Below are 115,343 nucleotides of genomic sequence, written 5' to 3'. Positions count from 1 at the left end.
TGCGAGAGGCTCGCGGCCGGTCCGACCTGCTGCACCTGCTCGATCACCCGTCGAGCGTCGGCCAGCTCGACCTGCGGGCGATGCTCGCTGTAGTCGACGAGGTCACGATCGGCGATCCGGTGTACCTCGAGAAGGACTACACGCTCGACGACGGTTGGCTCGTCCAGTTGCGGGCGGCCCTGGTCGAGCAGGGCGAGCGCACCGTCGAACTCGGTGACGGTGTACGACTGAGCAACCGCAACAAGAGCGTCGGCGCACAGTTGGCCGTCGACATCGAACGCATGCTCAATCACGAACTGACCGAACAGGATCTGCCGGCGGTGCTGCGCGACGAGCGCGGTCGCGGCTACCTGCGCGAGGGCAGCGTCCGGATCGCCACCTCCGGGTCTGCCGGCCTCTCCTACGGTGCGTTCAGCAACGACGGAATGTCTCTGGTCCACACCGGCACCGCCAACGACGGTGTCGGCAAGGGGGCGTGTGGCGGCAGCATCGTCGTCCGCTCCCCCGGCGGTGGGTCGACCGCAGCCGGCGGCAACGTCCTGATCGGCAACTTCGCGTTGTTCGGGGCCACCGGCGGACGCCTGTTTGTCGAGGGTCAGGCCGGTGACCGCTTCGCCGTCCGCAACTCGGGCGCCACCGCAGTCGTGGAGGGCGTCGGTGACTTCGCCTGCGAGTACATGACCAACGGCGCGGTGCTCAACCTCGGCGGGTTCGGCAAGGGTGTCGGCAACGGCATGAGCGGTGGGTTCGTCTACCAGTACGACCCCGAGGGCAAGCTCGCCGGCAAGGCCAGTGCCGATTCCATCCTGCTCGGTTCGATCACCGGTGACGACGAGCACGCGGCACTGCACCACCAGGCTGTGCACCTGCTGCTCGGCTGGCACCTCGAGGCCACCGGGTCCGCGAAGGCGGCCTGGCTACTCGAAAACTGGGAGACCGAACAGCACCACTTCGTGTACGGCATGCCGCGTGCGCTGCTGCAGTACCAGGACAGCGACGAGATCCTGAAAGCCAAGTCGCGCAAGGACTTGGCCGACGAACTCGCGGCCGCGCTGGTGGCCCACCAGGTGCGCAAGTTCAAGCTGGACTACCGCGACGGACACGCAGTTCTGGGCGGCGCCGTTCCCGGCTACGGCGAGGCCGACACTGAAGCCATGTTCGCGCTGCTCAACAACTACACGGTGCTCAATGCCGCGCAGGAAATGGCGCTGTCGAAGTTGCCGGGGGCCACCGACCCGTCCGATCCGGCGGTCGACAAGGCCGTGCGCAACCTGCTGCTCACCGAGGACTTCTTCTTGATGCAGCGACTGCAGCGGTACGCCCGCGAAGCCCTGAAGGATTACAGCGACGAGGACCTGGCGGTGATGGTGGCGGCCAAGCGTCTCGCCGACTACAAGGACGCCCTGCGCAAACGCAACGTCCGGTCCATCGACGCGCCCGGCACGTACGGCTGGATCCTGCACCAGGATGCGAAGAACGTCGACAAGATCGGCCGGCTGCCCGGCTTCGAGGAACTGTTCGCTCAGCACGCTCTGCCCGACCTGATCCCCACGAAGGACGCTGTTCCCTCATGAAAATGCCGTACATCCCCCAGGACGCGCCGTTCAGCGACGATCAGCGCGTGTGGCTCACCGGCTTCCTGGCCGGAATGAGCTCGCGTCTCGCGGTCGGCAGCAGCTCCGCCGCACCCGCCGCCTCCGGTGGGCAACTCCCCGCTGTCCACGTGCTGTACGGCAGCCAGACCGGCAATGCCGAGGGCGTCGCGGAAGATGCTGCCGCCGCGGCACGTTCGCACGGCTTCGCACCGGTGGTCAGTGCGCTCGACGACGTCGAGGTCGACGCCCTGGCGTCGATGCAGCGTGTTCTCGTCGTCACCTCCACCTATGGTGAGGGCGAGATGCCCGACAACGCGGAACTGTTCTGGCAGGCACTGTCGGCCGAGACCGCGCCCCGTCTCGAGGCCACGGACTTCGCGGTGCTCGCACTCGGTGACACCGGCTACGACGGGTACTGCCAGGCCGGCAAGATGATCGACACCCGGCTCGAGCAGCTCGGCGCCCGCCGCGTCACTCCGCGCGTCGACTGCGACGTCGACTACGAGGACGCCGCTGCCGCCTGGGTGGCGGAAACGTTGCCATTGTTGGCGGCGGTCGAGGGCATTCGCGGGGAGTCGCCGGTCGCCGATGTCGCGGCGCCGGACGCGAAGCCCGCGCGTAAGCGTTCGCAGTGGAATCGCAAGAACCCCTACGTGTCCACGCTGGCCGTCAATCGGAGACTGTCGGGTGACGCCTCCGCGAAGGAGATCCGGCACTACGAGTTCGCGCTCGCCGACAGCGGTCTCGAGTACGAGGCCGGCGACGCCCTGGGTGTGATGCCGGTCAACGATCCGCAGCTCGTGGACGCTCTGGTGTCGCGGCTCGGCATTCCCGCCGACGCCGCCGTCACCGGCAAGGAACGCCCGTTCAGCGATCTGCTGATGCACAGCTACGAAATCTCCACGCCGTCCCACGAGTTCCTCGACAAAATCGAGAAGCGGGCCGGAAACGACGAACTGACTCACGTTCTCCGGCACGACGACAAGGAGGCGCTCGACGCGTGGCTGTGGGGTAAGGACGTCCTCGATCTGCTCCTCCTCGCTCCCGCGCTGTCGATGACCGCCGACGAGTTCGTGGGCGTGCTCAAGCCGTTGCAGCACCGCGCGTACTCCATCTCGTCGAGTCCCCTCGCCGACCCGGGCAGCGTGCACCTCACCGTGGCCAGCGTCCGGCACACCTCCGCGGGGCGCGACCGCGGCGGTGTGTGCTCGACGTACCTGGCCGACCGCGTCGCCGAGGGCGGTACCGGTGGAATCTTCGTGTCGAAGAACAAGTCGTTCCGCGTGCCCGCCGATGACCACGCGCCGATGATCATGGTGGGGCCCGGAACCGGGATCGCACCGTTCCGCGCGTTTCTGCAGGAACGCCGGGCGCGGGGCGCGGCGGGGCGCAACTGGCTGTTCTTCGGCGACCAGCACCGCGCGTCCGACTACATCTACGAGGACGAGATCGGCGCCATGAGCGACAGCGGTCTCCTCACCCGCCTGGACCTGGCCTTCTCCCGTGACCAGGCCGAGAAGGTGTACGTCCAGAACCGGATGCTCGAGAACGGCAAGGACCTCTTCGCCTGGCTCGAGGACGGCGGCCACTTCTACGTGTGTGGCGACGCCACCCGCATGGCGAAGGACGTCGACCGCGCGCTGCACCAGGTGATCGCCACCCACGGCGGTCTCTCGGCCGAGGACGCGTCGGAGTACGTCAACAAGCTCAAGAAGGACAAGCGCTACCTACGCGACGTGTACTGAGCACGGCCGCACCGACTTACGAGGAGAAGCAAGAACCATGGCAGTGGTGATTCTGTACGGTAGCGAGGGCGGTACCGCCGAATTGGTTGCCGATCATCTCGCCGACGTGCTCGGCACCTACGACGACACGTCCCTGTACGACATGATGGAGTACGACGCCGGTGATCTCGACCCGGAGAACTTCCACGTCATCGTGTGCTCCACCTACGGTGAGGGTGAATTGCCCACCGGCGCTGAACCTTTCTTCGAGGGACTCGACCACGACGAACCGGACCTGAACGGATTGCGCTTCGCGCTCTTCGGCCTCGGCGACAAGGTCTACGAAGACACCTACAACCGGGGCGGCGAGATCCTCGCCGAGAAGCTCGTCTCCCTCGGCGCCGTCCAGGTGGGCGAACACGGCCGACACGACGGCTCGAGCAGCATCCGCCCCAAGGACCAGGCCGAGGAATGGGCCAAGATCATCGGTGAGGAATTTTTGGGATAGGCGCTCACGCCGGGAGTCGGGACTGGATGCTGCGCACCCACTCTCGGCTTCCGGTGAGGTAACGGTCCCGCGCCGACGCGAACAGGCGAACACTGTCGGAGCCGGGCCAGTCGTCGGGCAACATTCCGGCAGGGAGTCCCGGGTCGATGTACGGGATGATCCGCCATTCGTCGAGCAGCGGAGCGAAACGAACGAAGGCCTCGCGCGGTGAAACCTCCTCTGTCGTCGACAGAGCGGCGCGGTGACGGGTCAGGAAGTCCCGGTGGCGAGCAGCAATGCCGTCGAGATCCCACCACCTCGCTGCCGCATCCGCTTGCGAGTCGGGCACGAACATCGACGTCGACACGAAGGTAGTCACATACGCGGACAGACCCAGCGCGTCGACGATGTCCCCCACCTCCTCCGCAAGATATTCGGGGGCAATCCACAGACCCGGTGACACCGTTCCGCACCCGATCCACCCGAGCCGCCTGCGCAACTGGTGTCGCGCGGCCCGTTGCGTTTCGGGAATGGTGAACGAGATCAGACGCCAGGGGTCGCCTTCCGCCATCTGACGGAAGCCGAAGATCCGCGGATCGCCGCGGCTGAACATCGCCTCCGCCTGCTCGGTCACCTTGTACCCGTTCCGCCCGTCGCAGACGCGGGCCCGCAGCACCCCCTTCTTCTTCAAGCGGGTCACCGCGATGCGCGTCGATTCGGACGGGATGCCCACGGCCTGCATCAATCCGACGAAGTCGGCGATCGCCATCCACCCGCCGAGGTCGCGCACGTACGCGCCGAGGACGGTTCGGATCAGCGACGTCGCGCTGCCGGGTCGCGAATCGAAGTCGTCGAGGATCGCGCTTGCCGGTTCAGGCGGTGAGTTCATCACGGATCGCCAGTACTCCGGCGCACACCTCGGAGAATCTCGTGCTCAGAGGGCTGAGGCCGAGACGCAACCCGTGGGGGGCACGAAAGTCGGGGATGACGCCCTTGCACCACAGCTTCTCGATGACGGCCTCGAACCGCGGGTGATCGATGATGACGTGACCACCCCGCTCGGCAGGATCCTCCGGCGATCCGATCTCCACGCCCAGCGGAAACAGCAACGTTCGCACGAGCTCGAGCGCGTACTCCGTCAGTGCCACCGACTTGGCCCGGATGGCCGCCATACCGACCTCGTCGATCAGTGCGAGAGTGTCCTGCATCGCGAGCATGCCGAGGACCGACGGCGTTCCGCTGATCACCCGACGGATGCCGGGGGCCGGTTCGTAGCCCTGGGCCATCGCGAACGGGTTGTCGCGACCCATCCAACCCCAGATCGGCTGAACAAATTTCCCCTGGTGCTCGGCTCGGACGTACGCGAACGCGGGTGACCCGGGCCCGCCGTTGAGGTACTTGTAGGTACACCCGACCGCCAGATCCACACCCCAGCTGTCGAGCTCGAGTGGAACCGACCCCACCGAGTGACACAGGTCGAGCAGCAGTAGTGCGCCCGCCTCATGAGTCACGCGCGCAGCCCCGGCGGCGTCCACCAGGTAGCCCGAGCGGTATGCGACATGGCTGAGAACGACGAGCGCCGTGTGTTCCGACACGACGGATTCCAGGTCGTCGACGCTGACGCCACTGCGCCGACCCGACTCGATCCACCGCAACGTGAGCCCGAGTTCTCCGGCAATGGACTCCAGCACGTACCGGTCCGTCGGGAAGTTGTCGCGGTCCACGACGATCTCGGTGCGCCCCGGCCGCAACGCGAGGGCCCCGCGGGCAAGCTTGTACAGCAGGACCGTCGTCGAATCACCGATGGTCGTCTGCCCGCGAGCCGCTCCGAGCGCAACCCGCGCGAGGGTGTCGCCGATGGTGATCGGGAGTTCGAACCACTCCTCGTCCCAGCCGCGAATGAGCCGGCCACCCCAGGCCCCGGTGACGAAGGAGTTGATCCGCTCGGCACTCGCCCGGGTGGGCCGTCCGAGCGAGTTGCCGTCGAGGTACGCCACCACCGCAGGATCATCGGCGCCGATGAACAGGTCACGGTAGGAACGCAGCGGGTCCGCGGCGTCGAGGTGCTCGGCGCGGGTGGTCAGCGCATCGGTGGACGTGGTCATCATCGTCCGATCTCGGTGCGCACGGCCAGCAGTTCCGGGAAGAATGTCAGCTCCAGTGCCTTCTGCAGAAATCCCACTCCGCTCGAACCTCCGGTCCCGGTTTTCATGCCGATGGTGCGCAGCACCGTGCGCATGTGCCGGAAGCGCCACAGTTGGAAGTTCTCTTCGAGATCGACGAACTCCTCGAACGCCTCATAAACGGCCCAGTGGTCGTCGTGGTTCTCGTAGACGAACTTGATCAGGGGCATCAAGTCTTTGTTGAGTGTGTAGGCGGCGGTCACATCGCGGTTCAGCGCGGATGCCGGCACGTCGTATCCCAGCCGCGACAGGCACTGCCAGAACGCGTCGTAGAGACTGGGCTCGGCGAGGAGCCGCCCCAGCAGATCGTGGGCGGCAGAATCCGCTTCGAACACCTTCAGCATTCCCGCGTTCTTGTTGCCGAGCACGAACTCGACCGCGCGGTACTGGTACGACTGGAACCCGGACGAATTACCGAGGAACTGGCGGAACTCGGAGTACTCCGTGGGCGTCAGCGTGGCGAGAACCGACCACTGTTCGGTCAGCGTCTTCTGGATGTGCTTCACGCGCGCCACACACTTGAGCGCCTTACCGATGTCGTCGTCGTCGAAAGAGGCACGCGCCGCGAGGGTTTCGTGGAGGACGAGCTTCAGCCAGAGTTCGGTGGTCTGGTGCTGGATGATGAACAGCAGTTCGTCGTGGTGCTCCGGGCGGCTCACCGGCTTCTGGGCGCTCAACAGGGTGTCGAGGTCCAGGTACGAGCCATAACTCATGCGCTCGCTGAAGTCGGTGACGATGTCTTTCTCGATGGCTCTGGTGTTGGCCTGCACGCCCATGACTGTCCTCACTGCTGGTGTTCGAGTACCGGGCCCTCGCCTTTCATATTACATAATCGTGGCGACCGCTAGGCAGATGTCATTATCGGAAAGTACGGTGGATCCGTGAATGCACCCACTCGCCGAGTCGATGTCGTCTTCGCCCCCGGGGTCGTGGCACACCGCGGAACCGTGGAAGAGCTCCTGCACCGGGCACTGAGTGCACGCGGGCTGACCGGCGAATTGACGTTCACCACGGATACCGCCGAGCTGGAGCGGGCCACGCTTTCGGCGGCGAGGCGAGGCGAGGCGAGTTCATCGTCGTACCCGGTACCGGAAAATCCTTCACACCCCCGAGGGTCGGCGTGATCCGCGTCGACTTCGGTGACTGCGACGCCGATCGCTCGGCGGGCGTCCGCGCCCACATTCGCGGCAGAGGACTCGACGGCCTGCGGTACGCCGTCGACAGCTGGTACCACCACCGCTTCCATCCCGGGACGATGATCCGGTACGGAAGCCACCCGGATCAGCGCGCCGAACTCCGAATCCCGGACGGGAACGGCCCCTTCCCCGCCGTCGCACTCATCCACGGCGGGTTCTGGCGCACACGGTGGGAGTTCGACCTGATGGATGCCCTCGCGGTCGACCTGACCACCCGCGGGTATGTCACGTGGAATGTCGAGTATCGACGGAACGCCGAACATCGCTGGGCGGACATGTCGTCCGATGTCGCCGCCGCCGTTGCGGCCGTATCGACCCTTCCTGGTGTGGACCCGAGCCGCCTCGTCGTACTCGGCCACTCGGCCGGTGCTCAGCTCGCGCTTCGGGCCGCCGCCGATGCGCCAGCAGTTCCCCTCGCGCTCGCCGTCAGCCTCGCCGGTGTGCTCAACCTGCGACTTGCCGACAATCGCCACCTCGGCGAAGGTGCCGTGGCGATGGCCGTCGGCAATCACTGGTCCGAGGACCGCGAGACGTACGAGGCGTCGTCGCCGATCGACCGACTCCCCCTCGGCATCCCACAGGTGGTCGCCTGCGCCCTCGAGGACGAACCGGACATGCTGGAAATGAGCAGGGAGTACTCCGCGGCCGCCGCGGCAACCACCGATGACGTCGCCCTGATCGAGGGGCCGGGCGATCACTTCGCCGTCATCGATCCGACAAGCCGGATCTGGCACACCATCGTCGAGGCGATCGACGCACGGATGATCCCCGGCGTGTAGAAGCCGGCACTTACACCCACCCACGCACCCCTTCTGCGCCCACGCACCGTCGATCCCACGGCGCCGCACCCACACACGCACCCCTTCTCCGCCCACGCACCCTTTTTCGGGCCCTAGAACGGGTGCGTCTGACGAAAAGAAGTGCGCGAGCCACTCGGCACGAATGTCATTCACTCGACCGACAACGAACCTCACTGACCTACACCGGTTTTCGCGCTCCGCTATGTCGTGGCTAACATCCGACAAGACAGTGCGGTTCGGCTAGTCGGCCCCGCGTCCTGTCGCAGCCCACCCCCTATGAACGAGGAACCACCATGAATGCACGACGTGCAGCTCTCACCATCTTCGGATCTGCGGCCATTGCCCTGGCAGTTACGCCGACCGCGCAGGCGTCCACGGTTTTCGACTTCCTGCCGCCGGAGATTGCCGCACTGATTCCGAGCGGTTCGGCCGACGCCGTGAACCCGCTTCTGCCGCCCGCACCCGCCGCCCCGGCAGCACCGGCACCCGCACCGCAGGTAGCGCCGGCCCCGCAGGCCGCCCCCGCACCCCAGGTGGCTCCTGCACCGCCCGCTCCCGCGCCGCGGGCTGGGTACAAGAACTGCACCGAGGCTCGCGACGCCGGCGTGACGCCGATCTACCGCGGCCAGGACGGCTACGCGCCGCACCTCGACCGGGACAACGACGGCATCGCCTGCGAGTAGTCGCTGCCCCCGGCACCGCTCCACCTACACACGCACCCCTTCTGCGCCCACGCACCCGTTTTCGGGCCCTGGAACGGGTGCGTCTACCGAGAAGGGGTGCGTGGGTGTCTCACGACGCCTCGCAACCTCGCAACGTCTCGCACGACGAACCGGTGTCGCCATTCCTCGTGCGGGGCAGTGCGCTCCGCACTATGTTCGGCGGTGACGGTTGAGGTTCTCGGTGAGGGGGCGGTCCGGCATGAGCAGGACATATTTCGGAACTGTGGCGGTGGCGGTGGCCGCTGGTGTCGCGCTCACCTGCGGTGTGGGCGCTGCCTCCGCAGACACCCAGATCAACGGCTGCACGATCGTGGCCGACCCGACGCCCGAGCATCGCACGACCTGCCCCGGCGCCGATTTGAGCAAGGCGAATCTCGCGGGCATGAATCTGAGTTTCGCCGACCTGTCGGGCGCAAACCTGACGTTCGCCAATCTCGCCGGCACAAACTTCACGGCAGCGAACCTGTCGTACGCGAATCTGAGCGACGCCAACCTCACGGACACGAATTTCACGGACTCGCAGCGCAACGCCATGGTCTTGTACAGCACGGGCATCGACATCTTCGGCCGAATCGTCGGTGACCTCGACATCACGACCGACCCGAATTGGTCCACCGACGCCCACGAGCGCGCGCTCGCCTCCGTCGTCCCGGTTACGCCTCCCGCTCCGTCCCCGTAGTCCCCATCCGCGACCTCACGACCGGGCTGCGCAGTGCGCCTCCCGGCAACTTGCATGCCCCTACCCCTTGACATTGGATAGCTGCACTATCCACTATGGATAGTATTGCTATCCAATCTCGGGAGGCATCCGATGTCGACGATCGAACCCGGCCGTTCCACCCACCACTACGACGGTGAGCTGGTGCTATTCCTGATCGGGATGACCATCAACCGACCGTGGCGCCCGGATTTGTGGCTGCCCGCCTTCCTCGCCATGCCGAAGATGTTGCGTGAACTGTCGCAGGACCCCGACTCGGGTTTGCTGGGTTACCGCCTGGTGATCGAGGGGCGCGGACCCACGTTGATCCAGTACTGGAGTTCGGCCGACAAGCTGTACGCCTACGCCAGCAACCCCGACGCCCGACACCGGCCTGCCTGGGCTGCCTTCAATCGACGGGCCCGCCGGGCGCCGGGAGCAGTGGGGGTGTGGCACGAAACCTATTCGGTCGATCGCGCGGAGTCGATCTATGTCGGCGCTCCGGTGCTCGGGCTGGCGCGGTTCACCGCACGCGTCCCCGTCACACCGGCAGGCAATCGGGCCCGCAATCGACTGGCCCACACCACACCAACAGCAAGCACTCACAGTTGAGGAGACAGCCATGGAGCCGTTGATCACCCTCGTCGCTGTCACCGCGGCACTCCTTCTCGCCGGCGCCGCGGGGATCGATCGTCTGCGACCGTGGCCGCTTGCGCTGCGGGGCGGACTCGCGGCCATGTTCGCACTGACGGGGGGCGCCCACTTCTTCGGATTGCGTGGTGAACTCGTCGCGATGGTCCCGCCCGCCCTGCCGAATCCGGAGCTGCTGGTTACCATTACCGGCCTGCTCGAATTGGCCGGTGCTGCGGGACTGCTGATACGACGAACTGCGAGTTGGGCGGCTGGATACCTCACCCTTCTGCTGATTCTGATGTTCCCGGCGAATGTGTACGCCGCGGCCGAAGGACTTTCGTCCGGTCCGTTCGAAGAACTCCTGCCCCGCACCCTCCTGCAGATCGTCTTCGTGAGCGCGACCCTCGCCGTCATGGTCACCTCCCGGCAAAGCCGGTCTACCGGAAGGTCCGCCGCAGCCCACTCGCCCGCAGCACCCGGCGTTGCACTCCCGCCCGCACCGCCTCCTCCGTCCCGATGATCCGCACGTGCCGACGGGCCCGCGTGATTGCCGTGTACAGCAGTTCCCGGGTCAGCAGCGACGACTCCGCTCCCGGTAGCACCACGGACACTGTGTCGTACTGACTGCCCTGACTGCGGTGAATCGTCATGGCGTAGACAGTCTGCACCGCCGACAGGTGCGTGGGATGCAGAAGAAACGGTTCGTTGCCGCGCGCGAAGGCGGCAACGAGTTCGTCGTCGGCGGTTCGCACGATCACCCCGGTGTCACCGTTGTAGATGCGCGTCTCGTGATCGTTGGCCGTGACCAGAAGCGGCTGACCGGGATACCAACGCTCGGGGTCCAGCCGCTCCCCTGAAGCCTCACCGATCCACTCCATGGCCTGCCGCGCCCACCACGCGACACCGTACGGACCCTCCCGGTGCGCACAGAGCAGGCGATGCGCCTCCGAAAGCTGCAGTGCCGCCGAGGCGTCGCCGCCCGACGCGGCCTCGGTGACACCCGCTGCAGTGTCGACCACGTCCTTCCGCAGCGCCCCGAGATCGTCGACGTCGTGGAACGACACCTCGGGGGCATCACTGCGCAGCAGATCCATCACGCGGTCCTCGTCCGCGTCTCGCACCGCGACAGCGAGTTGGGCGATGCCACCGCCGAAACGGCGGCCCCGGCTGAGCCGCACGACTCCCCCACGCAGCCGATCCCGTTCCGCCGCACTCAGCGCAGCCTCGTCCGGGTCGTCCGCCGCATTCAGGTCCTTCCCGACCAGACGTGCGAGTAGCGGATTCTCCTTCCCCGACATGGGTCGAGCCACCAGGTCGGCCAGCACCGCGCCCGCGTCGACGGACGTCAACTGGTCCGGGTCGCCGACGAGCACGAGTTGTGTGTCGGGACGAAGCGCCTCGAGGAGCCGGCACATCATGGTCAACGACACCATCGAGGTCTCGTCCACCACGATCACGTCGTAGGGCACATGATTGTCGGCGTTGTAGCGGAATCGGCTGCCCCGTCCACGTTGCCAGCCCAGCATGCGGTGCAGCGTCATCGCTGTCAGATCGGGTGGCAAGCCCAGCTCGCCGGCCTGATCACGCACCGATTCCTGCAACCGCGCCGCCGCCTTGCCCGTGGGTGCGGCGAGGGCGATGCGTCGTGGTCGGTCGGTCTGCATCGACAGCAGGGCCAGCACGCGGGCCACGGTGTGCGTTTTTCCGGTACCCGGTCCTCCCACGATCACCGAGGTCCAGTGGGTCGCGGCGACAGCGGCCGCGATCCGTTGCCGATCCGGCGGGGCCGAGGAGCCGGCCGGATCGTTCTGATCCCGGAACAGAGAGTCCAACCCGCGGCGTAGTGATGCCTCGTCGACGACGGGGTACCCGGAAGCGCGCTGGTCGAGGACGCGGCGGATCGTCTCCTCCTGCCGGAAATACCGGTCGAGGTAGAGCAATTCGCCTTCAGCGGTGTCCACCAGCCGCAGCGGTCGCAGCGGTCCGGCCGGTCCACCGACGACGAGCGGGCTGCGGCGCAGCGCCTCGATGACCGTGGAGTCGTCCGGCCACGGCAGATCGTCCAGGTCGACCTCGGACTCCTCGTCGACCGTCACTTCCCGGAGCCGAGTCAGATCGAGGCACACAGAGCCGGCCCGCACTGCCCGGACCGCGAGGGCGGTGGCCAGGTAGACGTCCGGCGACGTCTCCCCGGCGAGAGCGGACAACCGCAGCGCCACATGGACATCCGCAGCCGCGAGCACTCCTGCCTCGTTGAAGATTCGCAGCACACCCTTGCCGCGCTGGGCTACCCGGACGTCGGTCATGGCGTCGCCTCGATCCCGGACAACAGGTCGGACAGTTCGGTCACCAGCGCGGCTGGGGGCGTCCAGTCGAAGACCCCACATCCCGGCGGCGTGTCGGGCCCGACCATTCCGCGGACGAACAGATACTGCACGCCGGCGAGATGCAGGGCTGGGTCGTAGCCGGGCTGACGCCACCGCAAATAGCGATGCAGTGCAACCGAATACAACAGCGCCTGAAGCGGATAATGCGACCGGATCATTTCCGTGGCCATCCGCTCCCGTGTGTAATGGGCGGTGGTCAGCTCACCCTGCGCCAGTCGATTCGTCTTGTAGTCGACGACGACGTAGCGAGGGCCGGGCAGCCGTATCACGGCATCGATACTGCCGGTGAGGTATCCACGCAACGGCGTGGGTTCCAGAGTGGTCACGGCATCCGCGTACGGCCGCAGCGGATCGTCGGCGGCAAGGTGGGTGCGCAACAGTCTGCCGACGCCGTCGAGCATCACCGTGATCGAGGGTGTGTCTCCGCCGGCGAGCGGAAGCTCGAATTCGAGTTCCGCGAGCAGGTCTGCCGGCGCAACCTCAGCGAGCGTCCGTGCCCCCGCGGATCCGAGGGGTGTGTGCAGTACGGGCAGCAGGGCGGCAGCGAGCCGCGCCGGATCGATCTCCGACATGGTCGAGGCGATCACGTCGTTGCAGCAGCGCACGAGTTCGGCTTCGAGGTCGGCGGCGGTGGTGTCGACGATTTCGAACACGGCGTGGACGAGGGTTCCGAACGTCGCGCCGCCGGGGAGGTCGTTCATCGTCGAGGCGATACCGGTGCCCCCGTCTTCCGGCGCGTGCAGCGGCGGCTCGTCTGGTTCGTCCGCTTTGACATCGACCTCCGCTTCACTGCCCACTGCCGGGCTTTCGTGCGCGGACGCAGTCAACGCCGAGTACGAGGTTCGCCGCCACCGAGTGTCGAGAAGGCGCTGGAACCGGGCGACCTCGAGGTCACCACCCGTCTCTTTGGGCGGTGACCACTGCGCGGGTGGCACCGCCTCTGAGCCGACGGGCTCGACGTGCACGGTGTCGGGGCCGCCGGCACCCCAGGCCGACAATCGATCGGCGACGACCGGGTCTTCCGGAACGTTCGCTTTCTGTGGCACGTCGCGCTGGCCCGGCGTGCGGCCGAGGATCATCCGGTGCAGGGGCGCACCCGCCGTCGAGAACGCGGGCGCCCACCACAGCACGAGTCCGCACATCGCCCGGGTGAGCGCAACATACAGCAGGCGAAGCTCCTCGCCCGCTTCTTCCGCGTCGTGCCTGCTTTTACGTTCCGCATAACCCGGACTGTTCGGGCCTCCGACATCGAGGATGCGCCGCCCGTTCTCGTCGTGCAGCAGCAGCTTGCTCGGTTTCGGATTCTTCGCAGCATCCCACGCGTAGGGCAGGTAGACGAGGGGGAACTCGAGACCCTTACTGGCGTGGACGGTGGCGATCTGCACTGCCGCGGCGTCGCTGTCGAGACGCCGACTGCGGTCGACGCCGCCGGACGACGGGTCCTTCATCCGTTCGGTGAGCCACCGGGCGATGGCGGTGAGTCCGAGGGACTGCTCCACGGCGGCGCCGTTGAGTAACTGCGCCACGTGGCGGAGATCGGTGAGGGCGCGCTCTCCGGCGGAGACGGCGAGCAGCCGCGCCTCGAGCCGCTCGATGGCCGCGAGGCGTTCGAAGAGCGCCGCGAAACCGGACAGCGCGAACACCGAGGCGAGTTCACGCAGCAACCCACCGACTTCGGCGACGATGTCGTCACCGCGGGCATCGAGTTCCTCCGCGGTGTGTCCGAGCAACGGTGTGAGGGCGGCGAGCCGGACGCGATCGGAACGGTGCGGTTGCTCGAGTGCCTGCAGAACCCACAGCCAGTGCTGCGCAGCGGGTGTGGTGAACACACTGGCTCCGCCTGCGAGAACCGACGGGACCCCGGCGCGGTCGAGGGCATCGTGCACCAGTGTGATCTGCGCGTTGGTCCGCACCAGAACGGCGATGTCGCCCGGTTGAACCGCCCGGGACACGCCGCCGATGTCGAGTGTGACACCGCCGTCGAGGGTGCGGACGATGTCTGCTGCGAGGTCGGCGGCTACCCGGTTGCGCAGCGGACCGACGGCGGGGTAGCCCGATTTGTTGATCGCACCCGCGCCGGTGCGAGGCAGGTAACGCAGACGCAGCGGTGCCGACCCGGTGAGCCGCGACTTCGGCCGGGCGCCGTCCACCCGGTGCACCACGATGTCGGGATGGCCGAGGGCCGCTCCTCCGTGGAGGTACTCCAGTGCGTCGAGCAGTTCCTGATCGCTGCGCCAGTTGGTGACAAGTTCTTCGTGACTGTCGGCCGACTGGACTGCGTCGAGGTAGCTGAGTACCTCGGCCCCACGGAACGCGTAGATCGCCTGCTTCGGATCACCGACGAGCACCAACGTTCCCGCGCGGTGCCGAAAAGCCTGACCGCCCCCGTGGAACGTTCTGCCGAGGATGTCCCATTGCAGCGGATCGGTGTCCTGGAACTCGTCGACGAGGACGACGTCGTACCGGTCCCGCACTCGCCGGCACGCGGCCTCACCGTGTTCGGGATGGGTGAGCACGCGATGGAGAAGTGCCGGCAGATCGTCGAAGTCACGCAGTCCCACAGCGCGTTTGCGACATTCCACCTCGGCACGCACCGCCTCGGCGAACGCAACCCGTTCGCCTGCGGGGGTGCCGCGCGCGTCTTCCGGTGCGAGCACGGCCTGGGGATCGAAGATGGCGGCCCGTGCGGCGGCGGTGGCCTCCGCCGGGGTGAACGGTGCGGACTCGGCACGGCTGTAGGCGCTGAGGTAGAGGTCGTCGATCACCTCGGTGACGAGGTCGTCGGCGGCCTCGACTAGCACCGCGTGGGGGTCCCGCTCACCGGCGATGCCGAGGCCGTCGAGCATGCGCTGGCAGAAGCTGTGGGTGGTCACGATGGTGGCCGCATCGAAGTCGGACAGAGCCTGGAGAAGTCGTCGACGTCGCAGTGCCACCTCCTCGGGGTCGGCGTCGGCCAGATGCCGGATGACCTGGTCCTCGCCGCGGAGAGCTTGCCGAGGATCGGCCAATTCGGTTGCCGCACTGCGGAAGCGTTCCCGGGTGCGCTCGCGCAGTTCCTGGGTTGCCGCGCGGCTGAAGGTGACCAGCAGGAGTCGCGAGAGGTCGATTCCACCTTCGGCGACGAAGCGGGCGGCGAGTCCCACGATCGCGTAGGTTTTCCCCGTCCCAGCGCTGGCTTCGAGCACGGTGGTGCCCGACGGCAGCGGTCCGAGCAGATCGAACCCTCGGGTGTCGGTCATGGCTGCGCCAACGTCTCGGCCGCCAGCAGCGGCGCCCACAGTCTCCGGGCGTAGTCGTCGAACACCACCGAATCACCGAGAACGTTGATACTCGGCGAGAATCCGTGAACATAGACGATGTGACGGTCTTTGGCATCTCCGAAGTCGCTGCTCCATTCCCGCCGCGCCGCCTCGATCGCTTCCTCGACGCTGCTTCCGCCGTACCGCCGCTCCGCATAGGCCGCCGAGGCGCCGGTCGCGATCGGCAGCGGCGCATGTAACCCGAGGTCGCGGAGTTCGACGAGGCGAGTGAGCTGCTCGAGGGCGTCGGTCGGAGCGGTCATCGTGGAACGCCACGCGGGTCTGCTGTACGCGCCGCGGCCCGTGGTGACGGCCGACCATGCGCCGCCCTTGCACGACGCCGCGACTGCCAGCAGTTGCGCCCACGCGGCGAGGCGATGTTTCGGACCGAGCCGTGAATAGGTGGTGTTCGCGATCACCGAACCGTGGACGCCGCCGACGGTCCCGGTGAGACGCCGGCCGGAGCCGAGGTCGACGTCCACATCCACGGTCTGCGCGCGGCCCACATGGACGGGTGCGCTGACGGCGACGAGCGCCTCGACACCGTGTTCGATGGCCCCGAGCACCGACTCCCCCAGCTTGAACGGCGGCAGTGTGCCGCGGCGCCACTCGGCGGCGCGGAAATCGGCCGGCTCGGTTCCGGCGAGCCGCGCGACGAGCATCCGTTGTCCGAGATCCCACCGCGCGAGGGGGTCGGGCGCGATATCGAGTGCGTCGGCGATGTCCTCAGCCACCTCGGGAATGCGCAGACCCAGCCGTTGCCGGAGGAACGCCTGCGTGGGATGTACGAGGAAGGCGATGAGGTCTGCCAGGTCGACGTCTTCGGGCGGCGGCGCGGACAGCGGGTCCGGAAGGAAAGCCGGATTCGGCACGGAGGGAGACCGAGCCGCCCGAGCCCCGGCAAGGGCCACACGATCGAAGCTGAACGGATGCTCGGGCTCGAAGTTGCGCGCATCGAACGGCTGCAGGGGATGACGGGTGATCACCTGGCTCAACGCGTCGCCACCGAGCGTGACGGCCACCGTGTCGAGTAACTCGGACAACGGGATAGCCGGCGGCCGCACCATACCGGTGACCGGGTCGGCGCCCGTGTAGAAGAGCAACAGTTTCTCACCGGCGGACATCACCGCGTCGAGGAGGAGTTGCCGATCCTCGCTGCGCGGATCACGTTCGCCGAGTAGAGGATTGCGGGCGAGAGCGTTGTCCCCGTCCACGCCTGCCGAACGGGGAAAAACCTCGTCGTCGAGCCCGAGGAGAACGACGACACGGTGCGGGACGGACCGCATCGGCACCATCGTGCACACCGTCAGTTCGCCGGTACGGAAGTTGGCCCGTGTGGGGCGTCCCGCCAGCCTGCCGGCGAGCATGGCGCGCACGTCCGACAGCCGCAGCACCATCTCTCCCCCGTGTTCCATCGCGGCGCCCAACTCGCGCCGCGCCTGCGCCGACTGCCAGGCGTCTGCCGCACCCACTTCCACGAGGAGGTCCAGAGCCCTGGCCAGCGCCCGCGACCACTCCGCCACCGATTGTGGCCCACCGAGTCCTCGCAGGGCGACGTCGAGGCGATCGACGAACTCGGCCAGCCTGCCGGTGAGGTCGATGTCGTTGCTGTCGACGTCATCGAGGGGCAGGGCCAGCGCGAGCCATTCGCTGTCCGACTCGTCGGCAGCGGCGCCCAGCAGAATCCGATCGAGTGCCGTCGTGAAGGTGTTCTGCGGGAAGTCCCCGAGGCCGTAGGCCGCGCGCTGACGTGGCCCGATCCCCCAGCGCGCACCGGTGGTGGTAGCCCATTCCCGGATACGTTCGAGATCGTCGTCGTCGAAACGAAACTTCTTGCGCACCGGGACCGCGGCGGCGAGATCGAGTACCTGACTGGCGGTGACGCGGGAATCGGCCAGCCCCAGCAGCGTCGCGACCACCGCGAGCACCGGATTGGTCTGGTGCAGAGCACGATCCGCGAGACGTACCCGCAGCCGGTGTCCGGGATGCCCCAGCACGTCCTGGCCGAATGCGGCACGAATCAGCGGTGCATAGGACTCGACGTCGGGGCACATCACCACGACATCGCGGGGTTCGAGGGTGGGGTCGTCCTGGAACAGATGAAGGAGGCACTCACGCAGAACCTCGACCTGGCGGGCCGGCCCGTGACAGGCGTGCACCTGCACGGAGTCGTCGGGATCCATCCCGGCATGCACCGGTGTCCGATCGTCCCGGATGTCGGTTTGCAGGCGACCCAGTAGCGTCTGCGGACCCGGTGGCGCGTCGTGGTGGACGTCGTCGAGGTCGAGGCGCACAAGGCGCGCTTCGAGTTCGCGGACGTCACGGGCCAGGCTCGAGAGGAGCGGGTGACGGACGGCGAGCGCACTCTGGTCGTCGGCGCGGGCAGTCACCTCCTGCGTTGTCGTCAGAGTGGCCCACATGGCCGGACTCGGGTGCGGCAGCCACAGGTGTACGTCGCGGTGCGCGGCCAGTGCAGTAAGCACTGCAATCTGGTCGGTGGCGAGGCGGGTGGGCCCGAACAGCGAGAGGCGTTGCGGGAGATCCACGAGCCCGGGCTCGTCCCGCAGCCGGGAACAGGCGGAGTCGAGCCGTTCCGCGGGGCTCGGGGCGCCGATGCGTGTCCGTAGTCGACGCCACAGTTCGGCTTGCCACACGAGATCCTCGTCGAGCGCCCCACCGGTTCCGTCGATGTCGTGGCCACCCGCCCAGCCGACGAGCATTGCCGGCCGCTGGGCGGCATAACTCCGGAACAGTTCCACAAGGTGCGACGCCGTGGCGTACCGGCGACCCGGCCGGTGATCGTCGCGACCTTGCGCCGACAGGCCGGACCCGAGGTGTTTCGAGAGGACAGCGCACCAGGGTTCGTCGAGGCAACCGTCGACGACCTCGAGCAGCACCCACAGCAGTCGGGCGGGATTCCACGGATCATCATCGGCGGACAGGCCGGTGGCCGCAGCGAGTGCGTCGTCGACCAGCCGTGTCGGGGACGGGAAGTCGATGTTCGCGGCCACACCGTCGCCGTTGTCTGCTCGCGCGCCCAGCACCGCCGAGAGCCGTTGCGTCAGCCAGCGCTCCACACCCTTCGCGGGAACCGCGATCACCTCGCGCGCGAACGGATCGGCAAGTGGAGTGGCGAGGACATCGCCCAGCGCTGCGGCGAGGGTGGTCGAACGCTCGGCACGATGCAGTACGAACACGTCACCACCCTCCTTCGCTCCCCACTCCGGTGTCGGGTCAGACTTACCACAGAGCACCGACTTACGTTGCGAAGCTGAGGCCGAATACGTTCCGGCGCACGCAACGCTCGCCTGTGGGAGTCTGGTTCGAGAGGGGCCCGACGGCGCCGCGGCCCCGGAAAGGTTCGCGGATGCAGACGTTCGTGCCCGACTCCGGCTTCGTGCGCAGTGCGAAGCTGCTCGACGACCGGCGCCTCGGAAAGCAGCGCGTCGAGACCTTCCAGATCCTGCGGGCCCTCGTCTGGCCGTCGTACGGCTGGAAGAATCATCCCGCGACGGCGATGTGGCGAGGTTTCACCCCCGCCCTGGTCGCCTATGGCGTCGCCATGTGCGGCGAGTGGGCCGCGCGAGGTCACACCGAGGCGCTCGCGCCGCAACTCCTCGAGTACAGCGGTGGTCGCACCGACACCTTCGCCCATCTACGCGACCACGGACTGCTACCCCCTTGGCTCGGCAGAGCAGACGTGCACGCCAGCCATCGACGGGTCCTCGCCGAGAAGGCGCCGGACGCGTATCCCCCGCAGTGGCGCGGTGACGGCGGGTACGTGTGGCCGACCCCGGTGTACCCGCGGTGGCCGCTCCGCACCGCCGACCCGGCCGAGGTGCTGCCGCCGGCGCAGGCCGAAACCCTTGTCGAGGGCGCGGACAACTGGGATGTGCTGCGGCTGCTGCACCGCGGCGAATCCGTGTCGACCGAGACCGCCACGCCCTCGACGATCGTGGCGGCCAGCTTGGTACGTCCCGGCCTGACCGCGGTGATTCTGGACGCCGACCCGGTTCCGGACGACGAGGAACCGACTCCAGCCGCAATACAGGAGGTGGCGAAAGCGCCGACCCCTTCCATCGCCCGTCAGCCGACCGCCGAAGACCGCGACGCGATGGAAGCCGAGGCAGCCGACCCCCACCGACTACGGTTCTTCCGCCGGGGTCAGCCGATTCCCGAGCCCGATCGGTACGGACTGGTGATCACGGTGTCGGACACAACCCCGGCAGAGCTGCAACGAGTACCCACTCTGGCGGTCAACGGCCGGGGCGGGCCTGGGTGAGGTGCGGCACCCACCCGTGTGTCGGCCACTTTTTCAGATTGACCTGTGCGGGCACGATCCGCTTGTTCACGAACTGCGCCTCGAGGTCGGGGTCGACGTCACCGGTGAACTTCCACAACTGCGCGTCACCCGGCCGAGCGACTCCGGACCACGATTTCGCCCGGTAGGCGGCGCGAACAATGTTGTCGGCGAACACGATCACCGGGATGTTCTCGCTGTTGCGGACGGCGGCACCGGCCGCCCACGGTCCACGGGCGCGCTCGTAGATGTCGTCCGGGGTCACTCCGCGCTCGGCGGCGCGCGGCACCTCGAGAAGCACGCAGGGTGTCGGCAGGTTGGGCACGGGCTCAGCCGCGTACTGCAACACCAGGTCGTCGACGGGTACGGCGCGGTGCTCGCCGGCACCAGCGGCGAGGTTGGTGAGTACGGACCCTTCCAGCAGACCGAGAGCCCCGATCAGCCCATCACTGATGGCTTCCGCGACGTCACCGGTTGCGTTCAGCCGGTGCGCCACGATGTAGTGCTCCACCTCGTGGCCGGAGTCGTAGATTTCCCGGATGCGGGCGATCGTGGCCGCTGTCACCTCGGGGGCGTCCTTCTCGGAGTCTTCGAGCGTCTTCCTGTGCTCGTCCACGGCCAACGCCTCCCACACGTAGCCGTAGACCCGGGTACCCCGACCCTTCCCGACGTAGAAGACCGACCGGTTCCGTGGGTCGAGGAGTGCGTAGACGTAGGACCCGAGCTCGTCGCCCACCCTTTTCGGAAACGGTTCCGGGGCGCGGCGGGTCTGATAGACCTCACGAAGGATCAGACGCAGCGCCGCCAGCTTCAGGGCAACCGGCACCCCACCGTCGATTCCGTCGAAGAGCGCGGTGGCCGCACCCTGCACCGAAGAATAGGTGTGCCCGATGTTCCGTTGCAGCGACTTCGTGACGTCAGCAAACTGAGCGAACCGTACGAGGGGGTCGGGGGATGCGTTGTCCAGGTCGTTGGACGCGAGAAAGGCCTGGACCTCGGCGGAGTCGAGCCAGCGAGAAGTGATGTCGATCGGGATCGTCCAGACGGTAGCCATGTTCCCACCGTAAGGGAAAAGCGCGGTGAACAATGCCGTCGACGCTCTGCTGCCCGCGCGTCGACGAAGCCCTGCGGCGACGACGAGACGCGCGGCGCGCGGCAATAGTGGCAAAACTCTGAGAAATCGGTTGCTTCGACGGCGAAGGGGCCGCCGAACCCCCACACTCGATAGTGAGACCGTCCCACATCGAGAGCCCACAGCGAAGGGGTAAGCGAGTGTCGCTTCGAAGAATGACGGTGGCCGCAATGGCGATCGCCACAGCGCTGACCATGTCCGCATGCGGATCGGACGATCCCGCCCCGCCGAACACCACCACCACGACATCGGCAACGTCGACCGCCGAAACATCGCCCCCACTCGAACTGCCCACAGCGGCGGAGCTCAACGAGTTGATGGAGCGGGGACTCGATCCTGCAACGCCCGTCGAGGAGAAGGTCGCGATGGTGGAAGGGTCCGAGCAGGATCCGAATCTGTTTGCTCAGGTAGCCGCGGCCGCGCAGCAGGCCGGTGCGCAGGTACAGGTTCTGGACCCCGTGATCGACAACGGTGACGGGAGCGCGAGCGCTCAGCTGCAGCTCACCATCAACGGACAGGTTCAGCAGAACAACCTTCCGGCGATTTTCGTACCGGGGCCGGACGGGACGTGGCGCCTGTCGAAGGCGACGGCGTGCTCGATCGTGGCCATCGCACAGCTCACCTCACCGGCATGCCCTGCCTGATCGTGCGAGCTCACACCGCTTCCAGGACCTCCCCGATCTCCTGAACAGCTCTGTTGTGCTGATCGGCGATCAGGATGTGCCCGGCCGCGATGGTCAGCGCAACCGGCCATTCGATGATTTCGACGGCCGCGAGGAGCCCGATCGCGGCGAAGAACGCCAACTGTTCGGGACGTGGGACGGGTACACGCCCGAGTAGCGGTAACTGGACGGTGAAGCCGGACGCCTCCCGCACCCGTGCGACGGCGTCCCGGTGTGCGTCGCGGCTCGGTGTTTCTTCGGCCCTCGGTGTGTTGTCGGCCATAGTTCGCCTCCCTAATCCGTGCTGTTCACCTGCCGGTCACGTTGATCGAGGACTGTGACCGATGTGTTGATTTCTGCAGCCCGGACCGCTGTCGGTGCCGTCTCCGCCCCCGGCGACTTCTGGACCGGCGCGGTGACACGCGCGCTCACTCCCCCGTTGCACGAGGTGTATGCCGTATTGGTGAGGGCGGGCGTACTCGACATCGTCGACTGATCTCCCGCCAGCTTCGCCAGGATTCCCGGTGCGAATGCGGCGGCTGCGGTGGCGGCCGCCGCCGACCCCAGTGCCTGCGTCCACCCCACCGGACCGAGGGGTGTGCATCCGAGTAGCTGGCTGACGCCGGGCGTGCTCACCAGCACCGTCAGGGCGGCGAGCGAACCACCCGCTGTGAGCACCACCAACGGGCTGCGTGAATCGATGAGCGTTTGCCCGAGCTGCGTTCCGACCAATGCCACCAGTCCCACGGTGGAGGCGCGGCGCTGCCTGCCCGTCAGACTCGCCATCGTCCACGCCGTCGTCGCACCCATCGCAGTCGCGGCACCGCGGATCGCGACTGTGCGCCACAAGGCCGCACTGTCGGGTCCGCGGCCTTCTCCTCGCGCCTCCTCGTTGGGCGGACTCACCGCGAGCGCCGCCGCAGGCAAAGCATCCGTGAGGACATTCACCAGGAGCAGCTGACGCGCGGTCAGCGGTGACTTACCCGCAGTCGCGCTCCCGATCAGTGCAAACGCCACCTCACCGGCATTGCCGCCGAGGAGGACGGACACCCCCGCCTGCACGCGCCGCCACAGTTGCCGCCCTTCGTCCAGGGCGTCGAGCAGTGCGTCCACCCGGCCGTCGAGGAGGACCACATCGGCCGCGCTGCGGGCCGGATCGCTGCCGCGGGAACTGACACCGATACCCACGCTGGCCGCGCGGATGGCCGCCGCATCATTGGCACCGTCCCCGACCATGGCGCACACGCGTCCGGCGCGCTCGAGAGTCTGCACCACCTGCACCTTGTTCTCCGGAGTCATCCGCGCGAACACGAGGCACTTCTCGACGGCCTCCTCCTGACCACGATGCGACAGGGTGTCCCAGTCGGAGCCGCTGATCACTTGCTCGGACGACACGGTCAATCCCAGTTCCTGTGCGATGGCGGTGGCAGTGACGGGATGGTCGCCGGTGAGGAGCCGCACCCCGACCTGCTGGCGTTCCAGTTCCGGCAGCAGCCCGGCAGCTTCCGGACGCGGTGTGTCCGCGATCCCCAGAAATCCGACGAGTTCGAGCCCGCTGCTGCAGAGTTTCTCGAACACCGCACCGTCGTCGGCAGCGCGCCGGGCCTGGAACGCGGTGACGGTGCGCCGCGCGACGGCGATCACCCGAAGCCCGTCCGCGGCCATCGCGAGGACCCGGGATTGCACTTCGTCGTCGTCGATGTCGGGGCATGCGGCCAGAACCGTCTCCGGTGCACCCTTGAGACACAGGTGTGTGCCGGACAGCGCCGCCGAATAGGGTCGTCCCGATCGAAACGGGAGGTAGGACCACTGCGCCTCGTCGCCGCAGTCGAGCTGCTGGGCGGCCTCCGCGATGGCGACGTCGGTGGCATGGTCTGCCGGACGTCCGTCGGGCGTCACGGCACTACGCGCAGCGCACATCAGCAACTCGTCGTGGTCGACGGCAGGCTCGGGCACAACTTTGATGACGCGAAGCCGGTTCTCGCTCAGCGTCCCCGTCTTGTCGAAGCACACGACGTCGACGCGGCCGAGTGCCTCCACCGAGCGCGGCGCTCGCACAAGAGCATTCGACTTGGTCAACCGGCGCGCCGCCGCCTGTTGCGCGAGAGTGGCGACCAACGGCAGCCCCTCGGGAACCGCCGCGACCGCGACCGCGACGCCGCTGGTGACCGCCTGACGCAGTCCCGTTCCGCGGAGGAAGCCGACCGCGGTGACGAGGGCCCCGCCCCCGACGCTGACCGGCAGCACCCGGTCGGTGAGGCTGCGCAGCTGAGCCTGCAAGCCGACGTGCGATGCACCGGTGGGACTGATCGCCCCGGCACGTCCCGCCTCCGTCGTCTCCCCCACGGCCGTGACGACCGCGGTGGCCGTTCCGGTGAGGACGGTGCTACCGCCGAACACCATGCAGGAGCGCTCGCTCAGCGGTGCACCGGGTGTCGGCGACGTCTGCTTCGGGACCGGCAGCGACTCCCCGGTGAGGGAGGATTCGTCGACCTCGACACCGGACACCTCGATCAACCGGCCGTCCGCGGGAACGACCTCTCCCGGACCGATCTCGATCACGTCACCGATTCGCAACCGCGAGGCCTCGACGCGCTCGCTGACGCGCTCCTCCGGGGATCCGCTCACCCGATGTGCGGGCGGATCACCCGCAGCGAGGAGCCGGCTCAGCAGTCGTTCCGCATGCAGTCGCTGCACGGCGGACAATGCCGCGTTCCCGGTCAGCACGGATCCCACGAGCACAGCGTCGATCGGCGAACCCAGCAGAGCGCTCGCCGCCGAACCGGTCGCGAGAATGGGTGTCAGCGGATCCGACAGTTCGGTGCGCATCGCGCGGCCGAAGTCCCAGACGAGTGCCACCGGCCAGGCCGCGAGACTGCTACCCCATTCGAGCGGTGCCAGCGCCCAGTCGAGCGCACGGGGGCGCGCACCGATGTCGCCGTCGCCTTCCTGAGCAGGAAGGAGTCGCCGCACTTCCTCGACAGGCATCTCGTGCCACGCATGCACGGGGGCCGACGGCGGAACGGACGCCTTGATCACGCGCCGCGCCAGCGAGTGTCCCGTCCACAGGCCGGCCGCCGCACCGGCCGTGATCGGCCCCGGGCCCCGGCCGCGCACACCGGGAAGCATGAGGAGTGCGCCGAGTACCGATGCTGCCGTGGCGATCTCGACGCCACGGCGGCTCGCGGTCCGCGCGTCGGGCAGTGCACGGAGAATTCGCCACACCCCGGCGAGATCATCGACGAGCACGTCCGCCGGCCACGGCGGGGCCGCACCGTCCACCAGGACTCCGATGCCGACATCAGCGGACGCCAGCGCGCTGGGCGCTCCCGCGGCCACCACCGCAACAGTCGCCCCCTCGGCCTGCAGATGAACGACCGCGTCGCGAAGATCGCGGTCGGGTGAACCGAGGAACTCGCCCGCGCCACTGCTGGGATGGAGATCGTCGAATGCTGACCGGAGACTCCCGAGGGACTCCGTGTCCACGGAGACCACCGCGACTCCGGAGGTGCGTGCCTGCGCGAGCACCGCGGCCGCGAGCGGGTGATGAGCCGGTGTGACGAACACGGCAGCGTCCTCGTGTTCGCCTGCAGCGCCGAGTTCACCCGGCAGGTCGGCCAGCAGGTGCCAGCCGGGCCCGAGCTCTTCGCGGTCGACGGCCGATCGAGCGGCTTCCCATACCTTGGTCCGATCGGCGTCGCGCACTCCGCGGATGCGACTGACACGCAGCTCCGCCGTCTGCAGAATCGACGGATCCATCACGACCGTGTCTACCCGGTCGAGGCACCGGAGCGCGCCGGGGCGCAACGTCAACGCGCCGTGGCGGTCCGCCAGACCACGTCCCAACGTGGCCGCGAATGTCTCGCGGGCGGTGCGGGTCGCCTTGGGGGCTGCGACCAGCACGGCGTCCCCTGCCCCGGCGGCACTGCGTGTCGCGACACCGACGGTGGCCGCGCCGACCAGCTGCGCAATAGCCGCGCGGTCGGCATGCCGTTCGACGGGACCGGATGTGCGGTCGGGTGGTTGCTGATGCGGGGCGGTGTGATCGGCAGCGTTCGCCGCCAGCTGAGGCTCCCGGCGGTGCCAGGCCTGCCGGGCAGACCACGCTTCGGCGGTGAGCGCCGACCGCAAACCCACGTCCACAGCGAGGGACGACGGCGCCTGGCGAATGACATCGCTGAGTGCCTGGGCGGTGGCCAGGACGAGTTCTGCCGCATCCGGCCCCAACCGGTCTTCGACGATTTTTCGCAGTCGCGGCTGATAGTTCACGGCCGTGACCACCGTGGTCACTGCCGAACCGGGCACCTGGGGAAGACGCAGGGCGCGGCCCGCGATGGCCACAGCCAGGCCGGTGGTGACCGCCGCCAGAGCGAGACAGCTCTCAGCAAGCGTCACATCGTCGCCCGGCAGTTCCGACGGGTGGTCGCGATCGTCGCCGGTTCGCGCCCGCTTCTCGGCGGTGGACACGATGGCGCTCAGCTCCTCGACCGACGGGCCACCCTCGGCGTGGGACACGATCAGCCGGGACAACGGGCGGTTGAGCTGCACGCTCTGAACGCCGGTAGTGGCGCGGACCGCGTCGAGTACCTCGGCGGCCACGTCGTCGCCGCGGGGACTGTCGAGTCCTCGAACCTCTATCCAGACCCGGCCACGCCCGGCACTGGTGCGGCGTGCCGGCGTTCCGCCCACCGCCTCGGCGGCGATCGACGTAGCGACCCGAGCGGTGGTCGTCATCAGATCGGCCGCAACGGCGCCGCTGTGCGTCACCACACCCACCCCGAAACCGACGCTGCGTACCGGTACGGACGCGGCGGCGGCGAGATATCGACGTAAACCCACGTCGCCTACTTCGCCCGCGTCGATCGTGAGGTCGACGCCGACCCTGCACGCGACCTCGAGGGCGGTAACGCTTTCGCCGGGGTCTTGCCGGCAATCGCCTTCTTCGCCGGGACCGACTTCTTTGCGGGGGCTTTCTTGGCGGAACCGTCCTTGACGGGAGGTTTCTTTGCGGCGGCCTTTTTCGCGGCGGCCGGTGTGCCGGCCGGCATCTTTGTTGCCGCAGCCGCCGTCTTTGCCGCAGCCGCCGTCTTTGCCGGGGCCTTCTCGGCAGGAGCCGCCTTCTCCGGTGCCGGGGCGGCCCCGGGAGAGGGCGCAACGACCGACGTCGCCGCAGGGTTCGAAGCAGAAGCAGCGCCGGAGGTAGGAGCAGCGCCGGAGGTTGGAGCAGGGTTCGCGGCCGGCACATCCCTCTGCGGCGGTGACGAGGTGACGGATTCCGAATTTGTCCGAACGCGGGAACGGGCGGCGTTGATCTGCCGCAGCGCCAACGCCGTTCCCCCGACAGCGACGACCACCGGCCACTCGACGAGACCGATCGCACCTACCGTGGCCAACGTCGCTACCGCCGTCGACGTCGAATGGCTGCCGCTGTCGAACCCGCTTCGGGCCCCACTCGCGGCGCCGCGCACAGCCCCGGTCGCGATGCCGCGCAGACCGCCGACGACGCTACCGATCGCGGCACCGCCGACCGCACCGACAGCACTCGTCGTGGCGGTCGCGACCCCGGTCACGGCACGTACAGTGCCGTCGACGATGTCCATATCGGCTCCCCTCGGCTGTGTCCACAGACCACCGCGACGCGGCGGCATCACACACTGCGTTACCCACCCCAGGGTATTCTCAATCCCGCAGACCGGCGAGCCAGGTTTCGCAATACCTGGCCGATACTCAGATGCTGTTCTGCCTCAAGTCAATTCGCTCGCCCTGCTCGGTGCGCCAGAAACTCCACCCGTCGTGCGTCTCCACGTCACCGCTGATATGACTGGCAACCGCACTGGCCGCGGTGGTGGGGTCGGGAAAGCGGCGGCCCTGCATCGGACCGCGCACGATTTCGAGGCTGTGTGTATCGGAGTCGAAGCGCCCCACCAACCGGTACCCCTCGAAGTCGGCGACCACCTCGAGTCGGGTATCGATCACCTCGTCCAACAGAGCGGCCGCTTTGGCGGGCTTCTTCCGGGCATTCGTACGGGCCAGCGCGTCGGCGTGCAGCACCTCCGCGGTCTTCGCCCGCTGGGCGTCGCTGTACAGGCTCGGGTCTTTCGCCCCCGACAGTCCCAGCAAATCCCAGCGACCGCGTCCGTGCGCGACGCGACTCAGTGGAATGGCGTGGTGTCCGGTTCGCGTGCGGCCGGGGGTGTCCATCATCCACAGGTCCACCTCGGCGCGGATGTCGTCGGCGACCTCGGCGGACGGAACCACGAAGAACTCGTGAGGTTCGCTCGCCAGGTCGACGAACACCCAGAACTGCGAGCCGGTGTCGTCGTCGTCGAGCGACTCGTCCTGCTTGCGGGCCTGCCAGTCGCCGCTGAGCTTGGATCGCACCCGCACGATGCGGCTCTGGCCGTCGTCACCCCAGACCTGAACAGGATTGCGCCGCGAATGGGTGAGCCGGACTGCTTTGCCGCCCCGTTCCGTGACGTCGGCGATGAAGGCCTGGATTCCCCGGCTGGCGGTGTCTTCCACTTGTGTACGTGTCCATCCGTGATGCTGCGTCCCGTACGCAGGTGGAGAGAGGTGTGGCGACGGGTTTGCACAGCACGACTCGGCGTTCTTCCCTCACCATACGTGCAACTACCCGCCCAGCGGTATCACCCGAGCGCGCGAGCCGCATCCCGCGCCTCGGCGAACCACGCCGACGCCGGCGCGCCGGGCTAAGCGTCCACCACGGAGTGTTTCGACGCACTGTGACGTGCTTTGCTGCTCACAGCCGATGCGGCAGCGAGCGCTTCCTCGAACTCGCGTCGACCCGATTGCGATCCGAGCAGCATCGCGAGCCGGGTGAGGAAACCTTCCCGGTCCGTCTCGTCCGCCTGGTCGAGTGCCTCCGACAGTCCCATCCACACGTTCTCGCGTACCAGTTCCTCCGGTGTCGCACCGGCCTCGGTATGAGCGGGGACGACACCGGAGGTCGGCGCGGTTGCGGACCGCAGGTGCTCGTGGATCTGCCCGAGCAGCGACACATCGCGGATTCGGCACAGGACGAGCCCGTCCGGGCGGATGACGAACAACTCCCCGTCGGACGCGCCGAGTGCCCGCGAGAGCACACCGTCACCGTCGTCGAGCACCGTCAGGTCGGTGGCCGGGTCCACCTCGACACCGGCGGGAGGAGCCACGATCGCCCGCACCGATTCGGGCGACAGCGCCATGGCGAGGGCGGCAGCGTGAGCCGCGGTCACGTCTGCCGCTGCGGCGTCGAGTCCGATGCCGAGCACGGCGAATCCCGTTCCGCGTACCTCGTTCAGTGACGACTCCACCGTGCCGCTCGTCGTGACGACGCGCACCCGCCGATCCTCCATCGGGTCGCCGGGCAGCACTCCGGTCGTGCCCGGGGCCACCGGCCAGGTCAACGGCGACAGGTGTGCGTGCGTGGCGCTGGACTGTCGCGGGTTGATCAGGTGAGCGAACTCCGGACGCGTGGTTGCCAGCGCCAGCACTGCGTCGCGGGTGGTCCGGTAGCCGTGACTCCCCGGCGACATGATGAGCGTCGACTTGCCGGCGTTGTCGACGTTCTGCTGCCACGCCCCCCGGCGTTCCGTCGAATACGCTTGCAGCAGCACCTCGTCGGCGGTTCCGTGCACGACGGCGGCAAGCTGCCAGGCCAGGGTCTCCGCGTCTTCCATTCCGGAGTTCAACCCGCGCACACCGAAGATCGGCACCAAATGGGCGGCGTCACCCGCGAACAGAATCCGGTCGTACGTGAAATTCTCCAATGCGAGCGCGTGCGCTCGGTAGAAACCGTGCCATTCGAGGGTCCACGGCACGTCGTTCTCGAGCCACTCGAGGTGCCGGGTGATGCGGTCGCGGATCCGGTGTTCCTGGGTTTCGAGTTCGGCGTCGTCCGAAGCATCGAGCTGGTAGTCGATGCGCCAGATGTCCCGCGGCTGCTGGTGCATGATGATCGTGGACCCGGGATTGCTCGGCGGATCGAACCACACCATCCGCTCGGCAGGCAGCTTCGACTCCCAGTGGATGTCGGCGATCACGTAGCTTCCCTCATAGCTGTTGCCCTGCAACCGAAGTCCTGCCAACTCGCGCATCCGACTTCGGCCACCGTCCGCGGCGACGACCCAGCAGGCACGGAGCGTCCGCGCGCCGAAGGCGGTATCGATGTCGAGCGTCACTTCCCTGCCCGTCCGCGCGACGCCCACGACGCGCGCCGACCAGTGCAGCGTGATCAGCGGATGCGCGAGCAAAGCCTCGGTCATGATCTGCTCGATCTCGGACTGCGAGACGTTGACCATCGGTCCCCGCACATCGTGCTCGCTGTGCGGCATCTGGAAGTGCAGCACCTCCTGGTCGCGGTAGTAGCTGCGACCGCCGACCCATGGAAGAACGATCTTCTCGAGTTCGGGTCCGACGCCGAGTCGGGCCGCCACCTCGAGGCTGTGCCGGGAGATGCAGATGGCGCGGCTGCCGAACGACACCTGGTCGGCAGACTCGAGGACCGTTACCGCGATTCCGCGCTGCGCGAGTCCGAGCGCGACGCCCATGCCCACCGGCCCGGCGCCTACCACGACGACGGGCAGTGGCTCGTCACCCGTGGTCATCGACGTGAAGTCGGTCGCCGGGTATTTCGGGGGTTGAAAGTAAGTGGACATGTCAGGAAACCTTCTCTTCGTCGCGAAAATCGTTCGTCTCCGGCAACAGCAGAATGGCGACCAGACTGACGACCGCGATCACGACGAAGTACGCGGTGACGGCCATCGAGTTCTCGAACATCCGGAACAGCCACGTCGCCATGAACGGCGCCAGCCCGCCGCCCAGGATCGCGCCGATCTGGTAGCCGAGCGACGCCCCGCTGTACCGGATGTGCGCGGGGAACAGTTCGGCGAACAATGCCGACTGCGGGCCGGCGGTGGTGCCCAGAACCGCGGCCATCACGACCATGGCGAGCAGCATCACCGGAATCGATGCCGTGTCGATCAGCGGGAAGAACACCGCCGCCATGACGACGAGCGCCACCGAACTCCAGGTGTAGACGCGCCTACGACCGAAGGTGTCGGATTTTGCGGCCGAGATCGCCATTCCTGCCATCCACACGGGGCACGCCACGATCAACAAGGTGAGCATCGTTCCGCGGCTGAAGCCGAGTTCTGTGGTGCCGTAGGTGAGGACGTAGACCATGAAGACGTAGGCGATGCCGTTGGTCGCGATGAAGGTGCCGGCCGCCAGCAGGACGGTCCGCCAATTCTTGGTCAGAACCTCGACGATCGGCATCTTGACGACGGCGTCGGTCTTCTTCACCTCGGTGAAGGCGGGACTCTCGAGCACGCCCAGGCGGATCCACATCGCGACTCCGACCAGTACCGCGCTCATCAGGAACGGCAACCGCCACCCCCATGTCTGGAACGAATCGTCCGGCAAGAGCTGAGTGACGGCGAGGAACACGACGTTGGCCATGATCACCCCGGCGGGTACGCCCATCTGCGGCGCGGCGCCATACAGTCCGCGCTTGCCGGCAGGCGCGTTCTCGGTGGCCATGAGGACGGCCCCGCCCCACTCGCCGCCGACGCCGATGCCCTGGACGAACCGCAACACCACCAGCAGGATGGGGGCGGCCACACCGATCGCCTCGAAGTTGGGCAGCAACCCGATGCCGACGGTCGCGGCGCCCATCATCGTCAGCGACAACACCAGCATGGACTTGCGGCCGATCCGGTCACCGAAGTGGCCCATGACGACGCCACCGATCGGCCGGGCGATGAAACCCACGGCAAAGGTGGCGAACGCGGCCAGTGTGCCGGCGAACGTCGAGGCGCCGGGAAAGAACTGGGGTCCGATCACCAGGGCGGCGGCAGTGCCGTAGATGAAGAAGTCGTACCACTCGATCGCGGTGCCGACGAAGCTAGACAGGACCGCCCTGCGAGCTTCCTTGGGAGACACCGTCGGTGCCGCCTCGGTGATTGCCGTCATGAATCTGCCTTCCCGTCTGCCGCGCACACTCATCGCGCTAGGAAAACAATGACGCGCCTCACAAGCCTTGAAAAGCGGGACTATCCCCGGTTCATGTGCGGAAAATCCGCGGAAGGTGGAAGAGGCCCAGCTCAGGCGGGATCGCCGTCGCCGGCATTGGTGGAAACGAACCGGATGAATGCTCGCGCCGCCCGGCTCAGCGTCGCCCCCTGATGCCAGGCGACCACCACGGTCACCGACGGCGGCTTCGGTTCGGCGATCGGTTTCACCACAACGGGCAGGCCTTCATAGGTCACGTCGACCCGGGGTCGCTGGAGCAGCAGCGTCCATCCCAGCCCACGCCCCACGAAGGCACGGGCCGTTTCGAAGTTGGCGGTGCGGTAGGCCACACGCGGGGCGAACCCGGCGCCCCGGCAGACGTCCATCGCGTGATGGGTGCTCGGCGGCGCGTCCAGCAGGACCATCGGGTGCTCGGCCAAGTCCGCCAGTCGCACCGGTCCGTCGACGCCTGCCAGCGGGTGTTCAGCCCCGAGCACCACCATCGGCTCGCGGGTCATCAGGGGAACGGTGCGCCACTCGGGCGACAGCTCGAGGTCGTACACGATGGCGACGTCGAGTTCGCCGCCTTCGAGTTCGGTGCGGAGCCGGTTCTGCGTGTCTTCCCGGAACTCGACGGAAGCCCTCGGATACTCGGCGGTGAACGAGTAGAGCATGGCCGGCAGAATCGTCGGCCCGAGCGCCGGATAACACCCGACCGCAATGGGGCCGGCCACCACACCTCCCGCACCCGACGCGTCGGCCTGCAATTCGCCCGCCTGCTGCAACAGGGTGCGTGCCCGGGACAGCACCGCTTCGCCCGTCGGCGTCAACTGCACCCCGCGGGCGCGGCGGCGGACGCACAATTGGGCCTTCAGTGCTTTTTCGAGGTCGGTGACGGCCGCGGACAGCGCGGACTGCGACAGATGCAACCGCTCGGCAGCACCGCTGATGGTGCCCGTTTCCGCGACAGCCACGAACGCCGCCAGCTGGCGCATCGTGTACGCGGGAACGTTGTCGGTCCGGGGCATGAACGACACGGTAACGTGCGCCGCCGGTCAGCGAACAGGTCTGAAGCCTGCTCCGAAGCTCTGCTGTGCGTCGATGTCCGCCAGGATGGGACCGATCTTCCCGTAGATGAACGGCGCCTCCGGGGCGGCGTCGAGCCCGGCGCTGATTCCGACCAGCTTGTCGCCCACGACGAGCGGCCCACCCGAATCACCCGGACCCATGAGGGCCCAGTTCTGCAGATGAATTCCCGCGAAGGCAGCTAGGGCACCGCACGTCTTGCCGGTGGTAGGGCCGTATTTACAGGCGATGTTCCAGGGTTCCGCGTCGCCGACACTATTCACGACGACGTCACTGCCCTCGCCGTACCTACTCGGCGCGACGACCGCCGGATTCAATTCGAGCACCGCGTAATCCACCGCATGGAACGTTCCGGCGGGATTCGTCGACCAGATGTCGGTCTCCCACCCGATCGGTCCGCGGTCCGCCTCCCCGATCTTGTAGATGGGGGTGCCGGCCTGCTGATGGCAGTGCCCGATCGTCAGGGCGACGAGACGGCCGGCATCGTCATTCCCGACGGCCGCGATGGTGCAGAAGCCGTCGACGTCGGGATTCGTCGTGTATGCGGTGCCCGGTCCGACATGGACACCCGGGTCGGCATGCGCTGCAGGCGTACTCACGAAGGCGACAGCCAGCAGCCCGGTGAGGAGGAGAAGTGCTTTCTTCATGGTCAGTCCTGTCCGCCTGCCGACGCGTGGTCCCGAAGCTCCGCGGCCAGCCTAACCGACGTCGCCCCGGACGGCGCGTCGATCGGCGGCGAGCATCCTTGCACCACAGGCGTTCAGCTCCGAGACAGTGCGCCGGGGGACGCACTGTCTCACTCACATCGGGGAGCTCGTGGCCAGCAACACCCGCAGGCTGTCGGTGACGACGCGGGCGGAGATCGTCGGATCGATCGCGCGCTGAATGCCCAGGCCCACGCCGAGACCGAGGATGCTGCTCGCCGCGTCCTCGGCCGGCATCGGCAGCGTGACCCCGAGCGACTCCGTGAACGACGTCAAGAGGTTCACCGCGATGTCGCGCGCGGCGCCGAGTGTTGCGGCGAGCGCCTCGCGCAGCTCCGGATCGTGCCGGGAGAGCACGATCAGTTCGAACTCGAGCATCGTCCATCCCACGTCACCGAGAGTGTTCTCCGCCCAGGACTCGAATGCGCCGAGCCGGTCTTCCGCGGTGTCGCCGTGGCCGAGCGCAGCCGCGATTTCGGCACCTTTCGTCGCGTGGATCAAACCGAGGACCTCGAGGCACAACTCCTTCTTGTTCTTGAAATTGGAGTAGACCGCGCCCTTCGAGTAGCCGGCCGCGTCGGCGACCTTTTCGAGCGACGTTCCCGCGTAGCCGTCGGCCAGAAAGAGGTCCCGTGCTATGGACACGAGGTGCGCACGTGTCTGTGCCTGACTCTCCGACCTGGTCAAACGCCCCATGTGCACCCTTTCTTCGGCGGCCTTCGAGATTAATCCAACTTTTCATATACCGTCGGTATCTGAAATCTGCTAGGTTCTGTGTATGACGTCCAGTGACACACATCTCAGTAGCGGCTTGGTGGTCGTCGGTGGCACTCGAACTCAACTCGCGAAGGGAGTGCGCGCATGACGCACTACGACATCCTCGTCATCGGCGCCGGCATATCCGGCATCGGAGCGGCGATCCGGCTGAAACAGAACGGCATCGAGAATTTCGTGATTCTCGAGAAGGGCGACGCGCTCGGCGGGACCTGGCGCGACAACACCTACCCGGGCTGCGCGTGTGACGTACCCTCCGCTCTGTACTCCTATTCCTTTGCCCCCAACAGGGAATGGTCTCGCCTGTTCGCCGGGCAGGAGGAGATTCGCCGCTACATCGAGCGGACGGCCGGCCACCACGGAATTCCAGGACACGTGCAGTTCGGAACCGAAGTGCAGCGCGCTCAGTGGAACGAGGACACCCGGCGATGGACGGTCGACACCACCGCCGGAACCTTTACGTCCGACGCAATCATCGCCGCGGCGGGACCGTGGAACGAACCGCTCGTCCCCGACGTCCCCGGACTGGACACCTTTCCCGGTGAGGTCTTCCACTCGTCCCGCTGGAACCACGACTTCGACCTCACCGGTCGACGCGTCGCCGTCGTCGGAACCGGGGCGTCCGCGGTGCAGTTCGTTCCCGCGATCCAACCGCACGTGGCGGAACTGCACCTTTACCAGCGGACGGCGCAGTGGGTTCTACCCAAACCCGATGTCGCACTGCGCGGCGTCGAGCGCGCCGTCCTGCGCCGGGTTCCCGGCGCGATCCGGGCGTTGCGGCGGGTCGAGTACACCATCATGGAGTCGCTCGGACTCGGGTTCCGGCACCCCTGGATTCTGAAGGTGGTACAGCAGATCGGTAAGGCACAGTTGCTGGCCCAGGTGCGTGATCGCGAACTCCGAGCGTCCCTGACGCCCGATTACACGCTCGGGTGCAAGCGCCTGCTGATGTCGAACACGTACTATCCGGCGCTGACGCAGCCGAACGTGGAGGTGCATGCCAATGCCGTTGCGTCGGTGCGTGGGAACGTGGTGGTGGGCACCGACGGCGAGGAACGGGAGGTGGACGCCATCGTCTTCGGCACCGGCTTCCACATTCTCGACATGCCGATCGGGGCGCGGGTTTTCGACGGCGAGGGCCGCAGCCTCGACGATCACTGGAAGGGCAGCCCTCAGGCGTATCTGGGCACCACCGTCGCGGGCTTCCCCAACGCCTTCGTCCTGCTGGGACCCGCGCTGGGCACCGGCCACACCTCGGCATTCATGATCCTCGAGGCGCAACTCGACTACGTGCTGCAGGCGCTCACACACGCCCGCAGCAGGGGGTGGAGCCGGTGGGAACCGCGCCGAGAGGTGCAGGACGCCTTCAACGCGCAGGTGCAGAAGGCTCTGGCCACCACCGTCTACAACGCGGGTGGATGCCAGAGCTACTTCCTGGACGTCAACGGGCGCAACAGCTTCAACTGGCCGTGGTCGACCGATCGAATGCGTCGCCGCCTCGGCCGTTTCGACGAGGCGGCGTACGAGGTGACGTGCGAACCTGCGGTTACAGCGACTTCGCGATGATGCCCTTCATCACCTCGTTGGCGCCCGCGTAGATCTTCTGGACGCGGGCGTCCTCGTACATGCGGGCGATGAGATACTCGCGCATGTAACCGTAGCCACCGTGCAATTGAACGCAGCGGTCGATCACCTCGCACTGTTTCTCGGTGAGCCAGTACTTGACCATTGCCGCCTCGGACGGGTCGAGTTCACCACGCAGATGCGCCTCGATGCAGTGGTCGAGAAACACCTGGCAGGTGCGCGCGATGGTCTGGCATTCGGCAAGCTCGAACGCAGTGTTCTGGAACTCGAACAAGCTGTGACCGAACGCCTGCCGCGACTTCGTGTACGCCACGGTGTCTTCGACCGCACGCTTCATCGCACCCGAGGCCTGCGCCCCGATGATCAACCGTTCCTGCACCAACTGGGCCATCAACTGCCCGAAGCCCTGCCCCTCAGACTCACCGAGCAGACTGTCGACGGGTATCCGCACATCGGTGAAGGACAACTCCGACGTGTCGGCACCGTGCTGGCCCACCTTGTCGAGGACGCGTCCGACGGTGAAGCCGGGACAGTCCCGCAGATCGACGATCACCAGCGACACACCCTTGGCGCCGGCCTTCGGATCGGTCTTGACGGCGAGGACGATCATGTCGGCGGACGCCCCGTTGGTGATGAACGTCTTCGAACCGTTGATCACATAGTCGTCGCCGTCACGGATGGCCGTGGTTTTGATCGCCTTCAAGTCGGAACCGGCGCCCGGCTCCGTCATGCCGATCGCACCGAGGATTTCCCCGGTCGCCATGCCCGGCAGCCACGCCTTCTTCTGCGCTTCCGAGCCGTACGCGACGAGGTAGTGCGCGACGATGCCGGAGTGCACCGAGATGCCGAACGCGAGGTCACCGGCGTAACCCTGGGCCTCGAACACGGCAAGGTCGTGGGCGAACGTGCCCCCACCGCCGCCGTATCCCTCGGGCACGGAACAGCACAACAGCCCGAGCTGACCGGCAGTGTGCCACACAGATCGGTCGATGCGATGTTGCGCGTCCCACTTGTCGTTGTGCGCGACCACCTCACGTTCGAAGAACCCGGTCGCGAGCTCGGACAAGGCCCTTACTTCGTCGTCGTGCCACGACGGGACGTGCTTCTTCATGTCCGTACGCCTCAGACTCGACGGAACAGCGCGGCGAGGGCCTGTCCCCCGCCGATGCACATGGTGACGATGCCCAGCTCGAGGTCACGGCGGACCAGGTCCTTGGCGACCCGCAGGCTCAGGATGGCGCCGGTGGCGCCGACCGGATGCCCGAGCGCGATCGCCCCGCCGTACGGGTTGGTCTTTTCCGGGTCGAGCTTGGCGTCCCGGATCACCGCGACCGCCTGCGAGGCGAACGCCTCGTTCAGCTCGATCACGTCGATGTCGCCCGGGGTGGTGCCGGTCTGCTCGAACAGCTTCTGGAGCGCCAGAACGGGGGCGTACCCCATCAGAGCCGGGTCCATCGCCGCGGTCGCGACGGCCTCGAGCGTGACGAGCCCGGTCAGGCCCTTCTCGCTGGCGGCGGACTGGGTGGCCAGCACCAGGGCCGCGGCGCCGTCGTTGATACCGGACGCGTTGCCCGCGGTCACCGAGCCGCCCTCCTCGAACGCCGGACGCAGCTTCGCGAGGGTTTCGAGGGTGGTGCCGGGCTTGGGGTGCTCGTCGACCTCGACGGTGATCGGACGGCGCCCGCTGATCGCGACCGGGGTGATCTCCTCGGCGAACGCGGCCTTCGCGGCGTCGGTGGCGGCGCGGCGCTGGGACTCGACAGCGAACTCGTCCTGCTGCTGCCGGCTGACGTCGTACTTGCGGGCGACGGCCTCGGCGGTGCGGCCCATGTGGACACCACCGAACGGGTCGGTGAGAATCGCGACGGTGCCGTCGACGAGCGAACGGTCACCGAGCTTGTACCCCGACCGGGCACCGAAATCGTAGAACGGCATCCGCGACATGCTCTCGTCGCCGCCGGCGAGGGCGAAGTCCACCCCACCCCAGCGCATCTGCTGCGCCGCCGACCACACCGCTTGGAGGCCGCTGCCGCAGAGGCGGTTGACCGTGTAGGCGGGGGTGCTCTCGGGAAGTCCGGCGGCCAGCGCGACCCGGCGGGCGTTGTAGGCGTCCGGGCCCACCTGACCGATGCAGCCCATGACCACCTCGTCGATGTCCTCACCGGCGACCCCGGCCCGCCCCAACGCGGCCCGCGCCGCGGTCGCACCCAACTCGTGCGCGGGCACGCCGGCGAGCGTGCCACCGAAGCTGCCGACCGGCGTCCGCGCGCCGTCGATTACCACGATCGGTTCAGAAGAATTCATCAGATGCCCTTCCGTCTTGCTCCCGGTCCGGGGAGATAGTAGGACATCAAAGTAGCGCGCCCCTCGAAACGGGTGTCGAGTGACCTGTGGGATTCCCCTCCGCGGCGAGCACGGCGAACCCACCGCGTCGACGAACTTCGTCGCCTTTATACTGGCTGACCATCGGCAATGCCCAGCGCGTCGTTTGCGCGGCAAGCATGCGGGAGCGCTCGGAGAAGCGCACGCCGGAGTTCACCCATCGCTAGGCGCCACAGGCAACGATCGCCCGGCACGGGGCGCAGGTGCAGGGCGTCCCATTCGTCCAGTGCCGAGTCGGGGCCCGCGACTTGCCCCGCCTCCTGCTGACCTCCTGCGACAGACTCCCGATTTCTATACGGTGGGGTGCTCCGTTCGATCCTGCCCCTGTTCCACCACCCAGGCGGCGATTTGAGCGCGCGAAGTGAAGCCGAGTTTGGCAAGTACGTGCTCGACGTGCCCCTGGGCCGTGCGCTGCGAAATGACCAGCTTTTCGGCTATAGCTTTGTTCGTCATACCTTGCGCAACCAGGCCGGCAACTTGCCGCTCCCGCTTCGTCAGTGCGACTGCCGAAGTGGTTGGCTCATGCTGAGGAGGACGCTTTCCGAGCGCGTATGCTACCGCAGCGGCGAAGTCGAGATTTCTACCTTCCTGGTTGGCGGAATTGAAACTTCGCTCACCCAGGTCACGGCGGGCCATACTTACGCAATTGTCGTGATAGTGGCTCAAGTTGGGAAAAATGACAGTCGAGCTTCCAACCGATTGAACTAGCGATTCTGCGGCCGCCATGAGTGTGACAGCTCGTCCGGGGTCGCGGTTGCTTTCGGCAATCCATGCGAGCGCTTCCAGGCAAGTTGCGGCAGTGAGTGGGTCGTCTACCTCGTGGGCTAGTTGCAACCCCTCTTCGAGTAGGCTCGTGGCTCTTGCGCTTTCGCCATGCCGCCACACCGCCACGCCTAGTGCCCATAGCGCGTAGGACCTGTAGACGGATTCACCATGCGATGTGGTGGTCGCGAGAACTCGTTCGTAGCACTCGATCGCTCGTCGGGTATCACCGCGCAGTTCGTATGCCCATCCGAGTGTGTAAGTAGCGCCGACCTGAAGCGTGAGTTCTACCTGGTCACCGAATGCCGGCACCGCACGTTCGAGCAATGAGCAAGCGCGGTCTTGATCGCCGTTGAATAGTGCGAGGAGTCCCTCGGCGTGTGCAATGAGTGCGTGCGCCATGGGGTCTGTCAGCTGGTTGGCCATGGCCTGGCCCTCTTCGATAAGCGCGTTGCTCGCCGGCAGGTCACCCTGCACTTCGGCGAGTACGCTGTTTGCGTACAGCGCCTTGACGCGGTCCGCCGTCGGTAGTCCAGTTTGGTGTGCAAGTAGGCGGTCCAGCCAGTGTCGGCCTTCGTTGAAGAGGCCGCCCGATGACCAGAACATGAACAGGGCGGTGGCGATCCTGAGTCCTACGTCGGGGTCACCGGCGTCGGACAGACTGAATTCCATTGCTGCGCGCAGATTGGGGCGTTCTCGGTCGAGTCGGGAGATCCAACCGACTTGTCGTGGACTGATCCAGTCCGTTTCTGCGTCGATTGCCAGCTGACGGTACCAATCGCAGTGCCTGACCGACAATTCCGTGTATTCGCCTGCAGCGTGCAGCTTCTCGCGTCCGTAGTCGCGTAGTGTTTCGAGCAATCGAAATCTGACCACCGAGGCGAGGGTCTCAGATATGAGAATCGACTTGTCGACCAGCGAGGCGATTGTATCGATCAGTGCATTGGACTCGGCGATGTGTCCGCAGATTTGTTCTGCCGCATCGAGTTCGAATGAGCCGGCGAACACTGATAGTCGTGCCCACGCCACTTGTTCGCGAGGTGAGCAGAGTTCATAGCTCCAATCAACGCATAGTCGTAGCGTCTGCTGGCGCGTCGGCACGTCTCTGCCCGATCTCGACAGTATCTCGTACTTGTCTGTCAGGCGCTCCAGTACTTGGTCCACTGACATGGCACGGAGACGTGCGGCGGCCAGCTCGAGAGGCAGGGGCAACCCATCGAGGTGCTGACAGATTTTGGCGACCGCGATCCGATTGTCTTCGGTCAATTCGAAGGTCGAGTCGGCGGCTGCCGCGCGCTGGGCAAATAAGGTCACCGCGTCGTAGCGGGGCAGCCCACGCAGCGGCGGGTCGTGCTGTGCGTTGGGAACGGTAAGGGGAGGGACTCGGAGCACAGCTTCACCACTGATGTCGAGGATCTCCCGGCTGGTAGCGAGTACGTGCAGTCCCGGGCATGCGCGCAGCAGCGTCTCGACGAGGGTAGCTGCCGCATCCACGACTTGCTCACAGTTATCGAGGATGAGTAAAAGTCTCCGTGCGGCAACGAAATCGATCAGTAGGTCTTGCACGGGGCGTGTGGACTGGTCCCTCAGTTCCAACGCGTTGGCCACCACATCAGCGAGTAACGACTCATCTCGCAGTTCCCCGAGTTCGACCAGCCATACGCCGTCGGCAAATGCGCGTCGCGCCTCGGCGGCAGCTCGTAATGCAAGCCGGGTTTTGCCTACGCCCCCGATCCCGGCCAAGGTGACTAGACGCGCTGTCGAGAGCAGCTTCTTTACTTCGGCCAGTTCTTTGCGCCGACCGACGAAGCTCGTGAGCTCCAGTGGCAAATTCCCGTTCGCATGCCGTGACGGCGTCCGAGGGTGTGGCTTCTTGTGGTCCCCGGCATCTTGGTTATCGGGTGTCTTGCTGTTCTTCGCGGCCTCGGGTTTCCCTTGCAGAGCCATGTCGTCGATTGGGTAGCCCAGTTGATGCTGCAGGTCTCGGATCCCTTCGCCGAATGCCGCAGCTGATTGCGGGCGGTGCGTGGGATCACTTGCCATTGCACGTTCGATGACCGCGCAAACGGCATCCGGAATACCGTGCTCGCGCAGGTCCGGCACAGGCTGGGTTGTGATTCTCAGGAACTGCGCGACGACCTGTTCTCCACTGTGGCGTTCGAATGCTGCGTGCCCGGTGATCGCGCAGAAGAGGGTCGCTCCGAGACTGTAGATGTCCGAGGCGAGGGTGGGCGGGTCTCCGCGTAAAACTTCCGGTGCAGTGAAGGCGGGCGACGCCGTGACCGTGCCGGTTGCCGTTTCGAAGCCCCCCGAGATGCGAGCGATTCCGAAGTCCGTCAGCGCTGGCTCACCGTAGTCGGTGAGCAGGATGTTGGCCGGTTTCACGTCGCGGTGAAGTATGTGAAGGTGGTGGGCAGTTTCGAGGGCGCCCGCCATCTTCACGCCGAGACGCAGTGCTTCCGCAAGGTTGAGGGCGCCATGACTTCGGATTGCGGCTTCCAGTGACTCCTGCGGATGGTAGGGCATCACGATGTACGGACGACCACTGGCGGTAGTGCCGACTTGGAGGATACTGACGATGTTCGGATGACCTGTCAGTCGGCCCATGGCGCGCTGCTCACGGAGGAAGCGGGCACGGTTTTCTTCGTCGAAGTCGGCCGTCAAGACCTTCACGGCGACGGTCCGGTCGAGGGCCGGCTGCACGCAGCGGTACACGACGCCGAATCCGCCGCGGCCGATCTCCTGCCCGTCTTCGAATCCGACAACCTCGAGCTCCGACGCGACAGTTACGGTCACGTCGCGCTGTGTCTCGCGCGGATCGTTCATCCACTTCACCTCTAACGCTGCAGTCTCACGATATCGCGCAAGAGATGACTGCACCGCACTCGACCGAGGTTTGTCTGTGCTGTTTGGAAGTGGTGACCTCGCGCTTCGCGCCCGTGCGCCTTTGTGGTTGTTCCAGCTACCACAAAGGCGCACGGGCGGCGGAGCCGCCTCAGCTCAGGCGTTCGAGGACCATGGCCATGCCCTGCCCGCCGCCGACGCACATGGTCTCGACGCCGAACGTCTTGTCCTGCTCACGCAGGTTGTTGAGCAGGGTGTTGGTGATGCGGGCACCGGTCATACCGAACGGATGACCCAGGGCGATGGCGCCACCGGAGATGTTCAGCTTGTCCTCGTCGATCTTCAGCTCACGGGCCGAACCGAGGACCTGGACCGCGAAGGCCTCGTTGATCTCGAACAGGTCGATGTCCGAAACACTCTTCCCGGCCAGCGCGAGCGCCTTCTTGACGGCCTCGATCGGGCCGAGACCCATGATCTCGGGCGACAGACCCGACACACCGGTCGACACGATCCGGGCCAGCGGAGTCAGGCCCAACTCCTTGGCCTTGGTGTCGGACATGATCACCAGGGCGGCGGCGCCGTCGTTGAGCGGGCAAGCGTTGCCGGCGGTGACGGTGCCGTCCGGCCTGAATACCGGCTTCAGCTGGCTGACGGCCTCATAGGTGGTGCCGGCGCGCGGGCCGTCGTCGGTGCTGACGACGGTGCCGTCGGGAAGGGTGACTGGAGTGATCTCCCGCTCGAAGAACCCGTTCTTGATGGCCTCCTCCGCCCGGTTCTGCGACCGCACACCCCAGCGGTCCTGCTCCTCACGGCTGATGCCGGTGGCCGATGCCACGTTCTCGGCGGTCTGACCCATCGCGATGTAGACGTCGGGCAGCAGGTCGTCCTCACGCGGATCGGTCCAGGCGACGCCGCCCTCGGCGAGCTTGCCGGTCCGGGCCTGGGCGTCGGCGAACTTGGGGTTCTTCGTGTTGGGCAGACCGTCGGCGTTGCCGGTGACGAAGCTCGACACCGACTCGACACCGCCCGAGATGAAGACATCGCCCTCGCCGGCCTTGATCGCGTGCAGCGCCATGCGGGTGGTCTGCAGCGAGGACGAACAGTACCGGTTGACGGTCACACCGGGCAGGAAGTCGTAGCCCAGCTGCACGGCGACGACGCGGGCGATGTTGAACCCGGACTGCCCGGCCGGCTGACCGCAGCCCAGGAGCAGGTCGTCGATCTCGGTGGGATCGAGTTCGGGGACCTTCGCCAGCGCCGCGGCAACCATCTGCGTCGTCAGATCATCCGGGCGGATCGACTTCAACGAGCCCTTCATGGCCCGACCGATCGGTGAACGTACTGCAGAGACGATTACTGCCTCGGGCATCAATAACTCCTTTGTCAACTACAGGGTCAGAACTCAGTCGGACTACTGCGGACGTTTGACTCGACGAGCGTGTGGCGTGTTTGCGCTGAGGAGCGCGGTCCGCTGCAAGTGCGCAGGATCAGTTCAGCGCCAGGCCCTCATGGTCGAACGCCGGATCAACGTTCACTGGCGGGGGCCACCTCGTAGCGGTCGATGATCGATCCGTCACCGGCAAACGCTTCGGCGACCATCTGGTGGCCAAGGAACTGGGCGTCATCGGATTTGTACACACTCGCGCAGGCACCTTGGTCCCACTCGATCCTTCGCAAACTCTCGGCGATGGCTTCGTGGTTGGAGACCGTTCCCGCCTCCTCCATTGCCGCGGCGAGTAGGCGAACAGCGTCGTACACGTGGGTTGCGGACGCTGTGGGGGTCATGCCGTACCTGGCCTGGTACCCGGACGCGAACGTCCGTCCGATTGCGCTGTCTCCAATCGATGGCGCACATGGTGTGACCGCGTTCAGCGGGCGTCGTGCGGTGTCGTCCACGAGGTTGCCGGCCACGACGAGCGGACCGGAGTTACCAGAAATTACGGGGGTCTGAATTCCGTTCTGGTTCATTTGATTGAGTTGCAGTGCCAGGACATTGGGGAAGGTCCAGGAGAGGATGACATCCGAGTCACGCATATCGAGGATTGTTCCTGTGAGGTCTGTGGCTGTCGGCGGCACGTAGCGGACGGTGCCGAGTTCCAGGCCCGCCGCTTCAATGGCATCGATCGAGTTCGTTGTCGAGACGCGGCCGAATGTTTCGTCTGTGGCGACGATTCCGATTCGCTTTCCGCCGAGTTTGCGGGCAAGAGCAACTGCGTTGGTAGCTCGCGCGGTGTCATCGGGATTGATGGAAAAGAGCCATTCGCTTCCCGACTCCGCCCCGCGAGCGAGTTTGCCGTCGCTGCTGATGTGAACCATAGGGATTGCAGCCGCATCGACATCACGTGTGAGGGCCTCCAGTGATCCGCCGCCGGGGAACCCGATAATGGCACTCGGGTTCTCGTCGACCGCCTTGAGGTAGGCAGTTCTGGCAGCTTGGGGGTCCGTGACGGATGCGGGAATCCGTTCATATTTCAGAGGTTTTCCCAGTACGCCGCCCGCTGCGTTGACGTCGTCGACTGCCATCTGGGCGCCGTTGTTGTAGTCGTTGAGAGCGTTCGGTGAGTCTCCCTTGATCTCGATGAGACCCACGATGGAGGCCTGATCCGAGCTTCCGGCGTCCGAGGTTTCGGCGCTGCACGAGACCATAGCCATGGTCACAGCAACGGCGGGTGCGAGCATCCAACTGCATCGGGTGATTCGGCGGACTCTATCTGCATTCATGGGCAGCTCTTCCTACTTCTCGGTCATCGGCGGCAATCGGTCCTCACCAACATCGCCGACGTCTATGTCTGTTTGTCCTAGGTAGCTGGCGAGAACAGTTTTTCGATCAGTCAGCGCGCTGGACTCACCGTTCATCACGACGCGACCTTCGGCTAGGACGTACCCTCGCCGCGCCAATGCCAAGGCATCGGAGGTGTTCTGCTCGACAACCAGAATCGTGGTCCGACCGGCAATTTCCCGCAATGCCCGGTAGACGGTCGCTACAACCGACGGCGCCAGGCCCAAGGATGGTTCGTCGAGAAGAAGCAGGCGAGGAGCCGCAACGAGGGCGCGTCCCAATGCGACCATCTGTTGTTCGCCCCCCGACAGTGCAAAACCTTGCCGCTTCCGCATGCGGGTCAACGCGGGAAAGAGGTCATAGACGTCGTCGTAGCTGTACAGCGCCGGTCTACTCCCCCGTGCATGGGCACCGATCTGCAGGTTCTCGTGCACCGAAAGGGTGGGGAAGACGTGTCGCCCTTCCGGTACGTGGATCAGTCCGACGCGGCTGAGGAACGCCGGCGGCCGATTATCGATTGTCTCACCATCGAACTCGATGGTTCCCTCGTACGGAACCAGTTGCGAGATGCTGCGCAGCAACGAGGATTTTCCTGCACCGTTCGGTCCGAGCAGGCAAACCACTTCGTTCTCCGCGATGCTCAGGTCGACACCGCGGATCGCGTGGGTGGCCGTGTAGTGAACATTGAGGTTCGAGATTTCAAGCATCTGGCGCCGCTCCAAGATACGCGTCGATGACCCGGCTGTCGGCCCATACTTCAGCTGGACTGCCCTGTGCGATAAGCCGGCCGATCTCGAGTACCAGCACTCGGTCACAGAGGGCATCGATGAAGTCGATCTTGTGGTCGACGACGATGATGGTCGTACCCTCCTGCCTGATCTGCATCAGAAGATCGCGCAGAGTCAGAGTCTCTGCGTCGTTGAGCCCGGCGCTCGGTTCGTCGAGCATGAGCACACGGGGACCGGCAGCAAGTGCGCGTGCCAATTCCAGTAGTCGCTGCTCACCGTAGGTGAGCTCGCGCGCGGATCGATCCTCCGATCCAGCCAGCCCGACACGGTCAAGGTGGTGAAGGGCATCGTTCATGCGGCTTGTTTCGGCGCGCCACATCCGTGACCGGTGGAACCATGCGGCAAAGAGGGACCGACCGTTGGTGTCGTCGGCTCCGAGCATCACGTTATCCAGGCAGCTCAGTTCCGGGCACAGTTGCGGAGATTGGAACACCCGTATCAACTTCGCGCGACGGGCTTGTACCGGGTGCCCAAGGGTGATCTCGTTACCTGCGACACTCAGGCGACCGCCAGCTCGGACCACCCCGCTGAGAGCATTCAACAGGGTGGTCTTGCCACTTCCGTTTGGCCCAACCAGGCCTACGATCTCGTTCTGGGCAACCTCGAACGACACATCGTCGACGGCGACCACGCCACCGAAGCGGACGGACAGATTACGCGCACTCAGCTCCGTGGTTTTCGCAGTCATGATTCGACCGATCTGCTGATGATTCGCACACGGTGAGATTTGAGGGAGTCGACGATTCCGATGAGCCCGCTCGGGAAGACTAGGATGACGACCAGAAGCAGGACTCCGTAGAGGATGGACATGTACTGCTCGAGTCCGGCGAGCAACTCCGGGACGGCCACGTAAAAGGCCGCACCGATGAGGACCCCCCAATGCGACACCAGTCCCCCGAGGATGACCATGAGGAACAACCCGATTCCGAGGTTCAGACCGAACGAATCGACTCCGATGAATCCTTGCCAGTGCGTGATCAATGCTCCTGCGAGTCCACCCACGGCAGAACCAGCAACGAAGGTCGTCATGCGCAGCGCATCAACGGGCACACCAAGGGTTTTCGATACTGTGGGCATATCACGAACTGCTGTGAGATCACGGGTAAGCGGGGATCGTTTGACCCACACAGCGAGGAGAAGCAGCAGCGCCAACACTGACGCAAGCAGCCAGAACACCTGGCCGTCGGTTCTCAGTTCCTGCCCGAAGACGACCGGATAGCCGATTCCCGTGATGTTCCCATTCGTACCGGTGAACGACGATGTCTTGCCGAACAGCACTACCCCGATTTCAGTGACGGCCAGTGTGCCGAGCGCGAAGTAGAAATGCTCGGCACGCCAGAGAACTACTCCCACCGCGAAGGCGGCCACCGCTGTCACGACCATCGCGCCCAGCACGCACCCGAGAAACCCAACGCCGTTACGGTCGAAGAAGGCGGTGGTGTATCCACCCAGTGCCATCATGAATGTCTGGGAGAACGCGAACCTTCCCCCCAACGCGAAGATCCAGTAGAAGCCCAGCGCAGCAATCGAGTACACGAGCCACAAGTTCACAAGATTGGTCGAACTCCCCGTTGTGACAGCTTGTGACACAGCCAGTATCAGCAGCATCACCACGGCAAGAGTTGTGTACTGGCCTCGCTGACGCACGCTGCTTGCCACTCGCATCAATCGATCTGTCGTCACAAGCGCACCACCGTTCGACCGAGAAGACCCTGAGGTCGCAGCCCGAGAATGGCAAGCATCGCAACGTACGGCAGGATCGAAGCGTAGTCCTGAAGGACATAGCCGCCGATGAGGTACTGGATCGTCCCGATGAGCAACGACCCGAGGAGCACGCCCCACAAGTTGCCGAAGCCGCCGAGAACAGCCGCCGCGAACGCCGCCAGCATGATCGTGAACCCGAAATTCAGGTCGAGACTCGACAGGGGCGCTACCAATATCCCGGCCAGCGCCGCAAGCCCCGCAGACAAGCCCCACGCGACAAGGCTGATTCGGCCGGTGCGGACTCCATACATTTCCGCGGTCTCAGGGTCGCTCGCCAGGGCCCTCAGCTGACGACCGAAACTGCTGTAGCCGAATATGTACATCACTGCTGCGATGCACAGTAGCGCCACGACGAGGATGAGGATCCGTTGGCCGGCAATGGGTGCACCCAACACCGTTACGACCTGGCCGTCCGCTGGGGAGGGCAGTCGCTGCGGCGTGCTGCCCTGCCATAGTGAGATGAACGCACGGATCACCAGGGCTGCAGCCAGAGTGGCGATCAGGACGGTGAGATGTGGTCGGCGTCGCAGAGGGGCATACGCCAGTCGCTCGAGGCCCATACCGATAAGGAACATGATGCCAACCGCGAGCACGTATCCGACGACGGGAGTCGAGTCGAGGTCGGTAATGAACCAGAGCGCGATGTAACCGCTCAAGGTAATCAGGTCCCCGTGAGCGAAGTTGACTACGCCGGTCGCCTTGTACAGGACCAGGAATCCCAAGGCGGCCAAGGCAAGGACCGCGCCGTACGCGGCGGCGCTGAATGACAGCGCGACGAGAGTATCCACCTCACTCCTTACTTGAACAAGTGCTTGGTTGGTCAATGTAGGTGCTGCTTTTCCCAATGTCAACGCATCAACCGCTATAGACCCGTCCGTCAACCTCGCCGATTTGCTCTTTTTGGCAGTGACTGCCAGTATTTTACTCGTGCCTTCAACCGGACAGCGTGCTCGAAACGCGATGAGAACGCGGGAAGTCCTCGCCCAGACCGCCGTCGAACTATTCCTGCAGGACGGCTTCGATGCGATCACGGTCGAGCAGGTCGCCGCAGCGGCAAACGTGTCGCCCCGCACCACCTATCGCTACTTCCACACAAAGGAAGGCCTGGCACTGGCGCTTCTCGCAGACCTGGACAACCGCTTCCTGCAGATCGTCCAAGCCCGACCCCACGACGAAGCACCTCTGGAAAGTCTTCGGCATGCGTTGGCCGAAGCCTGGGCATGGCTGGAATCATCCGGCCAATCCGAGACTTACCTCGCACTGCAGGCCTTCGTCGAGTCCCACCCAGGACTGATGGCGGCGAACCTCCAGCGCGGCTACAACCAGGAAGAACTCCTTGTCGCAGCCTTGGAAACACGACCGGTGTTCCGGTCCAGCGGTGACCTCGGGCCGCGATTGGTCGTTGCGGCCTTCGCCGGCGCCTCGCGAGTCGCGGTCACGACGTGGCGCCGGTCGTCCGGCACCGTCCCAATGTTGATCAACACCCTCGACACGTGCATCGCCTCCCTGCTGCCGGCACTGCAGTCTGCGAGCGAACCCCCACACGTGCGCTGAACCAACCACCCTGAGAAGGAAACGCCCCGCGTGACTACCACGGGAAGTAAGCTCCCATTGCCAACCGTCTCCGAGCTGTCTGCGCGATCGAACCCATGGATCGCCATGGTTGCGATCGCACTCGGAGTCCTGATCGTCTCACTCGACGGCACCATTACAGCGGTCGCGAACCCCGTTCTCGCACTCGACCTCGGCGCCAGCCTGTCGGGCCTGCAGTGGATCACCAATATCTACCTACTGGCCATGGCAGCAACTCTGGTCCTCTCCGGAAAACTCGGCGATCGTTTCGGCCGACGCACCGTATTCCTGACCGGCATTGTGGGATTCGGAATCACATCCGCGGGAATTGCGTTGTCACAGAGCGTCGGAATGGTGATCACGTCACGGCTGGGACAAGGACTATTCGGCGCCTTGATCGTCACCAACGCGCTCGCCCTCCTTCGCGCACTTTTCCCCCCGGAATCTCTACCGAAAGCTCTAGCGTTATTTGCGTCGTTGATCGGCGCTTCCTCCGCTGCAGGCCCCCTCATTGGCGGTTTGCTCATCGAGCACACAAGTTGGCGGTGGGCGTTTCTCATCAATGTTCCCATCGCGGTGGTCTCTCTCGCTGTCGGGTTGAAGGTGCTTCCCGCTCGGAACTCGACCGGCGGCGACTCCACTCCCTTCGACCTGGCGGGTACCGCGCTACTCGCGGCAGCGCTGCTGCCGATCACTTACGGCCTGATCCAGGCGCCCGAAATCGGCTGGACCAACTGGCTGGTCATCGGACTATTGCTTGTGGGCATCGTCTCGGGAGTCGCATTCGTCTTCGCCGAACGTCGAGCTGTCGATCCGCTTATACCGATGCGGTTGTTCGCCGATCGCTCCATATCCCTCGGTGTCCTTCTGACCGTCATCTCCTTCTTCTCCCTGGTGGGTTCACTATTCTTCGTGCTCCTGTTTCTGCAGCAGATCAACGGAGACTCACCGATGGCCGCCGGCCTGCATATATTGCCGATGAGCATCGCGAATGTCGTCGCGTCCAGCAGCTGCGGTTGGGTCATCAAGAACTACGGCGCCCGCCCTCCGCTATTCGCGGGAATGGTGTTCAGCGCACTAGGATTTGCGCTCTTCACCGGCGTGGAACCGCGCACTGGGTACCTAGCGCTTGCCATTCCCTTCACGGTCCTCGGACTCGGAGTCGGACTGGTCATGACCTCATCTGTGCAAGCCATCCTCGGCAACGCCGACGTCACTGATGCAGGCCCCGCGGCCGGGGTGCACCAAACATCGCTCCAGATCGGCGGCATCCTGGGAACGGCAGTCCTCGGCGCGGTGATGGCATCCGCAGTCGGGGCCAAATTCGGACCCGCCATGGACGACAATGGCATTCCATCCACAATCTCCGAAGAACTGTCGGGTGAAGCCGTGCGTTCGGTGGCGCAAGGTGCCACTCCTCTGCCCACACACGTCACTCCCGAGATACTCGCAGCCCTGCACAACGCGACGGAGACGACGTTTATGCACGGCATGCACACAACCATGTGGGTCGGCGTGATCATCTCGCTGCTCGGCGCTGCAATATCGGTCGGCGTCAGACGCGGTCGGGTGGTCGAGGGTTCGACAACGGTGCACTGACCACAGCATCAGCACGATCCACTGCGTGGAGAGAATTGTTGCGTTGAGGATCGTGCAAACAGAATGAGACGGAAGGCCGTGTGGTTGCCGCCGGGACCGCACGGCCTCCCAGCCCTGTCACTTCACTCAGCTTCTGCGTCGTAGTCCACGCAGGCGTTCCTGGGTGCCGTGAGCAGGTATTCTCGTCAGCGTGCGCGGTGTGCGTGGTTCGTAACGAATTCACGCAGCTGGGCGCGGACGTGGGGTTCCAGGTGGCGTGCCGCCAATCCGTCGAGAATCTTGCCGAGTCTAGCCACGTAGCATGCGGGCGTCATCCCGAACTCGACCAGGAGATCCCCGCTGTTTCCTCCCCCGTAGGGGAGCCACCGACGGGCGTATTCGAGGATCCGGGCGTCTTCGATGATGGAATCGTTCATCATCGGGAGGCCTCCCTGACTGTCGAAATGAGCCTTGAACGAATTGCTTTCGCCTGTGCGTAGAGTCGGCCGGCCCGGTAGGAGGAGCGGACCAGTGGTCCGGCCATGACGCCGGCGAAGCCGATCTCTTCGGCGGTGGTGGAGTGCGCCACGAATTCCTCGGGCTTAACCCACCGCTCGACGGGGTGATGCCGCGGCGAGGGACGCAGGTACTGGGTGATGGTGATGATGTCGCAGCCGGCGTCGTGCAGGTCGTGCAGGGCCTGGGTGACCTCGTCGGGGGTTTCGCCCATTCCGAGGATCAGGTTGGACTTGGTGATGAGTCCGTCCTCGCGGGCGGCGGTGATCACGTCGAGGCTGCGCTGGTAGCGGAACGCCGGGCGGATGCGCTTGAAGATGCGGGGCACGGTTTCGACGTTGTGGGCGAGGACCTCGGGGCGGGTGGAGAACACCTCGGCGAGCTGCTCGGGTTTGGCTTTGAAATCCGGGATCAGTAGTTCGACGCCGGTGCCGGGGTTGAGCTGGTGGATCAGCCGCACGGTTTCGGCGTAGAGCCAGGCGCCGCCGTCGGGGAGGTCGTCGCGCGCGACACCGGTGATGGTCGAGTAGCGCAGGCCCATGGCCTGCACGGACTCGGCGACGCGGCGGGGTTCGTCGCGGTCGAGGTCGTCGGGTTTGCCGGTGTCGATCTGGCAGAAGTCGCAGCGGCGGGTGCATTGCTGCCCGCCGATGAGGAAGGTGGCCTCGCGGTCTTCCCAGCATTCGTAGATGTTGGGGCAGCCGGCTTCTTCGCAGACGGTGTGCAGGCCCTCTCGTTTGACGAGGCTTTTGAGCTCGGAGTATTCCGGGCCCATCTTCGCTCGCGTCTTGATCCAGTTCGGCTTGCGTTCGATCGGGGTCTCCGCATTCCGTACCTCGATGCGGAGCAGTTTCCGACCATCCGCGCTTGGCCTTTGATTCATTGCGTTCATCGCGTCAACCTGCACTTCCTCATGCCCGGCGTGCTTTACCTACAGCTCGCAGTGGAGAGAATGTTTCCCTCGATTGCTGCGATTCCCCGTGTCACCAATGGTGTGATCACTGCTTCTACCCCCGCGTGACCGACTGTGCCGCTGGGTGGTGATGGCCTGCCGGAGCCGCAGATTCGAGCGGCCACCACGAGGAATCCGAAAGCGTAGTACCACGACATTTCGGTGGAACCAGTCCGTAGACCGCTTCGTTCGCTATATCGCTCGATAAGCTGGTCGAACGAAGGATATCCGCGGTGAGCACTGGGGCACCCGAAGAGCCGATTGCTCACGCCATGTAGGCCTGACCAGAAGACCTGCGCGACACCGAGGTCGACGAACGGGTCGCCCACCGTCGCATGTCTCCAATCTAGAACGGCGGAAACACGAACGGCGTCGGCGAGCTGCCAGAAGACATTACGGAGTTGGTAGTCGCCATGGCGAAGGACGGATCGGCCAGATTTTGGGATAGTCGCTGCGAGGGAGTCGAACAGTTCCCGGAGATCGGGGCGCGCAGTGATCCCAGCTCTCTCGAGGCTTTCGTGCACCTGCGCAAGGTGAACCTCCAGACTCGCTTCGTCAGCGCAGAGTCGATCAAGGCCGGTCGCGTCTAGGTCGACACCATGAACCGAGGTCAATGAGTCGATGAATTGATACCCAAGGGCTTTCCGCAGGAGTACTGGAACCGCATCGAGCTCAATGTCCGTTCGAAGTACTGTCCCGGCGACTCTCCGAGCAAGGTAATAACGAGATGCTCCTGTATCACGCTGAACGATCTCCGGTACAGGTACAACCTCCGCGTCACCGAGCGCTACTTGCACTCTGAGCTCTGTCTCGATGCCGTCGCGATCGTCGTCAGCCCGGTGGAGGACCCAGTGCTGTCCTCCACCATCTACCGAGTAACCCCGACCGAGCCGAGAATCCATCGTGCTTCGCAGGCTGAGCATTGCACATTCGTCAAGATCACCTGACTCGATCAGACGGCGCCGAATCTCTTGCAGGTCGGCATCCGGGTACACAGCGCTTGCGACCGGTCTTCTCACGGATGCTGCCTTTCCATAATGAGTAATGTCTTGACGGAATTAGCGCGGCGACATGCGAAGGGCACCGTCCATGCGGAAGGTCTCACCGTTGAGGTAGTCGTGTTCGACAATCATCTGAGCGAGCTGCGCGTATTCGGCGGGCTGGCCCAGGCGTGAGGGGAACGGGACCCCGGCCTCGAGTCCCTTGCGGTACTCGTCGGTGACGCCGGCGAGCATCGGAGTGTCGATGATGCCGGGGGCGATGGTGTTGACGCGGATGCCGAACTGGGCGAGGTCGCGGGCGGCGGGGACGGTCATGCCGTGCACGCCACCCTTGGACGCGGAGTAGGCGATCTGGCCGATCTGGCCCTCGAACGCGGCGACGGACGCGGTGTTGATGATGACGCCGCGCTGCCCGGACTCGTCGACGGTGTCGGTCTTGGAGATGGCGTCGGCGGCCAGTCGCATGACGTTGAACGTGCCGAGCAGGTTGACGGTGATGACGGTGCGGAACAGTTCGAGGTCGTGGGGGCCCTTCTTCGACAGGATGCGCCCGGCCCAGCCGACACCGGCACAGTTGACGACGATGCGCAGCGGCAGTCCCGATTCGACGATCTTCTCGATCGCGGCCTGGACCTCGTCGCCGCTGGTGACGTCGGTGGCGAGGAGGGTCACGCCGTCCGGGACGGTGTCGCCGGCGCGCTCGATGGACTGCTGCAGGTCGAGGCCGAAGACGGTGGCTCCGGCGTCGACGAGGCGCTTGGCGGTGGCGGCACCGAGGCCCGACGCTGCTCCCGTGACCAGTGCGGCGGAATCTACGATCTTCACAGTGCTTCTCCTGCTCGGAAAATGGGGAGGGTGCGTTCTTTACGTTCAGCCGGTGCTAATTCGGTGCTGCGCTGCGTGGTGACTCGAGGATTATGGCGATTCCCTGCCCACCGCCTCCGCACAGCGCGGCAGCTCCTAGACCGCCTCCTCGGCGCCGAAGTGCATGCATGAGAGTGAGGGTCACTCTGGCGCCGGACATGCCGACTGGATGACCGAGTGCGATCGCACCACCATTGACGTTGACAACCTCATCGGTGATTCCGAGGTCGCGCATGGATGCGATCGCGACGCTTGCGAATGCCTCGTTGACTTCAATGAGGTCGATGTCTGTCAGGGCGATTGTCTTGCTTCGTCGGATCGCTTCGGCGATGGCGTTCGAAGGCTGGTGTAGCAGCGAGGTGTCCGGGCCCGCGACCAGCGCGTGTGACCTGATCTCGGCCAGCCACTCGATGTTTCGCGCCTGAGCTACCTCTTTTCGCATGATGACCAATGCGCAAGCGCCATCAGATAATTGAGATGAGGATCCTGCCGTTGTGGTGCCGTCCGAGGCGAAGGCCGGACTCAGGCGTGCGAGTGACTCCAGCGTGGTGTCCGGCCGAATCCCTTCGTCGGCTGTAATCGTAGTGTTTCCCCGCCGTGATGAAATTTCGACGGGGACGATCTCAGCTGCGAAGGTGGAGTTCGCCGTCGCCGCTGCGGCACGCGGTGTGATTGTGCAGCAAAGGCATCGAGCTCGACTCGGGTGAACGATTCCGCTGCTTGGTACCGCTCTGTCGCCGCGCCCATGGACGTTTGATCGAACGCACAGGTCAACGCGTCGCGATCCAAGGCATCTTCGAGAGAGTGCGGGCCATAGCGGTAGCCTTGGCGCGCGCCCCGCGCGAGGTACGGGGCGTTGGACATCGATTCCATACCGCCGGCAACGACGACATCAGCGTCTCCCGAACGGATCAGGTGGTCGGCAGAAATGATGGCCTGCAACCCGGAAAGGCACAGGTTGTTCACGGTGGTCGCGGGCACGGTCATCGGTAGCCCCGCGGCCACTGCGGATTGCCTCGCGGGGTTCGGGCCCACCCCAGCTTGCACCACGGTGCCCATGATGACGCTGTCGACGTTGTTGGCGGCGACCCCGGCGCGCTGGACAGCAGCGGCGATGGCACGTGAACCGAGTTCCACTGCCGTGAGTGGGCTCAGCGCTCCACCAAGTTTCCCGATCGGGGTGCGAGCACCGGCGACGATGACACTTGCGGACACTACGGATCTCCTCGGTATCAGGCTGGTTGTTCGGACTGGATGGCGTGCTTGCGAAGTTCGCGGGTGGCCAGCACCATGCGGTGAACCTCGTCGGCACCATCGATGAAGCGCATGGTGCGGGCCTGGGCCCAGAGCATCGCCAACGGGTGATCCTGTGTCATCCCACCGGCACCGTGGACTTGGATCGCCTTGTCGAGGACCCAGCCGACCGCGTCGGGGGCCGCGACTTTGATCGCGGAGATCTCGGTTCGCGCCTCCCGTGCACCCACGGTGTCGATCAGCCACGCAGTTCGGAGAACGAACAGCCGAAGCTGATCGATCTTGACGCGTGACTCCGCGATCCAATGCTGAATGATTCCCTGGTCAGCGAGTCGTTTGCCGAACGCGGTCCGCTCGTTCGCTCTGCGGCACATCAACTCGATGGCCCGCTCGGCCATTCCGATCATGCGCATGCAGTGGTGAATCCGGCCGGGACCGAGGCGGGCCTGCGCGAGTGCCTGTCCGCGCCCTCGTTCACCGAGCAGGTTCTTCTTGGGAACACGAACGTCCTCGAACTGGACTTCCGCATGCCCACCGTGGGCCCCGTGCGTGAAGCCGAACATCGACAGTCCCCGAACGAAGGTCACGCCCGGCGTGTCTCGGGGCACGAGTACCAGACTGTGTTGCGAGCGAGGATCCGCGTCCGGGTCGGACACGCCCATCACGACCAGAAGCTGACAGTCACTGCTCATGGCTCCGGTCGACCACCACTTTCGGCCGTCGATCTTCCAGTGATCGCCCTCGTCAGTGATGGTCGTGGTCAGATTCGACGGATCCGATGATGAGACGTCGGGCTCGGTCATGCAATAGGCAGATCGGATGGTGCCGTCGAGTAGGGGCTCGAGCCACCGTTGCTGCTGCTCGTCGGTGCCGAACAGGCTGAGCAGTTCCATGTTTCCGGTGTCGGGGGGATTGCAGTTGAATGCTTCCGGAGCCACCTCCGGACTCCACCCCGTCAGTTCGGCGATCGGGGCGTACTGGAGGTTCGACAGTCCGGCGCCCCGCGGATCATGTGGGAGGAACAAGTTCCACAGGCCCCGCGCTTTGGCTTCCTTCTTCAGGTCCGCCATGATCGCCGGTCGTTCCCACTGCAAGTCCCCGGCGGCGGGATCGTCGTGGAAGTGCTTTTCGGCGGGGAAGACGAACTCTTCCATGAATGCCGAGACCCGATCGCACATCTGCTGAGTGGTCGAGTCGAAGGTGAACTCCATGTCAGTCCTTGGTCCTTGTATTCACGGTCGGGGGGGCGGGTAGGTCAGGGAAGGGCCGCGAAGCCCCGCTCCGCGAGCGGCTGAACCATCGAACCGATGTCGTCGAACCCATCCCCCACCGTCTCGCCGTTGACGAAGCGAAGGTGGATGCCCTCCAAGATGACGGCCATCTTGTAGAAAGCGAAGCTCGAGTACCAGCTCAACTCGCTGACATCGAATCCGGTAGTCCGTGCGTAGCGCTCGACGAGGTCGTCGAAGGAGGGGTATCCGGTGTGTGTCGACGGGGTGCCGGCAATGGGGTTGGTGATGCCCTCCCATCCCGACCAGAACAGGTGCACCAGGCCGAGATCGGTGAGGGGGTCACCGAGAGTGGACATCTCCCAGTCGAGCACGGCGGCGATCGTCGGCTGCTCACCGATCCGCGCAATCATGTTGTCGAAACGGAAGTCACCGTGGACGATCGACGCCTCGGACTGCTGCGGCAGCCGCTCGCCGAGCCGCCTTCCCAGCTCTTCGAGCACCGGCAGCTCTCGGAATTTCGACGCGGCGAGTTGCTTCCGCCAGCGTCGCACCTGCCGCTCGAGAAAGCCCGCCGGCCGACCGAACGTGGTCAGGCCGAGCGAGTCGTAGTCGCGAGTGTGCAGCGCCGCGAGGCAGTCGATGTACTGGTAGGACAGTGCCGCGCGGTGGGCCGGCTCGACCTCACTGAAGTCGCTGTCCGTTCGAAGGACCTCGCCCTCGATCTTGTCCATGATGTAGAAGCTTCCCCCCGCATCCGGTGCGGCATCGTCGGCGTACACGATGCGAGGAACCGGGACAGGGCTGTTGGCCAAAGCCCGCTGCACGGCGACCTCACGCTGCATATCGTGGGCGGTTTCGAGGCGGTGCCCGATCGGTGGCCGGCGCAGGATCCACTTCCGGTTCGGGCTGGCGAGCTCGAAGGTCAAGTTCGATCGCCCACCGGCGAGGAGGCGTACGGCGAGTTCGTCGGAGGAATCCAGTTCGAAAAGTTCCTCGAGCTTGCTCCGCACGTGGGCGAGATTGAAGGGCGCGGATCGCGCGATCTCATCGACCTGGTTCATAGGTTCCTCAATATCGTGACAAGTAGAAGTGTTCAGGGGTTGGGAACGATGCCCGTGCCGGCGGGAAGCTCGTTCCGAACGAGGATCTTCACGTGGTCGATCGTGCCCGCGGCGGGCCTCAGCGCCGCGAACACGTCGTGAACCGCGTCGAGGCTGGCGTACCCGGTCACCATGAGAGACGGGTCGAACCGTCCGGTGACGACGTGGTCGAACGTCCGCTCGAAGGCTTCGTAGGTTTGTTCGCCTCGTCCGGGCCCACCGACGAACTCGAGCGAGACATTCTTCAGAATTCCGGTGACTGGGCGGATTGTCTCCGGGCGCATCGCCGAGCCGACGATCATGATCCGCGTGTACTTCGGTGCGGAGGTCATCAGCTGTCGGAGAATCTCCTTGGCGCCGGAGGCTTCGAAAACGAACGTCTCGGTCGTGGGGGCGATTTCGTTTCTCAGCGCCTCCATCGGGTCCATCTGCAATGGGTCGACTGCCACATCGGCGCCATAGGCGAGCGCAAGCTCTCGGCGCCGAGCAGACGGATCCGATGCAACGATCGGGTGTATTCCACGCACCGCGAGTTCGATGACCGATCCGAGCCCAACCGGACCGCAGCCAGTCACCACTGCAGCCGCCCCTGGCCGAATTCCCGAGCGCAGCACCGCGTTGACGCCTGTGGCGAGCGGCTCGGTCACAGCCGCCGTGACGGGATCGATGCCCTCCGGGATCTTCAGATGCCCGCCCGCTTGAACCACTGTTCTTTCGGCGAGAGCTCCCGGAGAGGTATCGCAGTAGCCCACCGTGTGGGTCGTGCCATCGGCCGTCACAATCCACGGGAGAGCGACGATGAGGTCGCCGACTTCGTAGCCAGTGACGTCGGGGCCGAGCTCGAGTATCCGGGCTGTGAATTCGTGGCCCAGTACGACGTCGCGGCGCGGATCGAACACTTCTCCGAGAACGTCGGCCTCGAGATGTGCTGCGAGAAAGTCGTCGGTGTGCTGCCATGCCGACAAATCGCTGCCACACACACCTGCGGCGAGGGGCTCGACGAGAAGCTGGCCGGGGCCTGCTACCGGTTCTGCAACGTCAGTCGCGATGATGGTCCCCTGCCGAAGAACGACAGCCCTCATCGGCCCACTCCTACCACGTCACTGTTTACCATCAGCCCTCCGAAGGCCAGTTCTCGAGCGTCTTCTGGACACTGATCAGGGCACGCAATGCCTCGGCACCGTCAAAGGCACGGTGGTCGAAGGTCAGCCCGAGGCGAGCGATCGGGCGAATGGTCAATAGCTCGGAGGTACCGTCCGCGCTTCTGCGTACGACGGGTGTGCGGACGATTGCCGGCACACCGAGCGAGGCAACCTGAGGCTTCGTGAGAATGGGGGTCGACACGACCCCGCCGACGCTGCCGGAATTGCTGATGGTAATCGTTCCGCCGGCGAGATCTTCCGGTCGTCCTGCGCCGTTGGCGAGAGCGGCGCTCGTCCTGGCAATGGCATCGGCCAGCTCAGCAAGTGACAGGGACTGTGCGTCACGAATAACCGGCACCAGAAGGCCGTCCGGCGTGTCTACGGCGATGCCCAGGTTGACTGTCTGCCATTGCAGAAGATGGGTATCGGTGAAGGTGGCGTTGACGACAGGGTGCTCAGCAATTGCCCGGCAGAGCGCAATGGCAATGAAGGGAAGGTAGCTGAGCTTGGCTTCGCCGCGCGAGGCTCGATCACGATTCAGCTTGGCGCGGGCAACAGAGACCGCGGAGAAGTCGACATCGACCTGAGCGGTGAGCTGGGGTGCGGTGTTCCACGATTCCGTGAGATTCTTGGCGATCGCGCGCCGCAGTCTGGTGTGCTCCGTTGCCGAGTACGCGACGTCCTCATATCCGGCAGGCACTGTAAGTACTGATTTTTGCGACTGGAGAAACCCACTCTTGCTTGCGAGTTCACCTGCGGACCGGTCATCCTGAGTTGCTGCCAGACCGCCTCGGCGTGCCCCTGCAGGTGGCCGGTTGACCGGTGAGAACCATGATGCTGCGAGAACGAGGGAGTCGGTCGGGGGCTTCGATTCTTCGAATACCACCGCCGGGGTGCCCTGTGAGCCGGTCACGGGGGCCGTCGCTGTCGCCGGCGAAGGTGAAGCGGCCGGCGACGGCGCAACTGCGATATCGCCGCCTTGTTCGCCGCTCGCGGCCGCGATCGCACGGGCAACCTGGTCCGGGTCACTGCCGACCGGGGCGAACCGTGCGATGACGTCGCCCACCGGAACTTCTTGCTCAACCGCTGCGACGTAGCTGATCAAGATACCCGATTGGGGTGACTCCACTTCGGTGTCGACCTTGTCGGTCGATACCTCACACAAGGCATCGCCTTCGTTGACTTCCTCGCCCGGCTTGATCAGCCATTCGGTCAGTAGGGCGAATTCCACGGAACCCATGTGGGGCATGTGGATATCGGTAAGTTCGAGCATAGTGAGAACGTCCTCGTTTTCGAAAGGTCAGTCGCGGACTAAGTGTCGGGCCGTCTCGACGATGTCGGAGACACTCGGGAAGCAGTGATCCTCGAGGAATCGGCTCGCGGGAATCGGTGCGTCGACTGAACCGAGCCGCGCAATCGGTGCTTCAAGCCAGTAGAAGCACCGCTCCTGGATCAGCGCCGCGATCTCGGCACCCGGACCAGCCGTTCGGGGGGCTTCGTGCACGATCATCGCCCGACCTGTCTTGACAACAGAGTTGATGATCGTCTCGCGGTCGAGAGGCACCAACGTCTGGAGGTCGACGACCTCGAGCTCAATTCCTTCCGATGCCAGTACCGTCGCAGCTTCCAGTGCCCGAGGCACCATGCAGCCGTAGCTGATGACGCTGACCGTGGATCCCTCGCGGGCGATGGTGGCCTTGCCCAGGGGCAACACGTACTCCGGATCGGTGAACACCTCACCGCGCTTGAAGTTGAGCTGCTTGCTCGGGTAGTAGAGCACCGGGTTGGGGTCGCGGATCGCCGCCTTGAGGAGCGCCTTCGCGTTTGCGGGGTTGGACGGTACCACTGCCTTCAGGCCCGGAAAGTGCATCGGCAGCATTTCCATGGATCCCGAATGTTCAGGGCCCGCACCGCCGCTCGGCCCGATCGGCATGATGATGACGGCGGGCAGCTCGAACTGACCACCGTGCATGTGCCGCCACTTTCCGAGCTTCTGGAAAATTTCGTCGCCGGCGATCAAGCTGAAATCTGCGAATCCAAGCTGGACGATCGGCCGCATGCCGGTCATCGCTGCTCCGGCGGCCGCGCCGACCATGAACGCTTCGGTGATTCCGGTGTTCCGGATCCGGCCCAGCCCGAACTCTTCGACGAGGCCACGGGTGCCCCCGAAAAAGCCTCCGGAAGCAATGTCCTGCCCCATGAGGAAAACCGAGTCGTCACGCCGCATCTCTTCAGCGATTGCGGCGCCCTGTGCGGCCTCGTAGCTGAGAACGGTCGTAGATCCGGGAGCGTTGGCGGGTGCGGGTGTAGTGGTGGTCATGCGAACACGTCCTTGAGAATGACGGAGGGATCAGGCAGCGGAGCGGCTTCGGCTTCGAGTAGCGCTTGCGCCACCTCGGACTTCGCGTCTGCGATGATTCGATCGGCCGTGGCCGAGTCGATACGTTTACGCATGACTTCGAGCGGATCCGTGTAGGTGGTGAGGAAGTCGGCAGGCCGATACTTCTGGGCGTCTCCTTCCCAATGGCCCCCGACGCGGGTGACTACAGCTTCGATCAGGGAGGGCCCGTTGCCGGCCCGAGCCCTGTCGATCGCGTCCTTGACGGCAAGATAGACCTCGACGGCATCATGGCCGTCTACGCGGACTCCCGGGATGCCGTATGCGGATGCGCGCTCGGCGATCGTCTTGGTCGGGCTCACGGACTCGAAAGTGGTCGACACGGAGATCCCGTTGTTCTCGCAGAAGTAGACCAAGGGCAGGCGCCATCGCGCGGCTTCGAGCAGGCTCTCGTGGAAGGTGCCGCGCGCGGCTGTCCCGTCACCGAAGTCCGCGAGGGCGATCTGATCGGTTCCGCGCATCTGCGCCGAGAGGGCCGCGCCGGCCGCTACCGGATAAACCGATCCCAGTGTTGCGCCTTCGCCCATGATTCCGAGGGCCGGATCGGCCCAGTGGGGCACGCCGGCGCCTTTACCGCCGGTCGAGCCGGTCGTCTTGCCGAGGAGATCGCCGATGATCGGTGCGAGACCCATTCCCTTTGCGAGCGGCCACGTCGCTCCTCGGCCTTGGTAGAAGAGGTAGTCGTCGGGTGCCATCGCCGCGACAGCGCCCGCCACGGCTCCTTCCTGGCCCTTGCCTGGATGCCAGAATCCCGCGAAGCCGTGGTCCCGAATGTGCACGGATACCGCGTCCTCGACGGCGCGGGCTCGGGCGATGACGGTGAACATTTCCAGCAGCAATTCCGTGCTCACCGACGGTGATACCGAAGCTTCCGGCCGGTGCTGGCTGTGCGGCGACGCCATCGTGGCCTCCTTTGCGTAGTTCGTGAGAGATACCGGATTGCTGGCACCTCGTGTTGTCTCGACACATCACGCCCAAGGACGCCTGTGTCTGCAGTCACAGAACAGAGTAAGTGGATCGAGTGATTCAATCAAGTGTGGAATTTCTTGTGATCACCGCGGCCGCCACTCGCGCATACCAAAAAATGCGCGCGAACTGCGGCAATACCGTCATGTGGATCACGCGATATGATCACCTCGCTCACCCAACGAAAGGCGAAACCGTGCCTCGAACCAGCCCTCGCGATGGGGCAGCAACCCGGCGTGCACTCATCGACGCGGCGACCAAACTGTTTGCCTCAGAGGGCGTCGAGAAAGTGTCCATTCGGGCCATCAACGCCGAAGCGGGGCTCGGAGCGGCGTCGGCTCACTATCACTTCGGATCCAAGGATGCGATCCTCGATGCTGTCCTGATCGACGCCGGCGCCGACGTGCTCGCTCACATTCACGCGCTCACGACGGCCATGGTCGACTCGGGGGCAACACCAAATGCCAAGCAGATCGTCAATCTCCTCGCAGTCCCATATCGGAAGTACCTCGGAGAAGATCCCGACAAGGGAGTGCGGTGGCTGACCATCTGCGGCCAACTGAGCTTGGCGAACGACCCGCGCCTGTTTCCGGTCGAGGACGACACCGCGAAGTTGCTTCGCAAGTTGCTCGAACGCGCATACCCGCACGCAGACGACAACAGCCTCGAACTCAACTGGTCCCTGACGGTCAACACCCTTATCGTGATGGCCGCCCGATGGTCCGACGCCAGCGGTGCCCAATCACGCGCCCTGTCGGATGAGAAGTTCGACGTGCTTGTCGACTTCGTGGCCGGCGGGCTGGAGGCCCTGATGAGCGACGGTAGGGCCTGAGCCGTTCGCCTGCCGGCTTTTCGTACCGCACTGGCGGCTGGTCGAGAGCGCGGGAAGCGCCGCCTGCTCCTGCATGCCCCTTAGCTGCGCACCACTGCGAGACGACAGAGGGTCCCGCACGGTCTGTTTAGTGGATCACTTGACAGAATCGGTCGCTCCATTTTACTGTGCCTCACATCACAAGCTCGAGCGACGCTGATCCCTCGACCGCTGCGCACTCCCCCGCGCATCAGCGTCCCACCTTTCCCGTCAGAGAAATGCAGGAAGCAAATGACCGCTACACCCACGGACGGTGCGTCGCAGGAGACGCTCGATAATGACACGATGTTGCCACCTGAAGGCGTCGGACACAGATCGACTGCTGGATGGATCGGCGTGCTCGTCATCCTGGTACTTCTCTCGGAAGAAGTTGCCTACGCATTCAATCTGGTCACGCCAGCCCTGCCGAACATGGCAGCAACGTTCCAGACACCCGATATAGCCTGGGTATCAACACTATTCACACTGACCGGTGCGATCAGCGCCCCGCTCGTAGGTAAGCTTGCCGACCGCGACGGCAAGAAGAAGTGGCTGCTCATCACGACCGGATGTATGGCAGTCGGGTCACTGATCGTCGCTCTTGCCCCGACATTCCCCATCGTGTTGATCGGGCGCGCTGTCGAAGGCTTCGGCCTTGCCATCGTCCCCATCGTCTACTCGCTGATGCGTGACATCTTCCCGAAGCGAATGCTCGCCGTTGCCGTCAGTCTGGCAACAGCCGGCATCGGCGTCACCACAATCACCGGACCGATCTTCGCCGGACTGCTCATCGACAACTTCGGCTACCAGGGCGTCTTCTTCGCGCTCGCAATCTTCCCCCTGATCATCGGCGCCCTGGTCCTCCTCGTCGTCCCCGAGTCCCCGATCCGTGTCCCCACCCGAATCGACTGGACCGGCGGCTTACTGCTCGGCGCAACCATCGCTGTCGTTCTGTTCGGAATCGGCGAGGGCGGCACATGGGGTTGGACGTCGTGGAAAACCCTGTCGTGTGGCGCACTTGCAATAGCGGTGTTCATCGTGTGGATTCAGCAAGCCAAGCGGTCCGACCACCCGCTGATCGACCTGTCGGTCCTGCGCGGCCGCCCCATCGTCACCACCTTGATCACCCAGTTCACCGGCCAAGCCGTCATTGCCTTGCAGTTCGTCCTGCTGTCGTTCATCGTGCAAACCCCCATCGCACTCGGGCTGACATACGGACTCGGCGAGACCGCCGGTTTCATGGCTCGGATCACCACCCCTGCAGGTGTCGCCTCTGTGTTGATGGGTCTCCTCGTCGGGTATCTCGCCGAACGTCGTGGCGCGCGCCTGCCGAACTGGATCGGATTCGCCCTGATGGCTGCTGGTTCCCTGGTCCTCGCGTTTTCGCACAAGGAGTTCGTCCCCATCCTTGTCGGCTACCTCATCTACGCATTCGGCGGAGGTCTGATCAGCGCGGCAATCCCCAACCTCGTCATCGCCGCGACACCGGTGCGACTTCAGGCAGTTACCGCCAGCACCGTCAACGTAGTCGGATCGTTGGGAAGCGCTGTTGCAGTGCAGATCGGATTCGCGATATTGGCCCTCAATGTCGCTACAGTGATCGACGGATCGCCAATCTACGGTGGTAGCGGCTTCACAACGGTGTACATCCTTGCGGCCGCACTCGCGGTAATCGGCCTCGTCGCAACGCTACTCATGCCTCACGGTCGCAAACCGCAATCCACGGAAGCGCTGACCTGAGGCGGTCGACCCACGGTCGTGCGGAACTCCTGCGAGCTTCCGCACGACCGGCGTCGCCGTATCCTCATTGCTTCATCCACGAAATCCGAACAAGAGTTGCAGGATCAGATCACCCGTGACCTCACACTATGACGTCGTTGTCCTCGGAGCCGGTCCCGGTGGGTACGTCGCTGCTATCCGCGCGGCACAGCTGGGATTGAGTACCGCCATCATCGAGCAGAAGTATTGGGGTGGTGTGTGCCTGAACGTGGGCTGCATCCCCTCGAAGGCTCTTCTCCGTAACGCCGAGCTTGCGCATCTCTTCACGAAAGAGGCCAAGCTGTTCGGCATCACCGGTGAAGCGTCCTTCGACTTCGGCGCCGCCTACGACCGCAGCCGCAAGGTCGCGGAGGGGCGCGTCAAGGGCATCCACTTCTTGATGAAGAAGAACAAGATTCCCGAGTACGACGGCAAGGGCACCTTCACCGACGCCAACACCATCGAGGTCGCACTGACCAAGGGTGGCACCGAGACGGTGACGTTCGACAACGCCATCATCGCGACCGGTTCGACCACCAAGTTGCTGCCGGGTACCTCGCTGAGCGAGAACGTCGTCACCTACGAAGAGCAGATCATGACCCGGGATCTGCCCGGGTCGATCCTCATCGTCGGGGCCGGGGCGATCGGCATGGAATTCGGGTACGTCCTGAAGAACTACGGCGTGGACGTGACCATCGTCGAGTTCCTCGACCGGGCGCTGCCCAACGAAGACGCGGACATCTCCAAGGAAATCGAGAAGCAGTACAAAAAGCTCGGCGTCAAGGTCAGAACCGGCGCCGCGGTGCAGAGCATCGACGACGACGGCAGCAAGGTCACCGTCTCGATCAAGGACAACAAGAGCGGCGAGATCGAGACCGTCGTGGTCGACAAGGTGATGCAGTCGGTCGGCTTCGCTCCCCGCGTGGAGGGCTTCGGCCTCGAGAAGACCGGTGTCCAGCTCACCGATCGCGGTGCCATCGGGATCACCGACACGATGGCGACGTCGGTGCCGCACATCTACGCGATCGGTGACGTGACGATGAAGCTGCAGCTCGCCCACGTGGCCGAGGCGCAGGGTGTGGTGGCGGCCGAAACGATCGCCGGCGCCGAGACGCTGCCGATCGAGGACTACCGGATGATGCCGCGCGCCACGTTCTGCCAGCCGCAGGTGGCCAGCTTCGGTCTCACCGAGCAGCAGGCGAAGGACGAGGGCTACGACATCAAGGTGGCGAACTTCCCGTTCGCCGCCAACGGTAAGGCGCACGGCCTCGGTGACTCCACCGGCTTCGTCAAGCTGATCTCCGACACCAAGTACGGCGAGCTGCTCGGCGGCCACCTCATCGGCCCCGACGTCTCCGAGTTGCTGCCCGAGCTGACCCTCGCGCAGAAGTGGGACCTCACCGTCAACGAGCTGGCCCGCAACGTGCACACCCACCCCACCCTCAGCGAAGCCCTGCAGGAGGCCATCCACGGCCTCGCCGGGCACATGATCAACTTCTGATCCACGACACAAACGAGGCCCGCACAGATCCTGTGCGGGCTTTTCGTCGTTGCGGACAAAGTCATCGTTGTCGTTGTAGGATACCAAGCAATCGCTTGCTTTACTGTCGCTTCGCAAGTCGTGCCCCGTGAGCTGAGCACGAGAGATGAACAGGACGATCATGCCCGCACCAATTCCGATGAAGCTTCCCGCCCCGACTGCCGAAGCTTGGGAGTGGCAACTACAAGCCCAGTGCCGCGGAGCGAATGCCGCGCTCTTCTTCCACCCGGATAACGAACGGGGCCACGAGCGTTCAGCCCGGGCGAAGGCAGCGAAACAGGTCTGCGCACGATGCCCAGTCCAAGTTCGATGCAGGACACACGCCATCGAGGCCGGAGAGCATTACGGCACGTGGGGTGGTATGTCGGAGGATGATCGTAAGGGGTACCGCCGCCGGTCTGCGATTATGCGCGAAAGCCACGACAGTCCGCTCATCGCGGGCTGACGGCCGTCATATCGGACGAATCCAGCATCGGGCTGCAGTCGGCATTTTCACGAGAGACCGCACGACAGTCCGGATCCCTCGTCTCTGCGGAGGTGAGAGACGTCCGCCATTTCTGCTAAGTCAACTCGAACACGGGAACGGCCCCGAACCCGTCGACCTCTTCGAACCGAACCTCTACCGGAGCGTCGATCGCTACGCGAGAGGTGACGCTGTCACCCAAAATTTCACTGAAAACCCTGAGGCTGCTTTGCTCCGGAAGGGCAATCCAGCCAACAACGTAGGGCGTCACGTCCTGGTAGCCTGGGACGAAGCTCCGATGGACCACCGTGAAGGTTTCGATGCGTCCACTTCCGCTCACTTCGTCGAAGGTGAGATCCGTTCCACCGCACCGCGTGCATTCAGGCTCGGGGTGATGGATGAAGGTTCCGCACGTACGGCACCGCTGAATTCGAAGACGCCTTTCATTGCAACCTTCCCAGAACGGACGCGCGAGCTCGCTAGGTTCCGGTGCCATACGGGTCCACATACGACTATCCTTTCAAGCAAGCGCTTGGTTCACAAGGGGAGAAGATGACGAGGCAAACATTCGCCGGGACAACGGCCGTAAGCGGAATCGGCATGACGGACATATCCCGTCGCAGCGGGGTCAGTCCGCTCCAGCTGGCACTGGCAGCGAGTCGCTCCGCCATTCAGGATGCAGGCCTCGACGTCTCCGATATCGATGGAGTCCTGTGCTACCACATGGCCGACTCCGCACCGGTAAATGCGGTGGCAGAACATCTCGGCCTGCCACCCGAGATCTGGACGAATGAAGTCTACGGTGGTGGGACACAGTCGGCGTCGATCCTCGGCGATGCCGCAATGTTGATTCACTCCGGCACAGCAACAAACGTGCTCGTATTCCGCGCTTTGAACGGCCGATCCGGAAAGCGAATGGGCCAGGCATCGATTCGGGTTGCCGGCGGCGAAACACAGTTCACCATCCCATTCGGGATGGCGGGTCCTGTCAATTTGTTTGCGTTGGCTGCCACCCGCTGGATGCACGACTCGGGCGCCACCGAGGAGGACCTCGCCTCGGTAGTCTGCCAATCGAGGCAGTTGGCCGCGTCGAACCCGCGCGCACTGGTGCGCGCCCCCCTCACCTGGGACGAATACCTCGCCAGTCCGCTCGTGTCGACCCCTTTACGCCGCGCAGACTGCTGCCAGGAAACCGACGCTGGTGCTGCACTGATTGTCAGTAGGGTGGATATCGCCGACTCCGTGAGACCGAACAGTCCCCGCATCGCCACCGTGGTGCGTGGCGGTGGCGTTGGTTCGTCGAGCATGGACAAGGCGGATGATCTCTCCGCCATCTTTTCACGATTTGTGGCTCGCAAGTTGTGGAAGCTATCCGGCCTTCGCCCCGTCGATGTCGATGTGGCGATGCTCTACGACGCTTACTCCCCCATCGTCCTTCAGCAGCTCGAGGACCTCGGCTTCTGTGGCGTCGGAGAGAGCGGGGAACTTGTGCGCTCGGGCAGCACCCTTCCGAGCGGTTCGCTGCCGGTCAACCCTCATGGTGGATTGCTCTCGGAAGGGTACGTGCACGGCCTCAACAATGTGCTGGAAGCCGTACGACAACTGCGGGGAACTGCGTCGTCTCAGGTCGAATCACCGCATGTCGCCTTGTGCACAGGCTTCGGAGGAAGCTATGGAAGTGCCACTATTCTCGAGAGCCCCTAGTCGACACATCACCGGAGATGGCTGACTTTCCCCACAAATTCAGGAGTAGGAAACTCGCCCGTCGGCAAGGACACAACGGCCGTCGACAGAAGCGGAGTACTCGAGGCCGGCACCAGAGTCTCCGACCGGTGGCTGCTCCGCTGCCACGACAAGGGTGCTGCCAGGGAACACGGGTGCGGCAAATCGCGCCTCGATCCTCCTGAGCTCCCACGGCTTCGCCCCCAGCGGCTCAGCGAGGGACCTTGCCACCACGCCGAGCGTGCACAGACCGTGAAGAATGGGACGATCGAACCCGGCAGCTTGCGCCGCTGCCGGGTCGACGTGTATCAAATGGCGATCGCCGGTAAGCCTATAGAGGACGGCCTGCTCCGACGACAGCTCGATGATTCGCGATTCGTGCACCACCGCCCGGTTGCCGTCCTCCGGCTTTGCCTTCACTCGCGGAGTGAACGGCGAGAAACCGCCCTGTCCAGGCAGGATAATCGAGTAGGTGGCGGAGAAATAGGCACTTTCGCACACTATGTCCAGGATCGCGGATCGTCCCGTGTCGCGGACCGCTTCGACATGGCCGGTGACCTCGAATTCGCTGGCGGGCGGGAGGGGTCCGCGCATCGTCAGGGACTGAGACCCGTGTAGAGCTTGTGCCGGCACGAAGGCACCGGCCGCCGACGCCGCATCCGCAACCCACAGTCCCAGCGTGAGGGCAAACGTCGGCAGGACCTTGAGGTCACGCTCGAAAACCAGGGGCAGCTCGTCTGCGCGCGCACCGACTGCGAGGGCGTACAGGATCGCATCCTCTTCGCAGTACCGCACCACTCTGGTTCCCAGCTCGTATCCGACCCAATCCGTGATCTGCATGATGTAAGCGTATAGCATTTGAGCAAGCGCTTGGGTTACGCTAGCGAAGTCAAGGTCGAACAGAGGCAAACCCAAGCGATCGCTTGGTACTACTGACAGGAGTTGGCATGGCAAAGCTGCGGGCAGGCCTCGGATATGAACTCGAGGTACGTGGGCGGACCAAAGAGGTCGAGCAGCAGGCGTTCGAGAATCTCATCGAGCAGGTCACTCTCGCCGATGGGCTCGGTTACAGCACGGCCTGGATGGTCGAGCACCACTTCACTCGTGGGTTCTCGCACTCCTCGGCTCCTGATATCGTTTTGAGCGCACTTGCACGGGTCACCAAACAGATTCGGCTCGGGCTCGGCGTCGTTCTCCTCCCGTTCTCACACCCGATTCGCACCGCCGAGCGCGTAGCGACCATGGACATCATCTCGGGAGGACGCATCGAGTTCGGCACCGGCCGTGGAGCGTCCCCGCTCGAGTACCAGGCCTTTCAGCGCCCCTTCGAGCAGTCCCGCACACTGTGGGAGGAAAACCTCGACACCGTGCTCGGGATCTGGGAGGCCGACGGCGAACCTTACAGCGCGGAACACGAGTACTGGAGCGTCCCCGACGTTGGGGTATACCCGCGCCCCTTGCAGGAACCGCACCCGCCTGTGTGGGTGGCATCGACGAGCCTCGACGGCTACCTGCAGGCTGCACGGCGAGGCTACAACCTCCTCGGCATGACCATGCTCAAGGGCATCGACGACGTCGCCGAGGACATCGCGAAGTACAAGGCCGAGTTGGCCCGGCACGGTTTCGACCCGGAGACGCGCAAGATCGCACTGATGATTCCGTGGCACGTCGCGCCCACGACCGATGAGGCGCATGCCAATGCCGCCGACGCGGTGATGTGGTACATCCGTCGCCAGGTCAACCTGGTTGCGCCACCCGACTATTACGACGCCCGGCACGCGAGCCACCGTGTCCTCGGGGCTCTCGCCGCCGGTCAATCTCAGGACGAGGCCATCGAGACGCTTCGCGACAACCTGATGATTGTGATCGACGATGTCGAGGGGTCCCGAAAGGCTGTGCAGCGGCTCGAGGAAGCCGGCGTCACCGACTTGATCGGGCAGTTCCAGGTCGGCGGCCTCGACAACGAGCATGTCCTGAGCTCGATCAAGCTGTTCGCTTCCGATGTTGTGGAGATCCGATGACAGACACCCAAACCGTCGAGACGCTTCCCGAGCCGATCAGCAGAGGAAACCTCTCCACAGCAGGAATCACGGCGGCTAAGGCCAAGGGACTCTTGCACGTCGATTCAACTGCTACTGCGGCGTTCCCACTCTCAGCCGAGGATCGTGCGGCCGCGGTCGCGTTGACCGCAAAAACACTCACCGACGCGGGCGTCAAAGCCACCGATCGCGTTGTCGTCTCACTCAACAATGACGGTGAGCTCGGGGGAACCCTGGTCGCAGAGGCGGCCGCGGAAGTGGCGGCGGCAGCGGCGAGCACCGGACCTCGCGGCCGAATGCGGCTGCTGCGCACAGTCGAGAACATGCGCGCGAACGTTCTGGTGGGAACGGCCACCGGAGTCTCGGATTTCCTCGCACGGCTTCACCTCGAATTCCTGGTCGAGCCGTTGGACCTGGAACTCCGACTGATCGTACTGACCGGTGAGATCGCTGACCCGAAGAAGATCGAACACTTGGGGCGTGAATTCGGTGCCCACACCGTCGAGTTGTTCACCGACCCTCTCAGCGGGATTCCGATCGCGCACAAAACCCAGAACGCCACTGCGCTCACCCCGACACACGAAGGCTTACTCGAACTCGCCACACCCGCGGAAACGTCGGCAAACGGTGAACTCGCAGAAATTGTAGTGAGGTACCCGTGGCACTCGAGCCTCGCGCACATCGGCGTGCGCACCGGGTATCTGAGCAGCAGGGACGGTGAATCCCTCACCATGCCCACACATACCTACGGTGACCTTCTCCTCATCCGCGGCCGATGGATCTCCTTCACCGCCCTCACGAAGGCACTTCGCGGCATCGACGGCATCGCACACTGGGAACTGCGCGTAGCACGGCAGGGAACGCTGGACTCGGCGACGGTCTTCGTCTCCTTCAACCGCGAGAGCCTTGTGAAGAACGGGATGTGGCACGCACGGATCGAGCAAGCCATCAGCGCAATGACCCCGATATCCGTGCAGGTCGAAATCGACCCTCACGTACGCGAGGATTCCGCTCCGCCCTCGATCAGGGACGAGCGCGGGCACCATCTGTAAGTCGAACAACTCTCGGAGGTTGAAATGAGCGCGACATCACCACTGCAACACGTCACCGGTCTTCCCGAGGTCGATGCCGCAGCGATGCGATCGGTACTCGGTCACTTCGCTACCGGTGTCATCGCGATCACGGCTCTGGATCCGGAATCCGGAGAAGGCGCCGGATTGGCAGCAAACTCCTTCACCTCGGTTTCCCTGGATCCGCCTCTCGTGGCTTTCTGCGTCGCCCACACGAGCAGTTCATGGCCGGCCATCAAGCGCGCCGAAACCTTCGTGATCAATATCCTCGCGGAGGATCAGGAACACGTCGGCCGCCAACTTGCGGTCAAGGGCGGTGACAAGTTCGCCGGACTGGCGTGGCGGCCCTCACCGTCGGGTGCACCGGTCGTCGAGAACGCTGTGGCCTGGATCGAGGCTCGTGTCGAAGCCGAACATGTCGCGGGTGACCACGTGATCGTGGTGTCGCGGGTCCAGCACCTCTATGCCGACGGACGGTCACCCCTTCTGTTTCACCGGGGTAAGTACGGACGACTGCACTTCGCCGACTGAATCCGCACCACGCCGCCGGAGCCGAACGCGAATCACCCTCTCCCGTCCACGCACTCCTCGTCGAGTCCACGAACCCCTGCATTGTCGGAGGCACCATGACAACACACATTTCACCGGTTGACGGACAGCACGACACTGCGGTGACACATGAACGGTTCGATACCGTGCCAGCGGCTCTAGACGCCATTGCACGCGGTGAAATCGTCGTCGTCCTCGACGACGAGAACCGGGAGAACGAGGGCGATCTGGTGATGGCGGCTGAGCACGTCACAACCGAGAAGATGGCTTTCATCGTCCGCCACACATCCGGGTTTGTCTGTGTCGCGATGACCGAAGCACGTGCAGCGACGCTCGGCCTGCCACTGATGGTTCCGCCCGACGGCAACAGCGAAGTCCTCAGAACCGCGTTCGGCGTGTCGGTCGATGCACGTGACGGCGTCACGACAGGTATCTCTGCAGCAGACCGCGCGGTGACTACTCGTGCGCTTGCCAGCCCTCAGACTCTCCCTGATGCTCTCACTCGGCCGGGTCACGTGATGCCGCTCCTGGCCCGGCCGGGAGGCGTACTGGAGCGTCCAGGGCACACGGAGGCAACCGTTGACCTATGTCGAATGGCTGGACTCGAGTCTCTGGGTGTCCTTTGTGAACTCGTGGACGACGATGGTGAGATGTCCCGTCGTGCATCACTCTTCGAGTTTGCACATCAACACGATCTCAGAATCATCTGCGTGCGCGACATCATCGAGCATCGACGGAAACGAGAGTCAATTGTCACACGCGTTTCGGAAGCCCGAATCCCGACGGCCTTCGGCGCCTTCACCGGGCATGCTTTCGCAGCGCACGACGGCGTGGAGCACCTCGCGTTGGTCGCCGGAACACCGCACCTAGCCGACTCCTCGGCGACAGCGTCACCGCTCGTTCGCATACACAGCGAATGCCTGACTGGCGATATTCTCGGATCACTCAGGTGCGACTGCGGTCCCCAACTCCAGGACTCCCTCGAATTGATCGCAGCTGAAGGTACTGGGGTCCTCGTGTATCTTCGCGGCCACGAAGGACGCGGCGTGGGGCTGGGGGCGAAACTGGCTGCCTACGCGCTCCAAGAGAACGGTTACGACACAGTCGATGCGAACCTCGAACTAGGTCTGCCCGTCGACTCACGGGACTATGCTGCTGCGGCCGCCATTCTCAGGGACCTCGGCGTGACACGCGCGCGGTTGATCACCAACAATCCCGACAAGATCAGCGCCTTGTCGAGGTACGGCGTCGAAGTAACAGCACGTGTGACCCGACCTCCACATGTCAACCGCCACAACATCGACTATCTACGCACCAAAGAAACTAGATTGGGGCACTCCATCATGCCGATCGCCGAGGTTGCGGAGTTCGCAGGGTGACAGGCCACCACCGCCGTACTCGTGCGCGGACAGTAGGGACTGCCGCGCACGCCGGCACGCTCGTAGGTGATGTGCGGACTATATTGCCACTGCAGGACGCCCTGCTGTCGCCCCACCATCGACAACCAGATCGTGACCGGTCACGTAACCGGCCTCGTCCGAAGCGAGAAACAGGATCCCGGCCGCGATCTCAGAGGGTCGGGCCGCGTATCCGATGGGCTGGAGCTTGTCGAGGATCTGCGTGATTCCGTCAATGTCGGGAACCATCGCGGTCAGCATCGCCCCGGGTGAGATCGTATTCACCCGGACACCAGCGGGCGCAAGCTCCAGAGCACACGCTTTCGACATCGAGACGACGGCCGCCTTCGTTCCGCTATATACCGCCATCCCCGCTGTGGGCGACATCCCACCGTTCGACGCAACGTTCACGATGACCCCGTGTCCTTGCTTCGCCATCAACCGGCCTGCCGCGCGCGTTCCGTAGAAGACACCGCCGAAGTTGACCGAAACCGTCCGATCGAACTCGTCGTCGCTCGTCTCGACCAGAGAGTGGTTGGCGGAAACTCCTGCGTTGTTGCACATCACGTCGACCCGCCCGTATTTGTCGCGGGTGAAGTTCACGAGTGCATCCACCGACTCCGGACGACTCACGTCGACCTGTAGGAAATTGGCGCCGATCTCGGCGGCGACCGCCTCACCGCGGTCGCCATCGATGTCGGCGATCACCACCCTCGCTCCCTCCGCGATCATTAATTCGGCCGTTGCTCGGCCCAATCCCGACGATCCACCAGTAATGATCACAACCTTGTTCAGTACCCGACCGGTCACGGCGAGCCCCTTCCTTCCAGCTGCAGCTATGGATGGAGTCCTCCACCCTCGCGCTTACTTGTTCAGTCACATCACAGGAGATGCCCCGAGCGTGCGCAATCAGCCACCTGTTGCCAGATGGCACCGATCGATGCGCGGATTCGAGAGGTCGCCGCCGCGGTCCATAACGCTGCCGACTATCCGAATCCTCCACCGTTGCTAGTCGGGGCACACGATGCTGTTCCACTGTCCCGCAAGCGCCTCGCGCGCAGGTTCGGATTCCAGGAACACCGGGATGTTCTCGGTGTGCTCGTAGTGCGGCCCACACTGCGACAATCCTCCGTCGACCGCCAGGTTTTGTCCCGTGACATACAGGGACAGGTCCGACAACATGAACATCGCGGCAGAGGCGACATCGGCAACCAGTCCCCGCCGGCCCAGTGGAATGATGTCCCGTTCCCGATTCCCCTCGGACGTGCTTGCCGGGTGCATCCTCGGTGATTTGATCAGCCCCCACGACACGGTGTTAGCTCGGACTCCGAAGGGCCCGAGCTCAACGGCCATCGTGCGCGTGAGCGAATCCAGGGCCGATCGTGTTGCCCCGTAGAACGCAAACCACGGCATCGATCGATCGGCGTCGGCGACGGAGAGGTTGACGATCGAACCGCGCTTCCCGTTTACCATGCGCCGGGCAACGGTCTGGCTGGTTCGCAGTGCGTAGGTCACGTTGATCGCGAGAGCGCGAGTCCACTGGTCCGATCCGAGATGAAGGAAGTGTCCGATATCGTCGCCGGACACGCCGCCGACGACATTGACGAGGTGCCTGACCGGTCGATCAGCTCGATCGAGAGCTGATGCGAGGTCGCGAATCCCGTCCTCTGTGGTGATGTCCGTCAGCACCGAATACAGACGCACCTCGTGGCCAAGGGCCGCTGCGAGGTGTCCCGAACGCTCTTCGTCGTGGTCGACCATGATGACAGACGAGCCGGCCTGCAGGAGGAGCTGGACCATCGCCGAACCGACCCCGCCGCTCGCTCCACCGATGACGACCGCGCAACTGTCCGCGAACCCTGGAAAGACGAAGTCAGGAACCGGCGGAAGTTCGAACTTCACCGTCACAGCGGCATCACCAGTCCGCCGTTGACCCGGATGATCTGGCCGGTGATATATGAAGCAGCATCCGAGGCCAGGAAGGTGACGGCGGTGGCGACCTCCCTCGCCCGACCCGGTCGGCCCAGCGGGATCGAGGCACTGTGCTCACTGTCGACTGCGTTCTGCTGCTCATCGTTCAGCGTGCCGTCTGCATTCCGATAATGCGCGGCGGTCATCGACGTCGAAATGTACCCCGGCGAGACGGTGTTCACCCGCACACCAGCACCGCCGAGCTCCATCGCGAGTGTCCGGGTGAGCTGCAGGACACCCGCTTTCGGGATGCTGTACGCCCCGAGGTCGGGCGCGTGGCCATCCACAGTTCCGGACGAGACATTGATGATGCTTCCACCGCCACCGCTGATCATCGCGGTGCCGACTGCGCGACAACCGTACACGAAGCTCTTCAGGTTGAGAGTGAGACCTTCGTCGAACTCGTCGTCGCGCATGGACAGGACGGGTCCGCGGGCCGTGATCGCTCCGGCTACGTTCGCCAGGACATCGATCCGCCCCGTCCGGAGGAGCAGATTCGACACTACGGACTCGAAGTCGGCTGCAGAGCGCACGTCCAAGGAGTAAGAGAATGCCGTGCCTCCCTGTTCCGTGATCTCCTCGGCGCAGTTTCGGCATGATTGCTGGTCGACATCCGCACAACCCACCGCGGCGCCTGCGTTGGCAAGTTCGATCGCCGTCGCGCGGCCGATACCACTTCCAGCGCCGGTGACAAGCGCAGTGCGGCCCTCCAATCCGAGTGCGGCACTCGACATCGCTCGCCGTCCTTTCCATGCAAAGCGCGTTTACTGCGCGGTATAGCGGCCGTCGACGACCAACTTCCGTGACCTACCCGCCGAATGGACCGGAAATGTCGTCCCTCACACCTTCAGGGGTGCGTAGAGCACGACTGCGTTGCCCCAGGGGTCCAGCACGACCGCACGAGTCTCATGCGGCCCGTCCTCAGGATCGCGAACTACCGTGGCTCCGGCGGCAACTGCCGCGTCTACGGCGGACGCGACGTCGGATACCTTGAAGGACGCGGCGACGCGACCGTCAGTGACGTCCTCCTCGCGTCCGGCGATCGCGACGGTGACCTTGCCACCGTCCAGTGCAGCGAATCGTGAGCCGTCTTGGAATTTTGTTGGAAGTGACAGAACGGATCCGTAGAACTTCACCGCGGAGTCGACGTCGTCGACGGGATACAACACATTCCCGAGGGAAACCTGCTGGGTCATGGTGTGGTTCTCCAATTTCTTCGAGAGGGCGCTTGGATGTCGGTGCTCACAGACGATTCGATTTGGTGTCCTCGTAGCGTTTGCGGGCGCGCGCGTTCGCGGCACCGAGCGCGACCTGGAAGTCGCCCTCAGAGTTGTGAAAGGTGTTCCAGTTCTCGATTCGACGCCGATTCGAATCCTGGAAGTGGGGCACGACTTCGCGAGCGAACAACTCGTACGAGTTCAGGGTGTCCTGGGGCGAGGCCCAGTCGAGTACCCGGATGAGGTGAGTGCCGTAACCGCCGGACATTTCCTGCATACGCTCGATATGCTCGATTGCATCTTGTGGAGTCCCGACCACACCGAGATTGGAGGCGCGGAACACGTCGAGGATCGGTGCTCCCTCGTCCAGACCCGACGAGTCATAGATTGCCTTCAGGAAACTCGCGTCGCGGAACAGGTAGCGGCCGGCGTCTTCCATGGCGTATGAAACCTGCCGCTCGGCTTCCTCTCGTGTGGGGGCCACGTGAATGACGCTCACGAGCCGCCAGTCCCGACGGTCTCCCGGTCCGTGCCCGTGCAGCGCCCGCTGTTCCGAGTAGATGTCCCAGTGTTCGGCGAGTACGCGACTGCCGGCGTCGGTTGCGGCGGCGAGGGCCAGCATCGGCAGCCCGAATCGTCCGGCCAACATCGCCCCCGCCGGCGAGATGACCGCTGTGACAGCCAACTCCGGGTGGGGGCGGGTGTAGGGCAGCATCTGCAGCTGCGCCTGACGGAGTTCGAACCACTCGGTCTTACGATCGATGCAGCCGTCGGAAGTGAACAGAGCGAGGATCGCTTCGAGTGACTCTTCCATTCGCTCCCGGAGCGACGAGTATTCCAGCCCCATCATGGCCGCATCGGATGGAAGTGCGCCCGGCCCAACTCCCATGATGAGCCGGCCCCGGGTGAGATGATCCAGCAGTGTCATGCGCTCGGCGACCATCAGCGGATGGTGGTAGGGAAGCGAGATCACTCCGGTACCCAGCTTGATGTGCCGGGTTCGTTGCGCGGCGGCCGCGATGAAGAGCTCGGGGCTGGAGATAATTTCCCAGCCACTCGAATGATGTTCGCCGACGAAGGCTTCGTCGAATCCGAGCTTGTCGAGGTGTTCGACGAATTGCAAGTCACGCTCGAGGTCCCAGGTGGGATTGTTCGACGGCTTGTGCTCGGGTCCGAGGAAGACGCCGAACTTCATCCTCGTGCGCTCATGGCTGGTCACGATCGATCACTTCCTTTGGTTACGCGGGTTGTCCAATCGGGGGCCTGTGATCCAGTCATGACCGGCTTGCCCTTCGTGCCTCGGTCGCCGCGTGGTCGACATCGCCCTTCGCGGTGACGACCACACCGTAGTCACGCCATGCGCCCTCGACTGTAATTCGTGCGGCTTCGACGTCCTCGGACACGGACTCCACGGGGCGTTCGAATGGATCTCCGATTCCACCGCCGCCGCTCGTCTCGACGATGAATGCCTCGCCCGCGAGGAAGAGTTCGTTATTGACCTTCGAATTGAGGACGACGGTCTCTCCGTGGGGTCCGCGCTTCTTGAATGCACCGGTCACTCCGGGCTTTCCGCCGTCCCGGCCTCGGGGACCGGTTTCGAGCCGGTCCCCGCGTGTGGTGACGTAGGCGTCGGCGAGCAGCCGGAACACGGTGCGTGTTCCGAGACCGCCGCGCCAACGGCCCGGCCCGCCGGAGTCCGCGATGTACTCGACCTCCTCCACGATGAGGGGGCAGCGCACTTCCACGGGCTCGACCTGCGGGACCGAGTTACGCCCGAGACCGAAGTGGATGCCGGTGGCATCCGGGCCGTCTTTGCCGAACCGGGCTCCCACTCCACCGAACTCGTAGGCGAGATGGACCCAATACGGTGCCGTTTTCGCGGCGATCGAGAAGGGTTGCAGGATTCCCGATGCTGCGATGGCACGTTCAGGGACTGCGTCGGATAGTGCCTGAAGTACCGCTTCCATTGCCGCGTATGCCGGAAGGAAACGCCCACCGCATGGGTAGGGTGACTGGGCATTGAGCAGCGACCCCTCGGGCAGATTCACATTCAGGACCCGCAGGCATCCGTCGTTCATCGGGATCGTCGGGTCGACGAAGCACCTGAACGCGAAGACAGCTGCGGCAAGCGATTGGGAGATGCTCGAGTTCACTGCGGCGGCGACCTGGCGGTCGGTTCCCTCGAAGTCCAGCGAAATGTCGCGGTCACCGATCGTCACCGCAACCTGTACACGATGACCGCGCAGGCTGGTGACGCCGTCGTCATCGATGGTGTAGTCGGAGCGGTAAGTTCCGGCGGGCAAGTCCTCGATCGCGGCTCGGGTAAGAATCTCGGTGTACTCGAGGTAGTCGTTCACCCCATTCGCGAACCCCTGAATTCCGTATTCTTCGATAAGTTCCTCGACGCGTTTCGCGGCAGTCGACGCGCCCGCTATGAGTGCACGGACATCGCCCTGCACCTTGTCAGGCGTGCGGCTGTTCAAGGCGAGGATCCGCATGATCGGCTCTTCCAACCCCTCCGCGGTGGCGATGCGGACCGGAGGTAGTTGGAGTCCCTCCGCGAAGATCTCGGTCGCCAAGGATGCCATTCCGCCGGCGGACGCACCTCCGATATCCGAGACGTGGATCAACGTCGCGGTGAAGTACTCCACCGTTCCTTCGACGAAGATCGGCTTGAAGATGAGGATATCGTTCGTGTGAACCCCGCCTTTGTAGGCGTCATTGGTGGCGAACACATCTCCGGGCCGCATCGTGTCGAGCGGGATGTCCGCGAGTAGGAACGGCACCGCCACCGACAGCGCCATGCTGTTCATCAGGGTCGTGGCCATCGAATGCGCGATAAGCCGACCGTCCTTGTCCAGGATCGCAGCTGATGCGTCGGAACCCTCTACGACGAATGTCGAGAAGGCCGACCGCACGACGACGATGCTCGCCTCCTCCGCTGCGACCACAAGTGCATTGCGGAGCACCTCGGAAGTCAGTTGCGCTGTGCTCGAACCGCTGTCGTCGAGAGTCTGGGCCGAACCGTCGGCCAGAACGTGCGTCATTACTTCTCCTCCGAAGCGCGCGACAGAATTACATTGAACTCGCTGTCGACCTGGGCGTTCCATGCCGGCGGGACCACGATGGTCGATTCACCGTCTGCGATGACGAGAGGTCCCGGTACCGGGTAGTCGCCGACGATTCCTTCGCGTTCATACACGGGGGTTTCCCGGTACTCACCGAACTCACGGAACCAGACGCGCCGTTTCCGTGCCGGCCCCTGACCGCGAGCATCGGATGTCGCGCGACGACCTAGGGGTACTTTCGGGACTACGTGAGTCACCCGGACTCGGTAGCTCACCAATTCGATGGGGCCCGAACCGTCGATTCCATAGGCCTCCTTGTACTTTTCGGCGAAGCTCTCACGCAGGGCCGGGAGCGATGTGTCGTCCCAGTGCCTACCTTCACCTCCGTCACTGATTCGGACGGTCAGTTCGTGTGCTTGACCGGCCAACCGCACGTCGACGGACCGCTCGACTCGGGTAGTCGGTGCTGCGAGCTCCACGCCGAGATCACCGGCCGCGGTCTCCGCGAGCTGGGTGAAGGTGCCGTCGACCGACGCCCCGTCGATGTCGTTCTCATGGCACAGTCGGGTAAGTACCCGGTCGGTGCTCAGGTCCGTGCCCAGGAGTCCGACTGCAGAACCGACGCCGCACGACGGGGGGATGATCACTGTGCTGATGTCGAATTCCTCGGCCACCCGCGCTGCATGCATCGGACCTGCGCCGCCGAACGCGACAACCGCAAAGTTTCGGGGATCTAAACCACGCTGGACGGTGACCACCCGGACGGCTGCTGCCATCGTTGCATTGGCGATCTCATGAATGGCATTTGCGGCGGCTTCGATACCCACGCCGAGAGGTTCCGCGACACGCTCGCGGATGACATCAGCCGAGTTCTCGGGTTCGAGTCCCATGGTTCCACCCGCAAACCCGATCGGATCCAGGTAACCCAGCACGAGATTCGCGTCGGTCACCGTCGGGTCCTGACCACCGCGGCCATAACATGCCGGGCCCGGTTCGGAGCCGGCCGAATGGGGTCCGACCCGCAACGCCTGCCCGTGGTCGACCCACGCGATGCTGCCACCACCGGCGCCCACCTCGGCAAGGTCGATCGCCGGCGTCTTGATTGGCACCCCGGTACCCGCCCGACGTCCGCCGAAGCTCCCCTTGCCACCGACGTGGAACTCAGTGGTGATGGCCGGAGCGCCGTTGCGGACTACCGACGCCTTCGCCGTCGTGCCACCCATATCGAACGAGATCACATCGGGGTGACCTGCCGACAAACCGGCCGCGCGGGCAGCGAGCACTCCGGCAGCCGGACCTGATTCGATGGTCGCTACAGCGCGCCGACCGGCGAGCTCCGCGGACATGACTCCTCCGCCGGATTCCATAACTTGCACGCGTGCCCCGATTCCGGCATCACGCAGCCGTTGCTCGAGCTTTCGTAGATACGAAACCATCACCGGGCCCACGTACGCAGACATCAGTGTCGTCGTGGTGCGTTCGTACTCCCGAAGCTCGGGCCACACCTCAGCTGATGTCACAACCGTTGCGTCCGCCGGGAGATACTCACGCACGATCTCCGCGGTGCGCAGCTCGTGGGCGGGATTGACGTACGAGTGCAGTAATGCGATCGAGACGGACCGGATGCCGCGATCCCGGATCTCCTCTGCCACTGCGCGCACGGACGACTCGTCCAAGGGAATGATGGCCTCGCCGGCGCTGTCGAGGCGCTCGAGCACGTCGAAACAGTCGGAAGCCGGGATGGGCGACAACGGCGGGTCGAAGAACGTATCGAAGCGATCCTCCTCAACCCGCGCGTAGCGGCCCAGCGGCAGGAGGTTACGAAAGCCGCGCGTACCGATGTGCGCGACCCGGACACCCTTCTGCTCCAGAATCGCGTTGGTGGCAAGGGTGGTCGCATGTACCACCCGATCTACCGCGGCCGGGGCCACCCCCGCCGTAGCGAGGGCGGCCTGCACACCTCTGACGATTCCTTCAGTGGGGTCGCCGTGCGTACTGAGCGTCTTGGCAACCGACTCTTGGCCCGTCGGTCCGGCGAGGACGACGTCGGTGAAGGTGCCGCCGACGTCGATGCCGAGGGCATAACCATTCGACGAGTGGTGCGGATCTGCTGACATGGAGTCACCCTAACTACTTGAGCAAGCGCTTGTCTATAAGTTTGTCACGTGCAGTTGAGCAGAGATTCGGCGACCAGAGCAGGAAGCCATGACACGAGTTCCCTGCCGCCTTCCCCCGCTCGACTCCACGGGGTCCAGCACACGTCCTCGTGTTCCCAGTTGAGCCGGATCCGCCGATGAAGCGTGGTCGCCACGAAGACGTGCACCGTCCACACCCCGTCGCCGCCGGAGAGGCGTAACACCGGCCCCTGTACCAGGTCGGCAAGGTCGATGCGAGACAGGCCGGTCTCCTCGCCCAACTCGATCAACACGTGTGCGGCCGGGTCGTCTCGCGAGTCGAGGTAGCCCGTGACACAGTGCCACCTACCCCGGTCGCTCGCAACGAGGGAACTTCTCCGCAACAGACACAGCTCGCCATCGTTCTGCAGAAGCATGGCGACGGCACTGCGCCCGGAACGCTCGAGGCATCGGCTCAACGGTCTACCCCTTTCGGTGTTCCGGATCACTATACACTTACCCAAGCGCTTGCTCAGTAGTGTATCTTCGGGATTCATGCAGACCGACCTCACAGGCAAGGTAGCGCTGGTAACCGGCGGTGGCGCCGGCATCGGTGCCGAAATCTCCCGGCGCCTCTCCCGTCGCGGTGCGACAGTTCTCGTTCTCGATCGCGACCTCGACGCAGCCGAATCCGTTGCGGGCTCGATCGATCGGGGAACCGCCGTCGAAATGGACCTCGCGGACACTACCTCGATCGCGCTCGCCCTCCGCCGCGACGCGGCACTACGCGAGGTCGACATCCTCGTAAACAATGCCGGCCTCACCAGAGTCGAGCGGTTCGTCGACAGCGATCCCTCGGCATGGGACATTCTGTGGCAGGTGAATCTGCGCGCTCCCATGCAACTCTGCCACGCGATCGTCCCCGAGATGACCAAACGTGGGTGGGGCCGCGTCGTGTTCGTCGCCACCGACAGCGCGCGAGCGGGAGGCGGCGGCGAGGGCATCTACTCGGCGACCAAGGCCGGTCTGCTCGGTTTCTCGAAAACCCTGGCACGGGAAACGGCCCGGGACGGTATCACCAGCAATGTTGTATGCCCAGGGCTGATCGATACGGCCATGCTGCAATCGGTTAGGGAGAACAACCCAGCGCTGATGGACAAACTGATCGGCGCCATACCGATGCGCCGCATGGGATCCTCCGACGAGGTCGCGGCGGCGATCGAGTTTCTCTGCACCGTCGACTCCGGGTACGTCACCGGCCAGACCTTCAGCGTCAACGGTGGGATCACGATGATGTGACACCGTCGGCACCTCACTTCCCACATCGATCCGATCAGAAGGGATTCCAGGATGAAGATCGACCTCTCCGGCAAGACCGCACTCGTCACGGGCTCGACGAGAGGAATCGGGTTGGCAATAGCACGGGGTCTTGCCGACTGCGGCGCGCATGTGGTCGTCAACGGCCGCACTGCGACCGCAGTAGAGCAGGCCCTCGACCAGTTGGCTCCCGCCGGCAGCTTCTCCGCGGTTGCTGCGGACGTGACGACCGCACAGGGATGCGACGCGATCGCCAGCGCATACCAATCCTTCGACATCATCGTCGGCAATGCTGCCGTGTTCGACTGGAAGCACTTTCTCGAGACGACGGACGACGACTGGATCCGTCATTACGAGATGAACGTGCTGGCGGCGGTGCGTCTAGCCCGTTCCTATCTGCCCGGCATGCTCGAGCAGAATTGGGGGCGAATCGTCCTTGTGGCATCCGAGGCCGGCATGAACATTCCGTCGGAGATGATTCACTACGGCGTGACCAAGGCCGCGGAGATCGCGCTCGCCCGCGGTCTCGCGGAACTGACGGTGGGCACGGGTGTCACGGTGAACAGCGTGCTGCCGGGGCCGACTGCGTCGAGCGGAGCCGACACCTTTCTCGATGACTACGCCGTCGAACACGGGATACCGAGAGAGGACGCGGATCGCCACTGCGCGACGTCAATAAGGCCGAGCACTTTGTTGGCCCGCCTCGCAACGGTCGACGAAGTGGCGAGCATGGTCGTCTACGCCTGTTCCCGCGAGGCCTCGGCAACCAACGGCGCGGCCTTACGTGCCGAAGGCGGCCTTCTGCGGCATTTCGGCTGACCCGCAGCTCAGAGAACCACAATCGGATTGATCGGACTCGCAGTGCCTCCCACGATCGGCAGCGGCGCGGCAACGAAGAGGAACTCCGCCCTCTCCGTATGCGAAAGCTCTTCCAGCCACAGCATTTCGATGAGTGATACGCCGTGCTCCCACAGCGTCAGCATGTGAATATCCTCGTCGACGGATCCATGGAAGACACCACCGGGATCGAGTGCACCGACCGCGATGTTGTCGGAGCCTATTGCCACGACGTCACGTTCCACCAGCCACTTGCCTCCGCTGTGACACAACCCTGGCTGCTCGTCGTTGTACTTATCGGGGTCCTGCGCGAAAACCGTGGCCCATCCGGTCCGGACGAGGACCACATCCCCGGCCCGGACTTCTACACCGGCAGACTCTGCCGTGTCCGCGAGCAACTGATCGTCGATGCGCGTCGAAGCCGACAAATGAGGTACCCCGAGGTGCCTGGCAACGTCCAGCATCACGCCACGGGTGATGAGCGGTCCGAGTTTTTCGATACCGCACCGAGTCGCACCGTAGCTCCGCACCCGGTTTGCCGAGTGGCCGTTGAACAACATGTCGTTGCGCCACATATGCGCCAGTGCGTCGATGTGGGTTGTCGTGCCGTGCGGCGATACGATCAACGCGTCGTCCGCGACCGACATCTCCCCCTTGATCCGTCCGATGCCCGCCGCGTAGTCTCCGCCATCCATCGACATGAAATGCTGTGGCAGCGGTCGCCCGGTCAGATGCGGGACGCGGGATGCGCCAGGCCCCGACGTGGCACCCTGGATGGGAAGGGCGAGCGACAAGGTCGTGCCCTCGCGTACTGTCGTGAACGCCGCGAGCACTGTGGACGGAGTCAGAAGGTTCGCAGCGCCCCGCTCGTCGTCAGTTCCCCACCGCCCCCAGTTTCCGAATTCCGACACGGCGTCGACATGGACTTGCTCTGGCATCCTTTTCGCCCTCTCAGTTGCCCTACCGAAGCATCGGCACCAGCGTATAGTACCAAGCAATCGCTTGCTTAAACGCAATTTGAAAGAGGGATCTCCCATGCCTCCGAACACCAGTTCAGCCCTGTCCTCCGAGCCAAAAGCGGAGGAAACACCGCGAGCGGATACTGACGACACCGCCGCCCGGCGGCGCGTCGTACCCGAGCACGAGGTCAAAACCCTACTCGGCGAATACGGTGTCGATGTTCCGGTGAGCAGAACATTCACCAACGTCGCACAAGCCGCGGATGCCGTGTCCGGACTGTCCGGTCCGCTCGTGCTCAAAGCCTGGGGTCCCGGACTCGTGCACAAGAGCGACGTCGGCGCCGTCGTCCTCGGGCTGACCGCACGCGAAATTCCAGCAGCGGTCGCCGACATGGCGGCATCTCTAGACCGTCAGGGTCTCACACCTGGCGGATACCTTGTCGAACAGCAACATCCCGGTGGAATCGAATTGATCGCCGGGGTCGTGCGCGACGCAACCTTCGGCCACGTGGTGTTGCTCGGACTCGGCGGTGTCGCAACCGAAATGCTCGACCTCTCGGCGCTGCGCGTCGCTCCCTTGTCGCGGGCGGACGCTGCAGAATTGGTAGACAGCTTCCCCGGGGCACCGCTACTACACGGCGCCCGAGGACGCGAAGCCGGCAACCGAGACGCTCTCATCGAGTTCTTGCTGTCGATCGCCGGCGAGGGAAGCCTGGTCGAACATCTCGGCGACACGCTTGCGGAGTTCGAATGCAATCCGATCGTCGTGACCGCCAGCGGCGTCCAGGCGTTGGATGCTCGCCTGATCGTGGAATCGACCACCGACATACCGGCTGCCACGCCCGAGCACCCCACTGACTTCACCCGCCTGTTCGCCCCACGCGGAATTGCGATAGCCGGCGCCTCGAGCAGTCGATCCACCTTCGGGAACCGTTTCCTCGCCGCCTATCGACAGGCCGGCTGGACCGACAACCTGTGCGCTCTTCACCCGGACGCCTCCAGTATCGACGGGGTCCCCGCATACTCCTCCATAAGCGATGTTCCGTACCCAGTCGACTACCTGGTCGTGGCGGTACCGGCAGCGGCGGCTCCGAAAGTGGTTGCCGGCGCGGCCGCTTCCGGCGTCAGCTTCGTACACGTCGTGACCGGGGGATTCGCGGAAATGGGTTCAGCCGGCGCCATACTGCAAGCCGAACTCGGGCAAGCCGCTTCCGGTACAGCGACTCGCATTCTCGGACCCAACTGCCTGGGTGTGTTCGCCCCCCGCGGGCGTCAGACCTTCACCCTCGGTGCACCTTCCGAACCAGGGGTGGTCTCCGTGGTGTCGCAGAGCGGCGGTCTGTCCGGTGACATGATCACCGTGGGTTCACGACGGGGTATCCGGTTCTCGAAACTCGTCAGCATCGGGAACGCTATCGACGTGACCCAGGGCGAGCTCGTCGACTGGCTCGTCGACGACCCCGAGACCCGGATAATCGGAATCTACTTGGAAGGCACGCGTGACGGCGCAGCACTGCTCGGTGCGCTCCGGCGGGCCGCAGGGAAGAAGCCGGTCGTGATTTTGCGCGGCGGTTCGAGTGCGCAGGGCTCTGTAGCCGTGAGTTCACACACCGGATCGATGGCCAGCAACGAAAAGGTGTGGGCAGCCGTTTCCCGATCGACGGGAGCTGTTCAGGTGCGTTCGCTCGAGGACTTCCTGTCCTGCGTGACCTATCTTCAGCACTATATCGATCACAGTCCGAGCACCGACGCTGACGGTGTCCTGGTGATCGGGTTGGGAGGCGGCGCATCCGTCCTCGCAACCGACACCTGCGACCGCGCCGGCCTCGAACTGACTCCACTGCGCGACGAGCTCCGCACGCGCCTCCGCGACCTGGGTTACGGCGCCGGAACGAGTGTTGCCAACCCGCTGGAGGTTCCGGTGGGACCCGCCTCCCCCACGTCAATTCTGGTCGACGCCCTGACTCCGGTCTTCGCCCGGGACGGTCAGCAATATCAAGACGTGTTAGTACATGTCAACGCTGCGGCCTATTACAACTACGGCACCGCGGGCATTCGCCCACTGATCGACACACTGCAGTCACTCGTCGACGCCGAACTGCCCGTCCGCGTCGCTGTCGTGGTTCGGAACACCGAGGTATGCCCGGCTGTGGATGTCGAACTTCTCGACGTCTTCGCATCGGACAGCGGTCTCCCGATGTACCGGAGCTTCAGTGAAGCCGCGAGCGCGATCGCCTCGGCGCAGGACTTCGATGCCCGGCGAGGCAACGGCGCCTGATCGCCCGAACATACACGGAAGCGCCGGGCCTCAGGGCCCGGCGCTTCTGTGTATCTAGTGTCGTGTCAGTGCGCGATCACGTCGGACGCGGTCTTGACCTCCCGAACGTCGCTCGCACGACCGTGCGGCATGATCTTGAGGATCGCAAGTCCGACGAGGGCGAACCCGGCCGAGACGAGGAATGCCAGGCGATATCCGTCGGAGTCGAAGAAGGTTCCCAGTTCGGTCGTAAAGGTATGCATCGCCAGCATCGCGAAGGCGAGCTGAACCGCAATGGCACTCGACAAGTTCTGCGCCGACAGCATGATCGACGACGTAATGCCCTGCTTCTCGGGCGGCGCAGACTGCACCACCAGGTTGGGCAACCCACCGAAAGTCGCGCCCATGCCGACTCCACAGAAGAGCAACCACAACAGCACCTGCCAGGTTTCGGAGTGCAGGAACGCCAGTCCGATGCTGCCGACCGCGAGCGCACCACATCCCGCCATCATCGGGTAGCGAATTCCCCAACGTGCAGCCTTCGCTCCACAGATGAAGCCACAGATGACCATCGCCGCCCCGTGTGGCGCCATGTAGGCGGCCACTCCGAATGCATCCGAGGCGAAGCCGATCTCGCCTCCCGGATCACGTGGCATCTGGACGATTATGGGTACGAGTGACACGACGATCGCCGCCGGCCCGTACACAGCAGCATTGAGTATGAGCGTCGTCCACATGGGTCGGGTGCGGAGCAACGAGATCTCGATGATCGGGTCGGGAAACGAACTGTCCCACCAGATCCACGCGGCAAAGCACGCCAGTCCCGAGACCATGAATCCGAAGAAGCTCGTCGATGTCCACCCCCAGGTGCCGGCATTGCCAAGCCCGTATACGAGCAGCGCACCACCGGCTCCGAGCAGAATTGCACCAACCCAGTCGAGTCGAGACTTCACCCGCAACGGCGACTCCGGAAGTAGCAGCAATACCCCGATGATGCAGATCACCTGGAATGCGGCAATGCACCAGAAGATCGACAGTGGGCCGTACCCGTCGATGAGCCACCCCGCGATGAAGGGCGAAATGATGAGTAGCGCACCGGCACCGGTGAAGGTCACTGTGATCGCGAAGGCGATCAGTTTCTTCGGGAACACGTCGCGGATGAGGGAGTACGCCAGCGCGGGTGTCACGTAGAGAAGTCCCTGCAGCCCCCGCCCGACGAGGAAGACCTCATAGGTCGGGGCCACCGCTGAGATGACGCCGCCAGCGGCCGACAGGGCGGTGACAATGACAAGCAGGTTTCGCTTGCCGCGTAGGTCGGCGAGCTTTCCGATCATTGCGACGGCAACTGCGGTCACAAGGTTCGCGATGGTGATCGTCCAGCCCAGATCAGTTGTCTGGAAGTGCAAGCCGATACCCGGGAGCGCGGTCCCGACCAAGCTGTACGAAAACGTTGCCAACTCCCCGAGCATGACGACGACGACGAGCGCGCCGATCCACCGAGGCGTCCAGATCTTGCCCTTTTCGCCGACGGGCGGTGTGTACTCGGATTCCTCGAGTGGGTTGGCAGAGGGTGGGTTTGTTGTCATGCACGGGCTCCCTGTCCGATCCGGAAGGTTGATGTGGTGATGATGTGATACACGCCACTACTGGCGTGGCGTCACAGTAATTGACCAAGCGCATGCTTGGCAAGAGTCCAACTTCCGAATCGGACTGCTCAAACGGAGAGTTTCCTCAGTAGCCGCCCTGATTGGCGAAAATTCGGGCGGGGTTCTCGATGAGCATCACATCGATCTGGTCCTGGCTGACGCCTCTGTCGAGCAGGGCCGGAACGACATCCTGGGGGATGTGGGTCCATCGCCATTGCGGATTCATCTCTCGGCGCCGCACCGGATCGGACATGTCGGAAAAGCAGGATGTGTCGTGCGACAGAACCATCCGGTCGGCGTACCCACGCCGGCACATTTCCGCGACGATCTCCACTCGCTTGTCGAATGGCACCGTGTTGAGACCGAATCGGTCCATACCCAGATAAGACCCCGCGTCCGCGAGTTCTTCGAGGTAGTCGAAGTCGTCGGTGTCACCGGAGTGTCCGATCACCACCCGGGACAGATCCACGCCTTCCTCCTTGAAGACCTTCTGTTGATCCAGGCCTCGGCGCATCCCGGAATGGGTGTGCGTTGTAATCGGCACACCAGTTTCGCGATGTGCATGTGCAACCGAGCGCAGGACTCGGTCCACGTCCTTCGTCAGGCCGGCCTCGTCGGTGACGCATTTCAGCAATGCCGCACGAATACCTGTTCCGGTAATCCCTTCGGTGATGTCACGTATGAAGAAATCGGCAAGGCGGTCGGGGCCGCCGGCGGCGGTGCCCGGACCTCGGTAGTGGAAGTACACGGGGAGTTCACTCAAGACGTACGCACCCGTCGCGACCACGATGTTGATGTTCGACTGCTCGGCTACCCGCGCGACCCTGGGAACGTATCGCCCGAGACCAATCACGGTGAGGTCGACCAGCGTGTCGAATCCTTCGGCCTCGAGCGCCGCGAGCCGCTGCACGGCTTCGGCTATCTGTGTCTCTTCGTCCCACTGTTCGGGGTAGTCGGGCCAGTTCTGCTGGACTTCCGGGCTGGTGACGAAGATGTGCTCGTGCATCAGCGTTCTGCCGAGCGCGGACACCGGAACGTCACCGGTGGCGGTCGGCACGGTAGGTTGCGACTTCATACAGACCTCCATTGCGGTTTCGGCTGGGGGGTGACGGATATGACGGCGAGCGCACCTGCGGGCATCAGATCGGTGCCTGCGGGTGAACGATGTGGTTCTGCGCATGCCACGGTTGATGCGCCTGAAATCCGCCGTCGACAATGATCGTCTGCCCGGTGATGTACTTCGATTCCGGCCCCGCCAGAAATGTGATTACCGATGCCAGATCGTCGGTTTCGCCGAAGTCGTCAACCAGCAGGTTGGCGTTGTAGGCCTCGAGCTTCTCCGGGGACAGGTTCTGCCGTGCGGTCGGGCTCAGGATCAGCCCGCTCGCGACGGCGTTGACGCGGATCCCCCTTTTTCCGTGCGATGTCGCCACCGACCGGGTCAGCGAGTACTTGGCCGCCATCGACGCCGCGTAGGCGACGTGGACTGTATCCCCGCTGAATCCGGAGGTGGACCCGACGTTGACGATCACGCCTCCACCCCCACGTTGCATGATCGGGATGGCAAAGCGAGTTGCCCACACAGCACCGTAGAAGTTGACCGCGAACGTTCGCTCCCAGGCGTTGTCGGGAGTGACCTCGACGTTCAGGTCACTCTTCTCGACGCCTCCATAGGCGACGGCGTTGTTCACGAGAGTGTCGATCCGTCCGAACGCCGCTTCTGTCTCCGCTACGAGTTTTTCGACATCCGATTGGATTCCGACATCCGCATGAACCGCACGCGCGACTCCCCCACTTGCCGTAATCTCCTCCGCGACCGCATCCAGCTTGTCGTCCTGGATGTCATTGATCACTACGGAAGCACCCATCTCGGCGAGCCGCAGTGACACCGTCCGGCCGACGCCCTGCGCAGCGCCCGTGACGATCGCTACCTTGCCATCCCAATTGACCATCTGTGATCCCTTCTGTACGAAACTGACGCATTCACGGTACTAGAGCAAGCGATTGCTTGGTATAGTTGCGGGACAATCCAGCAGGAAAGGGGCGAGCGCATGCTCGACTTCGAGAAACGACCCGGCGCAGCACTTATTGCGGGCGGGACCGGCGGCATCGGGCGCGCGGTCAGCCGGGTACTCGCCGAGCGAGGTAGCCAGATCTTCTTCACCTACCGCGGCAACCAAGAGGGCGCAGCGAGTTTGGCGTCCGAACTCAGCGCACTGGGCGCCAAGGTCGAGTTCGCACGGGTCGACCTCGCCAGCGTCGAGGAGGCAGCCGAACTCACAACTAGTGTGCGTGACGCATTCGGAGGGATCCACACGGTCGTGTATGCCGCCGGACCCCACGTACCGATGACCCACCTGAGTAAGGTCACACCTCATCAGTTCCGCGCACAACTCGAGAGCGACGCGGCCGCGTTCTTCAATCTCGTGCACCCAGCGCTGCCTCTCCTTCGTGAATCGCGTGGCAGCATCGTGGCGGTCACGACAGCCGCCACCCGACGATTCCCGGTCCGCGACGGACTGTCCTCGGGCCCGAAGGGAGCCGTGGAAGCCGTAGTCCGAGCGCTGGCCGCGGAGGAGGGCCGATTCGGCCTGCGCGCGAACTGTGTCGGGCCGGGAATGCTCACCGACGGGATGGCCGCACGGTTGATCGAGTCAGGCGATCTCGACGAGAGTGCGCTCGACATCACCCGGCGCAACATTCCGCTGCGCCGCTTCGGTGACGCGGAAGACATCGCCGAGGCAGTCGCCTTCCTCGCGTCCGATCGCGCCGACTTCATCTCCGGTCAGACCCTCGATGTCGATGGCGGGTATGGAGTCTGAGGTACCTCGGAAATCGAGGGGCGGGTCCGTTCGACGGGCCCGCCCCTCATTCGTCATCTACTCACCGGCGAGCTTTTCGACTACCGGAATGAACGTTTCCAGGTCCTTGTCGTTGTGGAGCACAAAGAAGTTGAGGCCGTGCGTATCACGCCAGTACCGAAGCTTGTCGACCATCTCACTGACATCTCCACGTAGGATTTGCGGAGTCTCCTCCTGCTGTGAGAGATCGACGGCACTCCAGCTCTCCTTGCTCTGAGGAATACCGACTTCCTGGATGCTGGTGCCGATCGCGATGTCGTCGAACCGCGCTCCAGCGGACTCCCGGATCGTCTCGATCTTCCCGAGGAAGGATTCCAGACCGCCGTCTTTTGCGTCCGGTGCGGTTCCGTCAGCCCGAACGCGCAACGTCAAATTGACGTAGTCCGCGTACCGGCCTGCCAGCTTCAGCATCTTGGGTCCGCCGCCCGGGAAAAGGAACTTGGGGTACGGCTTCTGCACCGGTTTGGGTTCCTGTACCAGCTCGTCGATCTGGTAGTACTGCCCTTGATACGAGAATGCCCCCTCGCCCCACACGCCACGCAGGACTTCGAGGGATTCGACGAATCTGTCGAACCGCACCTTCGGTGGATCGAAGCTCAAGCCAGCCCGGTCATAATCCTCACGCATCCATCCGGTGCCGAGGCCGACGTCGAGCCGGCCGTCCGACAGCACGTCGAGGGTTGCCAGTTCCTTCCCTAGCACGACGGGGTGCCGATAGTCGTTCGAGAACACCAGCGTGCCGATTCGCAGTGTCGAAGTGGCAGCGGCTGCCGCCGACAACGCCGCGATCGGCGCGAACCGAGGACCCACGAAGTGATCCGGCATCAGCAGCGTCGTGAATCCGGACTGTTCGACCAGGCGTGCGCGCTCAGCCCACGCCTTTCCGGAGTCCGCCTTCCGCACAACGACACCGAACGTGAATTTTTTCGTCGCTTTGTCTTGTGGCATTGTCCTTCATTTCTCGCTTGCTGCCGCCAGGGCAGGTTTTGGTGGTGAAATCTCTTGTCCTCCGCTGAACCGCCGGATCGCATCGATGACACCTGCAATGGCTCGCCGACTCGCGGACGTCCACGGCGCCACACCGGTAAAACCGTGCGGCACATCGGCGATCGAGTGCAACTCGACGCTTACCCCGGCCGCTCGCGTCCTCAACGCGTAATCCACCGCCTCGTCGTGCAGACAATCGGCACCCGCCGCCACGACATAGGCCGGAGGGAGACCGTTCAGGTCGGTGGCCGCAGTGGGAGAACCATACGCAGGCGGCTTGAATCGTTGCTCGCCCAGATAATGCTGCCAGCACACCTCTGCATCGTGGGCGTTGAAGATCGCGCTCTCTGCGAGGGACGACATCGAGGGCGACTTCAGAGTCGAGTCAATGAACGGGTACAGCAATATCTGCCCCGCGAGCGCTCGTCGGCCCTCGTCGCGCAGCCGTAGCGCGACCGCCGCCGCCAGTCCGGCGCCGGCACTTCCGCCACCGATCACTACCCGGCCGGTGCCGAGGACCGCGAAAGACGCATCACGGTTGGCGTCGGTGAGTGCGGCAGCAACAGCATGGCAGTCGTCGAGTCCGTGTGGGAACGGATACTCGGGAGCCAAGCGGTACTCGACCGATACCACGCCGATGCCGACGTCGGATGCTATTCGGGCGCATAAGGCGTCATCTTCGTCGGCGGTGCCGACCACATACCCGCCGCCGTGTATCCACACCAATGTCGGTGCGTCGTGCGCGAGGTCACGGGGCACGTGGATCCGGACCGGAACGCGGTGTCCATCAGCGAGTGGAATGCTGCAGGTGTCGTGTATCTTCACGTCTTCGGGCAGCCTCGGCGGTGGCGCGGTTGTCCGCATTGCTTCGAATGCCGCGCGCTGCGCGGCGGGATCTTCGAATTGCAGCTGCGGGAAGTGTGCCACCACGTCTTCGAACTCTGTGTCCACGTGACCTCCTGTATTCATGATGGGCTCGACAGTTCGACTCGTTATCCCGTTCCCGTCGCGCCGCCATCGAGCACCAGGTCCGTGCCGGTCACATACGAGGATTCATCGGAAGCCAGAAATACTGCGCCTTCCGCGATCTCCTCGGGCTCACCCGGTCGGCGTAACGGTAATGCGGTCCACCGGTCTGGATTACGTTGTTCGGAGCGTGGAATGTTCACTCCCAGCATGGGACCGGTGATGGCGCCCGGTACCAAGCAGTTTACGCGGATCCGAGACGGTGACAACTCCGCGGCCGCGACCCGTGTCAGGCCGCGGATTCCCCACTTGGTCATGCCGTATGCCGCATGTCCGGCGTGTCCCGCCACTCCAGCCGTTGACGAGACATTGATGATCGATCCTCCACCGGACGCGATCATGAGTGGAGCGACAGCGCGAATACCGAGGAATGCGCCCTTGAGGTTCACCGCGATGATCGTGTCGAGTGCGTCGTCGCTCTCCTCGAGTATCGGGCGGGCCCAGTATCGTGCGGCATTGTTGACGAGTACATTCAAGCCGCCGTAGCTTTCGTCGATCGCGGCGACGGCCTGCTTCCAGGAGTCGGTATCGGCGACATCCAGGTGCATATACCGGACATCTCCATCGATCTCCGCGGCTGTAGCGAGTCCGAGTTCACTGTTCACATCGGCGATGACGACCCGGGCTCCCTCACGGGCGAACGCCCTCGCTTCGGCAGCGCCTTGCCCCTGTGCCCCGCCTGTGACGAGAGCGGTCTTTCCGGCGAGCCGGCTCATACCGCGGCTGCGGTCCGCTGCCGATCTGCCATCGGCAGTCGAAAATGCGGAATGACGTGCTCTCCCCAAGCCTTGATGGTGGCCATACACACGTCCTGCGGGACGGTACCCATCTGGATCAGGCAGAGGACTTCGTCGACCCCGACCTTCTCGAGTTCCTCGACATACTTGATCGCGGTGTCCACCGTCCCGTAGGCATGATCGATGTTGAAATTGGCTGCGGCGAGCGATCGTTCGGAGTATTGGGGGCGGTCACCGCGGTCGAAGGCAGCCTCCTCGGCAGCGGCCTTGGCACGCATGTACGCGATGTTGTCCTCGTCGACGGTCGCACCGGTGGGCGGCTTCGCGCCGCCGAGATGCCAGTAGCCGATGGACTCACCGAAGAAGCGCTGGCCGCGGGCCCCGATCTCCTTCGCTTGCTGCTCGTCGTCGAGGACGATGGTCGGACACAGTGCGACGAAGTGGTCGTTGGTGACATCCGAAACGAACTTCTCTCCTGTTCGGCTCTTCACCCGGTCCCAGTAGAGCTGGTGCTGCATCTTGATGCTGTCGAGTCCGCCGAAGCCGAACACGAGCGCACCCACTCCTAGCTCGGCAGAATGCACAACTGTGTCTGGCTTCGTGCTGGCGAGGAACAACGGCGGATGCGGGGTCTGGACAGGACGAGGGAGCACACGGAGGGGGGAGTTGCCCTCCGGTGCTTTGATGTCGAGGAGCTCGCCGTGGTATTCGAAGTCCGGTGACCGCCATGCCGCTGAGATGATCCGGAGCGCCTCCTCCACCTGTGCAGCGGTTTCCGCAGGGTTCACGTTGCACATCGCCGCTTCCTGCAGGGTGCCGCCCCGGGCCGCGCCCAGATTGAGCCGGCCGTTCGAGAGGACGTCGAGCATGGCGGCCCGTTCGGCCACCCGAGTCGGGTAGTTGAAGTTGAACGGCATGCAGACCGCACCGTGTCCGATCCGGATGCGTGACGTTTTTGCCGCCACTGTTGCAAGGAACAGTTCAGGGGCAGACATGTGCGAATAGTGCTCGAGACCGTGATGCTCGACCGCCCAGACTCCGTCGAAGCCCATCTCCTCGGCATAGACGGCTTGTTCGATCGAATCAAAGTAGGTCTGGCGCTCTTTCGCGGGCGTCGGATCGGCGATCTGCGCCTCGAAAATCATGGAAAACTTCATGCGTGAATCCTTTCGTAAGGTTTGGCCAAGCGATTGCTCGCACATTGACGACACAGATCGGCTCTGGCTGGACGGGGTGATTCAGACTGCAGGTCAGGCGGCGCGGAGGGCACGGCCGGACGCCGCGAGGGTAGCCACTCTGCGACCGAGGAGGCTGACGCTCGACGCAAGTGTGACGTCTTCGAATTCGACGGTGCCCCCGGGGCGGGCAACGGTGCCTCCGTCGCGTTTCGTGATGGCGACGCCAGAGCCCACGACATATCCACCGCAAGCGCGAACGGCGCGCGCGAGAAAGTCGAGGTCGGTAGCAGAGGCAGCAGCGGAACCTCCGATTACGACGATGCCCACGGCCGCGCTCCGCAAGATCTCGCGCTGACCGACCTCGGTGAGAAGGCTCTTCATACCCTCGATGCCGACGGGACGATCTCCCGCTTCGACCAGGAAGACGATGCCATGGGACGAAAGTCGCAGATCGCCGCCAGCGGGACTGGCGGACGCGATGTCGAAGATGGAGTGCAGGGCCGCGTCCAGCATCGGACGGCCCCCCTCGACTCCCGGCGCGCCTGCATCGCGAAAGGCATACGCACACAGGCGGGCATTGCCGCGGACTGCCCGCACTTCGCCGTGATGGGCCAATCGCGGCGACGTCCGTGCAGCCCCCCGGCCGTCGAGACTACAACCGCGAGAAAGCCGGGGAGCGAAATCTGCAGAAACCAACATCAGGCGAATCCTCCGAGAAGTGGGGTACGCCCATGTAACCCTGATCACAGCGTCTAGTCAAGAGGCAGTGAGTCTAGTGAAATTCTCAGCGGTCGAGCGCGGCCATCCACATCGCGGCCAGCACGTCGACCGCCTCCTCGACGTCCACGTCGGAATCAGGGGCTGACCACTGCATGAACAGGCTGCCGAGCTGGGAGAAGATCAGCAGAGCACGGATCCGAGCCTGCTTCGGCGTCCACCGCCCAGTGGCCGACAAGGCCTTCGCGATCCTGTCCGTCTCGAAGTCGAAACTGCGGGCCCGACGGTCCCCTATCTCCCGCTCGACACCGGCGGCCTCGTACACGACTATCGAGATGTCGCGGGTCGTTTGCCAGATCTTCACGATCTCGCGAAGCCAGGCGCGGAAGGCGTCCGTGCTGGGTTCCGCCAGGACGCCCGCAAATTGTGAGAACGGCTCCGCGTACACCACATCGAGCTCGTCGAGGAGCGCATCCACGACTTCAGCTTTCGTCTTGTAGTGCAGGTAGAAGGTGGCACGTGTAGCCCCGGCCGTGCGGGTGATGTCCGTGACCGCAGTCGCGAGGTAACCGTTCTCCACGAAGCAGGCGATCGCGGCCTCCTTCAGCCGAGTTTTCGTCAGCTCCTTCTGGAGGTCGCGCATGTTCCCGCGCGCAGCCTTGGTCATCGCATAGTCCCGTCTTCCAGATACCGTTCGACCTGCAACTGTAGTTCACGGGTAGCAACTATTGCCCGCACGTGCCGACCCGGGCGCTGCCCTACACGTTCGCGAACCCACTGGGATAGAGAAGGGTCCCGTCGGATCAGCGCAACCGCTCGACCATCAGCGCGAGCCCCTGTCCGCCGGCGACACAGGTCGTCGCTACGCCGATCTGCTGATCTCGATGCGCCAATCCGTTGATCAGCGTCATGACGAGCCGCGCACCTGTCATCCCTGGTGGGTGACCTATCGCTATGGCACCACCGTATGGATTGAGCTGTTGATCGGCATCGATATCGAGTTCCGCGCATACCGGGAGTACCTGCGCCGCGAAATTCTCGTGCACCTCGACGATGTCGACATCAGAGGACTTCATACCCTCCCTGTCGAGCAGCGCACGCGTCGCGGGCACCGAACCCAACCCCATCATTTCCGGCACCAGCCCCGTAACCGACGACCCGGCGATGCGTGCCAGCGGCTCAGCGCCAACCTTGTACGCCCACTCGGCCGACGCCAGGATGAGTGCTCCCGCGCCGTCCCCAGCCACACAGGTATTTCCCGCGGTGACCCTTCCGCCGAGCTCGGGCGAGATGGACCGGAGCGCGGCAAGTGAGTCGAGAGTCGAGTCCGTCCGCGGCGAGTCGTCATGGGCAAAGATCGTGCCGTCCGGAAGTTCGAACGGCACGATCTCGGCGGCGAAATAGCCCTCGTCCGCCGCTCGGCTCGCACGCGAATGGGAAACGAGTGCGAACTCATCCATTTCTGTCCGTGTGACGCCGTATCGCTCGGCCACGATCTCCGCGGTATCGAACACCTCCATGTACGCGAAGTTGATGAAATCCGGACGACTCGTATCGGTGAAACGCGGATGATGATCGGCCGGGGAGAACCCTTTCCCCAGACACAAAGAGAAACTGTCGCCGCCACCGGCGACGTAGACCTCACCGTCACCGACAGCAATTGCATGAGCAGCCATCCTGAGTGCAGACAGCGCCGAACCACACGATCGACTCAACGTAATCGCGGGCACGGTCACCGGAAGCCCCCCGAGGAGTCCAACCTGCCGCGCTGTGTTGTAGCCCTGGGAATGATCGGGAAGACTGCAACCCCAATAGAGATCGGAGATGTCGCCCGGTTGCAGATAGTCGTTGCGCGCGAGAAGTGCTGCGATCACGGTGGAGCCTAGGTCGTCGGCTCTCACATCGGTGAGTGCACCGCGGAACGATTTTCCGATTGCCGTTCGGGCCGCATCGAGAACTACGACATCACGCACCGTCTCCTCCTCCTGAGATCATCTCTGTCAACGCAGTCAACGATTCTGTTCCTTCACCCGCTGCACGACTGGAATCATCTTCTCCACGTCGCTGTCATTCGCGAGCACGAAGTACGAGACGTTGTGCAACTCGTGCCACATGAGAATCTTTTCGGCGACCGATTCGACGCTGCCCTCCATGATGAAGGGAGTCGGACGCATGGCGTCGATGTGTTGTCCCAGCGTGGGATGTAATTCACCCAATCTGTCCTCGATCGCCACCGCACGGATGCCCACCGAGATCTCCACCTCCCGATCCGCTTCCTTGGCCGCGTCGTGCACTAGTTTCAACTTGCGGAGGAGCGGTTCGAGACCGACGTCATCGGGAGCGACTCCACGTCCATCGCTCGCCGTTCGGGTGGTGACGTTGACGATGTCCCCTTCGCGAGCGGCAAACCGAAGCATCTGGGGGCCTCCCCCACCGAGAAGTAGAGGCGGTCCGCCGTCTTGTACAGGCAACGGCGCGTGGTCTAGCCCTGTCGCCGTGTAGAATTCGCCTGTGAAGTCGGATTGGCCGGCTTTCCACGCCTCCCGCACAATCTGAACGCCTTCTCGGAGCCTTGCCAGGCGTACCCGAGGCGAATCAAAGGCGATTCCGGCGCTGTCGTAATCGGAACGCATCCACCCTGCACCCATCCCCAACTCGAGGCGCCCACCGGACAGCAGGTCGAGTGTCGCAGCTTCTTTCGCGAGCACAGCGGGGTGTCGGTAGTCGTTCGCAAGGACGAGGACACCCAGCCGAATGCGATCGGTCAACTGCGCGGCCGCGGCTAGTGCCACCATCGGCGCATATCGCAGCCCGCTCAAGTGGTCGTTGACGAGGAGGACGTCAAACGGGCTGTCTTCGAGCGCTGCGACGCGTTCGCGCCATTGCTTCGCCGACAGGCTCGGCGCCAGCGTGGCTCCGAACCGAATCTTTCTGGTCATTGCGGTGTCCCGTAACTCGTAGATGCGGGTGAGCTGTGGGCGTTCGTCCAGATCGGTACTACCCGTGCTCGATCCACACACTCTTGTGCTCGAGCCATTCGTCCAACGTAGTGGGCCCGTTCGACGTGCCCGTCCCGCTCTCCTTCTGTCCGCCGAACGGAAGCGCCCAATGCAGTCGGCGATACGTATTGACCCACACGGTGCCCGCCTCGAGTCGGCGAGTAAACCGGAGCGCGCGCGAGAGGTTCTGGGTCCAGACGCCGGCAGCGAGACCGTATCCGCTGTCGTTGGCCAACCGGAGGGCGTCGGCTTCGTCCGCGAATGGCATGGCCACAGCGACCGGCCCGAAGATCTCCTCCTGGCACACCCGAAGTTGCGGATCCTCAGTGAGAAAGAGCGTGGGTTCGACGAAGTATCCGTCGCGCAGTGGACTTTCGGGCGGAAACAACTCGTTTCCGCAACGCCCGCCGAACGCAAGCGTCGCTCCCTCTTGCCGTCCGATCTGCAGGTATTCGCGGACCTTGTCGTACTGGCCGTCGAACGCAAGGGGGCCCATGTCGGTCTGGGAGTCCAGGGGGTTCCCCAGTACCATCGCGGAGGCTCTCGAGCGCAGTCGCTCCACGAAATCGTCGAAGATCGCTTCCTCTACAAGGATTCGCGATCCTGCGATGCAGGCCTGCCCTGCGCTGGCGGTGTAGATTCCTGCCGCGACCACATCGGCCGCATGCTCGAGGTCGGCGTCCGCGAAAACGATGTTCGGCGACTTCCCGCCGAGTTCGAGTGCGAGGGATTTGATGTTGGCCACCGAGTTCTCGGTGATTCGTCGCCCAGTCGCGGTCGAACCGGTAAAACTGATCTTACGGACATCTGGATGCCTCACCAGTGCCTCACCGGCACTGGAACCTTCCCCGGTCACCACATTCACCACGCCACGGGGAATCCCCGCCTTCTCGAGAAGCTGCGCAGCGACGAGCACCGAGACCGACGCCCGCTCAGGAGGTTTGACGACGATCGTGTTGCCTGCGGCGATCGCCGCGGAAACCTTCGCCAGGAACATCGCCAACGGCGCATTCCACGGGATGATCAGACCGACCACACCGAATGGTTCACGTACCGAGTAGGTCGTCGCGGAGTCCGACACGAGGACCGTGTCGCCGGTGATGGTCTCGGCGAGCCCGGCGTGGAACTCGATCTGCGACGCGGCGCCCGCAATGGCCGGTTCCGCCTCTCGGCGCGCTCGTCCGTTGTCGGTGGCGTCCAGACGCCACAGCGTATCGAGATTGTCGCGGACGGTTGCTGCCCAGGACCGAAGCAAGGCGGCACGGGCTGCAGCCGGGAGGGCGCGCCAGGAGTCGAGCGCCGACTTCGCTGCGCGTACCGCGTCGTCGACGTCACCCGCACCGCCGGCGGGGATTCGTGCCCAGACCTGACTTGTCGCCGGATTCACGCTGTCGATCCACTGGCCGTTGCGCGACGGCCGGAGTTCGCCGTCGATCAGCTGCAAATAATCGATCGAATCGTCGTGGATCGTCATGTCGTGTCCCTTCGGGGCGGTAAGCACAGTGGGTCAGCGAGCGGAACCGGCTACGCGGTTGTCCGTGCGGCGGTGCCGGCGTTGACGTCGATGATGCTGCCGGTGATGTGTGGGGTGTCCGGGCCGATCAGGAACATCACTGCTGCGGTGATCTCATGCGGCTCGAGCAGGGCGATCGGCTGCACATGGTGCAGGCGCAGCGCGGGCTCGACATCGTCCCAGGACGGATTTGCGAGATCCGGGCGCATTGCGCGGTACAGAGCCTCGTTATGCACCATCTTGGTCGAGGTGTTGCCTGGGGCCACACCGTTGACGGTGATCCCGAACTGCGCCAGATCTTGCGCCGCGGCTTTGACCAGCCCGATCGCTCCCCATTTGGAAGCGACGTAGGGGACTGACCCTGGAACCGCGGTTCTGCCTTGATTGGAGGTCGTCACGACGATGCGCCCGTATCCCTGAGTGATCATCTGGGGACTCACTGCCCGCATGCTGTGGAAGACGCCGGTGAGGTTGCTTCCGAGCACTTCGTTCCAGACGTCGAAGTCGGCGTCCTGGATCGACCCGCCGCCGTAGACCCCGGCGTTTGCTATCAGGACGTCGATGCGCCCGAACATGTCGACGACCTTGTCCACCGCGGAGAGTGTCTGCTCGCGGTCGGCGACGTCACACACCAGGCCGAGCGCACGAGTTCCACACTCACGGACGAGTGTTTCGGTGTCCCGGAGGTCCGTCTCGTCGGCCTGCGGGTAGCCGATGCACGGTACGTCTGTACAACGATCGAGTAGGACGACGTCAGCCCCCTGACGCGCGGCCGCGACGGCGTGTGAGCGCCCTTGGCCTCGCGCGCCACCCGTGACGACAACGACCTGACCTTCGAGAAAACCCATTTTCAGCCTTTCACTACCGAGGAATCAACGAGATGCCCGAACTGTTCGACAAGCACTCGTCGCAGAAGTTTGCCCTTGCCACCGGAGCCGTCGTTGGCGTGCGGCAAGCTGTCCACCACTACGATGTGGTCCGGCCTCGAAGCGGGCGCTAGTGCAGCGGCGAGGCGATCGTCGATTTCCTCCCGGTCGAGCTCACATCCCTGCTTCGGTGCCAGCACCAGCAGTATCTGCGGATCCGAATCCTGAACAGGAAGCCCGACAGCACCGGCTTCAGCTACCCCGTCCGCCCGGGATGCTACGTCTTCGATCTGCGCGGGGAGAGTGAGAACGCCGCCTCGCTCGATAGCGTCGGTTCGCCGCCCGAGAACTGTCAGCCGACCGTGCTCGTCGAGCGAACCAATGTCGCCTCCGACGAACCATCCGTCCCTGAGCGCCTCCTTCGTGGCGTCGGGTTGCCCGTAGTAGCCGGCCGACACGTGGGGTCCGCTGATCTGGACCTCCCCCACCGTGTCGATCACGGGCGCGCCGGTCGAATCGACCACCCTGACGGCACCGCCGAATCGGGCCCACCCGACTACTCCGTCCGGGACGCTCCCGTCGTCGCGGCGACCGATCACGCTGTACGGCGCCTCGGTCTGACCGTAGTACCCGTACAGCTCCAGGTTCGGGAGACGCCGGGAGATCCGTTCCTTCAATGACGTCAACAGCGGTTCGCCGCCGAGCATGGCCACACGCAGGGAGCTGAGGTCGACCGCTTCGTGATCCGCAGTAGACAACAGCTCAACGAAGAAGCTCGGTGTCACGCTGATATGGGTGATGCTCTCCCGCGGGACAGTTTTGAGGAACTGTTCCGGTCCGAAGTTGTCCTCGAGTACGAGTGTGATTCCGGCCGCCAAGGCTGGCGCGGCGACGGCAATGAAGCCAACCCCCCAGATGATCGGGCCGGTTCCCAGTGCCGCCTGCCTCAGGACAGGAACATCTGCCCACAAGCCCTGAGCGATGGCGATTCCCGAGGCGTGCGTGTACTGCACGGCCTTCGGCAATCCTGTCGTACCCGAGGTGAAGAACAAGGCGAGCAGATCATCTCCCCCTGCACCGAGCGGTGGTTCCGTTTCAGGAGCCTCCATCGTCAGTTGGTAGAGGTCGACCGCGTCGTGGCTGTCCGGTGCGCCGCCGGTTCGGATCCAGGTGCGGACGTGCTGGAGCATGGGCCGCAGCTGGTCGATGACCGGGTCGAACTTCGCATCGTAGACGAAGGTGGTGGCCTCGATCTTGGTGACGATCTGCTCGATCGTGTCGAGAGTCCAGTACGGGTTGAGGGCACAGAGAACGGATCCGATTTTCGTCTGCGCCAGGTAGATCTCAGCGACCGAGAGTGTGGAGTCGAGCAGTGTCGCTACACGTTCTCCGGGACGTATACCGGCCGCGAGGAGCGCGTTGGCGGTTCGGTTGACCCGGCCGTCCAGCTCTGCGTAGGTGAGTCGCTCTCGTCCGCAGTACGCCAATGCCGGCATATGAGGTGCTCGATTGCGCTGTGCGGACAGGATCGCGTAGCCGAAATTCGAGTAGGGCGTACTTTTCATCGATCTCACCTCGTCATCTCGCTAGTAGCTGCTGTGGTTTCCGGAGTCGGTTCACTGCCGGGGTATCCGCCACCTCCGTGCTGTACGTCCAGGAGGTCGTAGTCGGGTACGAATCCGCGCCTCGGGATCGTCTCGACGAAGACCACCGACTTCGGCTTCTTGTACGACGCGACCTGGTTGCGCACGTGCGCGATCAGCTCCTGCTCGGTCACCGAAGCCGACGCGTTCCGCACCACGATCGCGACCACTGATTGGCCCCAGGTGCTGTCCGGCCGGCCGATGACTGCAGCTGAATCGACGTCGGGATGCCCGAGTAGGGCGCGTTCCACCTCGGCCGGATAGATGTTCTCGCCTCCGGATTTGATCATGCGGAGTTTGGGGCCGACAAATGACAGGGTGCCGTCGGATTCCCTTCTTCCGAGGTCACCTGTGTGGTACCAGCCGTCTCGGAATCGAGCGGCGTTGAGATCAGGACGGTTGAAATATCCATTGAACAGGTGCATTCCGCGGGTCGCGATCTCACCGACGTCGCCGGTCGACACATCTCGTCCGTCGGCATCGACGATGCGCACCTGCATGAGTGGACTCGAGCGTCCGTGAGTACCCAGCCCGTCGATGCCGAGAGCGTGGTAGGTCAGCATTCCGCCGACTTCCGTCTGTCCGTATCCGGCATTGGATCGGCCCCACGGGCTCCGATCGAGGGTAATCATGTGATTCCAGGTCGAGCCTGCCGGACCGAAGTGCAGACTCGACAGGTCGTATCGATCGTCCCCGTTGGCGGCAACCAACTGATCGATCATCGCGGGAAACAGCATGGCTCCCTGGCAACGCTCCCGCTCGATCAGTTCGCATGCCCGTCGGGGATCGAACTGGGGGAGGACGACGTTCGTCCCACCGCACACGAATGTAGCCACCGCGAACATCCAGGTGCCGATGTGGAAGAGCGGACCACTGCCGAGGAAGACGAACCCCTCTGTGATCTGGCGTTGGACAGCGACGACCAAAGAGTGACTGATCAGCGCTCGGTGGGAGATGAGTGCACCGTTCGGGCGTCCGTCGAACGCTGCGGTGTACAGAAGCAGGACGGGATCCTCGGCGTGGATCGACTCCGATGAGGGTGCCGGAGTCGATGGAAAGGACGCCGACCACCGCCGGTACTCGTCGGCGGAGTCGTCGCTGCAACGCACCCACGGGGTACGGTCGTCACCCAGACTGTCGTGGAGGTTTCCAACTATCTTCGGTTCCGAGAGGATCAGTTTCGGCTGGAGATCGTCGATGACGAAACGGAGCTCGTCCGCACTTTGCCGCCAGTTCGCCGGGCACAGGATGGCACCCACTTTGCCTGCCGCAATGAGCAACTCGAAGACGCGGTGAGAGTTTGCTCCGATCCACAACACGCGGTCACCGGGATGCACTCCTTCGCCTGTCAGGGCGTTCGCCAGTCGGTCCGTCCGTTCATCGAACTCGGCGTAGGTAATCCGCTCGTCACCGTCGACGATGGCCACCATGTCACCGCGGCCACGGCGGTTTTCCCGAACGATGTCGGCGAGGGACAGCTCTGAATACACGAGGCGCCTTTCACAGGGGTGGATGGTGCACGGCAGTGTCAGCGGAACGCGGGAATGACTTCCTTCGCGAAGAACGTGATCGCCTTCGCCATCTCGTCAAACGGCATGTGCCGGGTGCTGCCGAAATCGCACATCAGGTGGTTGAAGCCGAATTCCTGCAACATCGCGACCTGGCCGATGACCCGCTTGGGATCCCCGATGACTTCGAGTTGCTCCCAGCGGAAGTCGTTGCCGACCTCGCCACCCTTCAGGTAGCGGCCTTCCCAGAACTCGAAACCCTTCGCGACCTCACCGGTCTTCGAATCGATCGGGGCACTCTTCTCGTTGAAGATGCGCGACCGATCGAAGGATGCCTCGAACGCAGCTTGATCCTTCCTCGCCTGTTCGACGGTCGGCGCGAGCCACACCGACCGCGACACGACGAGGTCGGTGTCCGAGGTGTCATATCCGGACTCCGCCGCGATCCGATGCCACGTCTCGGCTGCGTTGTGGATCTTCTTGAACGGCGCCGCAGGATCCGCGAGGATCGGCAACCCGCGCCGGGCGTACCGCTCAACTGTTTCGGGGCTTACGGCCGCGACGTAGATCGGCGGGTGCGGATTCTGAATCGGCTTGGGTGTGAGGGAAACCTCGCCACTGCGGTAGAACTGGCCTTCGTGCTTGAACGGGTCCTTCGTCCACAGTCCTGTGATCACTTCGAGTCCCTCGTCGAAGCGATCACGGGCTTCCGCCAGACTCATCCCGAAGCCATCGAATTCGATACTCTGATATCCACGGCCGAGGCCGAGATCGAGTCGTCCGTTCGACAGCAGGTCCAGCTGGGCAGCCTGCTCGGCCACATGGATCGGGTTATGCAGGGGCAGCACGACCACGCCGGTGCCGAGACGGAGCCTCTCGGTTCGGGCCGCGAGGTAGCCGAGCATGGTGAAGATGCTGGGGACGGTTCCATAGTCCCGGAAATGGTGCTCGGACACCCAGACTCCATCGAACCCGAGTTCTTCGAGTAGGTCGGCCACGCGGAGGTTGTAGTCGTACACCTCCTTGATGCTGTTCCTCTGATCGGCGCGGTGAAAGAGCAGGAAGGCAGAAAACTTCATCGGTCGGTGCTCGACAGGAGCATTCATGGTGGACAACCTTTCTTGCGCTGCCGTGGCGTAGTGCCGCCAGGATGGCGCTCAACAATTCATGTGGGCAGGAACAACGCGACGGACTTATCGATCGATCACACGTGCGCCGAACTCTTCGATCGACTTCAGCAACGAGTCTCGGTCCGTACCCGCGAAGGGGACTGAAAGCCAATCGACGCCGGCCTCGGCATATGTTCCGACGTCCTGGCTCAGCTGGTCGAACGTGTCGAGGTCCGGGCTGTCGGTCATACGCATCCCGAACGGGACAAAGCACACGTCCGGGCGGCCCCTTCCCGCGTCGAGAGCGCTGGACCGGAGATACTGAATGCGGTCGGCCAGTTCGTCGATCGTCTCCAGTCCCGGCGTTCTCGTCAGCTTCGCTGCTGAGGCAGGTTGCGGCATGGGCATCCACCCTTGTCCGAACTCGACGACCCGACGAATCGCGCGTTTACTGTTCCCGCCGAACCAGATCGGGGGATGCGGGGACTGCAAAGGCGCGGGCCGCATCGTGTGTTCGACCACCGAGTACGGAGGATCCTCGACGGTGACCGACTCCCCCGACCACGCCATCTTGATCAATCGCAGCGCTTGATCGGTGCGCTCGCCTCGATCGTCGTAGGCCAAACCCAACGCGGCGAACTCGGATCTGAGGTATCCCACCGCTGCTCCGAAGATGACCCGCCCCCCGGACAGTACATCGAGGCTCGCCACCGCTCGTGCCGTAAGGAACGGATTGTGATACGGGAGCACGAACACATTCGTCAGGAGCCGGACCCGGGTGGTGCGTGCGGCCGCAAAGGAGAGTGCGACCATCGGGTCGAGGGCTTGGTGACCTCCCCGTGACAACCACTTGTCTTGCGGGAACGGGTGGTCGGTGACGGACACCGCATCGAACCCCGCTTCCTCGGCAGCGCTCGCGACGTCAGCGACGGCGTCAGCGGTGAGGAACTCCGAGGGCCTGTCGACCTGATCGGTCGGGAGACCGAGTACGAAGCGCATCAGATCCTTCTTTCATTCACCACAGAAATGGGATGGCCTACTTCGGGGCGAGAACGGATCCTGGGAACGGCGCCAGCAACGTCTCACGCCAGGGCCCATCGAGATACTGTCGTGCACTCTTGCGCCACTCGACGAGCCTGGGGTCTGCGGTCGCTTCGGCATCGAGTCCGACTGCGGCGTCGTATGCGCGCTGCGTCTCGAGATGACTGTCAATGTCCGTTCCCCAGAAGGTAACCACCTCAGTGTCGGAGAGCATGACCTCGTACAGCCCGACGAGTCGATGGCCGTGGTCGGCGAGAATCGGAGCCCGCTCCTCGCGCACGGCAGCGAGATAGTCCTGCGCTGCCCCGGGGCGAACCTGAGCGATCTCGTGCAGGAAAAATGGCGCCGTGTACTGCTCCGCTCGCAGTTCCTGCAGATCAGGCGTGCCGCGCACCGCACCCATGGGGCGGGAGAAAGCCTTGTGGCGAAGGTTGTCGATACTGGACAGGAACAGTTCCGGCTTCACACCGTTGTAGATGTCCAGCTGCTGGCGCCAGCCACCGTCCCACCCGCCGTGGCAATCCCACAATGTGACGGCCTTGAACTGTTCGTGTCCGGTGATTCCGATCGCGTAGAACGCGCCGACCAGGTCGATCGCCCGTGATCGGACCGACAAGCCCTGCGTCAGCTCCGCATCGGAGTCCGTCCGCTGTTCGTCTTCCTTCTTGTAGTTGACCAGCCACTGAAGATACTCCCGCGGGTTCGTGGAGTTCATCGGGTGGAAGTAAACCTCTTCGAGGAGATAGATGCCGCGTGCCACTCTTCGTCCCTTCATTGAAAACAAGCAACTGCTTGCTCAAATATTAATGTACGAGTCCACCCCATGCGGGGTCAATGCCGACGAGTAACCTTTGACAGCTCCCGCCTGCGAACCTAGCCTTGCATAAAAACCAAGCGCTAGTTCAAACGGAGTCTAACGTGACGATGAGTGAAACGGGAAGCATCCGCACAAATACCCGAGGCAACCACAGTGCGTGATCAGAGTGCGATTGCCGGCGTCGGCCGGACGCCGTTCTACAAAAACTCGGGCGTGAGCACGCTCGAACTGGGACTTCGGGCCATCACAGCGGCGCTCGACGACGCCGGCCTCGAACTCGGCGATGTCGACGGCTTGATTACCCACAGTGTGGGCGACGCCGTCCCAGCGTCTGCGGTAGCCCATAGCCTCGGAGTCGACGACCCCCACGTCCTCCTCGACCTCGTCGGTGGAGGCAGCATGTCGGCCGCCGCCGTCGGTGCCGCTGCCATGGCAGTCACCAGCGGCCAGGCCGAGGTCGTAGTGGTCTGGCGAGCATTGAACGCCCGCTCCGAGTTCCGAATGGGCGGCACCGGCCGCTCCGCGCCGACGTTGGTCGAGTTTCAATACCAGGTCCCGTACGGACTTCTCGCGCCACCGCAACAGTTCGCGCTCGTGGCACGCTCGTACCTGACGAGGTCGGGCGCAACCTCGGAAGACCTCGGCCGCGTCGCAATCAACCAGAGGTCGCACGCATCGCTGAATCCCCTGGCGATGATGACGACACCGTTGACCATGGACCAGTACCTGAATTCTCCCTTGGTCAGTGACCCGCTGCGTTTGTTCGACTGCTGCCTCGAGACGGACACCGCGGTGGCTGTTGTCGTGACATCCGCGGCCAGGGCCCACGACCTGCGTCGAGCTCCCGTCCTGGTCAGCGCCGCCTCCACCGGCGGCGGCCACAGCCTCTACTCCGGCAGCAGGACGGACTTCTCGACCAGCGCCGCCCGCGAGATGGCGCCACGACTCTACGCGCGCGCTGGTATCAGCCCGGAAGACATCGACATCGCCGAACTGTACGACGCATTCACTCCGCTGGTACTGATGCAGCTCGAGGACTACCAACTCGCGCCGCGAAACGAGGCAGCAGCTTTCGTGGCCGCCGGCGAGACGACCTTCGGCGGGAGCCTGCCCGTCAACACACACGGAGGACACTTGTCCGAGGGCTACGCGCACGGTCTCAATCATGTCGCCGAAGCAGTGCTGCAACTGCGTGGAGAGGCTGGACCGCGCCAGGTCGAACACGCTCGAACCGCGCTGTGCACCGGCCAGCCCGGTTATGTCTCGGGTGTCACCTCGGCCCTGATTCTGCGAGGTGTCCGATGACCGGTTCGTACGGCGATCGCGACTCGACCACCTGGTGGCAGGCTTTGGAGCGACAGCAACTGCAGGTCCAACAGTGCACGTGCGGCGTACTTCGATGGGCGCCCCGAGCTCTGTGCAACGTGTGCGGCTCCTTCGACTGGGAATGGTTCACGACCGAGGGCACAGGAACCGTGGTGACGTGGACGGTCACGCATCGGGCCTTCTCCCCTGGTACCGCCGTGCCGTTCGTGGTGGTGCTCGTCCGACTCGACGCGGGCGAAAATCTACTCCTGCCCGGCGGCTGGACCGGAGACACACACGGATCCGACTTGACAGTCGGCCTCGAAGTGGTCGCTGAGTTCACCTCATCCGCCCCGAGGGACGGCGACCCATCCACACTGATTCGCTGGAGACCAGCGAACCAAGCAAACTAGCGCTTGGGTGAAAGTAATGCATACTGTACCTATGGCACCCAAATCGCGAACCACCCTGCCTGCACCCGCGACAATTCCGCGACGCGGAACACGGCGACGGACGGAGCAGGGAGAAGCCAGCTCCCAGCGGCGCCAGGCTTTGCTGGACATCGCGGCCGACCTCTTCGCTGAGCAGGGCTTTCGCTCGACGACCGTACGCCAAATCGGTGACGCAGCGGGGGTTCTCTCGGGGAGCCTCTACCACCACTTCGAGTCGAAAGAGGCGATCGTCGACGAGATCTTGTCCGCTTACTTCACCAGCCTCATGGCGACGTACGAGGAGATCGTCAAGAAGGATTCGGAACCTGCGGTCGCACTCCGCCACCTCGTGAGGGCGGCTTTCAATTCGCTCGATGATCACCGCGCCGCCATCACGGTGATCCAGAACGAACGCGGGTATCTCAATCAATTTCCACGCTTTGCGTACGTCGCCGAGTCCGAGGCCGAAGTCAGGCGGATCTGGACCAAGGTTCTCGACGACGGAGTGGCATCCGGGGTCTTCCGAGAGGACCTCGATACCGCGATCACATACCGATTCCTGCGCGACTCCTTATGGGTCGCCGTGCGATGGTTTACACCATCCGGACGCCTGTCGGCGGATCAATTGGCCGACCAGTACCTGAAATTGGTAATGAGCGGCCTCGAGAAGCCTAGCAGCGCTTGGACGAATCCAGACCGGCCCTTGTTCTCGGGCTGACAACGAACACCCTGAACGTAGCCGCGTGTCCAACCGGCTGTCGCACCGAAGGCCGTCACTGCAGTCGAGTGGCGGCCTTCGGCATTTGCGTCAACGCAAGAACTTCCCTCGAGCCTGACGGTGTGAGAAGGTTGATGCTTAACCAAGCGATTGCTTGTTTTAGTCGAAGGGAACACCGTCTCATGAACGAAATCCCCGAGTGGGGAACCCTCCCCCGAATGCTCCGCCAGCGTGCAACCGCCCACCCTCAGTGTGTTGCCGTCGTCGATGGGGACACCACGCTCAGCCTTTCCGATATTCGAACTCAGGCTTCCCAGGTCGCGCGAGCTCTCATCTCCCGAGGCGTCGTCGCAGGCGATCGAATCGCGGTGTGGGCACCGAACTGCTGGCAGTGGGTGGTCACCGCCTTTGGAATCTGGGACTGCGGCGCCGTGGTCGTTCCTCTCAGCACGCGGGGAAAGGGGATCGAGACCGCAGAAGTTCTCCGTCGAACCGGATGCCGGGTGCTCGTCGCAATCGACGAGTTCCTCGGTGCCTCGTATGTCGATCAACTCGCTACGGCCGTGGGCGGCCCTAGCTCCGACGCCCCCTTCGCCGATTTCGCCAACCTGCATACACTCGTGTTGCTCCAGGGTGACAGGAACCTTCCCGGCACGTTTTCGTGGGAGGCGTTCCTCGATCTGCACGACACGGTTGCGCTCGAGGCCGCGGAGAAGCGTGCTCTGGCGGTCGAACCCACCGACATCTTCGAAATCCTCATGACGTCCGGTACGACGGGCCAACCGAAGGGCGTAATGCTCAACGGTGGCCAGATACTTCGAGCCTACTGGGATTGGGCCGAAGTTTGTGGGCTCGGCAAAGGTGACCGACTCGCGGTAGTCAGCCCCTTCGCGCATGGCTTCGGAATCAATGCCGGGATGATCGCGTGCGTCGAACGCCTGGCGACGATGGTGCCTGTCGCCGTCTTCGATCCGGATCGAGCGCTCGACATGGTCGAGAACCTCGGCCTGACGACTCTTGCAGGCCCGCCAAACCTCTTCAGCCGGATTCTCTCGGATCCCGAACTCGATCATCGGGATACCTCGTCGCTCCGCTGGGCAATCGTCGGCGCTGCGAGCGTTCCGGACGAACTCGTGATCGCACTGCAGGACCGACTCGGGTTCGAGCGAATCACTAACGCGTACGGCCTGATCGAAGGCTCGGTGGTGACAATGACCCGGCCGGGCGACCCGACGGCCGTGGTTGCGGGCTCGGCCGGCCGAGTAGTTTCCGGGATGGAGATCCGCCTGGTGGACAGCGACGGCGCACCCGTCCGCACCGGCGAGCAGGGCGAGATCCAGATTCGCGGCTACGGAGTGATGCAGGGGTACTGGGACGCCCCTCAACTCACCTCCGACGCATTCACCTCGGATGGGTGGCTGAGTACCGGCGATGTCGGTTCACTGGACGGTGAAGGCAATCTCCGGATCGTCGGGCGGACAAAGGAAATGTTGATCGTCGGTGGTTTCAACGCCTACCCCGCAGAGATCGAGAGTCTCCTCCTACACAACCCGAAGCTCGCTCAAGCCGCAGTGATCGGCGCGCCGGATGATGTTCTCGGTGAGGTTGTCTGGGCGTTTGTAGTTCCACATGCAGGCGAGAATCCGACTGAGGAAGAGATCGTCGCATGGGCCCGAGCGAACATGTCGAACTACAAGGCCCCGCGTCGTGTCCTCGTTCTGGAAGCACTCCCAGTGACGGCGAACGGCAAGATCGCCAAGGCGTCATTGCGGGAGCGTATCGATCAGCTGAGAACCTCGGTCTGAGCTGCAAGGGCCTGCCCCGCATCGACATATGGCCGCGACGAGGAGATCACGTGAAATTCGATGACTACCGACAGATTCAGAACCTGATCTACCGGTACCCCTATCTGCTCGATGCTGGGCGACTGCCTGAAATGGGGGAACTATTCGCACACGCCGACATCTACATCGATGGAAGTCTCGCCATTCGACGCGACGCGCGAGCTGTGGCGGACTTATGGGCACGCTACGTCAGGATCTACCCGAACAGCACCCCTAGGACACATCACATCGTTACGAACCTGATCATCGAGGATGACGGTCCCGACATGATTCGTGCGCACTCCTACGTGCTCGTCGTCCAGAACCCGCCAGGGGTGCCACTCAATCCCATTACTGCAGGCGACTATCTCGATCGGTTCGTCAAGGTGGGAGACGTCTGGCGTTTCAGTGAGCGTCGAGTGGGGAACGACCTGTTCGGCGACATGGCGCATCACCTCCTCGAGCCGATGAACATCCGCGACGATACTCGACCGCAACGATGGGAGGACGCGTGATGCACGCAGGTGTCCAGATGTTCCCCTCCGCGAACTCGATCACTCCGACCGATTTCGCGGCAAGTGCCGAGCAGTTCGGGTTCGAGTCGGTATTCTTCCCGGATCACACGCACGTCCCGATCGGAGACGGCGCTGCGGGCTACTCAGGCCACGATGTCCCGGAGTATTACCGAACAACGATGGATCCGGTCGTTGCCATGACAGCGGCCGCTACGGCGACGACCCGATTAAAGGTCGGCACCGCAGTGTGCCTGGTAGCCCAGCGTGACCCGATCATTCTGGCGAAGCAGATCGCGTCCATCGACCAACTGTCTGCCGGGCGCGTGATTCTGGGTGTGGGCGCCGGCTGGAATGACGAGGAGATGCGCAACCACGGTACGGAACCGTCAACTCGGTTCAGTTTGATTCGTGAGCGGGTCGAAGCCATGAGCGCGATCTGGCAGCAGAAGGAAGCGTCGTACCAGGGACAGCATGTGCACTTCGCGCCCATGTGGTCGTGGCCGAAGCCCGTACAACGCCCCCGTCCGCCCGTACTTGTCGGAGGTGGCGGCCCGACAGTACTGAAGCGAGTCATCTCCTACGGTGACGGGTGGATGCCGTTCCGGGAAGGGACCGATCAGGTGGGCGATCCCCTCTCGGGGGAGGTTGAGGAGTTTGAAGCTGAACTTGGTTGGCGGGTCGGCGAGTTGCGGCGGCTCGCCGACGCAGCTGGCCGGCCTCGCCCCTCGGTCACCTTGTTCAACGCCTGCCCACACACGAACGCGCTCGACAGGTACCGGAACATGGGGGTGGACCGAGTCGTGTTCTGGCTGCCGACTGCAGCCAAGGACGCCACTCTGGAAACGCTGCAGCATCTCAGGGCATTGCTTGGGTAGCTGGAAAGCAGTCGGCAGGCGCCTGTCAGCTCAACGGAAAGTGACACGACACGTATCGGTTTTCACCGATCTCGGTGGCTAGTGGCTCCACTTCCGCGCAGTACGTGGTGGCACGGAGGCACCTTGTGCGGAATCGGCAGCCGGATGGCGGTGAGATTACCGACGGCATCTCTCCGACCGGTGCAGCCGCTTCGGTCTTGACCTCGGGGTCGGGAACTGGCAGAGCGTCAAGGAGCATCTTTGTATAAGGATGTTTGGGATCGGCAAATAGTTCGGCTGCCGGTCCGATCTCGCACACCTTGCCGAGATACATGACCATGACTCGGTCGCTGACAATGCGTATGACACTCAAATCGTGGGAGACGAAGATGAGAGTGAGTCCATACTGATCCTTGAGATCCTCGAGGAGGTTCACGATCTGAGCTTGGACCGAGACATCGAGCGCCGATACCGGTTCATCACAAATGATCATCTCGGGTTCGAGTGCGAGGGCCCGCGCGATGCTGATGCGCTGGCACTGTCCGCCTGAGAACTCCCCTGGCAGCCTGTCACCGGTCGCGTCCGGATCAAGCCCGACTGCCTCCATCGCGCGGTGCACCCGCTCGTCCCTGTCTGCTAATCCCCAGATGGCGAGGCCCTCAGCGACTATGTCGCGCACCTTCCGGCGCGGGTTGAGTGACGCGATCGGATCCTGCAGGATCACCTGGAGCCGTCGTCGTACAGATCGCATCTCCTTGTCCGACAATGTGGTGAGGTCACGGCCGTCGAAGCGGACAGTCCCTCCGGTCGGCCTCGGTAGTTGGAGAATCGCTCGCGCCGTCGTCGACTTTCCGCACCCGGACTCTCCGACGATTCCGAGGGTCTCGCCACGGCGGACGTCGAAGCTGACCCCTGCGACAGCGCGCACGACGTCCGATCGTCCGGACCGGAAGTCAACTTCGAGCCCGCTGACCTCCAGTAAAACCTCCGCAGTCGGCGTAGCAGACGTTTCTGTAGTCGTCATCGCACAATTCCTTCATCGCGGGGAACCTGTGTTGTGTTTGGGTTGTGGCATGCCAGACGATGCGAGTCACCGACCGAGAGGTAGGCCGGTGGAACTACGCAGTCGTCAACGGTGTGCTCGCAGCGAGGAGCGAATCGGCAGCCTGATGGCGGATTCACCAGGTCGGGTGGACGTCCCGCGATCGAATGCAACCTGGAATGTGGCACCGTCCCGGCGTGGGGGGTGGATCGGAACAACGCGGAGGTATAGCGATGCCTCATGTTCCGGAAGAGTGTGCCGGTTGGCGCTGATTCGACGAAACTGCCGGCGTACATGACGGCAACGTGGTCTGTGTGCTGAGCGACCACGCCCAGATCATGAGTAATAAGTAGCATTCCCATGTCTCGATCATGTTGGATCTCGGTCAGCAAGTCGAGGATCTGCCGTTGAACGGTCACGTCCAATGCCGTGGTCGGCTCGTCTGCAATGAGCAGATCCGGCTCACAACCAATTGCAATTGCGATCATGACACGTTGCCGCATGCCGCCTGAAAGCTCGTGCGGATACTGATCCAGTCTTCGCCGCGGATCCGAAATCCCCACCTGGGCGAGTAGGTCAGCCGCATTATCCCAAGCCTGCCGCTTCGTTCGGTGTAGGTGGTAACGCTGTGGGTCTGCGATTTGAGCGCCGATTTTTCGAACGGGGTTGAGCGCAGTCATAGGGTCCTGGAAGATCATGCTGATTCGTGGACCCCACAGGTGTCGCTTCTCCTCCGGTGTCATGGTTGCGACATCACAACCGTCATAGAACACCCGCGACTCGGGTGACACAGAGGCATTCTGGGGAAGCAGATTCATGATGGTCCGCACGAGCACTGACTTTCCTGAACCGGATTCACCCACGATGCCGAGAGCCGCACCCCTCTCGAGAGCGAAAGACACTCCGTTCACAGCCGGAACTTGTCAAGGGAGTTGAGTCCATCGGGTGTTAAGCGGCTGACGTTTCGGCCTCGGCAGAATCGTCGGCGGGGCGGTTGATCCAGACGGTG

At 64.3% G+C, this 115,343-nt stretch carries 99 protein-coding genes and 3 pseudogenes (1 of these 102 running past the window's edge); 34 read left to right on the top strand and 68 right to left on the bottom strand.

The features are described from left to right. The 3 genes in view from ACH49N_RS26255 to ACH49N_RS26245 are tightly spaced (at most 37 nt apart) and all read left to right on the top strand, a layout consistent with a single transcriptional unit that may run on beyond the window. A protein-coding gene (locus tag ACH49N_RS26255) for a glutamate synthase-related protein (protein ID WP_358277543.1) crosses the window boundary here: on the top strand, positions 1-1,574 show its 3' end. It extends 3,916 nt beyond the left edge of the window; only the last 1,574 of its 5,490 coding nucleotides appear in the window; the start codon falls outside the window, past its left edge; the stop codon is at positions 1,572-1,574. Further along, a complete protein-coding gene (locus ACH49N_RS26250) occupies positions 1,571-3,340 on the top strand; it encodes a sulfite reductase subunit alpha (protein ID WP_358277542.1) in 1,770 nt (589 codons plus the stop codon). Before ACH49N_RS26255 ends, ACH49N_RS26250 begins: the two co-directional genes overlap by 4 nt. Positions 3,341-3,377: 37 nt before the next feature. Then, positions 3,378-3,827 carry a flavodoxin domain-containing protein gene (locus ACH49N_RS26245; RefSeq protein WP_358277540.1) on the top strand — a complete coding sequence of 150 codons (450 nt, stop codon included), beginning with the start codon at positions 3,378-3,380 and terminating at the stop codon, positions 3,825-3,827. A 4-nt stretch (positions 3,828-3,831) separates the two neighbouring features. On the opposite strand, the gene ACH49N_RS26240 is transcribed toward ACH49N_RS26245, so the two are convergent. Genes ACH49N_RS26240 through ACH49N_RS26230 form a run of 3 tightly spaced genes read right to left on the bottom strand, consistent with a single transcriptional unit; the run spans position 3,832 to position 6,765 of the window. Continuing rightward, positions 3,832-4,695: a PaaX family transcriptional regulator C-terminal domain-containing protein gene (locus ACH49N_RS26240; RefSeq protein WP_358277538.1), complete on the bottom strand. Its 864-nt coding sequence runs from the start codon at positions 4,693-4,695 to the stop codon at positions 3,832-3,834. Continuing rightward, a complete protein-coding gene (locus tag ACH49N_RS26235) occupies positions 4,679-5,914 on the bottom strand; it encodes a kynureninase (RefSeq protein ID WP_397504793.1) in 1,236 nt (411 codons plus the stop codon). The genes ACH49N_RS26240 and ACH49N_RS26235 overlap by 17 nt, the downstream gene beginning before the upstream one ends. After that, positions 5,911-6,765 carry a tryptophan 2,3-dioxygenase family protein gene (locus ACH49N_RS26230; RefSeq protein ID WP_358277536.1) on the bottom strand — a complete coding sequence of 285 codons (855 nt, stop codon included), beginning with the start codon at positions 6,763-6,765 and terminating at the stop codon, positions 5,911-5,913. The genes ACH49N_RS26235 and ACH49N_RS26230 overlap by 4 nt, the downstream gene beginning before the upstream one ends. 105 nt (positions 6,766-6,870) lie before the next feature. Between ACH49N_RS26230 and ACH49N_RS26225 the strand changes: the two genes are divergently transcribed. The 6 genes from ACH49N_RS26225 to ACH49N_RS26200 all read left to right on the top strand — a co-directional run bounded on the left by ACH49N_RS26225 (position 6,871) and on the right by ACH49N_RS26200 (position 10,557). Beyond that, positions 6,871-7,113 carry a hypothetical protein gene (locus ACH49N_RS26225; protein ID WP_358277534.1) on the top strand — a complete coding sequence of 81 codons (243 nt, stop codon included), beginning with the start codon at positions 6,871-6,873 and terminating at the stop codon, positions 7,111-7,113. Continuing rightward, positions 7,110-7,964 (top strand): alpha/beta fold hydrolase, encoded by an 855-nt coding sequence (locus ACH49N_RS26220; RefSeq protein WP_358277532.1) that lies wholly within the window; start codon positions 7,110-7,112, stop codon positions 7,962-7,964. Before ACH49N_RS26225 ends, ACH49N_RS26220 begins: the two co-directional genes overlap by 4 nt. Before the next feature lie 314 nt (positions 7,965-8,278). Then, a complete protein-coding gene (locus tag ACH49N_RS26215) occupies positions 8,279-8,668 on the top strand; it encodes an excalibur calcium-binding domain-containing protein (RefSeq protein ID WP_358277530.1) in 390 nt (129 codons plus the stop codon). A 238-nt stretch (positions 8,669-8,906) separates the two neighbouring features. Further along, complete coding sequence (locus ACH49N_RS26210) at positions 8,907-9,386, top strand: pentapeptide repeat-containing protein (protein ID WP_358277528.1); 480 nt, start codon at positions 8,907-8,909, stop codon at positions 9,384-9,386. A gap of 132 nt (positions 9,387-9,518) precedes the next feature. Then, entirely contained in the window at positions 9,519-10,016 is a 498-nt protein-coding gene (locus ACH49N_RS26205; protein WP_358277526.1) for a DUF4188 domain-containing protein, read from the top strand. Between the two features lie 10 nt (positions 10,017-10,026). Beyond that, a complete protein-coding gene (locus ACH49N_RS26200; RefSeq protein WP_358277524.1) occupies positions 10,027-10,557 on the top strand; it encodes a hypothetical protein in 531 nt (176 codons plus the stop codon). Here ACH49N_RS26200 and recD read toward each other — a convergent pair. The 3 genes from recD to recC are packed head-to-tail and all read right to left on the bottom strand — an operon-like array spanning position 10,475 to position 18,920. Then, positions 10,475-12,343: an exodeoxyribonuclease V subunit alpha gene (gene recD / locus ACH49N_RS26195; protein ID WP_358277522.1), complete on the bottom strand. Its 1,869-nt coding sequence runs from the start codon at positions 12,341-12,343 to the stop codon at positions 10,475-10,477. The genes ACH49N_RS26200 and recD overlap by 83 nt on opposite strands. Next, a complete protein-coding gene (locus ACH49N_RS26190; protein WP_358277520.1) occupies positions 12,340-15,663 on the bottom strand; it encodes a UvrD-helicase domain-containing protein in 3,324 nt (1,107 codons plus the stop codon). Before ACH49N_RS26190 ends, recD begins: the two co-directional genes overlap by 4 nt. Then, a complete protein-coding gene (gene recC / locus ACH49N_RS26185; RefSeq protein ID WP_358277518.1) occupies positions 15,660-18,920 on the bottom strand; it encodes an exodeoxyribonuclease V subunit gamma in 3,261 nt (1,086 codons plus the stop codon). The genes ACH49N_RS26190 and recC overlap by 4 nt, the downstream gene beginning before the upstream one ends. Before the next feature lie 170 nt (positions 18,921-19,090). Here recC and ACH49N_RS26180 point away from each other — a divergent pair, with 170 nt between their 5' ends. After that, a complete protein-coding gene (locus ACH49N_RS26180) occupies positions 19,091-20,005 on the top strand; it encodes an MSMEG_6728 family protein (RefSeq protein ID WP_358277516.1) in 915 nt (304 codons plus the stop codon). Here the strand turns inward: ACH49N_RS26180 and ACH49N_RS26175 are convergent. Further along, positions 19,980-21,077 (bottom strand): GIY-YIG nuclease family protein, encoded by a 1,098-nt coding sequence (locus tag ACH49N_RS26175; RefSeq protein WP_358277515.1) that lies wholly within the window; start codon positions 21,075-21,077, stop codon positions 19,980-19,982. The genes ACH49N_RS26180 and ACH49N_RS26175 overlap by 26 nt on opposite strands. Positions 21,078-21,295: 218 nt before the next feature. On the opposite strand from ACH49N_RS26175, the gene ACH49N_RS26170 reads away from it, so the two are divergent. Continuing rightward, positions 21,296-21,799 carry a hypothetical protein gene (locus ACH49N_RS26170; RefSeq protein WP_358277513.1) on the top strand — a complete coding sequence of 168 codons (504 nt, stop codon included), beginning with the start codon at positions 21,296-21,298 and terminating at the stop codon, positions 21,797-21,799. Between the two features lie 10 nt (positions 21,800-21,809). Here ACH49N_RS26170 and ACH49N_RS26165 read toward each other — a convergent pair whose 3' ends face one another. Further along, positions 21,810-22,100, bottom strand: coding sequence for a hypothetical protein (locus ACH49N_RS26165; RefSeq protein ID WP_358277511.1), 291 nt, complete (start codon positions 22,098-22,100; stop codon positions 21,810-21,812). A gap of 54 nt (positions 22,101-22,154) precedes the next feature. Here ACH49N_RS26165 and ACH49N_RS26160 point away from each other — a divergent pair, with 54 nt between their 5' ends. After that, positions 22,155-22,313, top strand: a complete 159-nt coding sequence (locus ACH49N_RS26160; RefSeq protein WP_358277559.1) for an Rv1535 domain-containing protein — start codon at positions 22,155-22,157, stop codon at positions 22,311-22,313. A gap of 34 nt (positions 22,314-22,347) precedes the next feature. Here the strand turns inward: ACH49N_RS26160 and ACH49N_RS26155 are convergent. From ACH49N_RS26155 to ACH49N_RS26120, 8 genes and pseudogenes are all read right to left on the bottom strand, one after another. Further along, a pseudogene (locus tag ACH49N_RS26155) lies at positions 22,348-26,656 on the bottom strand (cation-translocating P-type ATPase); the annotation flags it as partial. A gap of 5 nt (positions 26,657-26,661) precedes the next feature. Further along, on the bottom strand, positions 26,662-27,417 hold the full coding sequence (locus ACH49N_RS26150; protein WP_358277509.1) for a hypothetical protein: 756 nt from the start codon (positions 27,415-27,417) through the stop codon (positions 26,662-26,664). Between the two features lie 127 nt (positions 27,418-27,544). Continuing rightward, a complete protein-coding gene (locus ACH49N_RS26145; RefSeq protein ID WP_159920754.1) occupies positions 27,545-28,339 on the bottom strand; it encodes a hypothetical protein in 795 nt (264 codons plus the stop codon). A 188-nt stretch (positions 28,340-28,527) separates the two neighbouring features. Further along, positions 28,528-30,474: an FAD-dependent monooxygenase gene (locus tag ACH49N_RS26140; protein WP_358277507.1), complete on the bottom strand. Its 1,947-nt coding sequence runs from the start codon at positions 30,472-30,474 to the stop codon at positions 28,528-28,530. A 1-nt stretch (position 30,475) separates the two neighbouring features. Further along, entirely contained in the window at positions 30,476-31,789 is a 1,314-nt protein-coding gene (locus tag ACH49N_RS26135) for an MFS transporter (protein WP_358277505.1), read from the bottom strand. 131 nt (positions 31,790-31,920) lie between these two features. Beyond that, the gene (locus ACH49N_RS26130; RefSeq protein WP_109328204.1) at positions 31,921-32,856 is read right to left on the bottom strand and encodes a LysR substrate-binding domain-containing protein; all 936 of its coding nucleotides are present in this window, start codon (positions 32,854-32,856) and stop codon (positions 31,921-31,923) included. Between the two features lie 27 nt (positions 32,857-32,883). Further along, complete coding sequence (locus tag ACH49N_RS26125) at positions 32,884-33,561, bottom strand: S1 family peptidase (protein WP_250770540.1); 678 nt, start codon at positions 33,559-33,561, stop codon at positions 32,884-32,886. A gap of 153 nt (positions 33,562-33,714) precedes the next feature. After that, positions 33,715-34,314, bottom strand: coding sequence for a TetR/AcrR family transcriptional regulator (locus ACH49N_RS26120; protein ID WP_358277503.1), 600 nt, complete (start codon positions 34,312-34,314; stop codon positions 33,715-33,717). Positions 34,315-34,479: 165 nt separating this feature from the next. On the opposite strand from ACH49N_RS26120, the gene ACH49N_RS26115 reads away from it, so the two are divergent. Beyond that, positions 34,480-35,958: an NAD(P)/FAD-dependent oxidoreductase gene (locus tag ACH49N_RS26115; protein ID WP_358277501.1), complete on the top strand. Its 1,479-nt coding sequence runs from the start codon at positions 34,480-34,482 to the stop codon at positions 35,956-35,958. Here the strand turns inward: ACH49N_RS26115 and ACH49N_RS26110 are convergent. From ACH49N_RS26110 to ACH49N_RS26070, 9 genes are all read right to left on the bottom strand, one after another. After that, positions 35,939-37,087, bottom strand: coding sequence for an acyl-CoA dehydrogenase family protein (locus tag ACH49N_RS26110; RefSeq protein ID WP_358277499.1), 1,149 nt, complete (start codon positions 37,085-37,087; stop codon positions 35,939-35,941). The two genes, ACH49N_RS26115 and ACH49N_RS26110, sit on opposite strands and share 20 nt — an antisense overlap. A gap of 11 nt (positions 37,088-37,098) precedes the next feature. Then, positions 37,099-38,280, bottom strand: coding sequence for a thiolase family protein (locus tag ACH49N_RS26105; protein ID WP_358277497.1), 1,182 nt, complete (start codon positions 38,278-38,280; stop codon positions 37,099-37,101). Between the two features lie 369 nt (positions 38,281-38,649). After that, positions 38,650-41,946, bottom strand: coding sequence for a protein kinase (locus tag ACH49N_RS26100; RefSeq protein ID WP_358277558.1), 3,297 nt, complete (start codon positions 41,944-41,946; stop codon positions 38,650-38,652). 169 nt (positions 41,947-42,115) lie between these two features. Continuing rightward, positions 42,116-43,333 carry an acetyl-CoA C-acetyltransferase gene (locus ACH49N_RS26095; RefSeq protein ID WP_358277043.1) on the bottom strand — a complete coding sequence of 406 codons (1,218 nt, stop codon included), beginning with the start codon at positions 43,331-43,333 and terminating at the stop codon, positions 42,116-42,118. Positions 43,334-43,488: 155 nt separating this feature from the next. Beyond that, positions 43,489-44,685: an ABC transporter substrate-binding protein gene (locus ACH49N_RS26090; protein WP_358277045.1), complete on the bottom strand. Its 1,197-nt coding sequence runs from the start codon at positions 44,683-44,685 to the stop codon at positions 43,489-43,491. Between the two features lie 12 nt (positions 44,686-44,697). Beyond that, positions 44,698-45,465, bottom strand: coding sequence for an ABC transporter ATP-binding protein (locus ACH49N_RS26085; protein ID WP_358277047.1), 768 nt, complete (start codon positions 45,463-45,465; stop codon positions 44,698-44,700). After that, a complete protein-coding gene (locus ACH49N_RS26080; RefSeq protein ID WP_358277049.1) occupies positions 45,443-46,219 on the bottom strand; it encodes an ATP-binding cassette domain-containing protein in 777 nt (258 codons plus the stop codon). Before ACH49N_RS26080 ends, ACH49N_RS26085 begins: the two co-directional genes overlap by 23 nt. Next, positions 46,216-47,139, bottom strand: coding sequence for a branched-chain amino acid ABC transporter permease (locus ACH49N_RS26075; RefSeq protein ID WP_397504795.1), 924 nt, complete (start codon positions 47,137-47,139; stop codon positions 46,216-46,218). Before ACH49N_RS26075 ends, ACH49N_RS26080 begins: the two co-directional genes overlap by 4 nt. A gap of 71 nt (positions 47,140-47,210) precedes the next feature. Then, the gene (locus tag ACH49N_RS26070; protein WP_358277051.1) at positions 47,211-48,083 is read right to left on the bottom strand and encodes a branched-chain amino acid ABC transporter permease; all 873 of its coding nucleotides are present in this window, start codon (positions 48,081-48,083) and stop codon (positions 47,211-47,213) included. A gap of 139 nt (positions 48,084-48,222) precedes the next feature. On the opposite strand from ACH49N_RS26070, the gene ACH49N_RS26065 reads away from it, so the two are divergent. Together ACH49N_RS26065 and ACH49N_RS26060 are read left to right on the top strand one after the other, a co-directional pair. Then, positions 48,223-48,849 (top strand): TetR/AcrR family transcriptional regulator, encoded by a 627-nt coding sequence (locus ACH49N_RS26065; protein ID WP_397504792.1) that lies wholly within the window; start codon positions 48,223-48,225, stop codon positions 48,847-48,849. Between the two features lie 105 nt (positions 48,850-48,954). After that, positions 48,955-50,466 (top strand): MFS transporter, encoded by a 1,512-nt coding sequence (locus ACH49N_RS26060; protein ID WP_358277055.1) that lies wholly within the window; start codon positions 48,955-48,957, stop codon positions 50,464-50,466. A 185-nt stretch (positions 50,467-50,651) separates the two neighbouring features. On the opposite strand, the gene ACH49N_RS26055 is transcribed toward ACH49N_RS26060, so the two are convergent. The 11 genes and pseudogenes from ACH49N_RS26055 to ACH49N_RS26005 all read right to left on the bottom strand — a co-directional run bounded on the left by ACH49N_RS26055 (position 50,652) and on the right by ACH49N_RS26005 (position 61,806). Then, positions 50,652-50,885: a DUF3263 domain-containing protein gene (locus tag ACH49N_RS26055; RefSeq protein WP_358277057.1), complete on the bottom strand. Its 234-nt coding sequence runs from the start codon at positions 50,883-50,885 to the stop codon at positions 50,652-50,654. Then, positions 50,882-51,844: a lipoyl synthase gene (gene lipA / locus ACH49N_RS26050; RefSeq protein ID WP_358277059.1), complete on the bottom strand. Its 963-nt coding sequence runs from the start codon at positions 51,842-51,844 to the stop codon at positions 50,882-50,884. The genes ACH49N_RS26055 and lipA overlap by 4 nt, the downstream gene beginning before the upstream one ends. Before the next feature lie 44 nt (positions 51,845-51,888). Next, positions 51,889-52,815, bottom strand: a complete 927-nt coding sequence (locus ACH49N_RS26045) for a phosphotransferase family protein (protein WP_397504791.1) — start codon at positions 52,813-52,815, stop codon at positions 51,889-51,891. 156 nt (positions 52,816-52,971) lie between these two features. Continuing rightward, a complete protein-coding gene (locus tag ACH49N_RS26040; RefSeq protein ID WP_358277063.1) occupies positions 52,972-53,739 on the bottom strand; it encodes an SDR family NAD(P)-dependent oxidoreductase in 768 nt (255 codons plus the stop codon). Positions 53,740-53,794: 55 nt separating this feature from the next. Further along, a pseudogene (locus ACH49N_RS26035) lies at positions 53,795-54,993 on the bottom strand (acetyl-CoA C-acyltransferase). Between the two features lie 17 nt (positions 54,994-55,010). Continuing rightward, complete coding sequence (locus tag ACH49N_RS26030) at positions 55,011-56,243, bottom strand: acyl-CoA dehydrogenase family protein (protein ID WP_358277065.1); 1,233 nt, start codon at positions 56,241-56,243, stop codon at positions 55,011-55,013. A 44-nt stretch (positions 56,244-56,287) separates the two neighbouring features. Further along, the gene (locus ACH49N_RS26025) at positions 56,288-57,325 is read right to left on the bottom strand and encodes a phosphotransferase family protein (RefSeq protein ID WP_358277067.1); all 1,038 of its coding nucleotides are present in this window, start codon (positions 57,323-57,325) and stop codon (positions 56,288-56,290) included. Positions 57,326-57,357: 32 nt separating this feature from the next. Further along, entirely contained in the window at positions 57,358-58,446 is a 1,089-nt protein-coding gene (locus ACH49N_RS26020; RefSeq protein WP_358277069.1) for an alcohol dehydrogenase catalytic domain-containing protein, read from the bottom strand. A gap of 31 nt (positions 58,447-58,477) precedes the next feature. Next, complete coding sequence (locus ACH49N_RS26015) at positions 58,478-59,779, bottom strand: dihydrolipoamide acetyltransferase family protein (protein ID WP_358277071.1); 1,302 nt, start codon at positions 59,777-59,779, stop codon at positions 58,478-58,480. A gap of 27 nt (positions 59,780-59,806) precedes the next feature. Next, positions 59,807-60,826: an alpha-ketoacid dehydrogenase subunit beta gene (locus tag ACH49N_RS26010; protein WP_159920706.1), complete on the bottom strand. Its 1,020-nt coding sequence runs from the start codon at positions 60,824-60,826 to the stop codon at positions 59,807-59,809. Then, on the bottom strand, positions 60,823-61,806 hold the full coding sequence (locus ACH49N_RS26005; protein WP_159920704.1) for a thiamine pyrophosphate-dependent dehydrogenase E1 component subunit alpha: 984 nt from the start codon (positions 61,804-61,806) through the stop codon (positions 60,823-60,825). The genes ACH49N_RS26010 and ACH49N_RS26005 overlap by 4 nt, the downstream gene beginning before the upstream one ends. Positions 61,807-62,066: 260 nt before the next feature. Here ACH49N_RS26005 and ACH49N_RS26000 point away from each other — a divergent pair, with 260 nt between their 5' ends. The 4 genes from ACH49N_RS26000 to ACH49N_RS25985 all read left to right on the top strand — a co-directional run bounded on the left by ACH49N_RS26000 (position 62,067) and on the right by ACH49N_RS25985 (position 66,463). After that, complete coding sequence (locus ACH49N_RS26000) at positions 62,067-62,702, top strand: TetR/AcrR family transcriptional regulator (RefSeq protein ID WP_159920702.1); 636 nt, start codon at positions 62,067-62,069, stop codon at positions 62,700-62,702. Between the two features lie 270 nt (positions 62,703-62,972). Beyond that, entirely contained in the window at positions 62,973-64,460 is a 1,488-nt protein-coding gene (locus tag ACH49N_RS25995; protein ID WP_358277074.1) for an MFS transporter, read from the top strand. A 115-nt stretch (positions 64,461-64,575) separates the two neighbouring features. After that, positions 64,576-65,979, top strand: coding sequence for a dihydrolipoyl dehydrogenase (gene lpdA, locus ACH49N_RS25990; protein ID WP_159920700.1), 1,404 nt, complete (start codon positions 64,576-64,578; stop codon positions 65,977-65,979). 145 nt (positions 65,980-66,124) lie between these two features. Beyond that, complete coding sequence (locus ACH49N_RS25985; RefSeq protein WP_358278610.1) at positions 66,125-66,463, top strand: WhiB family transcriptional regulator; 339 nt, start codon at positions 66,125-66,127, stop codon at positions 66,461-66,463. 115 nt (positions 66,464-66,578) lie between these two features. On the opposite strand, the gene ACH49N_RS25980 is transcribed toward ACH49N_RS25985, so the two are convergent. Both ACH49N_RS25980 and ACH49N_RS25975 read right to left on the bottom strand, forming a co-directional pair. Then, a complete protein-coding gene (locus ACH49N_RS25980) occupies positions 66,579-66,821 on the bottom strand; it encodes an OB-fold domain-containing protein (protein WP_358278612.1) in 243 nt (80 codons plus the stop codon). Between the two features lie 24 nt (positions 66,822-66,845). Next, positions 66,846-66,977 (bottom strand): annotated as a pseudogene (locus tag ACH49N_RS25975) (zinc ribbon domain-containing protein); the annotation flags it as partial. 104 nt (positions 66,978-67,081) lie between these two features. On the opposite strand from ACH49N_RS25975, the gene ACH49N_RS25970 reads away from it, so the two are divergent. Then, the gene (locus tag ACH49N_RS25970; protein WP_317768917.1) at positions 67,082-68,185 is read left to right on the top strand and encodes a thiolase C-terminal domain-containing protein; all 1,104 of its coding nucleotides are present in this window, start codon (positions 67,082-67,084) and stop codon (positions 68,183-68,185) included. Positions 68,186-68,224: 39 nt separating this feature from the next. On the opposite strand, the gene ACH49N_RS25965 is transcribed toward ACH49N_RS25970, so the two are convergent. Beyond that, positions 68,225-69,043: a MaoC/PaaZ C-terminal domain-containing protein gene (locus tag ACH49N_RS25965; RefSeq protein ID WP_358278606.1), complete on the bottom strand. Its 819-nt coding sequence runs from the start codon at positions 69,041-69,043 to the stop codon at positions 68,225-68,227. A gap of 107 nt (positions 69,044-69,150) precedes the next feature. Between ACH49N_RS25965 and ACH49N_RS25960 the strand changes: the two genes are divergently transcribed. From ACH49N_RS25960 to ACH49N_RS25945, 4 genes are all read left to right on the top strand, one after another. Beyond that, positions 69,151-70,224 (top strand): LLM class flavin-dependent oxidoreductase, encoded by a 1,074-nt coding sequence (locus tag ACH49N_RS25960; protein WP_317768919.1) that lies wholly within the window; start codon positions 69,151-69,153, stop codon positions 70,222-70,224. Continuing rightward, a complete protein-coding gene (locus ACH49N_RS25955) occupies positions 70,221-71,294 on the top strand; it encodes a hypothetical protein (protein ID WP_358278604.1) in 1,074 nt (357 codons plus the stop codon). The genes ACH49N_RS25960 and ACH49N_RS25955 overlap by 4 nt, the downstream gene beginning before the upstream one ends. Positions 71,295-71,318: 24 nt before the next feature. Next, the gene (locus tag ACH49N_RS25950; RefSeq protein ID WP_159920690.1) at positions 71,319-71,843 is read left to right on the top strand and encodes a flavin reductase family protein; all 525 of its coding nucleotides are present in this window, start codon (positions 71,319-71,321) and stop codon (positions 71,841-71,843) included. Between the two features lie 95 nt (positions 71,844-71,938). Then, positions 71,939-73,240, top strand: a complete 1,302-nt coding sequence (locus ACH49N_RS25945; protein WP_358278602.1) for a bifunctional 3,4-dihydroxy-2-butanone-4-phosphate synthase/GTP cyclohydrolase II — start codon at positions 71,939-71,941, stop codon at positions 73,238-73,240. Positions 73,241-73,318: 78 nt separating this feature from the next. On the opposite strand, the gene ACH49N_RS25940 is transcribed toward ACH49N_RS25945, so the two are convergent. The 8 genes from ACH49N_RS25940 to ACH49N_RS25905 form a co-directional block, all read right to left on the bottom strand. Then, positions 73,319-74,068, bottom strand: coding sequence for an SDR family oxidoreductase (locus ACH49N_RS25940; protein ID WP_358278600.1), 750 nt, complete (start codon positions 74,066-74,068; stop codon positions 73,319-73,321). 198 nt (positions 74,069-74,266) lie between these two features. Then, the gene (locus ACH49N_RS25935) at positions 74,267-75,166 is read right to left on the bottom strand and encodes an SDR family oxidoreductase (protein WP_358278598.1); all 900 of its coding nucleotides are present in this window, start codon (positions 75,164-75,166) and stop codon (positions 74,267-74,269) included. Then, complete coding sequence (locus tag ACH49N_RS25930; RefSeq protein WP_317768926.1) at positions 75,163-75,963, bottom strand: SDR family oxidoreductase; 801 nt, start codon at positions 75,961-75,963, stop codon at positions 75,163-75,165. Before ACH49N_RS25930 ends, ACH49N_RS25935 begins: the two co-directional genes overlap by 4 nt. A 105-nt stretch (positions 75,964-76,068) precedes the next feature. Then, positions 76,069-76,425: a VOC family protein gene (locus ACH49N_RS25925; RefSeq protein ID WP_358278596.1), complete on the bottom strand. Its 357-nt coding sequence runs from the start codon at positions 76,423-76,425 to the stop codon at positions 76,069-76,071. 46 nt (positions 76,426-76,471) lie between these two features. Then, positions 76,472-77,665: an LLM class flavin-dependent oxidoreductase gene (locus ACH49N_RS25920; RefSeq protein ID WP_159920672.1), complete on the bottom strand. Its 1,194-nt coding sequence runs from the start codon at positions 77,663-77,665 to the stop codon at positions 76,472-76,474. Between the two features lie 55 nt (positions 77,666-77,720). After that, positions 77,721-79,493 (bottom strand): hydantoinase B/oxoprolinase family protein, encoded by a 1,773-nt coding sequence (locus ACH49N_RS25915; protein ID WP_358278594.1) that lies wholly within the window; start codon positions 79,491-79,493, stop codon positions 77,721-77,723. Next, positions 79,493-81,631: a hydantoinase/oxoprolinase family protein gene (locus ACH49N_RS25910; protein ID WP_358278593.1), complete on the bottom strand. Its 2,139-nt coding sequence runs from the start codon at positions 81,629-81,631 to the stop codon at positions 79,493-79,495. The genes ACH49N_RS25915 and ACH49N_RS25910 overlap by 1 nt, the downstream gene beginning before the upstream one ends. A 44-nt stretch (positions 81,632-81,675) precedes the next feature. After that, the gene (locus ACH49N_RS25905) at positions 81,676-82,107 is read right to left on the bottom strand and encodes an NUDIX domain-containing protein (protein ID WP_358278591.1); all 432 of its coding nucleotides are present in this window, start codon (positions 82,105-82,107) and stop codon (positions 81,676-81,678) included. Between the two features lie 76 nt (positions 82,108-82,183). Here ACH49N_RS25905 and ACH49N_RS25900 point away from each other — a divergent pair, with 76 nt between their 5' ends. Together ACH49N_RS25900 and ACH49N_RS25895 are read left to right on the top strand one after the other, a co-directional pair. After that, positions 82,184-82,927 carry an SDR family NAD(P)-dependent oxidoreductase gene (locus tag ACH49N_RS25900; RefSeq protein ID WP_358278589.1) on the top strand — a complete coding sequence of 248 codons (744 nt, stop codon included), beginning with the start codon at positions 82,184-82,186 and terminating at the stop codon, positions 82,925-82,927. Positions 82,928-82,978: 51 nt separating this feature from the next. Then, positions 82,979-83,764, top strand: a complete 786-nt coding sequence (locus ACH49N_RS25895) for an SDR family oxidoreductase (RefSeq protein WP_358278587.1) — start codon at positions 82,979-82,981, stop codon at positions 83,762-83,764. 8 nt (positions 83,765-83,772) lie between these two features. Here the strand turns inward: ACH49N_RS25895 and ACH49N_RS25890 are convergent, their stop codons facing one another. After that, positions 83,773-84,720: a cyclase family protein gene (locus ACH49N_RS25890; protein ID WP_358278586.1), complete on the bottom strand. Its 948-nt coding sequence runs from the start codon at positions 84,718-84,720 to the stop codon at positions 83,773-83,775. Between the two features lie 97 nt (positions 84,721-84,817). Between ACH49N_RS25890 and ACH49N_RS25885 the strand changes: the two genes are divergently transcribed. Further along, complete coding sequence (locus tag ACH49N_RS25885; protein WP_358278584.1) at positions 84,818-87,019, top strand: acetate--CoA ligase family protein; 2,202 nt, start codon at positions 84,818-84,820, stop codon at positions 87,017-87,019. A gap of 65 nt (positions 87,020-87,084) precedes the next feature. Here ACH49N_RS25885 and ACH49N_RS25880 read toward each other — a convergent pair whose 3' ends face one another. The 3 genes from ACH49N_RS25880 to ACH49N_RS25870 form a co-directional block, all read right to left on the bottom strand. Then, positions 87,085-88,584 carry an MFS transporter gene (locus ACH49N_RS25880; RefSeq protein WP_358278431.1) on the bottom strand — a complete coding sequence of 500 codons (1,500 nt, stop codon included), beginning with the start codon at positions 88,582-88,584 and terminating at the stop codon, positions 87,085-87,087. A gap of 145 nt (positions 88,585-88,729) precedes the next feature. Further along, a complete protein-coding gene (locus ACH49N_RS25875; protein WP_358278432.1) occupies positions 88,730-89,719 on the bottom strand; it encodes a phosphotriesterase-related protein in 990 nt (329 codons plus the stop codon). A gap of 64 nt (positions 89,720-89,783) precedes the next feature. Further along, entirely contained in the window at positions 89,784-90,596 is an 813-nt protein-coding gene (locus tag ACH49N_RS25870) for an SDR family oxidoreductase (protein WP_358278434.1), read from the bottom strand. A 99-nt stretch (positions 90,597-90,695) separates the two neighbouring features. Here ACH49N_RS25870 and ACH49N_RS25865 point away from each other — a divergent pair, with 99 nt between their 5' ends. Continuing rightward, positions 90,696-91,466, top strand: coding sequence for an SDR family NAD(P)-dependent oxidoreductase (locus ACH49N_RS25865; protein ID WP_159920650.1), 771 nt, complete (start codon positions 90,696-90,698; stop codon positions 91,464-91,466). A 57-nt stretch (positions 91,467-91,523) separates the two neighbouring features. On the opposite strand, the gene ACH49N_RS25860 is transcribed toward ACH49N_RS25865, so the two are convergent. From ACH49N_RS25860 to ACH49N_RS25790, 15 genes are all read right to left on the bottom strand, one after another. Continuing rightward, on the bottom strand, positions 91,524-92,453 hold the full coding sequence (locus tag ACH49N_RS25860; protein WP_358278436.1) for a TIGR03621 family F420-dependent LLM class oxidoreductase: 930 nt from the start codon (positions 92,451-92,453) through the stop codon (positions 91,524-91,526). A gap of 6 nt (positions 92,454-92,459) precedes the next feature. Beyond that, positions 92,460-93,443: an alpha/beta hydrolase gene (locus tag ACH49N_RS25855; protein ID WP_358278438.1), complete on the bottom strand. Its 984-nt coding sequence runs from the start codon at positions 93,441-93,443 to the stop codon at positions 92,460-92,462. Between the two features lie 41 nt (positions 93,444-93,484). After that, entirely contained in the window at positions 93,485-94,234 is a 750-nt protein-coding gene (locus ACH49N_RS25850; RefSeq protein WP_159920644.1) for an SDR family NAD(P)-dependent oxidoreductase, read from the bottom strand. Next, positions 94,231-95,412 carry an LLM class flavin-dependent oxidoreductase gene (locus ACH49N_RS25845; protein WP_358278440.1) on the bottom strand — a complete coding sequence of 394 codons (1,182 nt, stop codon included), beginning with the start codon at positions 95,410-95,412 and terminating at the stop codon, positions 94,231-94,233. Before ACH49N_RS25845 ends, ACH49N_RS25850 begins: the two co-directional genes overlap by 4 nt. A gap of 93 nt (positions 95,413-95,505) precedes the next feature. Then, the gene (locus ACH49N_RS25840) at positions 95,506-95,946 is read right to left on the bottom strand and encodes a hypothetical protein (RefSeq protein WP_358278441.1); all 441 of its coding nucleotides are present in this window, start codon (positions 95,944-95,946) and stop codon (positions 95,506-95,508) included. 271 nt (positions 95,947-96,217) lie between these two features. Continuing rightward, positions 96,218-96,817, bottom strand: coding sequence for a TetR/AcrR family transcriptional regulator (locus tag ACH49N_RS25835; RefSeq protein WP_159920638.1), 600 nt, complete (start codon positions 96,815-96,817; stop codon positions 96,218-96,220). Positions 96,818-96,953: 136 nt separating this feature from the next. Beyond that, positions 96,954-98,123 (bottom strand): thiolase family protein, encoded by a 1,170-nt coding sequence (locus ACH49N_RS25830; protein WP_358278443.1) that lies wholly within the window; start codon positions 98,121-98,123, stop codon positions 96,954-96,956. A 36-nt stretch (positions 98,124-98,159) separates the two neighbouring features. Then, the gene (locus tag ACH49N_RS25825; protein WP_358278445.1) at positions 98,160-99,089 is read right to left on the bottom strand and encodes a TIGR03621 family F420-dependent LLM class oxidoreductase; all 930 of its coding nucleotides are present in this window, start codon (positions 99,087-99,089) and stop codon (positions 98,160-98,162) included. Between the two features lie 58 nt (positions 99,090-99,147). Beyond that, positions 99,148-100,623 (bottom strand): aldehyde dehydrogenase family protein, encoded by a 1,476-nt coding sequence (locus ACH49N_RS25820; protein WP_317765508.1) that lies wholly within the window; start codon positions 100,621-100,623, stop codon positions 99,148-99,150. 50 nt (positions 100,624-100,673) lie between these two features. After that, the gene (locus ACH49N_RS25815; RefSeq protein ID WP_250776045.1) at positions 100,674-101,510 is read right to left on the bottom strand and encodes an SDR family NAD(P)-dependent oxidoreductase; all 837 of its coding nucleotides are present in this window, start codon (positions 101,508-101,510) and stop codon (positions 100,674-100,676) included. Positions 101,511-101,512: 2 nt separating this feature from the next. Continuing rightward, a complete protein-coding gene (locus ACH49N_RS25810) occupies positions 101,513-103,093 on the bottom strand; it encodes a class I adenylate-forming enzyme family protein (protein WP_358278447.1) in 1,581 nt (526 codons plus the stop codon). Between the two features lie 5 nt (positions 103,094-103,098). Further along, positions 103,099-104,661, bottom strand: a complete 1,563-nt coding sequence (locus ACH49N_RS25805) for an AMP-binding protein (protein WP_358278448.1) — start codon at positions 104,659-104,661, stop codon at positions 103,099-103,101. Positions 104,662-104,699: 38 nt separating this feature from the next. Next, positions 104,700-105,785 carry an LLM class flavin-dependent oxidoreductase gene (locus tag ACH49N_RS25800; RefSeq protein ID WP_159920628.1) on the bottom strand — a complete coding sequence of 362 codons (1,086 nt, stop codon included), beginning with the start codon at positions 105,783-105,785 and terminating at the stop codon, positions 104,700-104,702. 87 nt (positions 105,786-105,872) lie between these two features. Next, positions 105,873-106,787: an LLM class F420-dependent oxidoreductase gene (locus ACH49N_RS25795; RefSeq protein WP_358278450.1), complete on the bottom strand. Its 915-nt coding sequence runs from the start codon at positions 106,785-106,787 to the stop codon at positions 105,873-105,875. Between the two features lie 37 nt (positions 106,788-106,824). Further along, positions 106,825-107,589 (bottom strand): hypothetical protein, encoded by a 765-nt coding sequence (locus ACH49N_RS25790; RefSeq protein ID WP_005260868.1) that lies wholly within the window; start codon positions 107,587-107,589, stop codon positions 106,825-106,827. A gap of 168 nt (positions 107,590-107,757) precedes the next feature. On the opposite strand from ACH49N_RS25790, the gene ACH49N_RS25785 reads away from it, so the two are divergent. The 6 genes from ACH49N_RS25785 (at position 107,758) to ACH49N_RS25760 (ending at position 113,313) form a co-directional block, all read left to right on the top strand. Next, entirely contained in the window at positions 107,758-108,951 is a 1,194-nt protein-coding gene (locus tag ACH49N_RS25785) for a thiolase C-terminal domain-containing protein (protein WP_397504790.1), read from the top strand. Beyond that, positions 108,948-109,364, top strand: a complete 417-nt coding sequence (locus ACH49N_RS25780; RefSeq protein WP_358278454.1) for an OB-fold domain-containing protein — start codon at positions 108,948-108,950, stop codon at positions 109,362-109,364. The genes ACH49N_RS25785 and ACH49N_RS25780 overlap by 4 nt, the downstream gene beginning before the upstream one ends. Before the next feature lie 31 nt (positions 109,365-109,395). After that, a complete protein-coding gene (locus ACH49N_RS25775; RefSeq protein WP_201453535.1) occupies positions 109,396-110,100 on the top strand; it encodes a TetR/AcrR family transcriptional regulator in 705 nt (234 codons plus the stop codon). Between the two features lie 182 nt (positions 110,101-110,282). Then, complete coding sequence (locus ACH49N_RS25770; protein WP_358278456.1) at positions 110,283-111,905, top strand: AMP-binding protein; 1,623 nt, start codon at positions 110,283-110,285, stop codon at positions 111,903-111,905. Between the two features lie 50 nt (positions 111,906-111,955). Then, positions 111,956-112,438, top strand: a complete 483-nt coding sequence (locus ACH49N_RS25765) for a nuclear transport factor 2 family protein (RefSeq protein ID WP_358278458.1) — start codon at positions 111,956-111,958, stop codon at positions 112,436-112,438. Then, positions 112,438-113,313, top strand: a complete 876-nt coding sequence (locus tag ACH49N_RS25760) for an LLM class F420-dependent oxidoreductase (protein ID WP_358278460.1) — start codon at positions 112,438-112,440, stop codon at positions 113,311-113,313. The genes ACH49N_RS25765 and ACH49N_RS25760 overlap by 1 nt, the downstream gene beginning before the upstream one ends. A gap of 25 nt (positions 113,314-113,338) precedes the next feature. On the opposite strand, the gene ACH49N_RS25755 is transcribed toward ACH49N_RS25760, so the two are convergent. Continuing rightward, positions 113,339-114,316, bottom strand: a complete 978-nt coding sequence (locus tag ACH49N_RS25755; protein ID WP_358278462.1) for an oligopeptide/dipeptide ABC transporter ATP-binding protein — start codon at positions 114,314-114,316, stop codon at positions 113,339-113,341. Continuing rightward, on the bottom strand, positions 114,313-115,236 hold the full coding sequence (locus tag ACH49N_RS25750; protein WP_397504794.1) for an ABC transporter ATP-binding protein: 924 nt from the start codon (positions 115,234-115,236) through the stop codon (positions 114,313-114,315). Before ACH49N_RS25750 ends, ACH49N_RS25755 begins: the two co-directional genes overlap by 4 nt. Between the last annotated feature and the right edge of the window lie 107 nt (positions 115,237-115,343).

Source organism: Rhodococcus sp. NPDC019647 (assembly GCF_044389235.1).
GTDB classification, from domain to species: domain Bacteria; phylum Actinomycetota; class Actinomycetes; order Mycobacteriales; family Mycobacteriaceae; genus Rhodococcus_F; species Rhodococcus_F oxybenzonivorans.
Note: the sequence above shows the minus strand (reverse complement) of the source record. Positions and strands in the feature narration are given on the sequence as shown.

What these genes read in the sequence shown, in the direction of transcription:
- ACH49N_RS26250 (WP_358277542.1), top strand. Translation starts at nt 1,571, where the DNA reads ATGAAAATGCCGTACATCCCCCAGGACGCGCCGTTCAGCGACGATCAG.
- ACH49N_RS26245 (WP_358277540.1), top strand. Translation starts at nt 3,378, where the DNA reads ATGGCAGTGGTGATTCTGTACGGTAGCGAGGGCGGTACCGCCGAATTG.
- ACH49N_RS26240 (WP_358277538.1), bottom strand. Translation starts at nt 4,695, where the DNA reads ATGAACTCACCGCCTGAACCGGCAAGCGCGATCCTCGACGACTTCGAT.
- ACH49N_RS26235 (WP_397504793.1), bottom strand. Translation starts at nt 5,914, where the DNA reads ATGATGACCACGTCCACCGATGCGCTGACCACCCGCGCCGAGCACCTC.
- ACH49N_RS26230 (WP_358277536.1), bottom strand. Translation starts at nt 6,765, where the DNA reads ATGGGCGTGCAGGCCAACACCAGAGCCATCGAGAAAGACATCGTCACC.
- ACH49N_RS26215 (WP_358277530.1), top strand. Translation starts at nt 8,279, where the DNA reads ATGAATGCACGACGTGCAGCTCTCACCATCTTCGGATCTGCGGCCATT.
- ACH49N_RS26210 (WP_358277528.1), top strand. Translation starts at nt 8,907, where the DNA reads ATGAGCAGGACATATTTCGGAACTGTGGCGGTGGCGGTGGCCGCTGGT.
- ACH49N_RS26205 (WP_358277526.1), top strand. Translation starts at nt 9,519, where the DNA reads ATGTCGACGATCGAACCCGGCCGTTCCACCCACCACTACGACGGTGAG.
- ACH49N_RS26200 (WP_358277524.1), top strand. Translation starts at nt 10,027, where the DNA reads ATGGAGCCGTTGATCACCCTCGTCGCTGTCACCGCGGCACTCCTTCTC.
- recD (WP_358277522.1), bottom strand. Translation starts at nt 12,343, where the DNA reads ATGACCGACGTCCGGGTAGCCCAGCGCGGCAAGGGTGTGCTGCGAATC.
- ACH49N_RS26190 (WP_358277520.1), bottom strand. Translation starts at nt 15,663, where the DNA reads ATGACCGACACCCGAGGGTTCGATCTGCTCGGACCGCTGCCGTCGGGC.
- ACH49N_RS26180 (WP_358277516.1), top strand. Translation starts at nt 19,091, where the DNA reads ATGCAGACGTTCGTGCCCGACTCCGGCTTCGTGCGCAGTGCGAAGCTG.
- ACH49N_RS26175 (WP_358277515.1), bottom strand. Translation starts at nt 21,077, where the DNA reads ATGGCTACCGTCTGGACGATCCCGATCGACATCACTTCTCGCTGGCTC.
- ACH49N_RS26165 (WP_358277511.1), bottom strand. Translation starts at nt 22,100, where the DNA reads ATGGCCGACAACACACCGAGGGCCGAAGAAACACCGAGCCGCGACGCA.
- ACH49N_RS26150 (WP_358277509.1), bottom strand. Translation starts at nt 27,417, where the DNA reads ATGGACATCGTCGACGGCACTGTACGTGCCGTGACCGGGGTCGCGACC.
- ACH49N_RS26140 (WP_358277507.1), bottom strand. Translation starts at nt 30,474, where the DNA reads ATGTCCACTTACTTTCAACCCCCGAAATACCCGGCGACCGACTTCACG.
- ACH49N_RS26135 (WP_358277505.1), bottom strand. Translation starts at nt 31,789, where the DNA reads ATGACGGCAATCACCGAGGCGGCACCGACGGTGTCTCCCAAGGAAGCT.
- ACH49N_RS26130 (WP_109328204.1), bottom strand. Translation starts at nt 32,856, where the DNA reads ATGCCCCGGACCGACAACGTTCCCGCGTACACGATGCGCCAGCTGGCG.
- ACH49N_RS26125 (WP_250770540.1), bottom strand. Translation starts at nt 33,561, where the DNA reads ATGAAGAAAGCACTTCTCCTCCTCACCGGGCTGCTGGCTGTCGCCTTC.
- ACH49N_RS26120 (WP_358277503.1), bottom strand. Translation starts at nt 34,314, where the DNA reads ATGGGGCGTTTGACCAGGTCGGAGAGTCAGGCACAGACACGTGCGCAC.
- ACH49N_RS26115 (WP_358277501.1), top strand. Translation starts at nt 34,480, where the DNA reads ATGACGCACTACGACATCCTCGTCATCGGCGCCGGCATATCCGGCATC.
- ACH49N_RS26110 (WP_358277499.1), bottom strand. Translation starts at nt 37,087, where the DNA reads ATGAAGAAGCACGTCCCGTCGTGGCACGACGACGAAGTAAGGGCCTTG.
- ACH49N_RS26105 (WP_358277497.1), bottom strand. Translation starts at nt 38,280, where the DNA reads ATGAATTCTTCTGAACCGATCGTGGTAATCGACGGCGCGCGGACGCCG.
- ACH49N_RS26100 (WP_358277558.1), bottom strand. Translation starts at nt 41,946, where the DNA reads ATGAACGATCCGCGCGAGACACAGCGCGACGTGACCGTAACTGTCGCG.
- ACH49N_RS26095 (WP_358277043.1), bottom strand. Translation starts at nt 43,333, where the DNA reads ATGCCCGAGGCAGTAATCGTCTCTGCAGTACGTTCACCGATCGGTCGG.
- ACH49N_RS26090 (WP_358277045.1), bottom strand. Translation starts at nt 44,685, where the DNA reads ATGAATGCAGATAGAGTCCGCCGAATCACCCGATGCAGTTGGATGCTC.
- ACH49N_RS26080 (WP_358277049.1), bottom strand. Translation starts at nt 46,219, where the DNA reads ATGACTGCGAAAACCACGGAGCTGAGTGCGCGTAATCTGTCCGTCCGC.
- ACH49N_RS26075 (WP_397504795.1), bottom strand. Translation starts at nt 47,139, where the DNA reads ATGCTGCTGATACTGGCTGTGTCACAAGCTGTCACAACGGGGAGTTCG.
- ACH49N_RS26060 (WP_358277055.1), top strand. Translation starts at nt 48,955, where the DNA reads ATGGTTGCGATCGCACTCGGAGTCCTGATCGTCTCACTCGACGGCACC.
- ACH49N_RS26055 (WP_358277057.1), bottom strand. Translation starts at nt 50,885, where the DNA reads ATGATGAACGATTCCATCATCGAAGACGCCCGGATCCTCGAATACGCC.
- lipA (WP_358277059.1), bottom strand. Translation starts at nt 51,844, where the DNA reads ATGAATCAAAGGCCAAGCGCGGATGGTCGGAAACTGCTCCGCATCGAG.
- ACH49N_RS26045 (WP_397504791.1), bottom strand. Translation starts at nt 52,815, where the DNA reads ATGGATTCTCGGCTCGGTCGGGGTTACTCGGTAGATGGTGGAGGACAG.
- ACH49N_RS26030 (WP_358277065.1), bottom strand. Translation starts at nt 56,243, where the DNA reads ATGGAGTTCACCTTCGACTCGACCACTCAGCAGATGTGCGATCGGGTC.
- ACH49N_RS26025 (WP_358277067.1), bottom strand. Translation starts at nt 57,325, where the DNA reads ATGAACCAGGTCGATGAGATCGCGCGATCCGCGCCCTTCAATCTCGCC.
- ACH49N_RS26020 (WP_358277069.1), bottom strand. Translation starts at nt 58,446, where the DNA reads ATGAGGGCTGTCGTTCTTCGGCAGGGGACCATCATCGCGACTGACGTT.
- ACH49N_RS26015 (WP_358277071.1), bottom strand. Translation starts at nt 59,779, where the DNA reads ATGCTCGAACTTACCGATATCCACATGCCCCACATGGGTTCCGTGGAA.
- ACH49N_RS26010 (WP_159920706.1), bottom strand. Translation starts at nt 60,826, where the DNA reads ATGACCACCACTACACCCGCACCCGCCAACGCTCCCGGATCTACGACC.
- ACH49N_RS26005 (WP_159920704.1), bottom strand. Translation starts at nt 61,806, where the DNA reads ATGGCGTCGCCGCACAGCCAGCACCGGCCGGAAGCTTCGGTATCACCG.
- ACH49N_RS25995 (WP_358277074.1), top strand. Translation starts at nt 62,973, where the DNA reads ATGACCGCTACACCCACGGACGGTGCGTCGCAGGAGACGCTCGATAAT.
- ACH49N_RS25985 (WP_358278610.1), top strand. Translation starts at nt 66,125, where the DNA reads ATGAACAGGACGATCATGCCCGCACCAATTCCGATGAAGCTTCCCGCC.
- ACH49N_RS25970 (WP_317768917.1), top strand. Translation starts at nt 67,082, where the DNA reads ATGACGGACATATCCCGTCGCAGCGGGGTCAGTCCGCTCCAGCTGGCA.
- ACH49N_RS25965 (WP_358278606.1), bottom strand. Translation starts at nt 69,043, where the DNA reads ATGCAGATCACGGATTGGGTCGGATACGAGCTGGGAACCAGAGTGGTG.
- ACH49N_RS25960 (WP_317768919.1), top strand. Translation starts at nt 69,151, where the DNA reads ATGGCAAAGCTGCGGGCAGGCCTCGGATATGAACTCGAGGTACGTGGG.
- ACH49N_RS25955 (WP_358278604.1), top strand. Translation starts at nt 70,221, where the DNA reads ATGACAGACACCCAAACCGTCGAGACGCTTCCCGAGCCGATCAGCAGA.
- ACH49N_RS25950 (WP_159920690.1), top strand. Translation starts at nt 71,319, where the DNA reads ATGAGCGCGACATCACCACTGCAACACGTCACCGGTCTTCCCGAGGTC.
- ACH49N_RS25945 (WP_358278602.1), top strand. Translation starts at nt 71,939, where the DNA reads ATGACAACACACATTTCACCGGTTGACGGACAGCACGACACTGCGGTG.
- ACH49N_RS25930 (WP_317768926.1), bottom strand. Translation starts at nt 75,963, where the DNA reads ATGTCGAGTGCCGCACTCGGATTGGAGGGCCGCACTGCGCTTGTCACC.
- ACH49N_RS25925 (WP_358278596.1), bottom strand. Translation starts at nt 76,425, where the DNA reads ATGACCCAGCAGGTTTCCCTCGGGAATGTGTTGTATCCCGTCGACGAC.
- ACH49N_RS25915 (WP_358278594.1), bottom strand. Translation starts at nt 79,493, where the DNA reads ATGACGCACGTTCTGGCCGACGGTTCGGCCCAGACTCTCGACGACAGC.
- ACH49N_RS25910 (WP_358278593.1), bottom strand. Translation starts at nt 81,631, where the DNA reads ATGTCAGCAGATCCGCACCACTCGTCGAATGGTTATGCCCTCGGCATC.
- ACH49N_RS25900 (WP_358278589.1), top strand. Translation starts at nt 82,184, where the DNA reads ATGCAGACCGACCTCACAGGCAAGGTAGCGCTGGTAACCGGCGGTGGC.
- ACH49N_RS25895 (WP_358278587.1), top strand. Translation starts at nt 82,979, where the DNA reads ATGAAGATCGACCTCTCCGGCAAGACCGCACTCGTCACGGGCTCGACG.
- ACH49N_RS25890 (WP_358278586.1), bottom strand. Translation starts at nt 84,720, where the DNA reads ATGCCAGAGCAAGTCCATGTCGACGCCGTGTCGGAATTCGGAAACTGG.
- ACH49N_RS25885 (WP_358278584.1), top strand. Translation starts at nt 84,818, where the DNA reads ATGCCTCCGAACACCAGTTCAGCCCTGTCCTCCGAGCCAAAAGCGGAG.
- ACH49N_RS25880 (WP_358278431.1), bottom strand. Translation starts at nt 88,584, where the DNA reads ATGACAACAAACCCACCCTCTGCCAACCCACTCGAGGAATCCGAGTAC.
- ACH49N_RS25875 (WP_358278432.1), bottom strand. Translation starts at nt 89,719, where the DNA reads ATGAAGTCGCAACCTACCGTGCCGACCGCCACCGGTGACGTTCCGGTG.
- ACH49N_RS25870 (WP_358278434.1), bottom strand. Translation starts at nt 90,596, where the DNA reads ATGGTCAATTGGGATGGCAAGGTAGCGATCGTCACGGGCGCTGCGCAG.
- ACH49N_RS25865 (WP_159920650.1), top strand. Translation starts at nt 90,696, where the DNA reads ATGCTCGACTTCGAGAAACGACCCGGCGCAGCACTTATTGCGGGCGGG.
- ACH49N_RS25860 (WP_358278436.1), bottom strand. Translation starts at nt 92,453, where the DNA reads ATGCCACAAGACAAAGCGACGAAAAAATTCACGTTCGGTGTCGTTGTG.
- ACH49N_RS25850 (WP_159920644.1), bottom strand. Translation starts at nt 94,234, where the DNA reads ATGAGCCGGCTCGCCGGAAAGACCGCTCTCGTCACAGGCGGGGCACAG.
- ACH49N_RS25845 (WP_358278440.1), bottom strand. Translation starts at nt 95,412, where the DNA reads ATGAAGTTTTCCATGATTTTCGAGGCGCAGATCGCCGATCCGACGCCC.
- ACH49N_RS25840 (WP_358278441.1), bottom strand. Translation starts at nt 95,946, where the DNA reads ATGCTGGACGCGGCCCTGCACTCCATCTTCGACATCGCGTCCGCCAGT.
- ACH49N_RS25835 (WP_159920638.1), bottom strand. Translation starts at nt 96,817, where the DNA reads ATGACCAAGGCTGCGCGCGGGAACATGCGCGACCTCCAGAAGGAGCTG.
- ACH49N_RS25825 (WP_358278445.1), bottom strand. Translation starts at nt 99,089, where the DNA reads ATGACCAGAAAGATTCGGTTCGGAGCCACGCTGGCGCCGAGCCTGTCG.
- ACH49N_RS25820 (WP_317765508.1), bottom strand. Translation starts at nt 100,623, where the DNA reads ATGACGATCCACGACGATTCGATCGATTATTTGCAGCTGATCGACGGC.
- ACH49N_RS25815 (WP_250776045.1), bottom strand. Translation starts at nt 101,510, where the DNA reads ATGGGTTTTCTCGAAGGTCAGGTCGTTGTCGTCACGGGTGGCGCGCGA.
- ACH49N_RS25810 (WP_358278447.1), bottom strand. Translation starts at nt 103,093, where the DNA reads ATGAAAAGTACGCCCTACTCGAATTTCGGCTACGCGATCCTGTCCGCA.
- ACH49N_RS25800 (WP_159920628.1), bottom strand. Translation starts at nt 105,785, where the DNA reads ATGAATGCTCCTGTCGAGCACCGACCGATGAAGTTTTCTGCCTTCCTG.
- ACH49N_RS25795 (WP_358278450.1), bottom strand. Translation starts at nt 106,787, where the DNA reads ATGCGCTTCGTACTCGGTCTCCCGACCGATCAGGTCGACAGGCCCTCG.
- ACH49N_RS25780 (WP_358278454.1), top strand. Translation starts at nt 108,948, where the DNA reads ATGACCGGTTCGTACGGCGATCGCGACTCGACCACCTGGTGGCAGGCT.
- ACH49N_RS25775 (WP_201453535.1), top strand. Translation starts at nt 109,396, where the DNA reads ATGGCACCCAAATCGCGAACCACCCTGCCTGCACCCGCGACAATTCCG.
- ACH49N_RS25770 (WP_358278456.1), top strand. Translation starts at nt 110,283, where the DNA reads ATGAACGAAATCCCCGAGTGGGGAACCCTCCCCCGAATGCTCCGCCAG.
- ACH49N_RS25760 (WP_358278460.1), top strand. Translation starts at nt 112,438, where the DNA reads ATGCACGCAGGTGTCCAGATGTTCCCCTCCGCGAACTCGATCACTCCG.
- ACH49N_RS25755 (WP_358278462.1), bottom strand. Translation starts at nt 114,316, where the DNA reads ATGACGACTACAGAAACGTCTGCTACGCCGACTGCGGAGGTTTTACTG.